At 69.0% G+C, this 115343-nt stretch carries 74 protein-coding genes and 4 tRNA genes (2 of these 78 only partly in view); 50 read left to right on the forward strand and 28 right to left on the reverse strand.

Going from position 1 to position 115343, the window contains the following annotated elements:
* The 22 genes from ACFO6Q_RS12895 to ACFO6Q_RS13000 form a co-directional block, all read left to right on the forward strand.
* Positions 1 to 1718: the 3' portion of a GldG family protein gene (locus tag ACFO6Q_RS12895; RefSeq protein WP_380021513.1), read on the forward strand. It extends 160 nt beyond the left edge of the window; the window shows 1718 of its 1878 coding nt (coding positions 161-1878); its start codon lies beyond the left edge, outside the window; its stop codon occupies positions 1716 to 1718.
* Positions 1715 to 2944 (forward strand): DUF4340 domain-containing protein, encoded by a 1230-nt coding sequence (locus ACFO6Q_RS12900; protein ID WP_380021514.1) that lies wholly within the window; start codon positions 1715 to 1717, stop codon positions 2942 to 2944. The genes ACFO6Q_RS12895 and ACFO6Q_RS12900 overlap by 4 nt, the downstream gene beginning before the upstream one ends.
* Positions 2945 to 3335: 391 nt before the next feature.
* On the forward strand, positions 3336 to 3716 hold the full coding sequence (locus ACFO6Q_RS12905) for a DUF423 domain-containing protein (RefSeq protein ID WP_380021515.1): 381 nt from the start codon (positions 3336 to 3338) through the stop codon (positions 3714 to 3716).
* A 120-nt stretch (positions 3717 to 3836) separates the two neighbouring features.
* The gene (lexA, locus tag ACFO6Q_RS12910) at positions 3837 to 4448 is read left to right on the forward strand and encodes a transcriptional repressor LexA (protein ID WP_380021516.1); all 612 of its coding nucleotides are present in this window, start codon (positions 3837 to 3839) and stop codon (positions 4446 to 4448) included.
* A gap of 39 nt (positions 4449 to 4487) precedes the next feature.
* Positions 4488 to 5195 (forward strand): translesion DNA synthesis-associated protein ImuA, encoded by a 708-nt coding sequence (gene imuA / locus ACFO6Q_RS12915; protein WP_380021517.1) that lies wholly within the window; start codon positions 4488 to 4490, stop codon positions 5193 to 5195.
* Positions 5196 to 5210: 15 nt separating this feature from the next.
* Positions 5211 to 6656: a Y-family DNA polymerase gene (locus ACFO6Q_RS12920; protein ID WP_380021518.1), complete on the forward strand. Its 1446-nt coding sequence runs from the start codon at positions 5211 to 5213 to the stop codon at positions 6654 to 6656.
* 55 nt (positions 6657 to 6711) lie between these two features.
* Positions 6712 to 9828 (forward strand): error-prone DNA polymerase, encoded by a 3117-nt coding sequence (locus tag ACFO6Q_RS12925; RefSeq protein WP_380021519.1) that lies wholly within the window; start codon positions 6712 to 6714, stop codon positions 9826 to 9828.
* Between the two features lie 285 nt (positions 9829 to 10113).
* Entirely contained in the window at positions 10114 to 10860 is a 747-nt protein-coding gene (locus ACFO6Q_RS12930; protein ID WP_380021520.1) for an aspartate/glutamate racemase family protein, read from the forward strand.
* An 18-nt stretch (positions 10861 to 10878) separates the two neighbouring features.
* The gene (locus ACFO6Q_RS12935) at positions 10879 to 11268 is read left to right on the forward strand and encodes a nuclear transport factor 2 family protein (protein WP_380021521.1); all 390 of its coding nucleotides are present in this window, start codon (positions 10879 to 10881) and stop codon (positions 11266 to 11268) included.
* Between the two features lie 45 nt (positions 11269 to 11313).
* Entirely contained in the window at positions 11314 to 12513 is a 1200-nt protein-coding gene (locus ACFO6Q_RS12940; protein WP_380021522.1) for a CaiB/BaiF CoA transferase family protein, read from the forward strand.
* A gap of 1 nt (position 12514) precedes the next feature.
* Positions 12515 to 13441, forward strand: coding sequence for a hydroxymethylglutaryl-CoA lyase (locus ACFO6Q_RS12945; RefSeq protein ID WP_380021523.1), 927 nt, complete (start codon positions 12515 to 12517; stop codon positions 13439 to 13441).
* The gene (locus tag ACFO6Q_RS12950; protein ID WP_380021524.1) at positions 13434 to 14420 is read left to right on the forward strand and encodes a WD40/YVTN/BNR-like repeat-containing protein; all 987 of its coding nucleotides are present in this window, start codon (positions 13434 to 13436) and stop codon (positions 14418 to 14420) included. Before ACFO6Q_RS12945 ends, ACFO6Q_RS12950 begins: the two co-directional genes overlap by 8 nt.
* The gene (locus ACFO6Q_RS12955; RefSeq protein WP_380021525.1) at positions 14417 to 16825 is read left to right on the forward strand and encodes an efflux RND transporter permease subunit; all 2409 of its coding nucleotides are present in this window, start codon (positions 14417 to 14419) and stop codon (positions 16823 to 16825) included. Before ACFO6Q_RS12950 ends, ACFO6Q_RS12955 begins: the two co-directional genes overlap by 4 nt.
* On the forward strand, positions 16822 to 18495 hold the full coding sequence (locus ACFO6Q_RS12960) for a DUF1302 family protein (protein WP_380021526.1): 1674 nt from the start codon (positions 16822 to 16824) through the stop codon (positions 18493 to 18495). Before ACFO6Q_RS12955 ends, ACFO6Q_RS12960 begins: the two co-directional genes overlap by 4 nt.
* Positions 18496 to 18507: 12 nt before the next feature.
* Positions 18508 to 19761, forward strand: a complete 1254-nt coding sequence (locus ACFO6Q_RS12965; RefSeq protein WP_380021527.1) for a DUF1329 domain-containing protein — start codon at positions 18508 to 18510, stop codon at positions 19759 to 19761.
* Positions 19762 to 20116: 355 nt separating this feature from the next.
* Complete coding sequence (locus ACFO6Q_RS12970; protein WP_380021528.1) at positions 20117 to 22192, forward strand: hydantoinase/oxoprolinase family protein; 2076 nt, start codon at positions 20117 to 20119, stop codon at positions 22190 to 22192.
* Positions 22189 to 24042: a hydantoinase B/oxoprolinase family protein gene (locus ACFO6Q_RS12975; RefSeq protein WP_380021529.1), complete on the forward strand. Its 1854-nt coding sequence runs from the start codon at positions 22189 to 22191 to the stop codon at positions 24040 to 24042. Before ACFO6Q_RS12970 ends, ACFO6Q_RS12975 begins: the two co-directional genes overlap by 4 nt.
* 14 nt (positions 24043 to 24056) lie before the next feature.
* Positions 24057 to 24650 (forward strand): isochorismatase family protein, encoded by a 594-nt coding sequence (locus ACFO6Q_RS12980; protein WP_380021530.1) that lies wholly within the window; start codon positions 24057 to 24059, stop codon positions 24648 to 24650.
* A gap of 1 nt (position 24651) precedes the next feature.
* On the forward strand, positions 24652 to 25005 hold the full coding sequence (locus tag ACFO6Q_RS12985; protein WP_380021531.1) for a hypothetical protein: 354 nt from the start codon (positions 24652 to 24654) through the stop codon (positions 25003 to 25005).
* 19 nt (positions 25006 to 25024) lie between these two features.
* Positions 25025 to 26437 carry a 3-isopropylmalate dehydratase large subunit gene (gene leuC, locus ACFO6Q_RS12990; protein ID WP_380021532.1) on the forward strand — a complete coding sequence of 471 codons (1413 nt, stop codon included), beginning with the start codon at positions 25025 to 25027 and terminating at the stop codon, positions 26435 to 26437.
* 2 nt (positions 26438 to 26439) lie between these two features.
* Positions 26440 to 27096 (forward strand): 3-isopropylmalate dehydratase small subunit, encoded by a 657-nt coding sequence (leuD, locus tag ACFO6Q_RS12995; RefSeq protein ID WP_380021533.1) that lies wholly within the window; start codon positions 26440 to 26442, stop codon positions 27094 to 27096.
* Positions 27097 to 27333: 237 nt separating this feature from the next.
* Positions 27334 to 29187: a sigma 54-interacting transcriptional regulator gene (locus ACFO6Q_RS13000; RefSeq protein WP_380021534.1), complete on the forward strand. Its 1854-nt coding sequence runs from the start codon at positions 27334 to 27336 to the stop codon at positions 29185 to 29187.
* A gap of 95 nt (positions 29188 to 29282) precedes the next feature.
* Here the strand turns inward: ACFO6Q_RS13000 and ACFO6Q_RS13005 are convergent, their stop codons facing one another.
* Positions 29283 to 29729 (reverse strand): PACE efflux transporter, encoded by a 447-nt coding sequence (locus ACFO6Q_RS13005; protein ID WP_380021535.1) that lies wholly within the window; start codon positions 29727 to 29729, stop codon positions 29283 to 29285.
* A gap of 87 nt (positions 29730 to 29816) precedes the next feature.
* Between ACFO6Q_RS13005 and ACFO6Q_RS13010 the strand changes: the two genes are divergently transcribed.
* On the forward strand, positions 29817 to 30758 hold the full coding sequence (locus tag ACFO6Q_RS13010) for a LysR family transcriptional regulator (RefSeq protein ID WP_380021536.1): 942 nt from the start codon (positions 29817 to 29819) through the stop codon (positions 30756 to 30758).
* Here ACFO6Q_RS13010 and ACFO6Q_RS13015 read toward each other — a convergent pair.
* The 3 genes from ACFO6Q_RS13015 to ACFO6Q_RS13025 all read right to left on the reverse strand — a co-directional run bounded on the left by ACFO6Q_RS13015 (position 30707) and on the right by ACFO6Q_RS13025 (position 36074).
* Positions 30707 to 31141 carry a PACE efflux transporter gene (locus ACFO6Q_RS13015; RefSeq protein WP_380021537.1) on the reverse strand — a complete coding sequence of 145 codons (435 nt, stop codon included), beginning with the start codon at positions 31139 to 31141 and terminating at the stop codon, positions 30707 to 30709. The genes ACFO6Q_RS13010 and ACFO6Q_RS13015 overlap by 52 nt on opposite strands.
* 299 nt (positions 31142 to 31440) lie before the next feature.
* Positions 31441 to 35337 carry a hypothetical protein gene (locus ACFO6Q_RS13020; protein WP_380021538.1) on the reverse strand — a complete coding sequence of 1299 codons (3897 nt, stop codon included), beginning with the start codon at positions 35335 to 35337 and terminating at the stop codon, positions 31441 to 31443.
* Positions 35338 to 35348: 11 nt separating this feature from the next.
* A complete protein-coding gene (locus ACFO6Q_RS13025) occupies positions 35349 to 36074 on the reverse strand; it encodes a hypothetical protein (RefSeq protein WP_380021539.1) in 726 nt (241 codons plus the stop codon).
* A 495-nt stretch (positions 36075 to 36569) separates the two neighbouring features.
* Here ACFO6Q_RS13025 and ACFO6Q_RS13030 point away from each other — a divergent pair, with 495 nt between their 5' ends.
* Entirely contained in the window at positions 36570 to 37448 is an 879-nt protein-coding gene (locus ACFO6Q_RS13030; RefSeq protein WP_380021540.1) for a LysR family transcriptional regulator, read from the forward strand.
* A 148-nt stretch (positions 37449 to 37596) separates the two neighbouring features.
* Here the strand turns inward: ACFO6Q_RS13030 and ACFO6Q_RS13035 are convergent, their stop codons facing one another.
* Positions 37597 to 37971 (reverse strand): hypothetical protein, encoded by a 375-nt coding sequence (locus tag ACFO6Q_RS13035; protein ID WP_380021541.1) that lies wholly within the window; start codon positions 37969 to 37971, stop codon positions 37597 to 37599.
* A 247-nt stretch (positions 37972 to 38218) separates the two neighbouring features.
* Between ACFO6Q_RS13035 and ACFO6Q_RS13040 the strand changes: the two genes are divergently transcribed.
* From ACFO6Q_RS13040 to ACFO6Q_RS13050, 3 genes are all read left to right on the forward strand, one after another.
* The gene (locus ACFO6Q_RS13040) at positions 38219 to 38422 is read left to right on the forward strand and encodes a hypothetical protein (RefSeq protein ID WP_380021542.1); all 204 of its coding nucleotides are present in this window, start codon (positions 38219 to 38221) and stop codon (positions 38420 to 38422) included.
* 161 nt (positions 38423 to 38583) lie between these two features.
* On the forward strand, positions 38584 to 39801 hold the full coding sequence (locus tag ACFO6Q_RS13045; protein WP_380021543.1) for an MHYT domain-containing protein: 1218 nt from the start codon (positions 38584 to 38586) through the stop codon (positions 39799 to 39801).
* Positions 39802 to 39967: 166 nt separating this feature from the next.
* Positions 39968 to 50845: a DUF7507 domain-containing protein gene (locus tag ACFO6Q_RS13050; protein WP_380021544.1), complete on the forward strand. Its 10878-nt coding sequence runs from the start codon at positions 39968 to 39970 to the stop codon at positions 50843 to 50845.
* Positions 50846 to 50926: 81 nt separating this feature from the next.
* Here ACFO6Q_RS13050 and ACFO6Q_RS13055 read toward each other — a convergent pair whose 3' ends face one another.
* Positions 50927 to 51391 carry a nuclear transport factor 2 family protein gene (locus tag ACFO6Q_RS13055; protein ID WP_380021545.1) on the reverse strand — a complete coding sequence of 155 codons (465 nt, stop codon included), beginning with the start codon at positions 51389 to 51391 and terminating at the stop codon, positions 50927 to 50929.
* A 490-nt stretch (positions 51392 to 51881) separates the two neighbouring features.
* Between ACFO6Q_RS13055 and ACFO6Q_RS13060 the strand changes: the two genes are divergently transcribed.
* On the forward strand, positions 51882 to 54881 hold the full coding sequence (locus ACFO6Q_RS13060) for a S8 family serine peptidase (protein ID WP_380021546.1): 3000 nt from the start codon (positions 51882 to 51884) through the stop codon (positions 54879 to 54881).
* Between the two features lie 68 nt (positions 54882 to 54949).
* Here the strand turns inward: ACFO6Q_RS13060 and ACFO6Q_RS13065 are convergent, their stop codons facing one another.
* From ACFO6Q_RS13065 to ACFO6Q_RS13075, 3 genes are all read right to left on the reverse strand, one after another.
* Positions 54950 to 55447, reverse strand: coding sequence for a hypothetical protein (locus ACFO6Q_RS13065; protein ID WP_380021547.1), 498 nt, complete (start codon positions 55445 to 55447; stop codon positions 54950 to 54952).
* 61 nt (positions 55448 to 55508) lie between these two features.
* Positions 55509 to 55802 carry a DUF3247 family protein gene (locus ACFO6Q_RS13070; RefSeq protein WP_380021548.1) on the reverse strand — a complete coding sequence of 98 codons (294 nt, stop codon included), beginning with the start codon at positions 55800 to 55802 and terminating at the stop codon, positions 55509 to 55511.
* Positions 55803 to 55908: 106 nt separating this feature from the next.
* Entirely contained in the window at positions 55909 to 56154 is a 246-nt protein-coding gene (locus ACFO6Q_RS13075; RefSeq protein ID WP_380021549.1) for a hypothetical protein, read from the reverse strand.
* 25 nt (positions 56155 to 56179) lie between these two features.
* Between ACFO6Q_RS13075 and ACFO6Q_RS13080 the strand changes: the two genes are divergently transcribed.
* The 6 genes from ACFO6Q_RS13080 (at position 56180) to ACFO6Q_RS13105 (ending at position 61614) form a co-directional block, all read left to right on the forward strand.
* Complete coding sequence (locus ACFO6Q_RS13080; RefSeq protein ID WP_380021550.1) at positions 56180 to 56521, forward strand: DUF3175 domain-containing protein; 342 nt, start codon at positions 56180 to 56182, stop codon at positions 56519 to 56521.
* 175 nt (positions 56522 to 56696) lie between these two features.
* Positions 56697 to 57593, forward strand: coding sequence for a non-homologous end joining protein Ku (gene ku / locus ACFO6Q_RS13085; protein WP_380021551.1), 897 nt, complete (start codon positions 56697 to 56699; stop codon positions 57591 to 57593).
* A 7-nt stretch (positions 57594 to 57600) separates the two neighbouring features.
* Positions 57601 to 60135, forward strand: coding sequence for a DNA ligase D (gene ligD, locus ACFO6Q_RS13090; protein ID WP_380021552.1), 2535 nt, complete (start codon positions 57601 to 57603; stop codon positions 60133 to 60135).
* Between the two features lie 180 nt (positions 60136 to 60315).
* Positions 60316 to 60915, forward strand: a complete 600-nt coding sequence (locus ACFO6Q_RS13095) for a type 1 glutamine amidotransferase domain-containing protein (protein WP_380021553.1) — start codon at positions 60316 to 60318, stop codon at positions 60913 to 60915.
* 47 nt (positions 60916 to 60962) lie between these two features.
* Positions 60963 to 61148 carry a hypothetical protein gene (locus ACFO6Q_RS13100; RefSeq protein WP_380021554.1) on the forward strand — a complete coding sequence of 62 codons (186 nt, stop codon included), beginning with the start codon at positions 60963 to 60965 and terminating at the stop codon, positions 61146 to 61148.
* Positions 61149 to 61188: 40 nt separating this feature from the next.
* On the forward strand, positions 61189 to 61614 hold the full coding sequence (locus ACFO6Q_RS13105) for a CBS domain-containing protein (RefSeq protein ID WP_380021555.1): 426 nt from the start codon (positions 61189 to 61191) through the stop codon (positions 61612 to 61614).
* 27 nt (positions 61615 to 61641) lie between these two features.
* Here ACFO6Q_RS13105 and ACFO6Q_RS13110 read toward each other — a convergent pair whose 3' ends face one another.
* The 3 genes from ACFO6Q_RS13110 to ACFO6Q_RS13120 all read right to left on the reverse strand — a co-directional run bounded on the left by ACFO6Q_RS13110 (position 61642) and on the right by ACFO6Q_RS13120 (position 64549).
* Complete coding sequence (locus tag ACFO6Q_RS13110) at positions 61642 to 63036, reverse strand: sigma-54-dependent transcriptional regulator (protein ID WP_380021556.1); 1395 nt, start codon at positions 63034 to 63036, stop codon at positions 61642 to 61644.
* A gap of 170 nt (positions 63037 to 63206) precedes the next feature.
* Positions 63207 to 64193, reverse strand: a complete 987-nt coding sequence (locus tag ACFO6Q_RS13115; protein ID WP_380021557.1) for a PLP-dependent cysteine synthase family protein — start codon at positions 64191 to 64193, stop codon at positions 63207 to 63209.
* Positions 64154 to 64549 (reverse strand): MerR family transcriptional regulator, encoded by a 396-nt coding sequence (locus ACFO6Q_RS13120; RefSeq protein WP_380021558.1) that lies wholly within the window; start codon positions 64547 to 64549, stop codon positions 64154 to 64156. Before ACFO6Q_RS13120 ends, ACFO6Q_RS13115 begins: the two co-directional genes overlap by 40 nt.
* A 145-nt stretch (positions 64550 to 64694) precedes the next feature.
* Between ACFO6Q_RS13120 and ACFO6Q_RS13125 the strand changes: the two genes are divergently transcribed.
* The 11 genes from ACFO6Q_RS13125 to ACFO6Q_RS13175 all read left to right on the forward strand — a co-directional run bounded on the left by ACFO6Q_RS13125 (position 64695) and on the right by ACFO6Q_RS13175 (position 78154).
* Positions 64695 to 65321, forward strand: coding sequence for a cation transporter (locus ACFO6Q_RS13125; RefSeq protein WP_380021559.1), 627 nt, complete (start codon positions 64695 to 64697; stop codon positions 65319 to 65321).
* A gap of 71 nt (positions 65322 to 65392) precedes the next feature.
* Complete coding sequence (locus ACFO6Q_RS13130; RefSeq protein ID WP_380021560.1) at positions 65393 to 65728, forward strand: YnfA family protein; 336 nt, start codon at positions 65393 to 65395, stop codon at positions 65726 to 65728.
* 108 nt (positions 65729 to 65836) lie between these two features.
* Positions 65837 to 66181 carry an ArsR/SmtB family transcription factor gene (locus tag ACFO6Q_RS13135; protein WP_380021561.1) on the forward strand — a complete coding sequence of 115 codons (345 nt, stop codon included), beginning with the start codon at positions 65837 to 65839 and terminating at the stop codon, positions 66179 to 66181.
* Entirely contained in the window at positions 66178 to 66654 is a 477-nt protein-coding gene (locus ACFO6Q_RS13140; protein WP_380021562.1) for an ArsI/CadI family heavy metal resistance metalloenzyme, read from the forward strand. The genes ACFO6Q_RS13135 and ACFO6Q_RS13140 overlap by 4 nt, the downstream gene beginning before the upstream one ends.
* A complete protein-coding gene (locus ACFO6Q_RS13145; RefSeq protein WP_380021563.1) occupies positions 66651 to 67151 on the forward strand; it encodes an arsenate reductase ArsC in 501 nt (166 codons plus the stop codon). Before ACFO6Q_RS13140 ends, ACFO6Q_RS13145 begins: the two co-directional genes overlap by 4 nt.
* Positions 67141 to 68253: an ACR3 family arsenite efflux transporter gene (arsB, locus tag ACFO6Q_RS13150; protein WP_380021564.1), complete on the forward strand. Its 1113-nt coding sequence runs from the start codon at positions 67141 to 67143 to the stop codon at positions 68251 to 68253. Before ACFO6Q_RS13145 ends, arsB begins: the two co-directional genes overlap by 11 nt.
* A 34-nt stretch (positions 68254 to 68287) precedes the next feature.
* Entirely contained in the window at positions 68288 to 68941 is a 654-nt protein-coding gene (locus ACFO6Q_RS13155; protein WP_380021565.1) for a GIY-YIG nuclease family protein, read from the forward strand.
* Positions 68942 to 69246: 305 nt separating this feature from the next.
* Positions 69247 to 72318, forward strand: a complete 3072-nt coding sequence (locus ACFO6Q_RS13160; RefSeq protein WP_380021566.1) for a beta strand repeat-containing protein — start codon at positions 69247 to 69249, stop codon at positions 72316 to 72318.
* Positions 72319 to 72597: 279 nt separating this feature from the next.
* Positions 72598 to 74706, forward strand: coding sequence for an AsmA family protein (locus ACFO6Q_RS13165; protein ID WP_380021567.1), 2109 nt, complete (start codon positions 72598 to 72600; stop codon positions 74704 to 74706).
* 450 nt (positions 74707 to 75156) lie between these two features.
* Entirely contained in the window at positions 75157 to 77289 is a 2133-nt protein-coding gene (locus tag ACFO6Q_RS13170) for a hypothetical protein (RefSeq protein ID WP_380021568.1), read from the forward strand.
* A 532-nt stretch (positions 77290 to 77821) separates the two neighbouring features.
* The gene (locus ACFO6Q_RS13175) at positions 77822 to 78154 is read left to right on the forward strand and encodes a YegP family protein (protein ID WP_380021569.1); all 333 of its coding nucleotides are present in this window, start codon (positions 77822 to 77824) and stop codon (positions 78152 to 78154) included.
* A 228-nt stretch (positions 78155 to 78382) separates the two neighbouring features.
* Here the strand turns inward: ACFO6Q_RS13175 and ACFO6Q_RS13180 are convergent, their stop codons facing one another.
* The 9 genes from ACFO6Q_RS13180 to ACFO6Q_RS13220 all read right to left on the reverse strand — a co-directional run bounded on the left by ACFO6Q_RS13180 (position 78383) and on the right by ACFO6Q_RS13220 (position 93411).
* Entirely contained in the window at positions 78383 to 81979 is a 3597-nt protein-coding gene (locus tag ACFO6Q_RS13180; protein ID WP_380021570.1) for an ABC transporter permease/M1 family aminopeptidase, read from the reverse strand.
* Between the two features lie 25 nt (positions 81980 to 82004).
* Positions 82005 to 82886, reverse strand: a complete 882-nt coding sequence (locus ACFO6Q_RS13185; RefSeq protein ID WP_380021571.1) for an ABC transporter ATP-binding protein — start codon at positions 82884 to 82886, stop codon at positions 82005 to 82007.
* 440 nt (positions 82887 to 83326) lie between these two features.
* Positions 83327 to 89104 (reverse strand): Cys-Gln thioester bond-forming surface protein, encoded by a 5778-nt coding sequence (locus ACFO6Q_RS13190; protein WP_380021572.1) that lies wholly within the window; start codon positions 89102 to 89104, stop codon positions 83327 to 83329.
* 870 nt (positions 89105 to 89974) lie between these two features.
* Positions 89975 to 90051, reverse strand: a tRNA-Asp gene (locus tag ACFO6Q_RS13195).
* 80 nt (positions 90052 to 90131) lie between these two features.
* Positions 90132 to 90208 (reverse strand) — tRNA-Asp (locus ACFO6Q_RS13200).
* A 79-nt stretch (positions 90209 to 90287) separates the two neighbouring features.
* Positions 90288 to 90363 (reverse strand) — tRNA-Glu (locus tag ACFO6Q_RS13205).
* Positions 90364 to 90420: 57 nt separating this feature from the next.
* Positions 90421 to 90496 (reverse strand) — tRNA-Ala (locus ACFO6Q_RS13210).
* Between the two features lie 43 nt (positions 90497 to 90539).
* A complete protein-coding gene (locus ACFO6Q_RS13215) occupies positions 90540 to 91502 on the reverse strand; it encodes a hypothetical protein (protein WP_380021573.1) in 963 nt (320 codons plus the stop codon).
* A gap of 112 nt (positions 91503 to 91614) precedes the next feature.
* Positions 91615 to 93411 (reverse strand): ABCB family ABC transporter ATP-binding protein/permease, encoded by a 1797-nt coding sequence (locus ACFO6Q_RS13220; RefSeq protein WP_380021574.1) that lies wholly within the window; start codon positions 93409 to 93411, stop codon positions 91615 to 91617.
* Between the two features lie 107 nt (positions 93412 to 93518).
* Between ACFO6Q_RS13220 and ACFO6Q_RS13225 the strand changes: the two genes are divergently transcribed.
* On the forward strand, positions 93519 to 93995 hold the full coding sequence (locus ACFO6Q_RS13225; protein ID WP_380021575.1) for a DUF4399 domain-containing protein: 477 nt from the start codon (positions 93519 to 93521) through the stop codon (positions 93993 to 93995).
* 264 nt (positions 93996 to 94259) lie between these two features.
* On the opposite strand, the gene ACFO6Q_RS13230 is transcribed toward ACFO6Q_RS13225, so the two are convergent.
* The 6 genes from ACFO6Q_RS13230 to ACFO6Q_RS13255 form a co-directional block, all read right to left on the reverse strand.
* On the reverse strand, positions 94260 to 96056 hold the full coding sequence (locus tag ACFO6Q_RS13230) for a DUF885 domain-containing protein (RefSeq protein ID WP_380021576.1): 1797 nt from the start codon (positions 96054 to 96056) through the stop codon (positions 94260 to 94262).
* A gap of 94 nt (positions 96057 to 96150) precedes the next feature.
* Positions 96151 to 98199 carry a bifunctional 2',3'-cyclic-nucleotide 2'-phosphodiesterase/3'-nucleotidase gene (locus tag ACFO6Q_RS13235; protein WP_380021577.1) on the reverse strand — a complete coding sequence of 683 codons (2049 nt, stop codon included), beginning with the start codon at positions 98197 to 98199 and terminating at the stop codon, positions 96151 to 96153.
* A 276-nt stretch (positions 98200 to 98475) separates the two neighbouring features.
* Positions 98476 to 100971, reverse strand: a complete 2496-nt coding sequence (locus ACFO6Q_RS13240; RefSeq protein WP_380021578.1) for a TonB-dependent receptor — start codon at positions 100969 to 100971, stop codon at positions 98476 to 98478.
* A gap of 23 nt (positions 100972 to 100994) precedes the next feature.
* Positions 100995 to 102137 (reverse strand): SO2930 family diheme c-type cytochrome, encoded by a 1143-nt coding sequence (locus tag ACFO6Q_RS13245; RefSeq protein WP_380021579.1) that lies wholly within the window; start codon positions 102135 to 102137, stop codon positions 100995 to 100997.
* 221 nt (positions 102138 to 102358) lie between these two features.
* Positions 102359 to 103588, reverse strand: coding sequence for a parallel beta-helix domain-containing protein (locus tag ACFO6Q_RS13250; RefSeq protein WP_380021580.1), 1230 nt, complete (start codon positions 103586 to 103588; stop codon positions 102359 to 102361).
* Positions 103589 to 103714: 126 nt separating this feature from the next.
* On the reverse strand, positions 103715 to 104821 hold the full coding sequence (locus tag ACFO6Q_RS13255; protein ID WP_380021581.1) for an AraC family transcriptional regulator: 1107 nt from the start codon (positions 104819 to 104821) through the stop codon (positions 103715 to 103717).
* Between the two features lie 686 nt (positions 104822 to 105507).
* On the opposite strand from ACFO6Q_RS13255, the gene ACFO6Q_RS13260 reads away from it, so the two are divergent.
* From ACFO6Q_RS13260 to ACFO6Q_RS13275, 4 genes are all read left to right on the forward strand, one after another.
* Positions 105508 to 112167, forward strand: a complete 6660-nt coding sequence (locus ACFO6Q_RS13260) for a hypothetical protein (RefSeq protein ID WP_380021582.1) — start codon at positions 105508 to 105510, stop codon at positions 112165 to 112167.
* Between the two features lie 247 nt (positions 112168 to 112414).
* Positions 112415 to 113815 (forward strand): glutamate--tRNA ligase, encoded by a 1401-nt coding sequence (gene gltX, locus ACFO6Q_RS13265; protein ID WP_380021583.1) that lies wholly within the window; start codon positions 112415 to 112417, stop codon positions 113813 to 113815.
* A 3-nt stretch (positions 113816 to 113818) separates the two neighbouring features.
* Positions 113819 to 114223: a hypothetical protein gene (locus ACFO6Q_RS13270; protein ID WP_380021584.1), complete on the forward strand. Its 405-nt coding sequence runs from the start codon at positions 113819 to 113821 to the stop codon at positions 114221 to 114223.
* 89 nt (positions 114224 to 114312) lie between these two features.
* Positions 114313 to 114804, forward strand: a complete 492-nt coding sequence (locus ACFO6Q_RS13275) for a transcriptional repressor (protein ID WP_380021585.1) — start codon at positions 114313 to 114315, stop codon at positions 114802 to 114804.
* A 427-nt stretch (positions 114805 to 115231) separates the two neighbouring features.
* On the opposite strand, the gene ACFO6Q_RS13280 is transcribed toward ACFO6Q_RS13275, so the two are convergent.
* Positions 115232 to 115343 carry the end of a LysR family transcriptional regulator gene (locus ACFO6Q_RS13280; RefSeq protein ID WP_380021586.1) on the reverse strand. The gene runs 755 nt beyond the window's last position, so the window shows 112 of its 867 coding nt (coding positions 756-867); its start codon lies off the right edge, out of view — the gene reads right to left on this strand; it ends in the stop codon at positions 115232 to 115234.

Raw genomic sequence — 115343 nt, forward strand, 5'->3', positions numbered from 1 at the left:
TCGGATCGATCGACGAGCCGATCAACCTGTACCTGTTCTACTCCGACAAGGGCACGCAGAGCCTGCCGCAGCTGCGCGCCTACGCCACGCGCGTGCGCGAGATGCTGCAGGAGATGTCGGCGCGCGCGGGCGGCAAGATCAAGCTCGAGGTCATCGATCCGCTGCCGTTCTCCGAGGACGAGGATCGGGCGACCAGCTTCGGTCTGCAGTCCGTGCCGGTGTCCGCGGCCGGCGACAAGGTGTTCCTCGGCCTTGCCGGCACCAACTCCACCAACGGCCAGGCCTCGATCCCGTTCCTGCAGCCGGACAAGGAGGCGTTCCTCGAATACGACGTCGCCAAGCTGATCCACGAGCTGGAGACGCCGAAGAAGCCGGTCGTCGGCCTGCTGTCGAGCCTGCCGATCGCCGCCGGTTTCGACCCGCAGACACGCCAGATGCGCCAGCCGTGGGCGGTCGACCAGCAGTGGACGCAGCTGTTCGAGATGCGCCCGGTGAACGCCGAGAACCTGAAGGAGATCGACAAGGACATCAGCGTGCTCGTCGTCGTGCATCCCAAGCAGCTGACCGACGACGCGCAGTACGCGATCGACCAGTTCGTGCTGCGCGGCGGCCACCTGCTCGCCTTCGTCGACCCCAACGCCGAGCTCGACGACAGCGGCGCCGATCCGAACAACCCGATGGCCGCGATGATGGCGGACAAGTCCTCCGACCTGCCCAGGCTGTTCAAGGCCTGGGGCATCGAATACGACCCGAAGAAGGTCGTGCTCGACCGCGCGCGCGCGCTGCCGATCAGCGTCGCCGAAGGCCAGGCGCCGGTGCGCCATCCGGGCATCCTCGGCCTGACCGACAGCGACCTCAACCGCGACGAAGTGGTGAGCGCGAACCTCGACACGATCAACGTGTCCTCGGCCGGCTACTTCGAGCTGTCCAAGGACGCCAAGGACGCCAAGCTGATCCCGCTGCTCCAGACCACTTCCGAAGCGATGAGCGTGGGCAGCGACCGCCTGCGCATGCTGGCCGATCCGAGCACCCTGATGAGCGGCTACAAGGCCGCCGGTACGCCGTTCGTGATCGCGGCGCGCCTGACCGGCAAGTTCAAGACCGCGTTCCCGGAGCGCAAGGGCGAGGGCGCGCTGGCCGAGTCGAAGGAGGAGGGCCAGGTCGTGCTGGTCGCCGACACCGACATCCTCAGCGACCGCCTCTGGGTGCAGATCCGTCCGTTCTTCGGCCAGCAGATCATGAACGCGTTCGCCAACAACGGCGACTTCGCGGTCAACGCGCTCGACACCCTGGCCGGTTCCAGCGACCTGATCTCGATCCGCGGCCGCGCGACGTCGCAGCGGCCGTTCGGCACCGTCGACGCGCTCAAGCGCAACGCCGACGAGCGCTTCCGCGCCAAGGAGCAGGAGCTGCAGAAGGAACTGTCCGACACCGAGCGCAAGCTGACCGAACTGCAGAGCGCGAAGTCGCAGGACCAGGCGCAGATCCTGTCGCCGGAGCAGAAGGCCGAGCTCGACAAGTTCCTCAAGCGCAAGCTCGAGATCCGCAAGGAGCTGCGCCAGGTGCGGCGCCAGCTCGACGCCGAGATCGAATCGCTCGGCACCCGCCTGAAGATCGTCAACATCGTGCTGATCCCGCTGCTGCTCACGTTCGCCGCGCTTGCCTTTGCGTGGTGGCGCGCGCAGCGCCGGCGCCAGGCACAGGGAGCGCGCGCATGAGCCAGAAGACCCTGATCGGACTCGTCGTCGCGGCGCTGATCGCGATCGTCGTCGCGATCGTGCTGAACCGGAGCAGCCAGCCGCGCAGCGAAGGCGGCGCGCGCACGGACCAGCTCGCGCCGGAGCTGCGCGAGCACGTCAACGACGTGAACCGGCTCGTCGTCACCGGCGCCGAGAACAAGGTGGTGGCCACGCTCGAGCGCGGCGCGAACGGCTGGACGCTGGCGGAGAAGGGCGGCTACGCGGTCGATACCGGCAAGCTGCGCGAATTCCTGCTCAAGCTGGCCGAGGCGAACCTGGTCGAGCAGAAGACCGCGAACAAGGACAAGTACGCCGCGCTCGGCGTCGAGGACGTCGACGCGAAGGACGCGAAGGGCTTCAAGATCGAGCTCGGCGGGCTGGCGCAGCCGTTCGCGCTGATCGTCGGCTCGCCCGGCACGCGCGGCGGCGGCAGCTTCGTGCGGCGCGTGGGCGATGCGCAGAGCTGGCTGACCTCGACCACGCTGAGCGTGCAGAAGAACGCCGCCGACTGGCTGAAGAAGGACCTCGCCGACGTGCCGGCCACGCGCATCGAATCGGTGACGATCACCGGCGCGGACGGCAAGAGCTTCAAGGTCTTCAAGGCCGCCGAGGGCGAGGCGAACTTCACGCTCGCCGACCTCCCGAAGGGACGCGAAGCCGGTTCGGAGTTCGCCGCCAACGGGCTCGCCTCGACTCTGGCCGGGCTGCGTTTCGACGACGTCGTTCCGGCCAAGGATGCGGCGCCCGAAGCGAACGCGACGAAGGCGCGCTACGCCGCGTTCGACGGTCTCGTCGTCGACGCGACCGCCTGGGAGAAGGACGGCAAGCACTATGCGCAGTTCAAGGCCTCGCTCGACGCCGCGCAGGCCGACCGGGGCATCGCCGCGGCGCAGGCCAAGGCGAAGGCCGACTTCGACACGGCGGTCGCCGCGTCGGAAGCGGCCAAGGCCTCGACGGAGCCGCAGCCCGAAGGCGCCAAGGACGCACCGATCAAGCCGCTGTCGGTCGGCGATCCGGCCAAGGACCGCGACGAGCGCCTCGCCGCGATCAACAAGGAAGTCGCCGACCTCAGCGCGCATTTCGATGGCTGGACCTTCGTCCTGCCGGCGCACAAGTACGCCAACATCGCCAAGTCGATCGACGACTTGCTCAAGCCGCTCGAGGAGAAGAAACCCGCGGCACCGGTGAAGAAGGGCGGCAAGTAGAGCCGCCACTGCACCTCTCCCGCTCGCGGGAGAGGTCGCCGCGCGGCGGGTGAGGGGGAGTCGGAGCGCAGCGCTCCGCTTTCCCTCACCCCGGCCCTCTCCCGCGAGCGGGAGAGGGGAATGGCGAAGGCCTTCCTCGAAGGAGCGCTGTGCAAGTTCCGCACCCATTTCCCACCCCCTGGCCTTGCACCTCTCCCGCTTGCGGGAGAGGTCGCCGTGCACCGCGCGGCGGGTGAGGGGAGTCGAAGCGTAGCGCTCCGCTTTCTCTCACCCTCGCCTGCCAGCAGGAGAGAGGAAAGCCGAAGGTCTCCCTCGAACGGAGCAGGATGAGCATCGGCGAAGGTCTTCCATTCCATCACGGACGGAGAACCTTTCATGCGAACATCCGCGCATGACCTCCCGCCCGATCCTCGTCACCGCCGCCCTGCTCGGCGCGCTCGCCGTCGTGCTCGGCGCTTTCGGAGCGCACGCCCTGCGCGACGCACTCGACGAAAAGTCGCTCGCGATCTGGCAGACCGCGGTCGACTACCAGTTCCGCCACGTGCTGGCCCTGCTCGCGGCGGGTCTGCTCGCGCGTGCGCAGGCGAACCGCGCCATCACCTTCGCCGCCGTCGCCTTCGTCGCCGGCATCGTGCTGTTCAGCGGCAGCCTCTACGCGCTGGCCCTGGGCGCGCCGCGCTTCGTCGGTGCGATCACGCCGCTCGGCGGCGCCGCCTTCATCGCCGGCTGGCTCGCGCTGGCCTGGAGCGCCCTGCGGCGCGCGGATTCCTGAGCGACGCCGGCCGCATCATGATCTGAAAAATCAACCGCTTGTCCGAGGCGACGGCGGGCGAGATCGATCGAGGCCACGCCGCTCTTGCGCGGCCCGCAGCATATACGTACATTAGTACGTATGAGCGACATCGCCCTCACTCCGAACCAGCGCCGCGTGCTCGAGTGCATCCGCGCTCACTTCCAGAGCCACGATTGCGCGCCGACGCTGCGCGAGATCACCGAAGCGCTCGGCCTTTCCAGCCACAGCTCCGCCCAGGACTACGTCGAGGCGCTGGTGCGCAAGGGGGCGCTCGAGCGCCTGCCGCAGCATCGCGGACTGCGCCTCGTCGAACGCTCAAGGGCGCCGGCGGCGACCTCGCTTCCCCTCGTCGGCCGGGTCGCCGCCGGCAGCCCGATCCTCGCCGCCGAAAACGTCGAGGCGCAGTACGCGTTCGATCCTTCCCTGTTTCCGCGTGCCGACTACCTGCTGCGGGTGGTGGGCCTCAGCATGCGCGACGCCGGCATTCTCGACGGCGACCTGATCGCCGTGCGCAGGAGCGCCGAGGCCGACGACGGCCGCATCGTCGTCGCGCGGCTCGACGACGACGTCACGGTCAAGCGTCTCGAACGCCGCCGCGGCCGCGTGCGTCTGCTGCCGGCGAATCCGGATTTCGCGCCGATCGAGGTAGACCCGGAACGCCACGCCTTCGCGATCGAAGGCCTGTACGTCGGCCTGCTGCGGCGCGGCTGAGCCGACACCTCTCCGAAATCCTCTCCGAGGCCAATGACGATGCTGCTCTCCGACTCCTTCGATGTCCTGCCGTCCGGAACGGTCGCGTTCACGAGCTTCGCAAAGGCGGCGCCGCGTCCGCCGCAGGCACGGCGCGACGAGACCGCCCTGGCCGAGGTGCTGCAGCATCCGCGCGTCTGGCGCCGCAGCGCGGTCGCGCAGAGCCGCGTCGACGCGCTGGCGACCGGCTGCGCCGCGCTCGACGCCGAGCTGCCCGGCGGCGGCTGGCCGCGCGGTGCCCTGAGCGAGATCCTCGTCGAGCAGGACGGCATCGGCGAATTCGGCCTGGTCGTGCCGGCGCTGGCCGCGCTGACGCGCGCGCGCCAGCGCGTCGTGCTGATCGCGCCGCCCTACGTTCCGTATGCGCCGGCCCTGGCCGAAGCGGGTGTCGATCTCAAGTATCTGGTGCAGATCGACGCCGGCGCAGTCGATGCCTACTGGACCGCCGAACAGTGCCTGCGCGCCGGCTGCTGCGGCGCCGTGCTGAACTGGCTGCCGGCGGCCGACTACCGCCAGCTGCGGCGCCTCCAGCTCGCCGCCGAGACGGGCGCCGCGCTCGCCTTCGTGTTCCGTCCCGCGGGCGCGGTGGCGCAGGCGAGCCCGGCGGCGCTGCGCCTGCGCGTGTCGGCCGATGCCGACGCGACCGCGATCGAGATCCTGAAGTGCCGCGGCCGCGTCGGCGGCGAAGCGGCGCGCCTGCGCGCGTGACTGCGCGAATGCGTCGTGTGGGCCTGCATCCGCTTCTCGCACTGGCCGTTGCAGGCGCTCGGCGCCGCCGACGAAATACAGCCCTGCGCCGTCGTCGAGGGCCAGTCGCCGCGTCGCCGGATCGCCTTCGCGAACGCGGCGGCGCAGGCGACGGGCGTACGCGCCGGCCACACGCTTGCCGCCGCCCAGGCGCTGTGCCCGCGGCTGAAGCTGCGCCTGCGCGATGAGGCGGCCGAACGCCATCGCCTGGAAACCCTCGCGGCCTGGGCCTACCGGTTCAGCGCCGACGTCAGCCTGGCTCCGCCGGATGCGCTGCTGCTCGAGGTCGGCCGCAGCCTGAGCCTGTTCGGCGGCTGGCCGGCGCTGGAGCGGCGCCTGCGCAGCGAACTGGGCGAACTGGGCTGCGCGCATCGGATGGCCGCGGCACCGAACGCGACCGCGGCGCACGTGCTGGCGTCGCGTCACGACGGCCTGGCGATCGCCGCCGCCGCGCCTCTGCTGCATGCACTCGGTGCGCTGCCGCTGGCAGCCGGTGGGCTCGACGAGGCGGTCGTCGCGGCGCTGTGCGGCATGGGATTCCGCACGCTGCGCGAACTGTTCCGCCTGCCGCGCGCGGAACTGGCGCGGCGCGTCGGTCCCACGGCGCTCGATCATCTGGACCGCCTGCGCGGCCAGGCAGCCGAACGCCTTCCGCGCTACCGGCCGCCGGACCGCTACGAGCGTCGCCTCGAACTCAATCACGGCGTCGAGAGCAGCACCGCCCTGCTGTTCCCGCTGCGCCGCCTGCTCGCCGAGTTCGCGCTGTTCCTGGCCGCCCGCGACGGCGGCGTGCAACGGTTTGCCGTCGTGCTCGGCCACGAACGCGCGGCGACCACCCGCATCGAGATCGGCCTGCTGACGCCCGCGCGCGACGCCGCGAGCCTGTTCGATCTCGCCCGCGCACGTCTGGAGCGCATCGAGCTGCCGGCTGCCGTGCACGCGATGACCCTGCGCGCCGACGAACTGCCGCCGTTGTGTCCGCTGCATCGCGACCTGTTCGACCGCACGCGCGCCGAGGCGCTGGACTGGCCGGCCCTGGTCGAGCGCCTGCGCGCGCGCCTGGGCGAGGATTCGGTGCACGGCCTGGCCTGCGTCGCCGAACATCGGCCCGAGCGCGCATGGCGGTTCGTCGCCGCCGATGCCGGGGAAGCGACCAGCCGCCTCGCGCCGAAGCAGGAGCAGCGTGCCGCTTCCGCCGCGGTCGCGCCGCGGCCGCTGTGGTTGCTGCCGCGACCGGTGCCGCTGCGGCCGGCGCCCGCTGCGATCCTGGCCGGACCGGAGCGCATCGAGAGCGGCTGGTGGGACGGCGGCGACCGCCGGCGCGACTACTACCTCGTGCGCACGCGCGCGGGGCAGCGTGCCTGGGCCTTCGTCGACGTCGCCGCGAGCGAGGGCTGGATGCTGCACGGCTGGTTCGCGTGAGCACGGCTTGCCGCCTCGTCGTGCAGCGCGACGTCGAAGGAAATTCGCCGCGCCGATGAGCTACGCTGAACTGCACTGCCTGAGCGCCTTCAGTTTCCAGCGCGGCGCGTCGAGCGCCGGCGAGCTGTTCGAGCGCGCGCGCCGGCTCGGCTACCAGGCGCTCGCGATCACCGACGAATGCTCGCTGGCCGGCATCGTGCGTGCCTGGGAAGCGTCGAAGGAAACCGGGGTGTCGCTGATCGTCGGCAGCGAAATGCGCCTGCACGACGGCGTGAAGCTGGTCCTGCTCGCGGCGGATCGCGACGGCTATTGCGAGCTGTGCCGGCTGATCACGCTCGGCCGCCGGCGCGGCGCGAAAGGCACGTACCGGCTCGATCGTGCGGACCTCGAAACCCTCGGCGCCGGCGTGCTCGTCCTGTGGGTCGCGCAGGCGGCGCCGCGTGACGAGCGCGAGGCGCAGGCGGCCTGGCTGGCGCGGCATTTTCCGCAGCGCGCGTGGCTCGCCGTCGAGCTGCATCGCGGGCCGGACGACGCGTCCGAGCTGGGCGCGCTGCGTGCGCTCGGCGCGCGGCACGGGTTGCCGCTGGTCGCCGCCGGCGACGTACACATGCACGCGCGTGGACGCCGCGCGCTGCAGGACGTGCTCTGCGCGATCCGTCTGGGCTGCACGGTCGCGGAGGCAGGGCAGGCGCTGTTTCCGAACGGCGAGCGGCACCTGCGGCGCCTCGACGATCTCGCGATGCTGTATCCGAGCGAGCTGCTCGACGAAACGCTGCGGATCGCCGCGCGCTGCACGTTCCGGCTCGGCGACATCCGCTACGAATATCCGCGCGAACTGGTGCCGCCGGGCGCTTCGCCGACCAGCCATCTGCGCAAGCTGACCTTCGACGGCGCCGCGGAACGCTGGCCGCAAGGCGTGCCGGACGCCGTGCGCGAGCAGGTCGAGAAGGAACTGGCGCTGATCGCCGAACTCGAATACGAGGCGTTCTTCCTGACCGTCGCCGACATCGTCGATTGGGCGCGCACGCGAGATCCGCCGATCCTCTGCCAGGGCCGCGGCTCGTCGGCGAATTCGGCGGTGTGCTACTGCCTGGGCATCACCGCGGTCGATCCCGCGCAGGGCAACCTGCTGTTCGAGCGTTTCCTGTCGCGCGAGCGCAAGGAACCGCCGGACATCGACGTCGACTTCGAGCACGAGCGGCGCGAGGAGGTCCTCCAGTACGTGTTCGGCAAGTACGGCCGCGAACGCGCCGCGCTGGCGGCGACGGTGATCAGCTATCGCGGCCGCAGCGCGCTGCGCGACGTCGGTCACGCGCTGGGGCTGCCCGACGAGCAGCTCGACCGGCTGGTGCGGCTGCACTCGCGCGTGCACAGCGACAGGTCGCGCGAGGACTGGCTGCGCGAGCGCGGCTTCGATCCGGACAGCCCCGTGCTGCATCGCCTCTTCGCGCTGGTCAGGCAGCTGCGCGGCTTTCCGCGGCATCTGTCGCAGCACGTCGGCGGCTTCGTGATCTCCGACCGTCCGCTGCATCACCTGGTGCCGGTCGAGAACGCGGCGATGGCCGGCCGCACCGTGATCCAGTGGGACAAGGACGATCTCGAATCGCTGGGCCTGCTGAAGGTCGACTGCCTCGCGCTCGGCATGCTGACCTGCTTGCGCAAGTGCTTCGACCTGCTGCGCCGGCACGGCGGCCCGGACCTGGTGCTGGCGAGCGTGCCGCAGGACGACGAGCAGACCTACGCGATGATCTGCCGCGCCGAGACGATCGGCGTGTTCCAGATCGAATCGCGCGCGCAGATGGCGATGCTGCCGCGGCTGCGCCCGCGCACGTTCTACGACCTGGTGATCCAGATCGCGATCGTGCGGCCGGGACCGATCCAGGGAAACATGGTGCATCCGTATCTACAGCGAAGGAACGGAGAGGAGAAGGTCGACTATCCGCAGTCGAAGGACGAACGCGAAGCCGGCACGAAGGCCTCCGCGGTGAAAAAAGTGTTGCAGCGCACGCTCGGCGTGCCGATCTTCCAGGAGCAGGTCATGCGCCTGATCGAAGTCGTCGCCAGCTTCACGCCCGGCGAAGCCGACCAGCTGCGCCGCGCAATGGCGGCGTGGAAGCGCAAGGGCGGGCTCGAGCATTTCCACGACAAGATCCGCGACGGCATGCTCGCCAACGGCTACGAGCAGGCGTACTTCGAACGCATCTTCGAGCAGATCAAGGGCTTCGGCGAATACGGTTTTCCGGAATCGCACTCGGCCAGCTTCGCCTCGCTCGCCTACGTTTCGTCCTGGCTCAAGCGGCATCATCCGGCCGCGTTCACCTGCGCGCTGCTGAACTCGCAGCCGATGGGCTTCTACCAGGCCGCGCAGATCGTGCAGGAGGCGCGCCGGCAGCAGGTGCCGGTGCGTCCCGTCGACGTCATCGCCAGCGAGTGGGACTGCACCCTGGAACGGCAGGACGACGGGCTCGCGCTGCGGCTCGGGATGCGCCAGGTGCGCGGCTTGTCGGAAGACCTCGCGCTGCGCATCGTCGCGGCGCGTGCGCAGGCGCCGTTGCGCGACGTCGCCGACCTGACGCGGCGCGCCGGGCTCGACCGCTTCGAGCGCGCGCGCCTGGCCGATGCGGGCGCCCTGCACCGGCTCAGCGGACACCGGCATCGCGCGCACTGGGAGATCGCCGCGGCGGAAGTGCCGACGCGGCTGCTGGCCGATTCCGCCGTGAAGGAGCCGCGCATCGCGTTGCGACCGCCGAGCCTGCGCGAGGACGTGATGGCCGACTACGCCACGCAGGGCCTGTCGCTGAGGAAACACCCGCTGGCGCTGGTGCGGCCACTGCTCGCGCGCCGTCGCGTGGTGCCGGCGCGCGTCGCCGTCGACGCGGCCAATCGCGGCAGGACGCTGCGCTGCGCCGGCCTCGTCACCGTGCGCCAGCATCCCGGCACGGCGAAGGGCGTCACCTTCGTCACGCTCGAGGACGAGACCGGCGTGATCAACGTCGTGGTCTGGCAGCGGCTGGCCGAACGCCAGCAGGACGTCCTGCTCGACGCGGTCGTGATGGGCGTGGACGGCGTGCTCGAGTCGAGCGAGGGCGTGCATCACCTGATCGCGCAGCGCCTGTACGACTACGGCGATCTGCTGCCCGGACTCGGCTTCGAGTCGCGCGATTTCCACTGACGAAACGCACCGCGGATTCGCGCGGTGCTTCCTGCGCGCCATCGAGCGCATCGACGCAGGCGCCGTTCGGCACGCGCCTTCCGTGTTTTCAGAATGAAACGCATCGATTTCAGAACGAAATCGATCGGCTCGGGCGGAATCGCTGCGTTTTCTTCAAGCCGCTGATCCGGAAGAAGAAAGCCGACTTGGCACGCATGCTGCTTTGAGGGGAGCAAACGAACTCGTTGCAGCAGGCGCACCGAGCCCAGGTGCGCATATTGCACTGCACAAAAGGAGGGGTCAAGCGTGTCTTCCCGAATCAAGATCATCATCCCGATTCCGATGGGCGCCGATGGCGTCGCGGCGCGCGCGGCGCAGCTGCCGGCGAACCTGGTGCTGCCCGGCTTCGCGCCGGAATTCGTTTCCGTCGCCAAGGGCGCCGCGCTCGGCGACAGCGCCTACGACATGCTGCTGATGGATTTCGCCGTGGCCGAAGCCGGGCTGCGCGCACAGCAGGAAGGCTATGCGGCGGTGTGCATCGACACCGTCAGCGACTCCGGTCTCGCGGCGCTGCGCTCGCGCCTGGACATCCCGGTGATCGCGCCGGGGCAGGCCGCGTTCCACGTCGCCAGCCTGCTCGGCAAGAAGTTCAGCATCCTGACGATGTGGGACGAGTGGTTCCCGCTGTACGAGAAGACGCTGACCGAATACCACCTGTGGCCGCGCGTGGCTTCGCTGCGCTCGATCAGGACGCGGCCTGATCTCGAGGAACTGCTGGCCGGCAAGGAAGAAGTCGTCTTCAAGAAGCTCGAAGCCGAAGCGCAGCGCGCGATCGACGAGGACGGCGCCGACGTGATCGTGCTCGGCTCGACCACGATGCACCAGTCGCACGCCCATCTCGCGCAGCGCCTGCCGGTGCCGGTGATCAACCCGGGCCAGGTCGCCTACAAGCTGTGCGAGATGTTCCTCACCCTCGGCCTCAGCCACAGCAAGAAGGCCTATCCCGCGCCGCAGGCGCCGAACGACGCCGTGTACCACGGCTTCGCGAACTGACCTCCAAGGAGTAACCGCATGTCCAAGCTCACCCGCCAGCAGCTCATCGACCTCGGCGTCGAGAAGTACTTCGGCAACGTCGACCGCAAGAACATGGAGGAAGTGCTCGCCTGCTGCCACGACGACTGCACGGTGACGATCCAGACCGATCACCTCACGCATGGCGGCATCGCGGCCATCCGCCGCATGTTCGAGAACCTGTTCGCCGGCTTCGAGGAAATCTGGCACGGCGATTTCGAGGTGACCGCCGACGAGCAGAACCAGACCGTCGCGATGCGCTTCAACGTGCGCCTGGTCGACGCCAAGGGCCAGGAAACGCGGCTGAGCAACTGCAATTTCTTCTACGTCGAAGGCGGCCGCTTCCGCCGCTACTACGTCTTCATGAGCGGCGACAACGTCCTGCGCTGATGCGCCACGGATGAGCGCGAACGCACGCAACGGAGCAGGAGCACGATGAGCAAGGCGCTGGACGGAATACGCATACTCGACCTGACCCACATGCTGTCGGGTCCCTACGCCGGGATGATCCTGGCCGATCTCGGAGCCGAGACGATCAAGGTCGAGCCGATCGGAGGCGAGGGCACGCGCGCGCTGCTGGCGGGCGATCCGAAGCATTCGTACCGCGGCATGGGCGCGTATTTCATTACGCTCAACCGCAGCAAGAAGAGCGTGTGCGTCGACCTCAAGCAGGAGCAGGGGCGGGCCGTCTTCCACGACCTCGTGCGCGTGTCCGACGTCGTGATCGACAACTTCAGCGCCGGCGTGACGGCCAAGCTCGGCATCGACCACGCGCACCTGAGCAAGATCAACGAGCGCATCATCACCTGCTCGGTCTCCGGCTTCGGCCAGGACGGGCCGAACTACCTGCGGCCGGCGTTCGACCAGGTCGTGCAGGGCATCGGCGGCGGCATGTCGATCACCGGCGAGAACGCCGAGCGGCCGATGCGCTCGGGCATCCCGATCGGCGATCTGGCCGGCGGCATGTTCGCGGTGATGGGCGTGCTCGCCGCGCTGCAGGCGCGCTCGACGCACGGCCGCGGCCAGCACGTGGACATCAGCATGCTCGATTGCCAGATCAGCATGCTCAACTACATGGCGACGATGTACCTGATGAGCGGCGAGAACCCCGAGCCGCTCGGCAACGGCCATTTCGTCCACGTCCCGTACAACACCTACCGCACCGCCGACGGCTTCATCATCGTCGCGGTCATCTTCGACAGCTTCTGGGAGCGGCTGGTCGAGCTGCTCGGCGTCGAGGAGTTCCGCGATGCCAAGTACCGCCACCAGCCCGGACGGCTCGCCGACAAGGCCGTCATCGACGCGCGGCTGAACGAGATCTTCGCCACGCACGGCACGGCGCACTGGGTGGAGCGCCTCACTTCGGTACGCGTGCCGTGCGCGCCGGTCAACCGCTTCAGCGAAGCCCTGTCCGATCCGCAGGTGCGCCATCGCGGCATGGTGGTGGAGATCCCGCACCCCGAAGGCGGCGCGGTGCAGGCGCCGGGCAATCCGATCAAGCTGTCGGTGGACGGCGGCGCCGACTACGGCGCGCCGCCGCTGCTCGGCCAGCACACGCGCGCGGTCCTGTCGGAGCTGCTCGGCTACGACGCGTCGCGGATCGACTCGCTGCACGACGCCCGCGTGGTGGCCTGACGTGTCCCTCGATCGCGTCGTCGTCAATGAGGTGGGTCCGCGCGACGGCCTGCAGAGCCAGTCGCGCACGCTCGATTCCGACCAGCGCCTGGCCATGATCGAAGCGCTGGTCGGCGCGGGCCTCGCCAGCGTCGAGGCGGGCAGCTTCGTTTCGCCGAAGGCGGTGCCGCAGATGGCCGGCACCGGCGAATTGTTCGCGCGCCTGCCGCAGCGCGAGCGCGTGCGCTATTCCGCGCTGGTGCCGAACGCGCGCGGCTACGAGCTGGCGCGTGCAGCCGGTGTGGACACGGTGTCGGTGGTGCTGTCGGCGACCGAGACGATGAACCGCCGCAACATCAACATGAGCCTGGACGAAACCACGTCGGTCTGCGCCGAGCTGATGGCGCGTGCCGCGGCTGACGGCGCGACCGGCTGGGCCTATCTCGCGGTCGCCTACGAATGTCCGTTCGAGGGGCCGACGCCGATCGAACGGGTCGAACGCCTCGCCGCGCACATGATCGAGTCCGGCGCGCGCAAGCTGATCGTCGCCGACACGATCGGCGCGGCGAATCCGGCGCAGGTGCGCAGGCTGATCTCCGGCCTCGTGAGTTCCTTCGGTGCGGAGCGCATCGGCTGCCACTTCCACGACACGCGGGGCATGGCGCTGGCCGACGTGCTGGCGGCGCTGGAGGAGGGCGTGCGCGACTTCGACAGCTCGATCGGCGGCCTGGGCGGCTGTCCGTTCTCGCCCGGCGCGAGCGGAAACGTCGCCACCGAGGACGTCGTGCTGATGCTCGAATCGATGGGGCTGAAGACTGGCGTCGACCTCGACGCACTGGTAATGGCGGTCGAGCGCTGCAGCGAGTTGCTGCACAGCCCGCTCGGCGGCCATTCGTTCCGCTGGCTCGGCCGCAGGGCCACCCGCAGGGAGGGCGCCGTCCATGCGTGAGCGCATCACGAGCGCGCTGGCCTGGCTCTCGCCCTGGGCCATCATCGGCGGACTCGCCTACGCGGCGGTGTTCGTCGAAGTCGACGTGGCGACCGAGCCGATGGCGCAGCCGCTGGTCGAGAACCGCGACCTGTTCTTCGGCGCGGCCGCCGCGGACGGTCATCTCTGGTTCGTCGGGCAGGGCGGCGCGGTACTCGCACTGGACGAGAAATCGCAGCAGTGGACCCGCACGCAGCTGCAGCCGGCGACGAACCTGCAGGGGCTGGCCGCTTCCGATTCCGGCGTGCTGGTCGCGGTCGGCAACGGCGGCCGCTACTGGGTGCGCGGCGGCGACGGGCAATGGAACGCGCAGACACTGCCGGTCGGCGATGTCGGCAACAAGCTGCTCGACGTCGCCTTCTTCGGCGGTCACTTCTGGATCGTCGGCGAGATGGGCGCGCTGTTCCGCTCCGATGCGCAAGGCGCCTACTGGACGCGCCTGCGCGAGGCGGACGACGTCGCCTTCAACCGCATCCGTCCGGGGCCTGCCGGTTCGATCTGGATCGCGGCCGAATTCGGCAAGCTGCTGCGCAGCGACGACGACGGCGCTTCCTGGCACGTCGTCGAGCTGGGCAGCGAGAGCCTGCAGTCGATCGCCTTCGACGGCGGGATCGGCGTGGTCGTCGGCAATCGCGGCCGCGCGTATCGCAGCGGCGACGCCGGCGCGAGCTGGCAACCGATCGCGACGTTCACCACGGAACACCTGTACGACGTGCTCGCGCGTGCGGACGGCTGGCTGGCCACCGGCGATCGCGGCGCGGTGTTCGCCGCGGCGCGCGATGCGGAGGGCTGGAAACCGCTGGCGCCGCAGGGGCTCGGCAAGGGCTATCACGTGCGCCTGCTCGCCTCGGGCACGGGCGACGTGCTGGTCGGTCGCGGCGTCGGCGTGCTCGGCGCCGACGGCGGCTACCAGCCTTGGCCGGCGAGGGCGCTGCGATGAGGAGGATCTTCGATCTCGCCACCGCGGTCTCGTCCTTCTCGATCCGGCATCGCGTCGGCGTGTGCATCGTCATCGCGCTGGTCACGCTGTTCTTCGCCGCCTGCCTGACGCGGCTGGACGTGCGCACGCGCTTCGGCGACATGGTCCCGCACGACCATCCCTACGTGAAGGTGCACCAGAAGTACCAGGAGAGCTTCGCCGCCAGCAACCGCGTCACGATCCTGGTGCGCTCGCAGGACGGCGACATCTTCAAGGCGCCGGTGCTGCAGGAGATCCAGCGCATCACCTACGAGCTGCAGAAGGTGCACGGCGTCAATCCGCTGCAGATCACCTCGCTGGCCTCGAAGAAGCTCAAGCGCGTGGATGCGTCGAGCGAGGGCATCGAGACGCGGCCGATGATGTGGCCGGACGTGCCCAAGACGCAGGCCGACATCGACGCGCTGCGCCAGGCGGTGCTGAACAATCCGATGGTCTACGGCCTGTACGTCGACGCGGAGCTGAAATCGGCGCTGATCCAGGTCGACTTCTACGACCACCTCGTCGATTACGCGAAGATCTTCCCGCAGATCCAGACCATCCTCGACGCCTCGCCGGCGAAGGGGCAGGTCAGTCTGCATCTGGTCGGCGAGCCGATCCTGTACGGCTGGGTCGCGCACTACCTCGGCGAGACGGTGTCGATCTCGCTGCTGTCGCTGGCGGCGATGCTGGTGCTGCTGTTCGTCATCAGCCGCACCTGGCGCGGCACGCTGCTGCCGTTGCTCGCCGGCCTGGTCTCGGCGACCTGGGCGCTCGGCGTCGGCAGCCTGCTCGGCTACAACTTCGATCCGCTGGTCATCGTGGTCGCCTTCATCATCACCGCGCGCGCGTTCTCGCATTCGGTGCAGCTGATCACGCGCTTCGACGATCTCGCCGTCGGCGAATCGATCGAGCCGCGGCGCGCCGCCGAGCAGAGCATGCGCGAACTGTTCCGGCCCGGCATGCTCGGCCTGTACGCCGACGCCGGCGCGATCCTGTGCGTGATCCTCACGCCGATCCCGCTGATGCACAAGGTCGCCATCATCGGCGCGATCTGGGTCATGACGATCGCCGTCTCGGCGGTGATCCTGACCCCGGTGCTGCTGTCGTGGGTGAAGCGGCCGGACCGCTACGTGCATCCGCTGCGGCTCGACCGCGTGCTCGGCCTGTTCACCGGCGCGGCGACCTGGGTGGCGACCAGCCGCGCGCGCTACGCGGTGGCGCCGCTGACCCTGGTCCTGCTCGCCGCGTTCCTGTTCGAGGCGACCCGGCTCACCGTCGGCGACGCCAGCGACGGCTCGCCGATCCTCTGGCAGGACTCCTCGTTCAATCGCGACAGCGCGCTGATCAACGGCCTGTATCCGGGCTCGGAGCAGATGTTCGTGGCGATCGAGGGCCAGGCGCCGGACGCGCTGAAGCAGCCCGAGGTGCTGGACTGGATGCAGCGCTTCTCGCGCTACATGGAGCGCCAGCCGGAGATCGGCGGCAGCGTGTCGCTGGCCGACATCGTGGTGGAGATCCGCCGCAACCTGCACGAGGGCAACCCGCGCTACCGCGAACTGGGCGCCGACGCCGGCGAGAACGGCGAGCTGGTCAGCTTCTACATGCAGGGCGCCGATCCGGACGACCTCGACCAGTTCAGCGACGTGCGCTTCCAGAACGGCGCCGTCACCCTGTTCTTCCGCGACCACAAGGGCGAGACGCTGCGCCACGCGATCCACAACGGCCAGCAGTTCATCGCCGACAACCCGATGCCGCAGGCGCAGGCGAAGCTCGCCGGCGGCGTGCTCGGCATCACCGCGGCGGTCAACGAGATCCTGCTGCGCGACCAGATCGAGGCGATCGCGCTGGCCTTCCTCGTCGTGGTGATCTGCTGCCTGGTGGTGTACCGCTCCTCGGTCAGCGGCGTGTTCTTCATCGTGCCGGTGCTGATCTCCAACGTCGTCACCTTCGCCTACATGGCCTGGCACGGCATCGGCATGAGCATCAGCACCCTGCCGGTGGTCGCGCTCGGCATCGGCCTGGGCGTGGACTACGCGTTCTACATCGTCGACGCGATCAAGGAGCACCTGGAGAAGCATCCCGGCGCTTCCGCCGCGGACGCGGTGCGCCAGTCGCTCGGCTCGGCCGGCCGCGGCGTGATCCTGACCGCGCTGACCTTGGCCGCCGGCGTGCTGCTCTGGTCCGGTTCGTCGCTGCGCTTCCAGGCCGAGATGGGAATCCTCATCGGCCTGTGGCTGATGGTGTCGGCGTTCACTTCGCTGTTCGTGATGCCCTCGCTCGCACTCGTGTTCAAGCCCGATTTCATCTTCGGAAGCGCGCTTCCGGAACAGGCGGCGGCCACGCACCGCCGCAACCCAGAGTCCTATGCCCGGAGGGGGACGATATGAGAAAAGAATGCGGCGCCTCGGCGCCGAGACCGCACGCGTTGCACCTGGCCTGCGTCGCAGCATTGGCCGGACTCGGCCTGGCCGCGAATGCCCAGGCCGACGACGGCTTCCTCGACGGCTGGGAGGTCAGCGGCTACCTGCGCGCGCACCTGTCGATGAACCTCGACAACCCGTACCTCGCCGACCCGGCCGCCAACGGCGCGCCGAAAGGCGACTACAAGTACGACCTGTCGATGCTGCGCGGCAGCCTCAAGCTCAACCTGTTCAAGGATTTCGGCAATTCCAAGGTCAACATCTCGCTGCGCGGTTCGCAGGAATACGAGACCAGCTACCTGAAAGACCTGCAGAAGGTCGCCGACCAGTACGCCGCGACCGACCTCTTCAGCAACCGCCGCCGCTCCAGCGTCGACCTGATGGACGACGTCTACAACAAGGCCGAGGTGCGCGAGTTCTGGTGGCAGACCGACCTGCGCCCGGGCACCACGATCAAGCTCGGCAAGCAGCAGGTGGTGTGGGGCGAGACGGATTTCTTCCAGTCGATGGACGTCATCCACGGCTACGACTTCCGCTGGCGCTCGTTCCTGGAAGCGGAGAACGAGGAGCTGCGCAAGCCGCTGTGGATGGCCAACGTCGTGCAGCGCTTCGACGCGGTCGACGGCAGCCTGCAGTTCGTCTACATCCCCGGCCGCATGAACCCGGCCGACGAACGCGGCAACAGCTACGACGTGGAAGGCGGCCGCTGGGCGAACACGCCCAACCGCGGCATCACCTTCGCCGCCGCGCCGTTCGGCGCCGACGTGCCGTACAACTACGACCACAAGGACGCGCGCATGGACGATGCCGCGCTCGGCCTGCGCTGGAAGGCGGTGGCCGGCAAGTGGGAGTACTCGCTGGGCTGGTTCCGCGGCCCGGCGCAGGTGCCGGTGATCAATCCCAATCCGGACAATCCGCTCGGTGTCGGCAACGCCAGCAGCGGTCGCAGCTTCCTCGGCGCCTGGCATGGCGAATACCGCTCCGATCGCAGCTCCACCGTCGGCGAGCTGATCTTCCCGCAGATCGACGTGTTCGGCGTCACCGCCAACCGCTACCTCGAAGGCATCGACTCGGTGTTCTCGATGGAGGCTTCGTACATCCCTGACAACACCTACAACGTCGGCGTGCAGGCCGGCGAGGCCGGCGGCTGCGCGTTCTTCCCCGGCTTCTGCGGCATCGTCGAGCGCGACGTGGTCAAGCTGATGCTGCGCATGGACAAGCAGGTCGACCTGACCTCGTTCCTGAAGACCAGCCGCCCGTCGTTCCTGTCGGTGCAGCTGTTCGACACCTGGATCCTCGACTACGACCGCAAGGACGAGATCGTCAACCTGGCCGGCTTCGGCGGCCGCACCAAGGAGCACTCGGCGATCCTCACCGCGATCCTCGGCATGAACTACAACAGCGACCGCATCAACCCGACGCTCGCGGTCGGCACCGATCTGAGCTACGGCGGCGGCTTCGTGATTCCCAGCGTCGAGTTCGCCTACGGCAACCACTGGCGCATCAAGGCCGAGGCCGACCTTTTCTTCAACCGCAAGTACCAGAAGCGCGCACTGACCGGCTTCAACGACACCAACCTGTTCGGTTACTTCGACGGCAACAACCAACTGTCCGTCCGCGTGACGTACCAGTTCTGACGGAGCATCGCGATGAGAATCCTCGTTTCCACCCTCGCATTGGCCACCACGCTGTCCTTCGCCGCGACGGCCGGCGCCGCCGAGCTCAAGCCCGGCACGGTGCTCAATGCCTCCAATCTCGCCGGGCACCTGTCCGACAGCTTCGAGAACCACCCGATCTCCGATCTGCTGACCGAGCGCATGCAGAAGCTGATCAAGGACGAAGGGCTGACGATCACGCTGAAGGCCTCGCAGCCGGTCGAACTGGGCCGCGACTACCTCAAGGCCACGCAGGACAATGCCGGCAAGGCCAAGTACAACCACGACACGCGCCAGGTCGAAGGCTGGGTCGGCGGCATTCCGTTCCCGAAGGTCGAGGCCGACGATCCGGACGCCGCGGCCAAGCTGATCTGGAACCACCATTACGCGCAGCCGATCAAGAACCTGCAGGACTACCCGAAGTTCGCCTACCTGTTCATCGGCGAGAAGAGCGGCCTGGAGCGGCGCCAGGAGTGGGCGTTCCAGCGTTACTACATGAAGGGGCGTCTGGGTGCCGATCCGGCCGTGGAGGGCGACGGTTCGATCCTGACCAAGACCCTGCTGTACGCGACCTACCCGAGCGACATCCGCGGCCTGGGTCTTTTCACCGTGCGCTACGACTCGCCCAAGCTGGAGGATTCCTGGGCGTACCTGAAGTCGGTGCGACGCACGCGGCGCCTGTCCGGCGGCACCTGGATGGATCCGATCGGCGGCACCGACCAGCTCAACGACGACATCGAGATCTTCAACGCGCATCCGAGCTGGTACGCCGACTACAAGCTGATCGGCAAGCGCTGGATTCTTGCCGTCGCCAACTCGACGACGAAGACCTGGGACGCGAAGGCGAGCGGCAATGCGGAATTTCCGGTCATCGACCTGGACGGCGCCCCGCACTGGAATCCGAAGGACGGCTGGGAGCCGCGCGAGGTGTGGGTGATCGAGGCGGTCACGCCGCCCGAGCACCCGTACAGCAAGAAGGTGCTGTACATGGACACGCAGTTCCCGCGCTTCTACCAGGCCGAGGCCTACGACCGCAAAGGCGAGTTCTGGAAGTGGATGAACTACCACCTGAAGACGATCAAGACCGAGGACGGCGACAAGGGCATCATCTCGGCGGCCGGTTTCACGATCGACTACCAGCGCCGTCACGGCACGGTGTTCATCCTCGCCGATTCGGCCAAGCTCAACACGCCCGGCATCAAGGCCGACAACGTGAACCTGGGCGAGCTGGAGAAGGCGGCGCGCTGATGCACAGGCTCCGAAGCTAAGGTGGGGCCTGCTATCCAATCCCTTCTCCCGCAAGCGGGAGAGGTGAAAGCTTGAGTCTCCTTCTCCCGCTTGCGGGAGAAGGTGCCGGCAGGCGGATGAGGTCGAAGCCGCCACGAGCGGCTGAGGGTGAGGCAGGGATGCCGATCGGAAGGCGCGCCAGGGAAGGTTTCTTGCACAACCCTCACCCGCGCCTGCGGCGCGACCTCTCCCGCAAGCGGGAGAGGTGACGGCTCGACTTCGGAGCATTGAGCTTGCAGCGCGCAGAATCCTGACAAGGATCAACTCGAAAAATTTAGAACACGCCGGCCCCGGCCGGTTGCAGAACGGAGCAGTCATGGGTTTTCGATTGGGTGTGGATGTCGGTGGCACGTTCACCGACCTGTTGCTGATGGACGAGTCGAGCGGAGAGAGCTTCACGGCGAAGGTGCCGTCGACGCCGCACGATCCGTCGATCGCGGTGCTGGACGGCATCGACAAGATCTGCCGCAGCTCCGGCGTGGATCCGGCCGGGATCCATTCGGTCATGCACGGCACGACGGTGGCGACGAACGCGATCCTGACCCGCCGCGGCGCACGCGTCGGCCTGGTCACCACGCGCGGCTACAAGCAGGTGCTGCACATCGCGCGTTCGTTCGTGCCGGGCGGCCTGGGCGGCTGGGTGATCTTCAACAAGGGCGAGCTGCTGGCGCCGCTGGAACTCACCATCGAGGCCGACGAGCGCATCGACGCGCGCGGCGAGGTGGTGCGCGCGCTCGACGAGGACGGCGTGCGCGCGGGCCTGCGCCGCCTGCGCGAAGCCGGCGTCGAGGCGCTGACCGTGAGCCTGGTCAACGCCTACCGCAACGGCGACCACGAACGGCGCATCGCCGCGATCGCCGCCGAGGTCATGCCCGACGTGCCGATCTCGCTGTCGTCGGAAGTCGTGCCGGAGATGCAGGAGTACGAGCGCACCGAGACGACCGTGGTCAACAGCTACGTGCGGCCGCAGGTCGCGCGCTACGTGCAGCACCTGCAGGACGAGCTGCAGAAGCGCCTGCGTCCCGACGTGCGGCTGGCGATCCTGCGCTCCGACGGCGGTCTCGCCACCAGCCAGTCGGCCGCGCAGGCGCCGGTCAACATGCTGCTGTCCGGCCCGGCCGGCGGCGTCGCCGGCGCGATCTGGTTCTGCTCGCGCGGCGGCTTCTCCAAGGTGCTGACCTGCGACGTCGGCGGCACCTCGACCGACGTCGCGCTGATCGACGACAACCACGCCCGCGTGCGGCGCGAGACCCGCGTCGGCGACATCGCCGTGCGCGCGCCGTCGGTCGACGTGCGCACGGTCGGCGCGGGTGGCGGCTCGATCGCCTTCGTGCCGGAACTCACGCGCGCCCTGCGCGTCGGCCCGGAAAGCGCCGGCGCCGTGCCGGGGCCGGCCGCCTACGACCGCGGTGGCACGCAGGCCACCGTCACCGACGCCAACATCGTGCTCGGCTACCTGCCTGCGGCGCAGAAGCTCGGCGGCGACTTCCAGGTACGCCACGACCTCGCCACCGCCGCCGTGCAGAAGATCGCCGACGCGATGGGCGTGTCGCTGCTCGAGGCGGCCGAAGGCATCGTGCGCATCGCCAACGAACGCATGTACGGCGCGCTGCGCCTGATCAGCGTCGAGCAGGGCTACGACCCGCGCGACTTCGCGCTGTGCGCGTTCGGCGGCGCCGGTCCCCTGCACGGCAACGCGCTCGGCGTGCTGATGAACGCCTGGCCGGTGATCGTGCCGCCGGGTCCCGGCGTGCTGTGCGCCTACGGCGACGCGACCACGCGCATCAAGGACGAGGCTTCCCGTTCGCTGGTGCGGCGACTGAGCGAACTCGGCGCCGAGGAGGTGATCGACCTGCTCGAACAGCTCGGCGACTCGGTACGCACCTCGCTGGCCGCGCAGGACATCCCGGTCGACCAGCAGCAGATCAACTGGCAGGCCGACGTGCGCTACCAGGGCCAGGCCCTGATGCTGACGCTGGAGATCGATCCGCAGCAGGTCCGCGCGCAGGGCCTCGACGGCCTTGCGCAGGCGTTCGACGCGGAGCACGAGCGGCAGTTCACGTTCGCCCTGAACGAGGCGCACGAGCTGGTCGGCCTGCGCGCGATCGCGCGCGCGCCGCGCCCGGCGATCGCCGACAAGGCGATGGAGGCGGGCGCGGCCGATCCGCAGGCTGCGGTGATCGGCACGCAGGCGATCCACTACGCCGGACGCGATCGCGAGGCGACGCTGTACGACCGTTCGCGGCTGGCGCCCGGTCGGCGCATCGACGGCCCGGCGATCGTCTTCGAAATGGATTCGACGACCCTGATCCTTCCCGATCACCACGCCGTCGTCGACGAGGTCGGCAATCTGCTGATCCGTCCCGGCGCCGGCCAGGAGCACGCCGCATGAGCGCCCGCATCATCCAGCCGAACCCGGCGCCGTTCCGTCGCGTCGACGTCGACGGCATCACCGTCGACATCGTCGAGAACGCGCTGGCGAACGCGCGCAGCGAGATGGACGCGGTACTGTTCCGCACCGCGATGAGCCCGGGCATCCGCGAGCAGGGCGATGCGTTCCCGATCATCGCCGACAGCGACGGCAAGATGCTGGTCGGCCAGTTCGGCTCGTTCATCACCGGCCTCCTGCAGGGCTACGACGGCACGGTCGAGGAGGGCGACGTCTTCCTCACCAACGATCCGTACCTGTGCAACGGCGCGGTCAGCCATCTGCCCGACTGGCTGGTGCTGATGCCGATCTTCAAGGACGGGCGCCTGATCAACTATTCGGCGATGTTCGGCCACATGTCCGATGTCGGCGGCAAGGTGCCGGGCAGCCTGCCGACGGACGCGCGCACGATCTGGGAAGAAGGCATCCGCATCCCGCCGGTCAAGCTGTACCGGCGCGGCGAACTCAACGCCGACATGCTCGAGGTGATCCTGCACAACGTGCGCATGCCGCGCTGGAACCGCTCCGACCTCAACGCGATCGTCGCCGGCTGCCGCAGCGCCGGCCGCCGCTGCGTGGAACTGGCCGAGCGCTTCGGCGACGACGTGTTCTACAGCGCGCAGCAGTCGATGCTCGAACGCACCTACCGCGCGATGAAGGAAGTCATCCAGCGCGTGGTGCCGGAGACGCGCCAGGTGTTCGAGGACTACATCTGCGACGACGGCGTCGGCTTCGGCCCGTACACGGTGCGCTGCGCGCTGTGGCGCGAGGGCGGCAAGGCGATCTTCGATTTCGAAGGCACCGATCCGCAGGCCAGCTCCTCGGTGAACTTCTACCTCAACGAGGAGATGTTCAAGATCTTCTTCGGCGCACTGACGATCAGCCTGTTCGATCCGGCGATCCTGCTCAACGACGGCTTCTACGATCTGGTCGAGGTGCGCATTCCGCAGGGCTCGATCCTCAAGCCGAACTTCCCCGCGCCGCTGTCGTGCCGCACGCACCTGCTCGGCCGCATCTTCGACGTGATGGGCGGCCTGCTCGGCCAGGGCGCGCCGCAGGCGATGAACGCGGCCGGCTTCTCCGACTCGCCGCATTTCATGTACTCCGGCTACGACGCCGCGGGCGAATGGTTCCAGCTGTTCCAGATCGGCTTCGGCGGCATTCCGGGCCGTCCGGCCGGCGACGGCCCGGACGGGCATTCGCTGTGGCCCGGCTTCACCAACGTACCGAACGAGTTCATCGAGGCGTATTTCCCGCTGCGCATCGAGACCTACGAGACCATTTGCGACTCCGGCGGCGCCGGCCTGCATCGCGGCGGCAACGGCCTGCGCGTCGCCTACCGCCTGCTCGCCGACGGCGACATCTCCATCCACGACGATCGCTGGCTGACCCATCCCTGGGGCGTCAACGGCGGCGAGCCGGGTCAGCGCAGCCGCAAGGAACTCGTGCGCGGCGACGGCAGCCGGCAGATCCTCGCGTCGAAGTGCGACAACGTGAAGGTCAAGGCCGGCGACCTGCTGCTGTTCGACACCTGGGGCGCCGGCGGCTGGGGCGATCCGCTGCAGCGCGAACCGGCCAAGGTGCTCGCCGACGTGCGCAAGGGCCTGGTCAGCGTCGAGGGCGCACGGCGCTACGGCGTGGTCGTCGCGGCCGATGCGGTCGACGAGGTGGCCACGCGCACCCTGCGCGCGACGATGGAGCAGTCGCGCGATCCGATCGCGCTGTTCGATCGCGGCGGCACGCTCGAGGAATTGAAGCGGCGCTGCCTGCAGGAAACCGGCCTGCCGGCGCCGGCGACTCCGGTGTGGAACTGAGCCGGACGCGCACGATGAGCCTGCATTCGAATCGACTCGCGCCGGCGCGGCGCTACGCACTGGTGCTGGTGGACCTGTCGGTCGGCTTCACCGATCCGTCGCGCAGCCGCCTCGCCGCACCCTGCGACGAAGTGATCGAGGCCAACCGGCGCCTGCTCGCCGCGTTCCGCGAGCGCGGCGATCCGGTGTTCTTCACCACCGTGGCCTACGACGCCGCGGACCAGTCGCGCGTGTTCCGCGAGAAGCTTCCGGCGCTGAACGATCTCGTCGCCGGTTCGGCCCTGGTCGAGATCGACGCGCGGGTGGCGCCGGCGGCGGGCGAGACGGTGGTGGTCAAGCGCGCGGCCAGCGGGTTCTTCGGAACGGATCTGGCGGCGCGGCTGCGCGCGGCCGGCGTCGACGGCGTCGTCGTCACCGGGCTGACCACCAGCGGCTGCGTGCGCGCCACCGCGCTGGACGCCCTGCAGCACGACTTGCGCGTGCTGATCCCGGAGCAGGCGGTCGGAGACCGCGACGAGGCGGCGCATCGCGCGAACCTGCGCGACCTGCAGCTGAAGTACGCCGACGTGGTCGATCTCGATGCGTGCCTGGCGCTGCTCGGCCGCTAGCATGGCGGCGCTCCTCCTCGCCGGCTGCGCCACGGACGGAGGCCGGCATGCGCCGTCGCCGGCCGCGGCGGGCAGCGTCGACGTGGCGACGCCGTGCGGCGAGTACGTCGCCGCCTGGGTCGGCCGCTTCCGCGGCAACGTCGCGGTTCTCGACGGCGGCGTCGCGGACGCACGCGAGGAGCGCCTGCAGCAGGCGCGCGCACGGCTGTCGCGCGACGGCGTCGACGAGGCGTCCTGCGAGCGCCCCTACTGCATCGTCCGTCCGCTGGCCGACGGACGCCTCGACAGCTGGTGTGGCTACCGCGTGCCGGACCCGACCGGTGCGCAGCTGTATCGCTGGATTCCCTATCGATGATCTTCAGGAAGACCGATCCGTGACCGCCAGGACGCTCTACGACAAGCTGTGGGACAGCCACTGCGTGACCGATCTGCCCGACGGATCGAGCCTGCTCTACATCGACCTGCACCTGCTGCACGAGGTGACCTCGCCGCAGGCGTTCTCCAACCTGCGCCGCATGGGCCGCAGGCCGTGGCGCGCGGACGCGGCGCTGGCCACGCCCGACCACAACGTGCCGACCGTGCTGCGCGAACTGGGCACCGGCGGTTTCGATGATCCGATCGCGCGGCGGCAGGTCGAGACGCTGGAGCGGAACTGCCGCGACTTCGAGGTGCCGCTGTTCCCGCTCGGCGACCTGCGCCAGGGCATCGTGCACGTGGTCGGGCCGGAGCAGGGGCTGACCTTGCCGGGCATGACGGTGGTCTGCGGCGATTCGCACACCGCCACCCACGGCGCGCTCGCCGCGCTGGCGCACGGCATCGGCAGCAGCGAGGTCGAGCACGTGCTGGCGACGCAGACCCTGCGCAGCCGCAAGTCGAAGAACATGGCCGTGGTCGTCGACGGGCCGCTCGGCGACGGCGTGGTGGCGAAGGATCTGGCCCTGCACGTGATCGGCCGGATCGGCACGGCGGGCGCGAGCGGACACGCGATCGAGTTCCGCGGCAGCGGCGTCGAGGCGCTGTCGATGGAGGCGCGCATGACCCTGTGCAACATGAGCATCGAGGCCGGCGCGCGCGTCGGCCTGGTCGCCTACGACGCGGTGACGCAGGCCTACGTCGAGGGGCGGCCGTTCGCACCCGAGGGCGCGCAGTGGGTGGAGGCCAAGCACCATTGGCGCGAGCTGCATTCGGACGCGGGGGCGTCTTTCGACCGCGTCGTCGAGGTCCGCGGCGGCGACGTCGCCCCCTGCGTCACGTGGGGCACGTCGCCGGAAATGGTCGTGCCGGTGTCGGGCCGGATTCCGCACCTGCACGAAGCCCGCGACGAGGTGCAGCGCGCCGACTGGTCGCGCGCGCTGGCCTACATGGACCTGCCGGCCGGCGCAAGCGTGCACGGCACGCCGATCGACAAGGTGTTCATCGGCTCGTGCACCAACGCGAGGATCGAGGACCTGCGCGCCGCCGCGCGCGTGCTGCGCGGCCGCCGCATCGACCCGCGCGTCAAGCTCGCGTTGGCGGTGCCCGGTTCCGGCCTCGTCGCGCTGCAGGCCGAGCACGAGGGGCTCGACGAAGTGTTCGTCGCGGCCGGCTTCGAATGGCGCGCGCCGGGCTGCTCGATGTGCCTGGGCATGAACGCCGACCGGCTGCAGCCGGGCGAGCGCTGCGCCTCGACCTCGAACCGCAATTTCGAGGGACGCCAGGGACGCGGCGGACGCACCCATCTGATGTCGCCGGCGATGGCCGCGGCCGCCGCGGTCGCTGGTGCCATCGTCGACGTGCGGGAGCTGTGAGCATGCAGCCCCTGATCCGCCACCGCGGCATCGTGATTCCGTTCGACCGCGCCAACGTCGACACCGACATGCTGCTGCCCAAGCAGTACCTGAAGAGCCTGGATGCCGCCGGCTTCGGCGATTTCCTGTTCGACGACGAGCGCTACCTCGATCCCGGCGAGATCGACACGCCGATCGCGACGCGCCGCGTCAATCCGGACTTCGTGCTGAACCGCGAACCCTATCGCGCCGGCACCGTGGTGCTTGCGCAGGCGAACTTCGGCTGCGGCTCCAGCCGCGAGCACGCCGTCTGGGCGCTGCGCGACTTCGGCGTGCGCGTGCTGATCGCCCCGAGCTACGGCGACATCTTCCGCGACAACTGCTTCAACAACGGGCTGCTCGCGATCGTGGTCGAGCAGCCGGTCGTCGATCGGCTGTTCGAACGGGTCCGTTCGCTCGGCACGGTCGAAGCCGACGTCGACGTCGCCGCCGGCACGCTGACGGTGGCGGAAACGACCTGGACGTTTTCCCTGGACGAAGGACGCCGGCGCAACCTGCTGGACGGACTCGACCAGATCGGCGAGACGCTCAGGCTGGAGGATCGCATCCGCGGCTACGAGGAACGGCGCCGGGCCGCCGAACCCTGGGTCTTTCGGCATAGGCGTGGCGATGCCGGCTAGGCCACTATCGGGCAGGTTGCCCTGCCGCCCGGCCGGGTCGATGATGTGGGCCGGATGTTCGGGATGCGAGCGGAATCCTGGTTGCTTTCCCCTCTCCCGCTTGCGGGAGAGGGCAGGGTGAGGGCGGTCGGAGCGAGGCATTCACTGCGAACTTCCCCATCCGCCTTCGGCACCTTCCCCGCGAGCGGGGAAGGGAAAGCAATGCAGGCCGCATAGCGTTTCCGACCAGGAGACTGCATGGATTTCGCGAACGTAGCGCAGAGCAAACCGCGGATCTGCCTGATCGGCAATTCCAAGCTCAGCCAGATGGTGCACAGCCTGATCGGCGAGTTCGAGGCGGTCGCCCGCATCACGATCATCGACAACATCTTCAACGACGCCGTGCGCGCGGCGCGCGAGCTGATCGAGCAGCAGCAAGTCGACCTCTTCGTCAGCGCCGGCGCGAACGCGTTCTACCTGCACGACACCCTGCCGGTGCCGGTGCTCGGCCTGCGCGTGAGCTCGGCCGACCTGATCCAGGCCGTGCTGACCGCGCGGCGCATCTCGCGCCGCATCCTGCTGCTGACCTACGAGCGGCAGAAGACCAACCTCGACGTGCTCAAGGTGTTCGACGACATCGAGGTGACGCACCGCACCTACACCACCGCCGACGAGGTCAAGGAAGTCTTCCATCGTTGCCGCGACGACGGCTACGGCGTCGTCGTCGGGTCGAGCTACACCTGCGACCTCGCCGACCAGGCGGACATGGCGTCGGTGCTGATCTATTCGCGCGAGTCGTGCCGCAACCTGCTGCGCAAGGCGATCCGCGTGGCCGGCCAGGACAAGCGCCAGCGCCAGCAGACCGCGCTGATGCAGTACGTGCTCGATCGCAATCCGCATCCGATGGTATTCACCAATCTCGACGGCACCGCGGTCGCGTGGAACGCGGCGGCGAGCGCGCAGATCCCGCGCTTCGCCAGGCGGCGCCGGCTCGACGGCCTGCTCGACCGCCGCATCCTCGATGCGCCGAGCTTCCGCTCCGAGCGCCTGCTGGTCGAGGACCGGCTGTGCGCGCTCGACAAGGAGCCGTTCGAGTTCGGCGGCGAGACGGTCGGCCACGTGTACGGCTTCCAGTGGAGCCCGGTGGCCGAGTCGCAGGACGACAGCCGCCGGCTGGTGTTCCGCTCGCAGCGCATGGCCGAAGTGCACAACCTGCTCGCGGTCTACGGCGCGACCGCCGGCACGGTGCTGCTGCACGGCGAGACCGGCACCGGCAAGGAGCTCGCCGCACGCTGCATCCACGCCGCCGGCGAGAACGCGAACGGGCCGTTCGTCGCGGTGAACTGCTCGGCGATTCCGGTCGACCTGTTCGAGTCGGAGCTGTTCGGCTACGCCGACGGCGCCTTCACCAGCGCCAAGAGTGGCGGCCGCTCGGGTCTGCTGGAAAGCGCCAACCACGGTTCGTTCTTCCTCGACGAGATCAATTCATTGCCGCTGGCACAGCAGGCGAAACTGCTGCGCGTGCTGCAGGAGAAGGAAGTCACGCCGGTCGGCTCGCGCCAGGCGATCGCGCTCGACGTCAAGTTCATCGCCGCGTGCAACGTGGACCTGGCGGAGGAGATGCGTGCCGGCCGCTTCCGCGAGGACCTGTACTACCGCATCACCACGTTCTCGATCCGCATTCCGCCGCTGCGCGAGCGGCCGGAGGACATCGCCGCGCTGACCGCCTACATGGTCCGGCGTGACGCGCAGCGCTACGGCGCGGAGATCGACGTGAAGACGCTGGTGGAAGGCGTGGTGCCGGCGTTTCGCCGCTACCACTGGCCGGGCAACGTGCGCCAGCTGGAGAACATCGTCGAGCGGATGATCGTCTCGCATCGGCTGTATCGCAGCAGCGAGGCGATCGTCGAGGCCTTGCCGACGATCGCGCCGGAGCTGTTCGCGGTGGCACGGATCGAGCAGGACGGCGAGGGCCATCTGCGCTCGGTCGAGCAGGAGGAAATCCGCCGCGCGCTGACGATGTTCAGCGGCAACCGCAGTCGCGCGGCCGATTTCCTCGGCATCAGCCAGACGACGCTGTGGCGCCGCCTCAAGCGGCGGCGGGCCGAATAGCCGGCACATCCGGCCGGCACATCCGGTACGAAGGAAAAACGTGACGCTCCGATTGCGGAGCGCCACGTGCGAAGCCTTCTTCGCCGTCGCCGCGACTACGCCGCGGCCCGGGCCGTACGCATCGCCGGCGGCATCGGAACCGGGAAGACCCGGTCGTAGGCCAGGTTGAACGCGAAGGCGTAGACCACGTAGAACACGACGAATGCCAGGTCCATCAGGAATGCCTGCAGCAGGCTGATGCCCAGATACCAGGCGATCATCGGCAGCAGCAGGACCAGAAGCCCGATCTCGAACAGCGCGACGTGGACGACGCGGTGGCCGAGTGTCTTGCGGGTATGGCCGACCAGGCGCTGCATGGCGTGGTCGAAGCCGAGGTTGTAGACGAAGTTCCACAGCGTGGCGACGGTCGCGCTGACCACGCCGATGACGCCGAGCTTCGCCGCGGGCAGGCCGAACACGTAGGCGCCGGCCGGAATGAAGAACGCCAGCGCGATCACCTCGAACAGCACGGCGTGGCGGATACGGTCTCGAAAAGTGCGCATGGGAAGGCTCCTGAAGTCCTTGAACCTGCGCATTTTTATCTCGATAATCGATCGAAGAAAGTTGGTTGTTATCTATTTATCAGATAGATGTCGATTTCCCTCGACCAGCTCCAGGCCTTCGTCGCTGCGGCGGAACACGGTTCGTTCTCCGCGGCGGCGCGCGCGCTGAAGAAGGCGCAATCGGCGGTCAGCACGCAGATCGCCAATCTCGAAACCGATCTCGGCCTGACGCTGTTCAGCCGCGAAGGGCGCAATCCCGTGCTCACGCCGGCCGGCGAGCGGCTGCTGCTGGAAGCGCGGGTGATGCTCGACCGGCGCGAGCACCTGATCGGCGTCGCGCGCAGCTTCGAGGCGCACGTCGAGCAGCGTCTGGTCGTCGCCATCGACGAGCTGTACCCGGAGAGCGAACTGGGCGCGCTGTTCGCCGACTTCGCCCAGCGTTTTCCGCACGTCGAACTCGAACTGCTGTTCCCGCTGATGGAGGACGTGACGCGGCTGGTGCTCGCCGGCACGGCGGACCTGGGCATCAGCTGGCGCCAGGAAATCCTGCCCACGGAACTGGGCTTCCAGACCATCGGCTGGGTGCCGATCCGCATGGTCTGCGGCAGGGACCACCCGCTCGCCGGCCAGCGCGTCGACTGGGAGGACCTGAAGCGGCACCGCCAGATCCTGGTCGCCGCGCGCAGCAACGGGCCGGAAAAGCACCGCCTGCGCGTGGCGGCGGAAGTGTGGTGGATCGAGAGCCACTGGGTGATCCTGGAGATGGTGCGCAAGGGCATCGGCTGGGCCTTCGTCTCCGACCACGTCATCGCCGCCTCGCCGGCGCGGCCGGACCTGGTCACGCCGGAGCTGCAGTTCGACGACTTCGACCTGCCCGTCGCGCTCGAAATGGTCTGGCACAAGCAGCGGCCTTGCGGCCCGGCCGCGCAGTGGCTGCGCGAACGCTTCGCCGCGGCGCGGATCGGCGGCGCCGTGGCTCAGGCCGCGTCGGCGGCGGGGCGTGCCGGAACCGGGAAGATCCGGTCGTAGGCCAGATTGAATGCGAAGGCGTAGAACAGGAAGAACACCACGAACGCCACGTCCATCACGAACGCCTCGAACAGGCTGATGCCCAGATACCAGGCGATCGGCGGAAGCAGCAGGAGCAGGAGCCCGATCTCGAACAGCACCACGTGGACGATGCGATGGCGCAGAGTCTTGTTCGTGTGGCCGACCGTGCGCTGCATCGCATTGTCGAAGCCGATGTTGTAGAGGAAATTCCACAGCGTGGCGACGGTCGCGCTGACCACGCCGATGACGCCGAGCTTGCCCGGCGGCAGCCCGAACAGCAGGGCGCCGAACGGAATGAAGAGCAGCAGTCCGATCAGCTCGAACAGCACGGCGTGGCGGACGCGATCGCGAAAGGTACGCATGGGAGGCTCCCGACTCTCGGACCGCGTCATTCTTGTCTCGGGAACGGCGCCGAAACAGGTCCAGAAATGTTCGAGGGGGCCTACAAAACTGATGGTCGCTTCCTCCGGCATGCGGCGAGCAGGTCCTGGCGGCCATGCCGCGGCCGTGCGCAGGCGGACGAAGGCGCCGTGCGCACGCCGCGCACGGTCGTTTCAAGAGGCGTCCGCCGCCGCCGCGCGGCACGGGGGCGCGATGACGCCGGTCCTGCCGCAGCAGGGACCGGCGCGCAGTCCGTCGCCACTCCGCGCCGGTCCGTCGTCTACTTCGTGCGCACCAGCGCCGTGGTGATCGCCGAAGTCGGCGATACGCCGCCTTCGGTCAGCGTCAGGCTGGCGCTCTGGCCGGGTGCCACGCCGAAGCGCACGTAGCGCGTGCCGCCGCCGGGCGAGAGGGCGAACGTCAGCGGCACGGCGTTGCTCAACGGATCGGTCGCCAGCGGGTACGAGCCGTTGAGCGCGCTGTAGAGCGAGCGGATGTTCCAGCTCGGCAGCGTGTAGCGCGCGTCCACGCCGGCGACCGCGTCGTCGGCGTACGCCGCAATCAGGAAGTCGCGCATCCACTCGTTCGGGTCGGCGCCGAACACCGCCTGCAGGTTGGCCACGCCGGCCTGCGTGGTGTTGACCAGCGCGTTGAACAGTGCCGCGTCGCCGGTGTTCTTCCGGTCGATCGCGTAGCGCAGAAACATGTACGTGTGCGCGAAGTTCTGTGCGGTCGCGTCGTGCAGGCCGCTGGTGAACGCCTGGCGGCGCAGCGGTCCCAGGCGCTTGTTGCCGTTGCTTCCGCCCAGCTGCAGGAAGTAGGTGCGCATCGCGCCGTACATCGGGTTTTCGTACGTGTTGAAGGCGGCGACGCGCACCGACGCGTTCGGTCCGGTCGTCAGGTTCGTCACGACGAGGTTGCTGCGCGGGACCAGACCGACGGAGGCGTTGAAGAACGCCAGCTCCTGTGCCGACCAGGCCAGCGCCTCGTCCAGCCACGGCTCTTCCAGCGTCGGGGCGCTGTTGAAATAGATGCGGCGGGCGGCGTTGAACAGGTGCTCGAAGTGATGCACCAGTGTCGGCCCGGCGTTGCCGTAGGCGAACGACACCGTGCGCACGTTGCTGTTCACCACTCCGGTGGGGTCCGGCACCATCAGGTAGAGGATCTCGGCCTCGTTGCTGCTGGGGCAGCTCGCCGCGGAGAACAGGTCGCGCGGCTGGAACAGGCCGACCTGCAAGGCGCTGCTCGCCGGCGGCGACAGCTCGTTCAGCTTCGGAGTGAAGAACACGATCACGCCGCCGTTGTTGTCGACGTCGGTGAGATCGCCGAACAGGCCGGTGAACGTGTTCATCATGCCGGTCTTCAGCTGGCCCCCCAGCAATCCGCCGCCGGAAGCGGTGCTCCCCGGCGGGGCCTGAACGAACGCGTCGATGATGGCCTGGAAGGCTGGCGTGCCGTAGCCGCCGGGAACCGGCGGGTGCCAGTCACCGGCGCCGGGCGTGGTCTCGACGACTTCCTGTACGGCGTACAGCACCTGCTGGCCGGGTGTCTGCGGCGTGGTGATCGCCTCGACGCGCGCCTTGCGCACGTCCGGCGCGACGCTGCAGCCGCCGACGGCGGCGTTGAGGTCGATCAGCTGGCCGACCGTCAGCGGTCCGGCGTTCAGATGATAGGGCGGTATCAGCGACGCCGCGTCGACGACGTGCTCCGGCGGGAATGCCGGCGTTTCCACGGCGTGGTAGTCGACCTCGAGCGGCTCCGCCGGTTCCTGCAGCGGCGCCAGCGGCGATGCGCCGGTCGGCGCGATCGGCGTCGGCGGCCCGGCCACGGCGACGATGCCGGTGCCGGTCACGCCGAGGCTGACTTCGCCGGAGGCGGCGATGTTGATCGGCAGGTAGGTGAACTCGGCATTGGCGCCTTCCGCGTTGTCGACGCAGAAGTTCGCGCCGCCCGGCATGACGTCGAGCACGACCTGGCCGACGGCGAGCGTGACGCAGGTGGAAACCGTGAAGCTCTGCTGCACCCGCGCCGCGGCGTTCCAGTTCGCGTCACCGGCCTGGTCGGCATCGATCACGCAGGTGCCGCCGCCGACGAAGGAAACCGTGTCGCCGGCGATCGAACAGACGCCGCTCGCGGCGGGATCGATGGAGAACGCGACGGGCAGGCCGGAGGTCGCCGTTGCGGCCACCGTGTACGTGCCGCCGACGTGCGCATCGGTCGGCGCGGTGGACGTGAAGCTGATCGTCTGGCTGCCCTTGCCGACGGCGAAGCTCTGCTGCATCTGCGGCGCGGCGTTCCAGTCGGCGTCGCCGGCCTGGTTCGCGTCGATCGTGCAGGTGCCGGCGCCGTGGAAGCTCACCACGCCGCCGGAGATCGAGCACACCGAGGCAGCGCTCGCGTCGATCGTCAGCGCGACCGGCAGGCCGGCGCTGGAAACCGCGCTGGGCGTGTAGGTCGCCCCGGCCACCACCGCGTCGGTCGGCGCCGTGCTGGTGAAGCTGACGGTCTGGTTGCCCTTGCCGACCGCAAAACTCTGCTGCGCCTGCGGCGCCGGCTGGTAGTTCGCGTCGCCGGCCTGGTTCGCGTCGATCGTGCAGGTGCCGGCATGTTGGAAGCTCACGGCACCGGCGGCGATCGAGCACACCGAGGCCGAGGCCGCGTCGATCGTCAGCGTCACCGGCAGGCCGGAGCTGGCGCTCGCGCTCGGCGTGTAGGGGGCGCCGGCGACGACGGCGTTCGCCGGCGCGGTCGACGTGAAGTCGATGCTCTGGCTGCCGGGGCCGACCGCGAACGACTGCTGCGCGCGCGGCGCCGGCTGGTAGTTCGCATCGCCGGCCTGATCGGCGTTGACGACGCAGCTGCCCGCGCCGTGGAAGCTGATGGTGGCACCGGCGATCGAGCAGACCGCCGCGGCGGCCGGGTCGATGGCGAAGCTCACTGCGAGTCCTGACGAGGACGTCGCCGCGACGGCGTAGGTCGGTCCGTCGACGACGGCCGTCGTCGGCGCCGCAGTGCTGAAGGTGATCGTCTGTGCGCCGCGGCCGACGGCGAAGCTCTGCTGTACGCGCGGCGCGGCGTTCCATTCCGTGTCGCCGGCCTGGTCGGCGTTGATCACGCAGGTGCCCGCGCCGTGGAAGCTGACGCTGGAGCCGGCGATCGAGCACACCGACGCCGCGCCGGCGTCGATGCTGAAGGCGACGGCGAGCCCGGACGACGCCGTCGCGGCGACCGCGTAGGGCGCGCCGTCGACGATGGCGGCCGTCGGCGCGGTCGAGGTGAACGTGATCGTCTGGCTGGCGCGGCCGACGGCGAAGCTCTGCTGGACTTGCGGCGCTGGTTCGTAGTTCGCGTCGCCGGCCTGGTCGGCGTTGATCACGCAGGTGCCGGCGCTGTGGAAGCTCACGCTCGATCCGGCGATCGAACAGACCGCGGCGGCGCTCGTGTCGATGCTGAAGGTGACGATCCGGCCCGACGAAGCCGTCGCAGCGACGTCGTAGGGAGCGCCACCGACGACGGCCGTGGTCGGCGCGGTGGTGGTGAAGGTGATCGACTGCGTCGCTTTGCCGACGGCGAAACTCTGCTGCACGCGTGGCGCGGCGTTCCAATCGGCATCGCCGGCCTGATCGGCGTTGATCACGCAGGTGCCGACGCCGCCGAAGGTCACGATCGATCCGCCGATCGCGCAGACCGCCGTCGCCGAAGCGTCGATCGAGAAACTCACGGCGAGCCCCGAGGTGGCGGCTGCGCTCACGTTGTAGGGCGTGTCGCCGAAGCGCGCGTCGCTCGGTGCGCTGGAGGTGAATGCGATGGTCTGGCTGCCCGCGCCGACGTCGAGCGCGTAGGTCCGGCCGCCGCTGCAACCGTTCGTGTCGGTGGCGGTGACGGTGAACAGATGGCGGCCGGCGCGCGTCGGCGTGCCGGTCAGATTCGCCGTGGTGCCGTCGACGGCGTCCAGGTCCAGTCCCAGTCCGCTCGACGCGCCGCTGGTGATGGCGAAATCGTAGGGCAGGGGACCGATGCCGCTGGCGGTGACGGTCTGGCTGTAGGGCGCGCCGACCGCGGCGGCGGGCAGGGCGGTGTCGGGGGAGATCGACGTCGTGACGCAGGCGGCGCCGGCGGAAAGGCTGGTGCCGGCGAGCGAGGCGAGAGCGAGCGGGCGCAGGAATCGCAGGATCATGATGTGCGTCCTCACTCGACGTAGAACTGCATCAGCTCGACCGGTGTCGTGTCGTTCAGCACGAGCACGAAATGGTCGAGATGGATCGGATAGTCCGACTGCGTCGGCGCGGTGCCGGTGCGGCGCAGGTAGCCGCGGATCTGTGCGCTGGCCGCGGTGACGGGGGCGCCCGCGGGCACGAAGCTGTTGTCGCTCAGGCCGTACCAGGTTGCATCCGACGCGGTTCCGGGCGTGATCGTCTGGCCCTGCGTGCCGCCGCTGAGGAAGCCGCTGCAGCCGGGGTCGGCGAACAGGCGCAGCTCCACCGTCGCGCTCAGGCTGCCGTCGTCCGCAGTCGTCCCGGGCACCTGGAAGCTCATGCCGTAGTTGGCGAAGTGGATCAGCGTCGGACTGTCGAAGTCGACGCATTGCGTCATGCCCGAGGCCGCATTGGCGGCCGAGCCGCCCGCCTGCAGATCGATGCGCGCCGAACCGGAAAGCGTGCTCTGGTTCAGGTCCGGAGTCGCCACCCACACCGGCGCGGCGCCGCTGCCGGCCGGGTCGGGCGTGGTGGACACGAACGCCTGCCACGGGGCGAGCTGCGTGTCGAGATTGGCGTTCGGGACGATGGTCTGCGCGCACAGCGGAGCGGCTGCGATGGCGAGCGCGAGAGCCGTATGAAAGCGCAGCCGGGCGATCCGCCGGGCCTGGGCGGCGGCGAACGTCCGGCCGCGGATGCGGCAAGAACCGGTGAGCATGTTTTCCCCCTGAATCGAATGCGGTGCCAGTCAGGACGCCGCGGCGAACCGCCCGCGCGTCGAAGTATCCGAACCCTGGGGATACTCCGGTACAAAGTATGCGCTTTTACACAAATCATCACTACCTCGGACGCGATTCCGGCATCGGCTCGCTGTGTCCCGCCGGGGAGAATGATGTGCGGACCACGTGGCTACGCAGGATTCGCGAGTGCCCGGGTTCGCCGACTTCGGCGTTCGAATGCGCCCACGGCTGCGGCCGTCCGGCGCTTCCCTGAATATTCAGGAATGTGTACGCACCCTCGGTGCCTGGCCCACGACGCCAAGTCCGGATGCGGATTGAGTGCTAGCCACCCTGTGCTGATCGGCGGTTTATGCGCAGGCGTGTTTCAAGCGTGCGACGCAAAAAATGCGGGCGTTTTCAATTTTCATTCTTCAATCCGTTGCAGTTGCCGGACGCTTCCTGCAAATTATTCGATTTGGTGTACGAGTGCTGCGATGGAATGGAGTGACGTCAGGATATTTCTTGCGATTGCGCGCAGCGGCTCACTGGGCAGCGCGGCGCGCGCGCTGCAATTGAGCCACCCCACGGTCGGGCGGCGATTGCGCGCATTGGAAGAAGAGATCGGTCAGATGCTGTTCCAGCGCCACAGCGAAGGCGTCGTTCTGACCAACGCCGGCGAGGCGATCCTGCGGCTCGCCGAGGAAATGGAATCCAACGCGCTGGCGATCCAGCGGCGCCTCATCGGTGCGAGCGCGGAGATCGACGGCGAGCTGCGGATTTCCGCTGCCGGCTGGTTCGCCAGCTACGTACTGCCCCCGGTACTGCACGATCTGTCGCAGCAGTACCCCCGCATCGTACCCAAGCTCATCGCCAGCCACCGGATCTTCGATCTGTCGCGCCGCGAGGCGGACATCGCCTTTCGCGTCATTCCGTTCGACGAGCCCGACATCGTGCAGCGCTACCTGATGCGCATGGCCTACGGCCTCTACACGCGCAGCGACGCTCCCGACCCGAGGAAGGGAGACGGAGACGGTTCGAACCTGCTGCTGATGGATACCAGCGAGTACACCTATCCCGACGTGGTCTGGGTGCAGGACATGCTGCCGCGGGCGCGCCCCGTGTTCAGCAGCAACAGCCGGGGCCTGCAGGCGCGATTGTGCGCACGTGGCCTCGGGCTGGCCGTTCTTCCGCGGCCTGTCGGGGATCAGACGGTGGGGCTGCGCCTGGTTGATCTCGGCGAAAACCCGCCCAGCCGCGACTTCTGGATGGGCTATCACCGCGACCTGCGGCAGATAAAGCCCCTGCGCGCGCTGGTCGATATCGCGGTTCGCCTGCTCGGTGATGCGGAGCCGTCGGAACCGGAACAAATATGAACAGGGGTATTGCGTCGCTGTCAGTGTTCACCGCTGTTCGCGATGCCTATTCTCAGGGCGCCTCACGTTTGAGGATTTGAGAATTCCTGTGCGGATGCGTTGGGTTCCGTTTCCGAGCAGTCAGATCTCCCTGAACGTACGAGGTCCTTCAATCGCCGGATGTCGTGATTTTCACGCGGATTTTTTTGCGTGAAAAGGGCTGGCTCGTTCTTTTGAAGGCTGGGAAATGCATCGGGCGTACCGGGTGGAAGGTCCAGCGACGATCGGGCGGGATTTTCAAAGCATCATTCGGCCGGTCGGTAAATGAAGGTGTCGTATTCGTGTTTTTCGAGCGGATCGCGTGGTTTTTCTGCTGAAAATTGGCGCACGCGCTTCGGCCGACAGTACTTGCCGGACATCGATTGACGGCAACGGTGCGGACAGGGAACTCGTTCGAGGGGTTCCGCGCCCGTGTTGGGGCTTGTCGAGCAGGCTGGGGAACAGGACTTTCGCAGCCGCTTTGCAAGGCGATGCTTGGAAGCATCGATCAAGAATCGGTCGCGCAAGCGGTCGATCCTCAAGAAAAGGCGACGGCAGTGCCGCCACCTTTTCGCTGAAAAAGTCCAGGACGGACTTTTTCAGCACCTCGACGGGCGAGAGGGGGAGATTCCAATCCTGCTTCGCGAGCAGCGGCTGCATCGATCGGCCTGCGATCGTTTCGGGCGCTTCCGGCGTTCGCCCGACGCCGATGGAAATTCCCCGCGTGTATCGAGCCGGAGTGCCTGAAAGGAATGACCGCGAAGAATGACGACCTGCGTGACGCGAACCTGCGCGTGTCCAGACGCGTCCACAACAACCTGAAGACGGCAGCTGCCCTGATGGGGCGCCCACTCTACGACGTGACCAGCGAGGCGATCGACGCCTACCTGTCGAAGCTGCAGATCGACCCGGTCGCCGCGATTCGCCGCAACGGAAAGTCGCGCAAGGTGCCCTGATCGTTTTCGCCGGGTCCGTCGCCGCGAGGAATCCGCCACCGCTCATCTCACCCGCCGAGGCGGAACCGGTCGCAACAGGCCCCTCGAAAGCCCTCGGAAGTTCTCATCGCGCTCGAGCGTCCACGGGCTGAGCAAGCCACACCTTCCCAGGAATTCAAGACGTGCAAGGCAACTACGACTACGGACTGGTGGCGCTTTCCTACCTGATCGCCTCGCTCGCCGGTTTCGTCGCCATCGAGTTCGCGTCGCGCATGCGCGCGCGCAGCGCGGGCCGCCGGTCGTGGCTGATGGGCGGGGCGCTGGCGATGGGAACGGGCATCTGGTCGATGCACTTCGTCGGCATGACGGCCTTTTCGCTGCCGGTGCCGATCACCTATGACGCCTGGATTACCTTGTTGTCGTGGATCGCGGCAGTCGCGGTGTCCGCGCTCGCCTTGTACATCGTCGGATACGGCAAGCTCCAGCACGGCACCCTGGCTGTCGGTGCGCTCGTCATGGGCGCCGGTATCTGCCTCATGCACTACGGCGGCATGTGGGCGATGCGCATGAGTCCGGGAATCGTGTACCGGCCGGCGTGGTTCGCTGCTTCCGTCGGCATCGCCGTGGCCGCATCGGGCGCCGCCCTGCTGATCATCGCCTACCTGAAGGAGGTGCGCAGCGGGCGTGACATCGCCTTGCGCGTCGGCGCCGCGCTGACCATGGGTCTGGCCGTGGCCGGCATGCACTACACCGGCATGGGAGCGGCGCAATTCGCCGACGGCGCGCTGTGTGCGCCGGGCAACCAGCTGTCGGCGGATCTGTTGCCGCTGCCGGCGACGTTCGCCACCCTGGTGATTCTCGGCTTCGGCATCGCGTTCACGATCGCGGATGCGCGCGAGCTGGCCAGGGCGCGTCACGCCGAGCGGGAGCTGGAATTGCGTGTGCACAGCCTGGCTTTCACCGATCAGGAAACCGGGCTGCCGAACCGGGCACGTCTGTCGCAACTGATCGTCGAGCGGGTCCGCATGCGCGTTCCCGACGGCTTTGCCGTGGTGACGTTCCGCGTCGAAGGTCCTGAAGGCTCGGCGCCGTCGGGAGACGTGATGACCTGGTTGAAGGATCGCATCATGCGGTCGCTGCCGGACGCGACCGTCGCGCGGACGCAGCCGGAGCATCTGGTGGCGATGATCAACGGCCATGCCGACGCGGTGGCCGCGCGCTGCGGCCCGCTGATCGAACTCGTGCGTCGTGATTTCGCCGTGCAGGGCCGCTACCGGCTCGCCACCAACAGAGCGCACTGTCCCGACGACGGCGAGAGTCCGCAATGGCTGCTGTTGCGCGCCGCGCCGAAGTCCGTGCCGGCCGGCCATGCCGAGCCGGGCCAGGGTCACGCGGCGTGAGCAGCAGGGCGGTCCGCGTCCGGCCGAGTCGCCCTCCGGCACGGTCGCGTTCGAAGCGGTCCGTGCTCCGTTCACCCTTTGCCCGCGCGTCGCGACGACGCACGTGCGGCTTGGATATCCCTCGGCGACCTCCGGTTCGAGGAAAGCGCGTCATCCGGGAGTGAAAATGACCAGCATCGACGTGTCGAAGGAAAGCCGTTCCGTCACCACTCGAGCGACACCCCTGCGCGCTCTGCGCGGCGTGCTCCTCGGTATCGGACTGGTCTTCGTCGCACCGGCGTTCGCCGTCACCACCAGCTTCTGGGCCAATAGTCCCGGCAACACCAACTCGGCGACCGCCGCCGGAATCATCGCCACCGTCAGCGGCGTTCTCGGCGTCGGCTCCTGCTCCAATGCCCCCGCCGGCTATGGCCAGGGCAGCCTGAACAACACGGCGAACGCGGCCGGCTGGTACACCAACCCCTACGGCAATCCGGTTACCGGTCTGCCGGCGCTCGCGCTCGTCGTGTGCTTCGGCGCGCAGAACAGCGCCAAGACGGTGACCGTCACGTTCAGCAAGCCGGTCGACAATCCGGTGCTCCACCTCGACCGGCTCGGCGGCAACAGCGTCAGCGGTTCCACCCGCTACGCCAACAGTTCTTCGTGGAGGCTGACCGGCGCAACGGCGAGCGGCAATCTGATCACGCTGGAGCGACTCAGCGGCAATCCGCAATTCATCGTCCGCCCCACGGAATTCAGGCGTTCCGTCGTCTACACCAACGGCGATCCGGTCTACGCCGACGCGCAGACGGAGTGCACCAGCAATATCGCCACCCAGGGCACCGCGTGCGGCTCGATCCAGGTGACGGGAACCGGCATCCGCAGCCTGACCTTCACCGTCACCGGCGTCGCCTGGGGCGGTACGTTGAACGGCAACGACGGCGATCTGCTGGAGATGGCCTGGTCGGTCAAGGGCTCGACCATCATGCTGCGCAAGCAGACCACCGGTGGTTTCGGCAGCTTCGGTTTCGTCGACGACAACACCACCACCGCCGACATCGGTACCAGCGCGACCAGCAGCAACACGACACTGACGACCAGCAGCGGATCGAACCCGGCGTCATCCGGCCTGTACCGTGTCGGTGACCATTCCCGTGACATCGTCCTCACCGAGACGCCGGCGGCGGATTTCACGCTGCAGTCCGCGACGTGTCAGGACCAGAGCGGCGCGACGGTGCCGGCCACGTTGAGCGGATCGGCGCTGCGCATTGCCGCGGCGAACTATCGAGCGAACCAGGACCTCGTCTGCACCTTCGGCAACGCGAAGACCAGCCGCATCACGCTGACCAAGACCTGGGTCGCCGGCGCGCCGGGCGATACGGTGAATCTCTCCATCGCCGGCGGCAGCAATGCCACTCCCGGAACGTCCACGCCCGAGGCGACGACGGCTGCGACGGCGATCGGCACGGCGGGAAGCAAGATCACCATCGAAGAAATCTTCGCCACGCCGGCGCGTGGCGACGACTACGAGACGTCGCTGGACTGCCCGGGGGCGGTGGTCGGCACCACCACCGACCGTCGGGCAGGCACCTTCAAGATGCCCGGCACCGACGTCACCTGTACGTTCACCAACGCACGCAAGCCGAACCTGAAGGTGACCAAGGCGAGCAATGCCGATCCCGCGTGGGCCGTCGGCCAGGCCGGCGCGCAGTACACGCTGAACGTGATGAACCAGGGGGGCATGTCGACCAGCGGCGCGGTGAGCGTCGTCGACACGCTGCCTGCCGAGGTGAGCGCGAACTGGACCAATCCGCTGGCGACGAACGGATGGAGCTGTACCAGCAGCGGCCGGAACGTGACGTGCCGGAACACCACGCCCATCGCGGCCGGTGGCGCGGCGGGCCCGATCGTCCTGCCGGTGAACGTGGTCGCGGATGGCGATGCGGTGAACTACGCCTCGGTCGGCGGCGGTGGCGATCCCTTCAACGGCGGCGCGCCGCCCGCGCCCGGCGCCGGTTGCACGGACGCCTCGCATTGCGCGAGCCACGCGACGCGCATCGACACGCCGGCGAGCATCACTACGGTCAAGACCCTGACCGGCATCAACGGGGAGGCGGCGCAGGCGGGAGCCTCGGTGAAGGCCGGCGACGTGCTGACGTACACGATCACCAGCACGAACTCGGGCCAGACCGCCGGCCCGACGACGCTGACCGAGACCGTGCCGGCGGAAACGACCTACACCGGACCGGACGCGGCCGTGTGGACGGGCTGCCGTGCCGGTGCGGCGGCAGGGACGAGCTGCAGCGCGACCCAGAGCGTGCCGGCGGAAGGCGAGGCGACCGCCACGTTCACGGTGACCGTGGTCACGCCGGTATCGGCCAACGCGACGACGCTGACGAACCGCGTGACGAGCAGCGCGGACGAGGCCTGCGCGGCGTGCGCCGCCGGCAATCCGGTGGTGAAGCCGCAATTGAGCGTGACGAAACGTGCGGCGCCCAATCCGTTCACGGTCGGCCAGTCGGCCACCTACACGATCACGGTCGCGAACCAGGGCGAGGCGCCGACGGCCGGCAGCCTGACGATTTCCGACACGTTGCCGGCGGGGATCACGCTGGCGCGCGCGAGCGGCGGCGACTGGAGCTGCACGGGAACGGGCGCGCTGTCGTGCGTCTACGCGGGCATGCTGGCGGCGGGCGCGAGCACGACGCTGACGCTCGAAGTCGAGGTCGGCGCCGGTGCGGCGAACGGCGACAACACGGCCACCGTCAGCGGCGGCGGCGATGCCGGCTGTTCGTCGGAGCCGCGTTGCAGCGCGAGCGTGCAGGTGCCGGTGAACGCCGCGGCCGACATCGTGCTCGACAAGACGGTCGACAATCCGGCGCCGAACGTCGGCGAGACGGTGACGTTCACGATCACGGCGCGCAATGACGGGCCGAGCGACGCCACCGGCGTGACGGTGACCGATGCGCTGCCGGCAGGCCTGTCGTTCGCCGGCGCGACGGCGAGCCAGGGCGCGTACGACGAGGCGTCCGGCCTGTGGACGGTCGGTGCGCTGGCCAACGGCGCGCAGGCGACGCTGACCATGACCACGCAGGTGCTCACCGCCGGCGCGCTGAGCAACACGGCGACCAAGTCGGCCGGCGACCAGTTCGATCCGGACACCAGCAACAACGCGGCGACGGCGTCGGTGAACGCGCAGCCGTCGGCGGACCTGCAGGTCAACAAGACCGCCAGCACGACCACGCCGAATCTCGGCGACAACGTCAGCTTCACCATCACGGTGCGCAACGCTGGGCCGAACGACGCCACCGGCGTGATCGTCGACGACGCACTGCCGGCGGGCCTGAACTTCGTCTCGGCCACCGCGACGGTCGGCAGCTACGACGCCGAAACGGGCGTATGGACGCTCGGTGATCTGGCCGACGACGCAGAGGCGACCCTGACCCTCGTCGCCACGGTCGGGATGCCGGGCGAGCTCACCAATACCGCGAGCGTGGCCGCCGTGGACCAGCACGATCCGAACCCGGCCAACGACAGCGGCGGCGTGACGATCAACGGCCAGGCGGCCGACATCCAGGTGCTGAAGACGGTCGACGAGGCGAACCCGGCGCGCGGCGACACGGTGACGTTCACGGTGACGGTGAGCAACCTCGGACCGAGCGCGGCCACCGGCGTGCGCATCGAAGACGCGCTGCCGGCGGGGCTGACCTTCCTCGGCGCGAGCCCGAGCCGTGGCGCGTACGACCAGGCGAGCGGCCTTTGGTCGCTCGGCGATCTGGCCGCGAGCGGTGCCGATGCGGTGGCGACGCTGACGATCGCCGCGAGGGTGGACACCGACGCGCGCGTGACGAATACGGCGCGCCTGGACGGCGTCGACCAGACCGATCCCGATCCCGGCAACAACCGGGCCGAGGCGAGCGTGACGCCGATCGCCAGTGCGGACGTGTCGGTGGTGAAGGACGGTCCGGCGCATGCGACGCCGGGCACGAACGTGACCTACGTGATCGTGGTCAGCAACGCCGGCCCGAGCGCGGCGGCGCAGGTGAGCCTGGCCGATCCGACGCCGGCGGGGCTGACGTTCGTCTCCGCCACGGCGCCGTGCGCGGCGGGCTTTCCGTGCGCGCTCGGCGACCTCGCGGCCGGCGCCAGCGCGCGGATGACGGTGACGTTCGCCGTGCCGCCGGACTACGCCGGCGCGGATCCGATCGCCAACACGGCGACGGTGACGAGTTCGACCGCCGATCCCGACCCGGACAACAACGCCAGCACGGCGACGACGCCGGTCGAGCGCAGCGCGGACCTGCAACTGACGAAGACGGCGCCGGCGACGGTGACGGCCGGCGACACGATCCGCTACACGCTGACGGTGAGCAATCCGGGGCCGAGCCACGCGGACGGAACGACGGTGAGCGATCCGCTGCCGGCGGGGCTGACCGATGCCAGCGCCGTCTGTGCCGGCGAGACCGGCGGCGCGGTGTGCGGCGCGTTCGACGCGACGGTGGCGGGCACGATCACGACGCTCCCGCCGGGCGGCAGCGTGACGATCACGATCACCGCGATCGCGCCGGACGAGGCGACGACATTGAGCAACACGGCGACGGCGACGCCGCCGAGCGGCGTGAGCGATCCGGATCCGGCCGACAACCAGGACACCGCCGATACCGAGGTGACTGCGTCGGCGAACCTGTCGGTGGTGAAGACCGGCCCGGCCGCGGCGACCGCGGGTACCGAGGTGACGTACCGGATCGTGGTCAGCAATGCCGGCCCGAGCACGGCGGCGGCGGTGAGCCTGGCCGATCCGACGCCGGCGGGCCTGACTTTCGTTTCGGCCGATGCGCCGTGCGCAGGCGGCTTCCCGTGTGACCTGGGCGACCTCGCCGCCGGCGCGAGCGCGACGGTGAACGTGACGTACGCGATCCCGCCCGGTCAGACCGGCACGATTGCCAACACGGCGAGCGCGACCAGCCCGACGCCGGATCCGGACGGCAGCGACGACAGCAGCACGGCGACGACGGAGCTGAGCGGTGTGGCTGATCTGCGAATCAGAAAGATCGGCCCGGCGACGGTGCAGGCGGGTGGCACGATCCGCTACACGCTGGTGGTGAGCAACGCCGGTCCGAGCGACGCGGACGGCGCGACGTACCGCGACGCGGTTCCTGGCGAGATCACGGCGGTCACGGCGAGCTGCCGTCTGGCCAGCGGCGGAGCGGTATGCGCGAATCCGATCGTGGCCGGCAACACCGTCAGCGGCACGATCCCGACCTTGCCGCGCGGCGGCCGGGTGGTGATCACGATCACCGGCACGGTCCCTGTCGGCGCGGCCACACTGACCAATACCGCCAGCGTGGCCGCACCGTCCGACACCACCGATCCGGACCCGGCCAACAACACCGACGAGGTGAGCACCGAGGTCTCCGCGGCCGCCGACATCGCCGTGACCAAGACGGTCGACGCGGCCGACCCGAGCGTCGGCGAGAACGTCACCTTCACGGTGACGGCGCGCAACACCGGACCGAACGACGCGACCGGCGTGCAGATCACCGACGGCCTGCCTGCGGGTCTGGACTTCGTCAGCGCCGTACCGAGCCGGGGCACGTATGACGAGTCGACGGGGCTGTGGGACGTCGGCGCGCTGGCGAACGGCGCGGACGCCACGCTGACGATCGTCGCGACGGTGATGCAGTCGGGCGCGATCGTGAACACGGCGACGGTGACCGCCAGCGACCCGTTCGATCCGGACAGCAGCAACAACGCCGGCAGCGCGGGCGTGAACGCCGGCACCCTGGCCGACGTGCAGCTCGACAAGACGGTCGACGAGCCGGCTCCGAACGTGGGCTCGAACGTCAGCTACACGGTGACCGTGCGCAACGCCGGTCCGAGCCCGGCGACGGACGTGAACGTGACCGACCTGCTGCCGGCGGGCCTGACCTTCGTCAGCGCGACGGCGAGCCAGGGTGCCTACGACGAGGCGACTGGTTTGTGGACGGTCGGCGTTCTCGAAGCGGGTGCGCAGGCGACGCTGACGATCGTGGCGACGGTGACGCAGGCGGGCGAGATCACCAACACCGCGACTGCGGCGGCGGCCGAGGAGGATCCGAATTCGTCCAACAACGCCGACGGCGCGACGATCAGCGGCCAGGCGGCCGACCTCCAGGTCGTGAAGACGGTGGATGAGTCGGCGCCGCCGGTGAACAGCCAGGTGACGTACACGGTGACGGTGACCAACAACGGTCCGAGCGCGGCGACTCACGTGATGGCGGTGGACGCGCTGCCGGCCGGCCTCAGCTTCGTCAGCGCGACGCCGAGCCAGGGCACCTACGATGAGACGACGGGCGCGTGGACGATCGGCGATCTGGCCGCCAGCGGCGCCGATGCGGTGGCGACGCTGACCATCGTGGCGACCGTGAATGCCGACCAGGCCGGCGCGACGATCGCCAACGTGGCATCGAGCGCGGGCAGCGATCAGACCGATCCGAATCCGGCCAATGACGAAGGCCGCGTCGAGATCGTGCCGCAGGGACGCGCGGACATCTCGGTCGTGAAGGACGGCCCGGTGCACGCGACGCCGGGCACGAACGTGACCTACACGCTGGTGACGAGCAACGCGGGTCCGAGCACGGCGGCGCAGGTGAGCCTGGCCGATCCGACGCCCGCGGGATTGACGTTCGTCTCCGCCACGGCGCCGTGCGCGAGCGGTTTCCCGTGCGCGCTGGGCGACCTCGCCGCCGGCGCCGGCACGACGGTGACGGTGACGTTCGCCGTGCCGTCGGACTACGCCGGCTCGGACCCGATCAGCAACACGGCGACGGTGACGAGCGCGACGGAAGATCCCGATCCCGATGACAACGCCAGCACGGTGACGACACCGGTCGAGCGCAGCGCGGATCTCCAGCTGACGAAAACGGCACCGGCGACGGTGACGGCCGGCGGCACGGTCACCTACACGCTGGTGGTGAGCAACCTGGGCCCGAGCGATGCGGACGGCACGACGGTCAGCGACCCGCTGCCCGCCGGGCTGACGAACGCCACGGCGAGCTGCGCCGGCGAGACCGGCGGCGCGGTGTGCGGCGCGTTCGACGCGACGGTGGCGGGCACGATCACGACGCTCCCGCCGGGCGGCAGCGTGACGATCACGATCACCGCAACCGCGCCGAATGAGGCGACGACGCTGCGCAACACGGCGACGGCGACGCCGCCGAGCAGCGTGAGCGATCCGGATCCGGCCGACAACCAGGACACCGCCGATACCGAGGTGACCGCGTCGGCGAACCTGTCGGTGGCGAAGACCGGCCCGGCCGCGGCGACCGCGGGCACCGAGGTGACGTACCGGATCGTGGTGAGCAACGCCGGCCCGAGCACGGCGGCGGCGGTGAGCCTGGCCGATCCGACGCCGTCGGGCCTGAGCTTCGTTTCCGCCGATGCGCCGTGCGCAGGCGGCTTCCCGTGCGATCTGGGCGACCTCGCCGCCGGCGCGAGCGCCACGGTGAACGTGACGTACGCGATCCCGCCCGGTCAGAGCGGAACGATCGCCAACACGGCGAGCGTGACCAGCCCGACGCCGGATCCGGACGGCAGCGACAACACCAGCACGGCGACGACGCCGATCGCGCGCAGCGCGGACGTGCGGATCACCAAGACGGCGGCGGCGACGGTGACGGCCGGCGGCACGATCACCTACACGCTGGTGGCGAGCAACGAAGGTCCGAGCGCCGCCGACGGCGCGACGGTCGACGATCCGCTGCCGGCCGGCCTGAGTGACGCCACGGTGAGCTGCAGCGGGAACGGCGGTGCGGTGTGCGGCGCGTTCGACACGAGCGTCGCCGGCACGCTCGCGGCCTTCCCGGCCGGCGCCAGCGCGACGATCACGATCACGGCGACGGCGCCGGACGATGCGGCCACACTGAGCAACACCGCGCGCATCGCGCCGCCGGGCGGCGTGACCGATCCGCAGCCGGACGACAACCAGAGCACGGTCGAGACCGCGGTCGAGGCCAGCGCGAACCTATCGCTGCGCAAGAGCGGTCCGGCGACGGTGGTCTCGGGCGGCACGATCACCTACACGCTGCGGATCGCCAACGCCGGCCCGAGCGCGGCGAACGGCGCCACCTACAGCGACGCGCTGCCGTCCGGCATCACCGGCGTGGCGGCGAGCTGCGGCTCGGCGACGGACGGAGCCGTTTGCGCTGCGCCGAACGTGGCCGGCAACACGGTCAGCGGTTCGGTCCCGACCTTGCCGAGCGGCGGCGCAGTGACGATCACGATCACCGGCACGGCGCCGGTCGGCGCGCAGACCCTGACCAACACGGCGAGCGTCGTGGCGCCGGGCGGCACCACCGATCCGGACCCGGCCGACAACACCGACGAGGCGACCACCGAGGTCGATTCGGCGGCGGACATCGCGGTGAGCAAGACGGTCGACGAGGCAGCACCGAACGTCGGCGAAGACGTCACCTTCATCGTGACGGCGACCAACCGGGGACCGGACGACGCGACCGGTGTGGAGATCACCGACGGACTGCCGCTCGGTCTGGCGTTCGTCAGCGCGACGGCGAGCCAGGGCGCGTACGACGACGCGACTGGCCTGTGGACGGTGGGTGCGCTGGCGAATGGCGCGAGCGCCACCTTGCAGATCACCGCCACGGTGACGCAGCCGGGCGCGATCGTGAACACCGCCACGCGCACCGGCGGCGACCAGCTCGATCCGGACACCAGCAACAATGCCGGCAGCGCGGGGGTGAACGCGGGCACGCTGGCGGACCTGCAGCTCGACAAGACGGTGGACGAGGTGGCGCCGAACGTCGGTTCGAACGTGACCTACACGGTGCGCGTGCGCAATGCCGGCCCGAGTCCGGCGACGGCGGTGAACGTGACGGACGAGCTGCCGGAAGGGCTGAGCTTCGTCAGCGCGACACCGGGCCCCGGAACCTACGACGAGAGCACCGGCCTGTGGACGATCGGCGATCTGGCCGTCGACGCGGAGGCGACGCTGACGATCGTGGCGACCGTGACGCAGCCGGACGCAATCACCAACAGCGCGACTGCAGCGGCGGCAGAAACGGATCCGGATCTATCCAACAACGCCGACGGCGTCACGATCAACGGCCAGGCGGCGGACATCCAGGTCGTGAAGACGGTCGACGAGCCGGCGCCGCCGGTGAACGAGCAGGTGACCTACACGGTGACGGTGATCAACAACGGCCCGAGCGCGGCCACCCGCGTGACGGCGACCGATGCGCTGCCGGCGGGCCTGAGTTTCGTCGGCGCGACGGCGAGCCAGGGGACGTACGACGAGGTGACCGGCGTGTGGACGATCGGCGATCTCGCGGCGAGCGGCGACGGCGCATCGGCGACGCTGACGATCGCGGCGACCGTGAACGCCGACCAGGCCGGCACGACGATCACGAACTGGGCGGCGAGCGCGGGCGGCGACCAGACCGATCCGGTGCCGGGCAACAACGAGGACGGCGTCGAGATCGTGCCGCAGGGACGGGCGGACGTGTCGGTGGTGAAAAGCGGTCCGGCCAGCGCCACGCCGGGCACGGATGTGACCTACTCGATCGTGGTGCGCAACGCCGGCCCGGGCAGCGCCGGCCGCGTGAGCCTGGCCGATCCGACGCCGGCCGGCCTGAGCCTGGTTTCGGCGGACGCGCCATGCGTGACCGGTTTCCCGTGCGATCTGGGCGATCTCGCCGCCGGAGACAGCGTGACGGTGACCGTCACCTACGCGGTGCCGTCCGGCTACGCCGGTGCAGACCCGATCGCGAACACGGCGACGGCGACCAGCCCGACCGAAGATCCCGATCCCGACAACAACACCAGCACGGCGACGACACCGGTCGCGCACAGCGCGAACCTGCAGCTGACGAAGACCGCTCCGGCCACGGTGACGGCGGCCGGCACGATCGTCTACACGCTGGTGATCGGCAATGCCGGCCCCGGCGACGCGGACGGCGCCACGGTGAGCGATCCGCTGCCGGCGGGCCTGACCGGCGTCAGCGTCGCCTGCGGCGGCGAAGCCGGCGGTGCGGTGTGCGGCACGTTCGACGCCAGCGTCGCCGGCTCGATCGCGACCCTGCCGGCCGGCGGTCGCGCAACGGTCACGATCACGGCGACGGCGCCGGACGAGGTGACCACGCTGCGCAACACGGCGACGGTGACGCCGCCGGCCGGCGTCACCGATCCGGACACCGGCGACAATCACGACAGCGCCGACACCGAGGTCGTTCGCGCTTCGCGCTCGGCCGATCTGAGCGTGATCAAGACCGGCCCCGCCGGTGCGACGGCGGGCGGCGAGGTCGCGTACACGCTGCGCGTGCGAAACGACGGCCCCGACGTGGCCGAAGCCGTGACGCTCGACGATCCGACGCCGGCGGGCTTGACGTTCGTGTCCGCCGGCGCCCCGTGCGCGGATGGTTTCCCGTGCGCGCTCGGCGATCTCGCCGCCGGTGGCAGGGTAGAGGTCGCGGTGACGTTCGCGGTGCCGGCGACGGCGTCCGGATCGATCGAGAACACCGCGACGGTATCGAGTCCGACGCCCGATCCCGATTCCGGCGGCAACACCAGCACGGTGCGCACGCCGGTCGTTCCGCTCGTACCGGACACGGCCGACCTGCTCGTGAACAAGACCGGCCCGGCCAGCGTGCCGGCGGGCGGCACGCTGAGCTACACGATCACCGTCACCAATCGCGGTCCCGCTGCGGTGCCGGATGCGGTGCTGGACGACCCGACGCCGAACGGCCTGGTCTTCGTGTCGGCGACCTCGCCGTGCGAAGGCGGCTTCCCGTGCAGATTGCCGGCGCTGGCGAACGGCGCCCGCGCGAGCGTCACCGCGACCTACGCGGTGCAGGCAGGATTCCCGGGGCCGATCGCGAACACGGCGACGGTGGAGTCACCGACGGTGGAGGATCCGACGCCGGGCGACAACGCCGACACGGTGACGACGTCGGTGGGCGCGCAGCCCGAGCCGGCGCTGCCGGTACCGATCGACGCGCGCTGGATGCTCGCCCTGCTCGGGATGGCGGTGATTCTGGTGGCCGGCACCGGCCTGGGGCGGCGCCGTGGTTGAGTGTCTTCCGGCCGCCGTCGTCGGCGGCCGGGAAGACCGGACGCAAGCACGCCGCCGCGGCGGCGGCGCACGCACCGTGTCCTAGAACATCGTGTTGTCGTTGGCGGCCTTTTCCGGGACCGTCTGCACGACGTCCCAATGCTCGACGATCTTTCCGTCCTTCACGCGGAAGATGTCGACCACGGCCGAACCGCGGTCGCCGGGGCGCTGGGTCGCGTGCACGTGCAGGTACACCAGGTCGCCGTCGGTGGCGCTGCGCACGATGCGCGAACGCCGCTGAGGGTTTTCCGCGAAGGTCCTGGCGAAGAACGAAACGAACGGCTGCTTGCCGTCGGGGACGTGGGGATTGTGCTGCCGGTAGTCGTCCGCGACGACCTGCGCGGCATCGACGTCGTGGCGGTTGAAGAAGCGGTCGTAGAACTCGACCACCAGCTTGCGGTTGGACTCTTCCGAAGCGAGGTCGCGTTCCGCCGCAGCGGCAGGACCTGCGCCGCCGGTCGCGGCGAACGCGATCGCGACGATCGCGGATTTCCACAGCCAGATCATGGGCCATCCTCCTTGTTGCCGTGCTGCGGCCGAAGAATCGCACGGTTTTCCGGCGCGATTCCAGCGCATCCGGCGAGCGGGACGCAGCCGCGTCCGCACACCCGCCGGATGCACGAACCGGCGCGGTCGCTTGCGCACCCGCGTCCAGCCCGCTGGGTCGTCGCGCGGGAGCGGGCTGGACTAAACGGACCATTTGTACAGCGCAGCCGCGAGCATTTCAGGTACAACGAACCGGACCGGAATTGCGCCCTTCGCCGGGCCGGGGCCGGTTCGAAAGCATTCGAACTCGGGGGAAGTCGATTCACGTCGTCGTACCGTTCGACGGATCATGCGCAGGCCACCGGAACGCATCGCGTCCGCGCCCGCCGGTGGCAGCACCGGCCGTGACGATCCGCTCGACGTACCTGCGATTCCCACACTGGTTTTCTCGATCGTGCGGCGGAATCGCCGCCGCACGGGGTTTCATCGTGACTGTGCTGGAGATGTGAAGATGAAGAAATTCGTACGTGTGAACGCGCTGGCATCCGCCGTCGGCGTGGCGTTGTTGGGGGGCATGGGATTCTCGTCCACCGTTGTCGCGGCGCAGCCCGCGCTGAGCGCGCAAACCGCCGCCGCCGGCGGTGTCGAGGTCAGCAGTGTCGGCAGCTACCTCATCACGTTCGCCGAGCCGGGCCTGCTGCACTATTCCGGTGACGTGGCCGGCCTGGCCGCCACCGCACCGAAGACCGTCGGCACGCGCAAGCTCGACGTGAACTCGTCCGCATCGCGCAGCTACGCCAAGCATCTCGAGACGCAGCGCGCCGTGCACGTCACGGCCATCGAGAACCTGCTCGGCCGTCCGCTGCGCGTGAGCCATACCTACGGCATCGTCCGCAACGGCATCTCCGCCGCGCTCAGCCCCGACGAACTGGCCAAGGTCGCTTCGGCGCCGGGCGTGGTTTCGGTCAAGCCGGTGCGCGTGTTCCAGCCCGACACGTTCCGCGGCCCGACGTTCATCGGCGCCAACACGATCTGGGACGGCAGCGGCGTGCCCGGCGGCACCGGCACCAAGGGCCAGGGCATCAAGGTCGGCATCATCGATACCGGCACCAATACCGCCCATCCGTCGTTCGCCAACGACGAGACCTGCGGTTTCAGCCAGGCCAATCCGAAGCTGCACGCGTTCGACTGCAACACCAGCAGCGCCGGCGTGTGCAACGGGCCGACGCCGAACGCGCAGTCGAGCGGACACGGCGTGCACACCTCGAGCACGGCCGCCGGCAACACGATCGACAACACCGCAGATCCCGGCCCGCTGCTGCCGGACGGCGTCAGCATGTCCGGCGTGGCGCCGTGCGCGGCGGTGTACTCCTACCGCGTGGAAAGCGCCAACGGAGATCTCAGCAACGCCGCCATCAACGCCGCCATCGAAAGCCTCGTGGCCGACCAGATCGACGTGGTGAACTACTCGATCGGCCCGGGCTGCGCGAACGGTACGCCGTGGCAGGACGAGGACCGCGACTTCCTCGACGCGATCAACGGCGACGTCTTCGTCGCCGCCTCCGCCGGCAACACGCGGACCGGCTGCGTCAACGATCCGATCGGCCGCGTTTCGCACATGGGTCCGTGGATGCTGACGGTGGCCGCCTCGTCGCAGGACGAGACCTTCCTGCCGCGCCTGGAGGTGACCGGCCCCGGCACGCCGCCGGCGAACGTCCAGAGCATTCCGATCAGCCCGGGCAGCACCACGATCGTTTCGACCACGCCGCCGCTGAACGACTATCCGCTGCGCACGTATCCGGCCAACCTGTCCGGCTGTACCGACACCGGCGGCTTCCCGGCGAACTACTTCACCGGTTCGATCGCCGTGGTGCGCCGTGGTTTCCAGGCGCCCGGCACCACCGCCTGCGGCTTCATCGAGAAGGTCAACAACGCGGCCGCGGCCGGCGCGACGATGGTCATCGTCGCGAACAACCAGGACCAGATCATCTCGATGGACACGACGGGAACCACGACTCCATCGTTCTCGCTCGATACCCTGGCCCAGTCGGATGCCCTGATCGCGTTCGTCAGCGCCAACCTCGGTTCGGCGCCGAATGCCGACACGATCTTCGCCGACGGTTTCGATCCGGCGACGAATGCGATCGGCGACTTCAAGCAGGGCGTGATCACCGAAGGACAGGGCGACGTGCTCGGCGGCTTCAGCAAGCGCGGACCGACGCCGGGCATCTACGCCGACCTGACCAAGCCGGACATCACCGGCCCGGGCATCGACATCCTCGCCGCCGGACGCGTGGCCGACGGCAACTACTTCCTCAACAGCGGCACCTCGATGTCGAGCCCGCATCTGGCCGGCGCCGCGGCGCTGGTGCGTGCGGCGCGGCCGGAATGGTCCGTGGCCCAGGTCAAGTCCGCGCTGCAGACCACCGCCAAGTCGGCCGGTTTCCAGGAAGACGGCACCACGTCGTGGAATGCCGACCAGGTCGGCAGCGGTCGCGTCGACCTGAGCAAGGCGGCCAAGGCCGGGCTCACGCTGGACGAGACGTACCAGAACTTCATCGACGCCAATCCGAACGGCGGCTCGATCGACGTCAAGGACCTCAACATCGCCTCCGTGCGCGACATGGAATGCGCGGCGACCTGCACCTGGACGCGCAAGGTCAAGAACAGCATGTCGACGGCCGGAACCTGGAACGCGTCGGGCACCGGCGACGGCTTCACGCTGTCCGTCACGCCGGCCACGTTCAACCTGGCGCCGGGCGCGGAGCAGGAGCTGACGATCACGGCGACGCCGAGCGGCACGCTGACGGCGATCAAGTTCGGCGAGGTCAAGCTGGTCGAGGCCAGCGGCCAGTCGCCGGACCAGCACCTCTCGGCGGCGGTGAAGAGCGGCAGCGGCACGCCGCCCGACGGCATCTCCCTGCAGGTCGACAGCTGGAACACCGGCGGCTCGCTCGGCGCGGTCGGCGCGGGCGCGGGCAACTACTTCGTCTGGTTGAACCGCTTCACGCCGGATGCGGCGGACTATCCGTTCACGCTGGACAGCGTGCAGACGGTATTCGTCGGCAACCTCAGCGGCGGCGGCGTCGGTGCCGTGGTCGGCGAGACGTTCGACATCTACGTGTACCAGGACGACGACAACGATCCGTCCAACGGCGCCACGCTGGTCGGCTCGATGCAGAACATCGCCGTGGCCTCGCCGCTGGCGTCGCTGCAGACGATCACGCTGCCGGCCGGGGGCTTCGAGCTCGACGGTCCGGGCGACGTCCTCATCGCCATGGTGTACCGCGGCACGACGGGCGGCAGCCCGGCGTCGAACGACCGCAGCACCAGCGACTCCGGGCGCTCGTGGCTCGGCGACATCGTCGACGCGCCGCCGGTCGATCCGGACCTGGCCGGGCAGAACATGCAGCTCGTCTCGGACGTGATCGCCGGCTACACGGCCAACTTCGTCATTCGCGGCCACGGTGTGAACGGCGAAGGCAAGCAGGTGACGCTGGTCAACCCGTAATATCGTTTCATCGGAAGTCGAAGCCGGCGCGGAGTTTCGCGCCGGCTTTTTTTTTGCACCGAGCCCGCTCAGGACGTCAGGCTGAGGTGATCGAACGGAAGCGGCCGGGTTCCGGCCTCGATCAGTGCGGTTTCCGCTGCGGCCAGCGATTGCCTGTCGCCGTCGATCACGACGAGGATCCGGCCGCGCTCGATCTCGTGCTCGAACTGGCGCCGCACCTCGTTCGGGATCGCCGAGCCGATCAGCGCGGACGACGAGGTACCGACCATCGCGCCGATCGCGGTGAGCAGGGCGGCGCCGCCGATCGTCATGCCGATCGCTGGCACCAGGATCGCCACCAGGCCCGCGACCAGACCGATCGCGCCGCCCTCGGCGGCGCCGCGGATCGCCGCGGGAATGGTGTCGGTGGTCGCGTCGAGCCGCTCGGCCGGAATCGATTCGAGTTCGACGTCCGCGCGCGTGATCAGCGAGATGCATCCGTTCTGGATGCCGCTCGCGCGCGCCGCCTCGATCGCCGTTTTCGCCGTGGCCAGATCCGCTGCACTGAACACGCGTCGATGTTTCATGGCTTCCTCGCGATTCTGGTGCCTCCCTGCGTTGGGGCCGCAGACGCGGGTGCGCCGCGGTTCATCCGCCCGGTTCGTCCAGCGATTCCACCCTGCGGATGTCGGTGAGCCACAGGTCGGCGTCCCACGGCGGCGCTGCGGGATCGTCGATGCGCACCACCGCGTTGAGGCCCTCCCTGCCGTCGCCGTCCTCGAACACCTGCATCGCCGGCCGTTCCACCACCGTGCCGGTCAGGACCTGTCCGTTGCGTTCGACGATGCGCACGCGCCCGCCGCTCGGCAGCTCGGTGATCAGACGCGTGATCCGGCGGATTTCCCGCGGATGCGTGCAGACGGTTTTGGCGGTCCGGCTCATGCGTGCATCAGGCGCCTGCGGCGAGGAACCCGCGCTGAACTTGCGCGGACGATTCGTTCTGCGAGTGAAAATTTTTCCCGCTGCAGGCACGTGCGCGGTGTCCGAATCAGTGCGGAAGCCGCATCCCGCGGATGGCATCCGCGTTGCAGGACATTGGATGCCGGGCAGCCGTTTTTTTTCGGACCGCGCGGCGAATGCCGGACGATCCGCAGGAGGCCGCCATGCCCGAGAAGAAAACCTGCGAACTAGCCGCGCGCGCGAAAGCCGCCAGCCGCAGTGCGGCGGCGAAGAAGGCGGCGCGCACGAAAGGCCAGAGCGGCCGTTCCGCCGCCGCGCGCAAGGGCGCACGCACGCGGGCGCGCCGGAGCCGATGAGCCGTGCCTTCCTCCACGCACCGCAAGCAATCGCCGAAGCGATGGTCCGCGCACGTCACGCGCACCAGCCATGCGCTCGACCTGCGCGAGGGCGTGTTCACGCTCGACGATCCGGCGGCCATCGCGCGCGCGCTCAAGCGTTCGGCCGAGCGCAGCCGGCGTCGCAAGAGCGATCCGTTCCGCTCGGCGATGTCGATGCTGACGTTCTATCTCAACCGCGCCGGTGCGAACCTGTCCAAGCGCCGCCGCGCGACGCTCGAGCGCGCGAAGGACGAGCTGCGCGAACTGCGCCGTCGCTCGCGGCGCGGGAGCGGTGCGCATCGCCCGGCGGGCCGGACCGGCTAGGCCGTCCCTGATCGCGCTTCGCGTCGCCCGCCGCCGTCCGCGCTTGCGCGGGCGTTCGCGCCGATTCATGCTGGCATCACTACTCTTTCCGCCGGGAAAGCGGGCGGCAGGAAGCGCGGCCGCGAAGGCCGTTCCTGCGTACGCCCGCCGTGCCGGCGCTGCGATAGGAGGCCTTATGCCGAGAGCGATCTGGAGCGGAACACTGTCCTTCGGTCTGCTGCACGTGCCGGTCTACCTGATGCCGGGCGAGCGGCGCACGGACCTGCATTTCCGCATGCTCGACAGCCGCGACAACGCGCCGATCCGCTACGAGCGCGTCAACAGCGAAACCGGCGAGGAAGTGCCCTGGGCGAACGTCGTCAAGGCGTTCGAATACGACAAGGGCAGCTACGTCGTGCTCGAGGAGGAAGACCTGCGCGCGGCCGCGCCGGAAAGCCACGAATCGGTGGACCTGGAGACCTTCGTCGACGCCGATGCGATCCCGCCGCAGTACTACGACAAGCCCTACGTGCTCACGCCCGGCAAGAAGGCGCAGAAGGGCTACGTGCTGCTGCGCGAGACGCTGGCGGAAACCGGCAAGATCGGCATCGCCCGCGTCGTCGTGCGCACGCGCGAGTACCTGGCCGCGGTGATGCCGCGCGACGCGGCGCTGGTGCTGCTCCTGCTGCGCTATCCGCAGGAGCTGGTCGACCTCGACGAGTACGACCTGCCGGACAAGAAGGCCTCCGAATACCGCGTGACCGCCAAGGAACTGGGCATGGCGCGCCAGCTGATCGAATCGATGAGTACGCGCTGGAGCCCGGCGGACTATCGCGACGAGTTCCGCGATCGCCTCCATGCCGTGATCGAGGAACGCATGCGCAGCCAGGGCGTGGTGACGTCGGCGAAGGAAAGCGTGGCGGAGCCGAAGGCGACCACCAACGTCGTCGATTTCATGAAGCTGCTGCAGCGGAGCATCGAATCCAAGCGCCGCTCGCCGGCGAAGAAGAAGACCGCGGCCGCACCGAAGAAGAAGGCCAAGCCTGCCGCGAAAAAGAAGACCACTGCGGCGCGCCGCCGCCGCCCGGCGTGAGCACGCCGTGAGCCTGCGCGAGTACGTCCGCAAGCGCCGCTTCGACGAAACGCCCGAGCCGTCGGGCGAGCGCGGCGCGAAGAAGGGGTCACCCGCGCCGATCTTCGTCGTGCAGCTGCATCACGCGCGGGCGCGGCACTACGATTTCCGCCTCGAGGTGGACGGCGTTCTGAAGAGCTGGGCGGTGCCGAAGGGACCATCGCTGCGCGCGGGCGAGAAGCGTCTGGCGGTGGAGGTCGAGGATCATCCGCTGTCCTACGCGACGTTCGAAGGCGACATTCCCGAAGGCCAGTACGGCGCCGGGCACGTCGACATCTTCGACCACGGCCGCTGGAGCGCGCACGGCGAACCGCTGCCGGCGCTGGCCAAGGGACGGCTCGACTTCACCCTGCACGGGCAGCGCCTGCGCGGCGACTGGACGCTGGTGCGCACGCGCCGCGAGGGCAGGCAGCAGCAATGGCTGCTGTTCAAGCGCAGCGACGCGCAGGCCCGCGACGCGGAATCGGACGACCTGCTCGGCAAGAAGCCGAAGCCGGCTGCGTCGCCTGCCGCGCCACGCACGCACGCGGCGAAGACGCCGCGTGCGCGCAGCGCCGATAAGGCGACCTCGAAGAAATGGCGCGCCGCTGCGCTAGCCCTGCCCGGAGCGCGCGCGCGGCCGCTGGCGGCCGGCTTCGCCCCGCAGCTGTGCGCGCAGGCGCAAGCGCCGCCGGCAGGCGGGCGCTGGCTGCACGAGAGCAAGTGGGACGGCTATCGCCTGCTGGCCGACCTGGACGGCGGCCGCGTCGTGCTGCGTTCGCGCAACGATCTCGACTGGACCGGCGAGCTGCCCGAGATCGCCGCCGCGATCCAGGCGCTGCCGGTCGCCGGAGCCAGGCTCGACGGCGAGATGATCGCGGTGGACGCCGGCGGGCGCAGCGACTTCTCCGCGTTGCAGGAGGCGCGCAAGAGCGGCGACACGGCGCATCTGCGCTACGTGCTGTTCGACCTGCCGGCGCTGGAGGGCGTCGACCTGACCCAGGCTCCGCTGCTGCAGCGAAAGCAGCTGCTGGAGAAACTGCTGAAGACGAGCCGCGACCCGGCGCTGGGATTGAGCAGCCACCTCGTCGGCAACGGCGCGGCGGTGTTCCAGGAAGCGCGGCGCCACGGCCTGGAAGGCATCGTCAGCAAGCGCGTCGACGCGCCGTACGTGCAGGGGCGTGCATCGACCTGGATCAAGATCAAGCACGCCGACACCGACGAATTCGCGGTGGTCGGCTACACCGCGCCGAACGGCTCGCGCACGGGCTTCGGCTCGCTGCTGCTGGCCCGGCCCGAAGCGGGTGTGCTGCGCTACGTCGGCCGCGTCGGCAGCGGCTTCGACGATGCGCTGCTGAAGACGCTGGCGGCGCGCATGGGCGAGCTGCGGCGCCCGTCGCCGACGGTCGCGCTGCCTTCGCACGTGCCGTTCCGCTCCGCGTCGGTGCGCTGGGTCGAGCCGCGGCTGGTGGTCGAGGTCGAGTTTCGCGGCTGGGCGAAGGAGGGACTGCTGCGGCAGGCGAGCTTCCTGCGGCTGCGCGACGACAAATCGGTGGAGGACCTGGACATGACGAAGAATGCCGCCAAGGGTCGCGCCGCGCGCCCGGCGCCGCGCCAGTCGCCGGTCGTCGCGGCGACGCCGAAGAAGGCGCGCACGGTCGGATCGGTCATGGTGACGCATCCCGAGCGCGTCGTCTATCCGGACGCGGGCATCACCAAGCAGCAGGTCGCCGAGTACTACCGCGCGGTCGCCGGCCGCATCCTGCCCGAGCTGATCGGCCGGCCGCTGTCGATCCTGCGCTGTCCCGACGGCACCGGCGCGACGTGCTTCTTCCAGAAGCATCACGCCGATGCGCTCGGCGCGCAGGTGCGCTACGTGCGATTGCGCGAGAAGGCCGGCGGCAGCGACCGCTATCTCTACATCGACGACGAAGCCGGCCTGCTCGAGCTGGTGCAGATGAACACGATCGAATTCCATCCCTGGGGCGCGTATGCCGACGCGCCCGATCGCCCGGACCGGATGATCTTCGATCTCGATCCGGCGCCGGACGTCGCCTGGCCCGCGCTGATCGAGGCGGCGCGGGACGTGCGCGCGAAGCTGCGCGAGGCGGGGCTGGAGAGTTTCGTGCGCCTCACCGGCGGCAAGGGCGTGCACGTCGTCGCGCCGATCCGGCGCGGACCGGACTGGGCCGAGGTGAAGGCGTTCTGCGAGGCGTTCGCCGACGCGATGGTCGCCAGCAGCCCGCTGACCTACGTCGCCACCGCGAGCAAGGCCAAGCGCAGGGGCCGCATCTTCATCGACTGGCTGCGCAACACGCGTGGTGCGACCAGCGTGGCGAGCTGGTCGCTGCGCGCGCGGCCCGGCGCGCCGGTGGCGATGCCGCTGCGCTGGGAGGATCTTTCCTCCGCCTCGTCCTCGTCGATGTACGACCTCGCCGCCGCGCAGCGTCGCGCCGCGCGGCTGCGACGGGACCCGTGGCAGGGCTACGACGCGCTCGACCAGCGTCTGCCGCAGGTCGGCTGAACGGTCGACGGGGCGTCGGGAGGCGCACCGGACTTCACACCGTCGGAAATTTGTTCCCATCGCGGACAGGAATCTCGCGGGCACGCCCGCGCAGCGGAAGGCGCTGCGGGGCAGGGCGTCGTGGCACGGCGGATGCAACCCTTCGCACAGCTCCCCCGGAATCGACAGTGGAGGTACGCAATGGACGGAAGTCTGAAAGGCAGAACCGTGGCGATTCTCGCCACGCACGGCTTCGAGCAGTCCGAACTGGAAGTGCCGAAGAACGCATTGACGGAAGTCGGCGCGCGCGTGGACGTCGTCGCGCCGCAGTCCGGAACGATCCGGGGCTTCCGGCACTTCGACCCGGGCGACGACGTGACCGTCGACCGTACGCTCGACGAGGTCGGCGCGGCGGACTACGACGCGCTCGTGCTGCCCGGCGGCGTGTTCAATCCCGACGCGTTGCGCAGCGACGACAAGGCACTGGGTTTCGTGCGCGACTTCTTCAGCCAGCACAAGCCGGTCGGCGCGATCTGCCACGCCGGCTGGACCCTGATCGACGCCGGCGTGGTCGAAGGCCGCCGTGTGACCTCGGTGCGCAGCATCCGCACCGATCTGCGCAACGCCGGCGCGATCGTGCTCGACGAGGAAGTCGTCGTCGACGAGGGGCTGGTCACGAGCCGGACGCCGCAGGACCTGCCCGCGTTCTGCCTCAAGCTCACCGAGGAGATCGGTGAGGGCCGCCACGCCGGTCAGCATGCCGGCGCCGCGTCGGCTTCGGTGCACGCGCAGCTGCGTTGATCGGCGATGCGCGGCGAACCTTTCTTTCCCACTCCAGGAGAAAACCGATGATCGTCGACCAATCCAGCCAAACCTGCGCGCACAAGGGATGCACCTGCGAAGTTGCGTCCGGGCAGACCTACTGCAGTCCGCACTGCGCCAATGCGGCGACGCAGGCGGTGCCCGAATCGGGCGACAGCGCCTGCCATTGCGGCCATCCGCAGTGCGGCGCGGCCGGCGCGCCGGGTTCGTGAGCGCCGCTCCGAGAAAATTCCGCAAGCGAGGAAACCAGCCATGAAGACGACGAGAAAGATCAGCGAAGTCATGACGCCGGGCGTGCACGTGGCGGCACCGGACCAGACCATCCGCGACGCGGCCTCGGTGATGGCGGCCGAGGACGTCGGCAGCCTCCCGGTCGGCGAGAACGACCGCCTGATCGGCATGATCACCGACCGCGACATCGTGATCCGCGCGGTTGCACTCGGCCTGGGCGCGCAGACGCCGGTGCGCGAGGTCATGAGCGAGGATATCCGCTACTGCTTCGACGACGAGGACGTCTCGCACGTGGCGCAGAACATGGCCGAACTCGGCGTGCGCCGCCTGCCGGTGATCAATCGCGACAAACGCCTGGTCGGCATGGTGACGCTGAGCAACGTCGCCCATGGCGGCGACAGGGGTTCGGCGAACCAGATGCTGCGCGGCGTCGCTTCGCCGCACTGAGCCGCCGGCGCGGCGGGATCGGCCGGCTCAGTGCCAGCCGTCTTCCGCCCGGTCCGGCGCGCCACCGTCCGGCGTTTCCGGCGTTTCGAGCAGTCCGCGCGACCGATAGCGCCGCAGGCGGTTGTAGATGGTCTTCGCCGTGATGCCGAGCGTGCGCGCCGCGCGCCGCTTGTTGTCGCCGCAGCTCGCCAGCGTGCGCAGCAGCATTTCGCGCTCCACGTCCGCAAGCGTCATGCCGACGCGGAAGCGCACCGAGCCGTCGCTGTCCGTCTGCGGACGCGGCGACGGCAGGTGCACACGGATCGTGTCGTCGTCGGACAGGAGGTAGTGCCGCTGCACGACGTGCTGCAGTTCGCGCACGTTGCCGGGCCAGTCGTATTCGGCCAGGCGGCGCAGGGACGGCGCGTCGAAGCGACGCGAGCGGCCGTAACGTTCGTTCAGGCGCGCCACGAAGTGGCGCACCAGCAGCGGCACGTCGTCGCTCCGGTCGCGCAGCGGTGCGATCTCGATCGGGAATTCGGCCAGGCGGTAGTACAGATCCGGACGCAGCCGGCCGGCCGCGACCGCATGCTGCGGATCGCGGTTGCTGGCCGCCACCACGCGCACGTCGAACGGCACCTCGCGGGTGCCGCCGACGCGAACCAGCGTGCGCGTTTCCAGCACGCGCAGCAGGAATACCTGCAGCTCCTGCGGCATCTCGGTGACTTCGTCGAGGAACAGCGTGCCGCCGGCGGCCTGCTCGAAGAAGCCGGCGTGCGCCTGCACCGCGCCGGTGAACGAGCCGCGTTCGTGTCCGAACAGCTGGCTGCTCATCAGGTCCGGCGCGATCGCCCCGCAGTTGACCGCGACGAAACGCCCGGCGCGCCCGCTCAATCCGTGCAGCGCGCGCGCCACGAGTTCTTTCCCGGTGCCGCTCTCGCCGTGCAGGAAGACGCGGACGTCCAGCGGGGCGACACGCCGCAGCTGCTCGAACAGCGCGCGCATCGTCGCGCTCTGCCCGATCATGCCGCCCAGCTGTCCGGTCTCCGGCGGACGCCGCGTCTGCGCGCGCAGACGCGCTTCTTCCAGCAGCCGGATCAGTGCGCCGGTCGGCACCGGCTTCACCAGGTATTCGGCCACCGGTGCGCGGACGGCGCGGACGGCGGTTTCCAGCGAAGGGCTCGCCGTGACGACGGCGATGCGGCCGTGTGCGGCGAGATCGACTTCCTCGACGAAATCCAGGCCGTCGCCGTCGGGCAGCGCGACGTCGACCAGCAGCAGGTCGAACTCGCGATCCGCGGCGATGCCCCGCGCGGCATCGAAGGTGGCCGCCGCGGTCACCTCGCAGCCGCACGAGCGCGCGAGCTGCGCCACCTTCGAGCGGAAGTCGGCGCTGTCGTCGGCGAGGAGGACGTTCCCGGCGCTCTCGCAACGGTCGGTCATCGCAGCATCCTTTCATCCGCGAGCGGATGTCTCGTTCACCTTCCGCACCCTGCGACCTCAATAGTCGTGAAGGCGTGCGGCGGAGGTGAAGAGGGCGTTGCCGTTTCCTTAAGACCGTCCGATGCGCGTGTCTGCTTCATGCGGCGTTCCGTCTCGCCGCAGCGGTTCGCTCAGGAGTCCCAGCCCTGCATCCAGGGCTTGGCACGGTAGCGGTCCCACGAATCGGGCAGCACGGTGACGACCGGGCCGTCGAGACCGCCGCGCGCCGCGAGCCGCAGCGCGGCGACGACGTTGGTGCCCGCCGAGCCGCCGACGAGCAGGCCTTCCTCGCGCACGAGCCGTCTGACCATGCCGAAGCTTTCCTCGTCGCTGACCCGTTCGACGCCGTCGATCACCTCGCGGTGCAGGTTCTGCGGCGGCTGGCCTGCGCCGATGCCTTCGACCTGGTAGGAGCCGTCCGGCCCCGGAGTTCCGTTTTCCACCCAGTCGGCGAGCGCCGATCCGAGCGGGTCGGCCAGCACGATGCGCACCGCGGGAAGCTGCGCCTTGAGGCGGCGGCCCACGCCGGAAAGGGTGCCGCCGGTGCCGGCGCCGGCAACGAAGGCGCCGACGCGGCCGTGCGTCTGCTGCAGGATTTCCTCCGCCGTCGTCTGCTCGTGGATGCGCACGTTGGCCGGGTTGCAGAACTGGTCGGTGAGGAACCAGCCGTTTTCCTCGGCCAGGCGGCGGGCGACGTTGCGGAAGTTGTCCGGGCTGGCGAGCGGCGCGTTCGGCACGACGACGACCTTCGCGCCGAGCGCGGCGAGCGCCGTGCGCTTGTCGGTCGACATCTTCTCCGGCATCACGCAGACCAGCGCGTAGCCGCGCGCCGCCGCGACGAGGGCGAGTCCGACGCCGGTGTTTCCGGCAGTGGCTTCGACCAGGGTCATGCCTGCATGCAGCACGCCGCGCGCCTGCGCATCGTCGACGATCGCCAGCGCGATGCGGTCCTTGATCGAGCCGCCCGGATTGAGGTGCTCGCACTTGGCCAGCACCGGCACGGGCAGGCCCGCGGCGATGCGCTCCAGGCGCACCAGCGGCGTGCGTCCGATGTGGTCGAGCACGTTCGCCGGCGCGGTCACGCCGAAGCCCGCCGCAGGGTGGAGAGGATCGTGCACTGCCCGCGCCGGCCGCGGCCGCAGCCGTCGATGACGCGCTCGAGTTCGCCGGCCATGCGCTGCAGGTCGGCGATGCGCGTGCGGATGTCGCGCAGGTGCGCATGCGCCACGCGGTCGACCTCGGCGCAGGACAGGTCGTCGTGACCGGCCAGCTGCAGCAGGCTGCGGATCTCCTCGAGGCTGAAACCGAGACCGCGGCCGCGCGTGACGAAGCGCAGGCGCTCGACGTCGGCTTTGGCGTAGGCGCGATAGCCGCCGGATGTGCGCGCCGGCGGCGGCAGCAGGCCGATGCGCTCGTAGTAGCGGATGGTTTCCAGGTGGCAGCCGCTGGCGGCGGCGACTTCGCCGATCTTCATGGACTCTCCGGCTTGACCTTGTAGCGGCTACGGACTTTACGCTCGGCCTGACCGTCCCGGCCACCGTCACGCGGACGCGCGACCGCGACGCGTCCGCGCGATGGTGGCATCGCGGCGGCGACAGGCGGCGATCCGGGAGGCGGACATGGGCGAGGCGTGTTGCGGCAGGACTCTCGAACTGCAGGCCCTGCAGGCGCAGCACAGGCGCGTACTGTCGATCGTGCTCGCCGTCAACGCGGCGACTTTCGTCATGATGGTCGGCGCCGCGTGGTGGTCGCGCTCGTCCTCGCTGCTGTCGGGCGGACTGGACAACCTCGGCGACGCGCTGACCTATGCGCTGAGCCTGGCCGTGGTCGGCGCCGGCCCCGTCGCGAAGGCGCGCGTGGCGCTGTTCAAGGGCGCCCTGATCCTCGCCGCCGCGCTCGCCGTCGCCGCGCAGATCGCGTGGCGCCTGGGTCATCCCGCCGTGCCGCTTTTCGAGGGCATGGGCGTCGCGGCGCTGGCCAATCTCGCCGCCAACGTGCTGTGCCTGCGCCTGCTCGCCCCGCATCGGCACGCCGACGTGAACCTGTCCTCGGCCTGGGAGTGCTCGCGCAACGACGTCTGGGAAGGCTTCGCCGTGCTCGCCGCGGCGGCCGGCGTGGCCGTCTTCGGCGCGGGCTGGCCCGACCTGGCGATCGCCGGCGTCCTGCTGCTAGTGTTCCTGCGATCGGCGCTGCGCGTGCTGCGCAGCGCGTGGGCCGCGCTGCGGCTCGAACGCAGCGGGGCGTGACGGACGCGTCGCTGCGTCTGCCGCGCTTCACCCCACGCTCGTCGCCGGGCGCAACGCACGAGGAAAACGCGATGGAAACGGCGCTCAGGACCGTGCTGCTGTTCGGCCTCACGGCGGTGGCCGAGATCGTCGGCTGCTACCTGCCGTACCTGTGGATGCGCGGCCGCGCCGGTGCCTGGGTGCTGCTGCCGGCCGCCGCTGCGCTGGCCGTCTTCGTCTGGCTGCTCAGCCTGCATCCGAGCGCTGCGGGCCGCACCTACGCCGCGTACGGCAGCGCATACGTCGTCACCGCGCTGGTATGGCTGTGGGTGGTGGACGGCATCCGGCCGGATCGCTGGGACGTGCTCGGCGGCGCGCTGGCGCTGGCCGGAATGGCGGTGATTGCGTTCGTGCCGCGGGCGGGCTGAGCGGCGGGGCGGGGCGCCCGCAGCGAAGAAACAAGGATCTCCGCGCAGTGGCATGCCTCGTTGCGCCGTGGTCTTGACGCCGGTCAATATTTCCATGATTCTAGAAATATGAAATCGAATGACGCGCTCGCCGCCCTCAACGCACTCGCCCACGAGCACCGCCTGAACCTGTTCCGCCTGCTGGTGCAGGCGGGGGACGACGGTCTGGCCGTCGGCGAACTCGGCGAAGCGACCGGACTGGCCGGCGCCACGCTGACCAACCATCTGCACATCCTGCGCCGCGCCGGCCTCGTTCGCGACGAACGCCGCGGACGCGTCATCCAGTGCCGCGCGAGCTACCCGACGATGAACGCGCTGCTCGGCTTCCTGACCGAGAACTGCTGCGCCGGCTCGCCGTCGTCGTCTGCTTGTGCGCCGCTTTCTGCCTGCAAACCCGCCCGGAGAAAACCATGAAACGCTTCCACGTCCACGTGAACGTCGATGCGCTCGACGCCAGCGTCCGCTTCTATTCGACCTTGTTCGGCGTCGAGCCGACGGTGCTCAAGCCCGACTACGCGAAGTGGATGCTCGACGATCCACGCGTCAACTTCGCCATCTCGCAGCGCGGCCGCAGTGCCGGCGTCGACCACCTCGGCCTGCAGGCGGAAGACGCCGCCGAGCTGGACGCGATCGGCCGGCGCCTGCACGCCGCCGATGCGGTCGCGCTGGCCGAGAAGGCCACGACCTGCTGCTACGCGCGCTCCGACAAGTTCTGGGCCGAGGATCCGCAGGGCGTGCGCTGGGAGAGCTTCCACAGCTTCGACGAAGCCACGACCTACACCGCGGCGCCGGAGGCGATGCCGTCGTCCGCTCGGACTTCCACGACCTGCTGCGGACCGGCGGCTTCGCCGGCCTGCGCTTCCGTCGACACCCGAGGCCGCGCATGACCGCCTACAACGTGTTGTTCCTGTGCACCGGCAACTCGGCGCGCAGCGTCATGGCCGAGGCCATGCTCAACGTGCTCGGCGAAGGCCGCTTCAGGGCCTGGAGCGCCGGCAGCTTTCCCGCCGGCAAGGTGCAGCCGATCGCGGCCGAACTGGCGCAGGCCTTCGGCTACGTCGAACCGCTGCGCAGCAAGAGCTGGGACGAGTTCGCCGGCGCCGATGCGCCGTCGATGGATTTCGTCATCACCGTCTGCGACGACGCGGCCGGCGAGGTCTGCCCGGTCTGGCCGGGCCAGCCGGTCACCGCGCACTGGGGCGTGCCCGATCCGGCCAAGGCCGAAGGCAGCGAGGACGACCGGCGCCGCGCGTTCCAGCAGGCCTGGATGATGCTGCGCCAGCGCATCGATCTGTTCCTGGCCCTGCCGCTGGACAAGCTCGATCGCCTGTCGCGGCAGGCACAGCTGCGCGCGATCGGACAGACCGCCGGCGATGAGCTCTGACGCCGCCGCCGACGCGGCGGCGCTGGGATTCTTCGCGCGCTACCTGAGCCTGTGGGTGGTGCTGTGCATCGTCGCCGGCATCGCGCTCGGGCACGTGTTCCCCTCGGCGTTCGAGCGGCTGGCCGCACTCGAACTGCAGCACATCAACCTGCCGGTGGCGATCCTGGTCTGGCTGATGATCGTGCCGATGCTGCTGAAGGTGGATTTCGCGCAGCTCAGGCAGGTGCGGGAGCAGGTCCGCGGCATCGGCGTCACGCTGTTCGTCAACTGGGCGATCAAGCCGTTCTCGATGGCGCTGCTCGGCGGGTTGTTCGTGCGCCACGTGTTCGCGTCGTGGCTGCCGGCCGACCAGCTCGACGCCTACGTCGCCGGCCTGGTCCTGCTCGCCGCGGCGCCGTGCACGGCGATGGTGTTCGTCTGGTCGCGCCTGTGCGGCGGCGAACCCAACTTCACCCTGAGCCAGGTCGCGCTCAACGACGCGGTCATGATCGTCGCGTTCGCGCCGATCGTCGCGCTGCTGCTCGGCGTGGCGTCGATCCAGGTGCCGTGGGGCACGCTGCTGCTGTCGGTGCTGCTCTACATCGTCGTGCCGGTGGTCGCCGCGCAGATGTGGCGGCGGCGACTGCTGCGCGACGGTCCCGCGTCGCTCGAACGCGTGCTGGTCCGGAGCGAGCCGTGGTCGACGGCGGCGCTGCTGGCGACGCTGGTGCTGCTGTTCGGTTTCCAGGGCGAGGCGATCCTGGCGCAGCCGATGATCATCGTCCTGCTCGCGGTGCCGATCCTGATCCAGGTGTATCTCAATGCAGCGATCGCCTATGGCCTGTGCCGGCGGCTGAAGGTACCGTTCCGCGTCGCCGGGCCTGCCGCGCTGATCGGCGCGAGCAATTTCTTCGAACTGGCGGTGGCGGCGGCGATCAGCCTGTTCGGGCTGCGCTCCGGCGCCGCGCTGGCGACGGTGGTCGGCGTGCTGGTCGAGGTGCCGGTGATGCTGTCGATCGTGCATCTGGTGAACCGCAGCCGGCGCTGGTACGAGGCTTCGGAAACGACGGCTGCGCCCGCGGCAATCGCCGGTCGCGCGGAACGTGCCGCTCGGAGAGAATGAGTGCGGTGACGAACATCGGAAGACTTCCCGCACAGTGACCCGCCGTTCCGGATACGACGATCCTGCAGCGTTCCCGCGCAGGCTTTCGCGCGGGCGGGCCTTCGTCTACGTGCTCGGCTGCCGCGACGACACGCTGTTCAAGATCGGCTTCACGCGCGATCCGATGGATCGCTGGCGGACGTTGCACACGCGCTTCTTCGAATTCTTCGGCCTCGACCAGGGCATCCTCGTCGCCACCGAAAAAGTCAGCCAGGCGCGTGCACTCGAGCGCCGCCTGCTCGAAGCCTTCGCCGATTGCCGGGCGCTGGCTCCGCTGGCCGTGCGCGAGACCGCCGGCGGCCATTCCGAATGGTTCCGCGGAGCCCTGCAGGAGGCGGTCGACGCGGCGAGGGAAACGGCATCGCGCCATGCGTGGTCGTGGCAGCGGCCGGACGAATGGATGCGCTCGGCGTTGTCGGCGCGCCGCGATCTCCTGTTCGCCTGGTCCGCGGCGATGCTGGAGGCACTGGAGTACGAGAGGCACAACGCGCCGGCCGGTTCCGCGCCGGCGGGCACCGTCTACGAGCGCGCGCTGGTCGACGCGCTCGACGCCTTTGCCGCGGTCGGACTGGACGTCGCTGATGCGGTGCCGGATCGGGTCCGGCGCTGGCATGCGGCACGTCGGCTCGACGAGTCCGGCCGTCCCTGATTGCCTTCCGCCGCCACGGCGGAGCGGTGCGCGCCGGTTCACCCGGAGACCGTACCGGCGGCGCGCGCCTGCCGCGCCGCGCGTCGCGTCTTTCACCTCGACTTCACGCCGCACGGTGGGCGCAAGAGACGCGATGCTGCGCGCGCGCAAGTGGCGGTTGCGTGAAGACGCCGCCGCGATGGCCCTGTCATTTTTGACAGGGTGTAGCTCTCTTTTGTCGCCGGTAGGTTGACGGTCGGGCGCGACCGACTGCCGTCGCTTCGCAGGTCCGTCGTCCCACGAGACCGGCTTCGAGGAGCACGCAGATGAATTCCCGCCATTCCCGGATGCTTCGCGCGCGCCGTGGCGCGCATCGGCCCCTTGCGGCGAGCCGCCCGCCGGCGTGGCTCGCCTGGTGCGCGACCGCGCTGCTGGCGCTGACCACCAGCGCCGCCGCGGCGCCCGTGCCCGTCGGCAACGGCGATTTCTCCGCTGCCGCCAACGCAGGTTCGGTCGGCGGCGGGCTGATCGGCGGCAGCGGCACGAACGTGCCGATCGGCACGGGACCGTGGACCGGTACCTACGCCGGCGCGCTCGGCCTGCTCGCGCCGCCGACGCTGTCGATCTCGGCGACGACGCAGAACGCGACGATCGGCGGACTGGTCGGCGTCAGCGCCCTTGGCCTGATCAACAACGGCGGCTACTTCGGGCAGGCGCTGACGACCAGCGTGCAGCCGAACACGCGCTACATCCTGTCCGCCGACGTCGACGTCGGCCGCGTGCTGCAGCTGGGCCTGCTCGACAACACGCACACCGGCATCGCGATCGCCGCGGGCGGCAGCGTGCTCGCGTCCAGCGACACCGCGCCGGCCGGCGCGGTCACCCTGCAGCTGCTGCTGGGCACGACCTACCATCTGGAAATGACCTACGTCTCGCCGGCGTCGATTGTCGCCGATCCGATCGAGCTGCGGCTGTTCGCGCAGCCGCAGGGCCTGCTCACCGCCGACCTGCTGCCGACGATCCGCTTCGACAACGTGGCGCTGGACGCCGTGACGCTGGGCGTGCCGGCGACGGTCGGCAACGTGGCCGGCGATGGCCAGTCGGCGACGGTGAACACGCAGTTCCCCGCGCCGCTGGGCCTGCGCGTGCTCGACGGCGCCGGCAACGGCGTGGCCGGCACGCAGGTGACCTTCACCGCGCCAGCGGTCGGCGCGAGCGCGACGTTCAGCACCGGCGGCAGCAGCGGTTCGACGCTCGCCGTGCTCACCGACGGCAACGGCGACGCCAGCGTGACGACGACGGCGAACACGATCGCCGGCGCCTACACGATCAGCGTGCAGGTGGCCGGCCTGGCCGATCCGCAGCTGTTCCACCTCACCAACACGGCGGGCACGCCGAGCGACGTGTCGATTCCGACCGACGGCAGCGGCGGCAACACGCAGAGCACGCCGGTCGATACGCCGTTCCCGCAGGCGCTGGCGGTGGTCGTGGTCGACGCATACGACAACCCGGTGCCGTCGGTGCCGGTGTCCTTCGCCGTCGCGGCGGCCGGCAACGGCGCGGGCGCGACCTTGTCCGCGCCACAGGCGTCGACCGATGCCGACGGCCGCGCGACGGTCACCGCTCACGCGAACCTCGTCGCCGGCCAGTACGGCGTCAATGCCAGCGTCGCCGGCGTGCCCGGTGCGGCGGCGTTCTCGCTCACCAACACGGCCGGCACGCAGGCGACGATCGCCGCGTCCGGCGGCGGCGCGCAGAGCACGGCGGTCACCACGCCGTTCGCGCAACCGCTGCAGGTGACCGTCAGCGATGCCTTCGGCAATCCGGTGTCCGGCGTGCAGGTCGCCTTCGCCGCGGCGGCATCGCCCGGCGGCGCCAGCGCCGCGCTGAGCGCCGCGAGCGCGACGACCGGCGCGGACGGCACCGCGTCGGTGACCGCCACCGCCAACGCGCAGGCCGGCAGCTATGCCGTCAATGCAACGGTGGCTGGTGTCGGCACCGCGGCCGCGTTCCAGCTCAGCAACACCGCCGGCGCACCGACCTCGATCGTGACGACCGGCGGCGGCGTGCAGAGCGCGCCGGTGGGCATGCCGTTCGCGCAGCCGCTGGCGGTGCAGGCGCGCGACGCGTTCGGCAATCCGGTGCCGAACGTCAGCGTCGCATTCGCCGCGAGTTCCGCCGGCAACGGCGCGACCGCGACATTGTCGGCGAGCGTCGCGCTGACCGGCGCCGACGGCGTCGCCAGCGTCGGCGCGACCGCCAATTCGCTCGCCGGCAGCTACACGGTCTCGGCCAGCGCCGGCGGCGCTCCGGCCGCCACGTTCGGCCTCACCAACACGGCCGGCCCGCCGTCGGCGATCGTGATCGGCGGCAGCGGCAGCGGAACGCAGTCGACCACAGTCAACACGCCGTTCCCGACGCCGCTGGTCGTGCGCGTCGAGGACGACCACGGCAATCCGGTGCCGGACGTCGCCGTCAGCTTCGCGCCGCCGGCTTCGGGCGCGAGTGCAACGCTGTCCGCGACCGGTGCGACCACCGGTGCGAACGGCGAGGCCCAGGTGCAGGCGACCGCGAACACCGTCGCCGGCCACTACCTCGTCTCGGCGGCCGTCGCCGGTGTGCCGGGCGCATTCGACTTCGACCTGACCAACACCGCCGGCACGCCGCACGACGTGGTGCCGATCGGCGGCGACGGCAGCATCGGCGGCGGCACGCAGCAGAGCACGCAGGTCAACACCGCGTTCCCGCAGCCGCTGAAGGTGCGCGTGCGCGACCAGTTCCAGAACGCCGTCGCCGGCGCCGTCGCGCACTTCCTCGCGCCGAACTCGGGGGCGAGCGCCGTGCTGTCGTCCGGTGCGCAGAGCGGCGCGATGCTCGACGTCGCCACCGACGCCGCCGGCGAGGCGGTGGTGCAGGCGACGGCGAATTCGACCGTCGGCAGCTACACGGTGACCGCACAGGTCGACGGCCTGCCGAGCGGCGTTTCGTACCAGCTCAGCAACACGCCGGGCAATTCGTCGACGCCGATCGGCGGCACGACGCAGGCGGCCGTCATCGAGCAGCCATTCGCCTGCGCGCTGATCGTGCGCCTGGCCGATCCGCAGGGCCAGCCGCGCGCCGGGGTTTCGGTCGACTTCACCGCGCCCGAGGACGGGCCGTCGGCGTCGCTGTCGGCGAACGGCGGGGCAGGCGGACAGACCGCGACGGCGGTGACCGATGCCGACGGTGCCGCCTACGTCGAGGCGACCGCGAACGGACTGATCGGCAAGTACCAGGTCTCGGCGCAGGAAGCGGGCGTGCCGAACGCGCAGGTCACGCTGTTCACGCTGGAGAACCTCGATCCGGCCGATCCGATCTTCCGCAACGGCTTCGATCTGGACTGCGGCGCGACGCCGTGACGTGAGCCACGCGGGTCGGAAGCGGCTTCCGACCCGGACAGACCGGCGAGCCCGCCGCACGGCGGGCTCGTCGTTTTCCGTTCGAGAAATCCGGCCGGAGCCGGCGAGCGGAACGGCCGCCCGCGTCACTCGCGCGCGTGCACGCGATGCGTGTCGCGCATGCGCTGCCAATCTCGCCCGCGGAAAGATCTTCCCGCTCGATGCACGGCACCGGTCAGGAAGGATTCCGTCGCCGTCGGCGAGACTCGGATTCCTGTCGTGCATGCGATCGGGAGCGCCATGAAACGTGGACATCGCATCGCCGCCTGGATCGGTGGCCTTCTGGGTTTGCTGCTCGTCGCCCTCGTCGTGTTCGTCGCGACGTTCGACTGGAATCGGGCGCGGCCGACGATCAACGAGAAAGCCAGCGCCGCGCTGGGGCGTCCGTTCGCGATCGACGGCGATCTGTCGGTGCGCTGGCGTCGCGACCGGGAACGCGGCGACTGGCTGCCCGGTCCGGTGTTCACGGCGAAGGATCTGCGCATCGACAATCCGGAGTGGGCGCACGAGAAGCATTTCGCGCACTTGGAGCAGGTGGAGTTCCGTCTTTCGCTGCTCGGTCTCCTCGCGCATCGCGTTTCCATTCCCCACGTGCAGCTCGGCCGGCCGACGATCCATCTGGAAAGGGAAGGCGAAAAACGCAACAACTGGACATTCGCCTTCGCGCGCGACGACGGTGCGCCGCCGTCGGCGTGGACGCTCGACCTCGGCGACATCGGTTTCGATGCCGGCACGATCACCCTGCGCGACCCGGCCGACCGCATCGACGCCGCCGTCGAGATCGAGCCGCTCGGCCAGCCGATCGCCTTCGCCGAAGTGATGGGCGAGGCCGCGAAATCCGCCGAGCCGTCCTCCACGCGCGCGAACACGCAGGACTTCGCCTTCGGCTTCAAGGCGCGCGGCAGCTACAACGGCGCCAAGGTTTCGGGCAGCGGCAAGACCGGCGGCGTGCTGGCGTTGCGCAGCGCCGGCCGCGCGTTCCCGCTGCAGGCCGACCTGCGCATCGGCGACGTGCGCATCGCGCTGGCCGGCTCGATCACCGATCCGCGCAGTCCCGATGCCGTCGACCTGCGCCTGCGCCTGGCCGCCGACAGCATGGCGCACCTGTATCCGGTCATCGGCGTGACGCTGCCCGACACGCCGCCGTTCGAGACCGACGGCCATTTGAAGGCGGTGCTGCAGGCCGGCGCGCGCATGTTCACCTACGACGGCTTCAACGGCCGCGTCGGCGGAAGCGACCTGCACGGCACGCTCACCTACGCGCAGGTGGAGCCACGGCCGAAGCTGAGCGGCAAGCTGTGGTCGGAGAAGCTGCAGTTCGCCGACCTCGGACCGCTGATCGGCCTGGACACCGGCGACCGCAGCAAGGCCTCCGATGCGACGCCGCCCGGCGGCAAGGATGCCCCGCGGCGTCCGGCCGGCGGCAAGGTGCTGCCGAACGATCCGTTCCGCACCGATCGCTGGCGCGCGATGGACGCCGACGTCGCCTTCAACGGCAAGCGCATCGTGCGCGAGGGCAGCCTGCCGCTCAGCGACCTGCAGGCGCACGTGATCCTCGACGCCGGAGCGCTGGCTCTGGCGCCGCTGGATTTCGGCTTCGCCGGCGGCAAGGCACGCTCCACCGTCCGCCTCGATGGCCGCAAGGCGACGATGACGGGCGACATCAAGCTGCAGGCGCGCGGCCTCGAACTGCGCGAGCTGTTTCCGAAGATGAAGACGATGCAGGATGCGCTGGGGCGGTTGAACGTCGACGCGACGCTGTCGGCCAGCGGCAACTCCGTCGCGGCGCTGCTCGGATCGTCCAATGGCGAAGTCCGGCTGCTGATGAGCAACGGCGTCGTCAGCCGCGAGCTGATGGAGCTGGCCGGCCTCAACGTCGGCAACTACGTCGTCGTGAAGCTGTTCGGCGACCAGCCGGTGAAGATCAACTGCGCCGCCGCCGACTTCGCCGCGAAGGACGGCCTGCTCGAATCGCGCCTGGCGGTGTTCGACACCGACAATGCCCTGATCAACATCGACGGTTCGGTCAACTTCGCCAGCGAAGCGCTCGATCTCGACATCACGCCACACACGAAGGGCCTGCGCATCTTCTCGCTGCGTTCGCCACTCTACGTGAAGGGAACGCTCGGCAATCCCGACGTCGGCGTGCACACCGGCAAGCTGCTGCTGCGCGGCGGCGGCGCCGTCGCCCTCGGTGTGGCCGCCGCGCCGGCCGCCGCCTTGCTCGCGCTGATCGCGCCGAGCAACGACAAGGACGTCGATCCGTGCGCGGGGATACTGACGCAGATGCGCGACAAGCCGCGGGCGCTGCCTGCCAAACGACAACAAGCAAGTCCGGCAGTCAGGTGAGCGGGTCGACGGCGCCTCGCTGCCGGATACGACGGCCGCGACTCGCCATCATTTCGACGCAGGCGTCGGAACGCATTGCCGTTCAGCGAGCCGGTTCCTGGCAGATTCGTCGGCATGAGCCGATAACCGTGGATTGTTCCGGTCGTGCCGGGTCCGGCTTTCGTCGATTGATTTCGGCGAAAGCCGGCGACGATAATCCAGCCTTGCTGCTCGGAAAGAAAATCGGTGAGACGTTCCTCAAGCGGAGCCTCAGCGGCAAGCTCTGCGCGAGTTCGTCGGCGGCGAGGGGTTGCGCAGCCGAACTGTCCGGGCACCGGCGGCAGTTGAAGGAGCAAGGGCTGAAAATCGGCTCGTCCGTCGCGACGAGCGAACCCGATATCACGGCCTCGGGCTCACTGCCCAAGCGGCTGCAAATCCGTCCACAGCTCATCGGATTCGAGTGGGAAACGCATGTCGCATCGAAAAATTCTTACCGCCGTCGCGGTGCTGACGCTTTCCGCCGCAGGGGCGACGTCCGCACAGGTGCCGCGGCAGTTGTCCAATCCGAATTTCAGATTGGTCGACGCTGGAACGGTGTATGCGTCGGCGCGACAGCCGGACGGTGGGACGATACTGATCGGTTCATTCTCCTGGATCAACGCAGTACCGAGTTCCGGCATCGCTCGGATACGGGCGGACGGGACCGTCGATTCGGATTGGGGCGATCTCTGGTTTCAGAGCGATCCCAGCTCTTACGGTCGACCTGCCGTTGCGGTCGACGCGTTCGGGGCTGCATACGTCAATGGCCTGGTGCATACCCCCGGCGGATCCTTTGCCGCTGTCGTCAAGCTCTCGGCCGCCACGGGGGAGATGGTTTCCACGTGGATTCCGAAGCCGAGCACGGGAACGGTTTCATTGGCCGCGGACGCGGAAGGCGTCTACGTGGGCAGGCTCGGCGATTTTGTCAAAGCCTCCGTCGATGACGGGACGGTCCTGTGGAGCGCTCCCTACAGTGCAGTCTCGCTGGCCCTCGACGATCACGGCGCGATCTATGCGGCCGTCGTGGACAGGAACGATCCTTCGCGCCAGTTCCTCGCCAGATTCTCGACCAGTACCGGCGCGCTCGACGAGAGCTGGAATCCCGAGGTGATTCTAGTGCCCGCCTGGTCGCCGCCCTTGGCTCTGGACACATGCGGTTCGGTGTACGTCATCGGCCAGGTGGCCGCCGGCGGCGATCAGACGAGCAGCCGGATATTCAAGATTTCGACGAGCGACGGAAGCATCGATCCCGATTGGGGTCCCGGTCCTGTCGTGGGCGTGGATGCCATTACGGCTGGCGCGGATTGTTCGGTATATCTCGCCGGGCGCTTCACGACAGTCGGTGACCGGCCTCGTCGGGGCCTGGCCAAGCTCTCCCGCCTGGATGGTCGCGTTGTCGATGATTGGCTTCCGGAGGGGGCTTGCTGCGCCGTGAAGGAGCTTGCGGCCGACAGTCAGGGGAGAATCACGATCGCCGGCGGCATTCGGCGTATCGGCATGCAGCGGCCGCTGGGCTTCGCCCGGTTGGATGCGACGACCGGTGAAGCGGACGCCGTCATCGATGCCGAAACCACGCCGCGGGTCACCGCCATCGCGCCCGATCCGGAAGGCGGCTTGATCGTGGGCGGAGATTTCGCCAAGGCGGGCTCTTTGCCGCGTCCCCATCTCTTGCGCTTGGGATCCAACGGAACGCTGGACACCGAATGGGGGCCGTCGCTGGAAGGACTCGCTCAGGTACACCAGTTGTCGGTGCGCCCGGGCCGATCGGTCTATGTGGGAGGCGGATTTCGCGAGGCGAATCTCGAACCGCGCCGAAGCGTTGCGAGATTCACGGGAGCGACCGGCGAGCTGGACCGCAGCTGGAATCCCGATGCCGACGGTATCGTCGCTGCATTCGCATTTGCGGCCGACGGCTCGATCTACGTCGGCGGGGAATTTTCCTCCATCGGAGGCCGTGCGAGGTCGAACATCGCCAAGCTCTCCGCCAGCACCGGTCTGGCCGATCCAAATTGGGGTTCGTCTTCAGATGGCGGCGTGTTCACTCTAGCCGTCGATGCGATGGGATCGGTCTACGCGGGCGGCGCCTTCACGGAATTCGGAGGTCAAAGGCATTGGCGCCTTGCCAAGATCGATTCCGGCAGCGGGAATGTGCTGCACGATTGGACGGGACAGGCCGGTTCCTCGGTTTCGATGTTGGCCGTTCTGGGCAGCGCGGTTTACGCCGCGCCCCTGGGTTGGCCGATTCAAAAGCTTTCGATCGCCGGCGGGGCTGCGGATCCGATTTGGAATGCGCCTGCGATCGAGGGCGGCGCAAGGGGATTTGTCGCTGCAGCTGATGGCTCCCTCTATGCCGTCGTAGGAGGCAACCGGCTGAAGAGATTCTCGGCGGATGCCGGAGCGGAAGATCCGCACTGGAACATTTCGCCGCCAGGCGAGCTGTCCGGCCCGATTGCAATCGATACCCGAGGCACCGTCTACGCCGGCGTCTACACCGGCAGTACCAGCTCGAGCGGTCTGGTCGCCTATTCGACGGACACGGTGTTCTTCGATCCGTTCGATTCCTGAGGGGGCAGGGGCTGCGCGCGTGCATGCGAAGGCTGATGGTCCCCGGCGATGAATCTCCGGTTTGGACAACAACCGCATCTATCGCAGCGAACTCGGCCAAGCGGCGGAACACGCCGTCCAGCGCGAAGCGGTCCGCTGAAAGCCGCGGATCGATCGGCGTGCCTTCCAGCGACGCCGCGACGCTCGTCGTCGTCGCGCAGGAAGTCGAGCGACGGCAGAGAGGTCAGAGCCGGCGATTCACGCCATTTTCCGAAAGCATGCGTGTCGGTTTGATGAAGCGCTCGAGCGCTGTCCGCGCGGGAAGGTTGAATCGAACATGGGAAGACCTCGAGAGCGTGCTCGGCTCCTCGTGGGGGCGAGCGCGTGCGAGCTTTCTTGCTGCAATGTAAAAGGACTTCAACCGCCATCGTTGTTTGCATTGTCGTGATCCGGGCGTGCTAGAAAACGCTGCGATCTGCAGTCGTCGATTCCTCCGCGAGCTTCTCGCGGAAGATCCTCGTGCTGCAGCCTTCCCAGCGACCAGGAGAATCCCATGGCAGGTTGGTTCGAGTTGAGCAAGAGCAGTGACGGTCAGTATCGCTTCGTACTGAAGGCGGGCAACGCCGAGACGATTCTGACGAGCGAGCTGTATGCCGCGAAGGCCTCGGCCGAGAACGGCATCGCGTCCGTGCAGACCAACAGTGCGAGCGAGGATCGCTACGAGCGCAAGACGGCCTCGAACGGCAAGGCGTTCTTCAACCTGAAGGCGGCCAATCATCAGGTGATCGGGACCAGCCAGATGTACGCGTCCGAGGGCAATCGGGACGACGGCATCAAGAGCGTCCAGACCAACGGTTCCACCAAGACCGTCAAGGATCTGTCGTAACGTTTCAACCCATGAAAAAACCGGTTTGGAGACTTGGGTCTCCAAGCCGGCGGTGGATCTGCCCATCGTTCATCGACATCCGCCGCGGAGAGTCGACCTGGCCGGGTCACGGAACCGGGACCCCGCACCTCGATCGATCACCGCGCAGCCCTCAGGCACAGCGATTTTCGAAAGCGCTCGCACTCGTCGAGCGCGAGCGAATGCCGGGCCGCTTTGCCAGCCCGAGGCCTATTGCAGCGTGACGCGTTTGCGATTGTCCTCCGAGACGCGGTCGATCAGCTTGTTGTACGGGTCGATGCCGGCCTCGTAGGGTGGTTCGTCGACGGTCACCGTCAGTGTGCTGTCGCCGTCGCCGATACGGCGCTTTCCCAGGAACAGCACTTTCTGGTGCGCTTCCTTGTCGTCCGTGGCGCGGGCGAACACGCCGATGTCGATCGCCTGGTCGAACACGGCCGGCGTCTCCTTGCCGACGCCGTCGTTGTAGACCTTGCCGGTGTGCAGCGACAAGGTGACGTCGTATTTGCCGTCGTCGCGCTTCTTCGCGACCGCCTCGACGACGCGGTTGTCGTGCACGGTGATGCGGTCGAACAGGTCGCCGATCAGCGGCGACCACGACGCTCCGGCGGCTTCGCGCAGGTCCGCGAGGAATTCGCGCGTGGTCGTGTACGGCGGCTGCTGGAACGCCTTCTCGCGCGCGTAGCGGGCGAGCACGCCGTTGACCAGATCCTCGCCGAGATAGTCCTTCAGCGCATACATCACCACCGAGCCCTTGCGGTAGTGGATGTACGGCTGGTTCTCGACCAGGCCGAGCGGCGTCTCCTCGACCACCTCGCCGCCGCGGCCGGCGAGATAGCGGTCCAGTTCGTACTTGAGGAACTTGCGCATCTGCGCAGGGCCGTATTCGTGCTCCTGCACCATCAGCGCCGAATACTGCGCGAACGTCTCGTCCAGCATCGTCACGCCCTGCACCAGCGCGCCGATGACCTGATGCGCCCACCACTGGTGCGCCACTTCGTGCGCGGTCACGTAGAAGACGTAGTCGACGTCGTCCGGATCGCGCAGGTCGGCGATGAAGCCGATCGCTTCGGAGAACGGCACGGTGTTGGCGAAGCTCTGCGCGAAGGTCTCGTAGCCGGGGAATTCCAGGATGCGCATCTGGCGGAACTGGAACGGCGTGTAGGCCTTGCTGAAATGCTCGAGCGACTTCTTCGTCGCGTCGACCATGCGCTCGACGTTGTAGGCGTGCTTGGGGTCGTAGTAGACCTCCACCGCGACGTCGTTCCAGCGGTCGCGCCGCACCTCGTAGCGCGCCGACTGGAACGAGAAGAAGGCCAGGATCGGCTGGTCCATCTTGTAGTGGAAGTAGCGGCGCGGTCCGTGCCCGGGCGTGTCCGCGGTCCATTCCTTTTCCAGGTAGCCGGGCGCCAGCGCGATCTGGTCGGGCACGGTCGACACCGTCGTCTCGAAGCGCACCCAGTCGGCATCGCGGCCGAGCAGGTTGAACTGCCGCGCCGCTTCGTCGTCGATCTTCGGCATGCGCGGACGTTGCGGCAGGCCGTACTTGCGGCGGTCGTTGCGGTCTTCGAGCTGGCCGTTCTCGTCGTAGCCGAAATGCGGGAACGAGCTGCTGTCGAAGAAGGTGCCGTTGTCGACTACGCGGGTGTCCTCCGGCGCATTGCGGAAGCCGCGGCTGGCGTACTCGAGCGTGAAGCCGAAATCCATCGTCGCGCCGGGTGCGAGCGGCTGCTTCAGGCGGTAGATCGTGTAGCCCTGCGTACGGTCGTCGCTGACCACCTCGTGCGGCGCGAAATCGACCGCGACGAGCCTGATCTGGGTCGGCACGCGCACGTGCAGGTCGCTGATCGGCTGTGTGGACCTGTTCGCCAGCACGTAGTGGCCGCGTACGTCGACACGCCGCTGGTGCGGATAGATGTCGACGTCGGCGCGCACGTCGGTGATCTTCGGCTGCGGCAGGTCGAGGTACTGGCGGTACTGCTTCTCGTAGTCGGCCTTCTGCTGCCTGGCGAGATCACCGGGCACGTAGCGGTTGAGCACGTTGGTGTTGTAGTAGATCCAGCCGCCGAGCACGACGAAGCCGGCAACGGAGGCGGCGAGCAGCGCGGCCGACGGTCGCGTCAGGCGCTGCCGTGCGATGCGCGTGCGCTCCTTCCGGCCGCGCGCCGTGCCGCGTACCCAGTACAGCGCCGCAACGACGAGCAGCGCGATCGCCAGGCAGGTCCAGTAGGCGCGGAACCACAGATGCCCGGCCAGGAAATGGCCGTAGCCGTTCATGTCCGAATACAGCGCGGCCGGTGCGGTGCCGTAGTTGTACAGGTGGTGGTCGTAGTGCAGCTGGCCGAGCGCGATGCGCACGACGAAATAGACCACCACCAGCAGATAGCCGATGAACTTGTTGTTCGCGATCGCCTGCAGGAACAGCGCCAGCGCACCGAACAGCAGGAAGCCGAGCGTGGTCAGCGCGATGTAGGACAGGTACAGGCCGGGCTCGATCGGCGTGTCGCCGCGCCAGAGCTGGTAGACCACGCATTCGATCGCGCCGGCGGCGAGGAAGGCGACGATCACCGCCGCCAGCGCGGTCAGCTTGGACAGCAGCGGAATCCAGTCCGGCAGCGGGAACGCGTCGGTGACGTCGCTGATGCGATGGCTGCGCTCGCGCCAGACCAGTTCGCCGGCGTAGAACGCGACGACGATGATCAGCAGAAAGTTGTAGCTGCCGTCCATCGCCTGAGTCATCAGGTGCGTGACCGGATAGACCTTGGTGCCGAACAGCTCGTTGGAGAACGCCAGCGAGCCGCCGAGGTTCATCAGGCCGAACGCCAGCATGACCAGGAACGCGACGCCGCCGAGCACGCCGCGCGTGTCGAACCAGGCGAGCTGGTGCCACTGGGCGAAGCGCGCGGCGGCATCGGTGCGCACGGTCGACGCAGGTTTTTCATGCGCGACGGGCGTATCGACCTGCGCGACCGCCTTCTTCGCCGCACTGCGCCGCCACCGCCGCCGGGTGCCGGCGCGCTCGGTGCGGAACCAGGCGAACGCGGCGCCGAGCAGCAGCAGCGCGATCGCCACCCACATCGCACGGTTGGCCAGCAAGGTGCCCGACAGTTCCGGCAGGCGCGTATTGCGTTCCTCCGCCGACCAGTAGCGCGTGGCGAGATCCATCGCGCCGAGGCCGAACGGATCGATCATCGCGCCGAACGTGCGGTGTTCCAGATTGCCGAGCGCGATCGCTGCGATCTGCCACAGCACGAAGAACGCGACCACGCCGATGTAGGTGGCCAGCATCGAACGCGTCTGCGTCGCCAGCAGGAACAGGAAGGCCGACAGGAAGAACAGCCCCGGCAGCACGAACACGGCGAAGGCGTACAGGTACGTCGACAGTCGCGTCGGTCCGAGCCGCTCCGGATCGACCCACGGCATCAGCGCGCCGAGGCAGAGGCCGAACGCCACCACCACCAGGACGCCGATCGCGGCCAGGTAGCCGGCCAGGAAACGCCCGCCGAGATAGGCCGAGCGCGGCATCGGCGTGGAGAAGAACAGTTCCGCCGTGCCCGTCTCGAAATCGCGCAGGGCCGCATTGGCGACGAACAGCGGAATCAGGAACAGGCCGAACAAGGTGAAATAGGTCAGCCACTGCGTCACCACCAGCGGCGCATTGCGGTGCACGTTGCCGATGCCGCCGCCGATCTGCACGGAATCGGAGCCGGCGACGGCGAACGCGAGCGCGCCGAAGGCGAGGGCGACCATCCAGAACAGCGGGCTTCGCAGCTGCTGGCGCAGTTCGAAGCGAAGGATCTCGAAGAACATGGGCCGATCTCCTCGTGCCGTGCGCTCAGGCCGCGCGCATCGCGTGGCGGCGCAGCTCGCCGAAGTAGACGTCCTCGAGATCCGGATCGACCGATACGAAGCCGTCCTCGGGCCGCGCATCCGCCAGCACGTGCACGATGGTGCGGCCGCCGACCAGGCGTGTGGACAGCACCACCAGGCGCCGGCGGTATTCTTCCAGCGCTGCCTTGGGCACTTCGCGCCGCCAGACGCGGCCGGCCAGCGCGGCGATGGTGTCGCCGGGCTGGCCCGACAGCAGCACCTGGCCCTGCGCGATGATCGCCATGCGCGGGCACAGGTCGGTGACGTCCTCGACGATGTGGGTGGAGAGGATCACCACCACCTTCTCGCCGATCTCGGCGAGAAGATTGAGAAAGCGGTTGCGTTCTTCCGGATCGAGGCCGGCGGTCGGTTCGTCGACGATGATCAGCTTCGGATCGCCGAGCAGGGCCTGGGCGATGCCGAAGCGCTGGCGCATGCCGCCGGAGAACGTGCCGAGCTTCTGCTTGCGCACCTCCCACAGGTTCACCTGGCGCAGCAGGGACTCGACCACGGCGCGTCGTTCGCTGCGTACGACCAGTCCCTTCAGTACGGCGAAATGGTCGAGCATCGTCTCGGCCGAGACGCGCGGATAGACACCGAACTCCTGCGGCAGGTAGCCGAGCAGGCGCCGCGTCGCCGGCTTGTCGGCGAGCAGATCCCGGCCGTCCAGCGTGATCGAGCCGCTGTCGGGATCCTGCAAGGTTGCGATGGTGCGCATCAGCGAGGACTTGCCGGCGCCGTTGGGGCCGAGCAGGCCGAACATGCCGACCGGAATGTCGAGCGAAACCTGTTTCAACGCTCGCACGCCGTTGGGATAGGTCTTGGACAGATCGCGGATCGCAAGCATCGGCAGGCTCTCTCGGCAGCGGGAGAAGGGTTGCGCGACACACGCTATCACCGAGCCCGGCGGGGAGGGCATCCATCGCAAGTCATGGATGCGCGATGCACTTCGCATCGTGCGGAGCGTCGGCGCAGACGTTTCGGAAGGATCGCCTCGCGGCAGCGCCTCGGCGACTGAGGCGGCGTGACTCACTTCCGGAGGAAACTGTACGAATGGGCCGATCTGTCCGGTGACTGGCGCCGTCGACGGCGCGCAGGACTCGAACGAACGAAAGATTGAGCGGCTCGCAGAGCCACTCTGGTTCGGAAAAGTGCCACCACGTCGAGCATGCAAGCGCTGGACGCGATGAAGACGCCGCGGCTGCTTTTTTTGCCAGCCGCGGCAGGACGCCCGGTATTGCAAACCACTCGATCTTTCAGGCGGCGAGATCGAGCGTAGCCATTGCGCTACCTCCCGGATTGGCGCCAGCTGCGCCAGGCCAGGCCGAACAGGCTGAGGGCGATCAGCAGCTGCGCCCAGTCGTGCACCGCCGGCACCGGATGTGGCGTCTGCGTCGGTGTCACCGTGCCGATCACCGTCGCCGGGCATGGCGGCTGCGTACCGGCCGGCGCGCAGGTGGCGATGCCGCTCGGCGTGACTGTGGCCGTGTTGACGACGGTCGCCGGCGGGTCCGCCGAGACGGTCGCGACGACCGTGTACACCAGCGTCGCGCCGACCGGGAACGTCGCGATCGTCTCGGCGATCGCGCCGCTGCCGCTGGCGTTCGGGCAGGTCACGCCGCCGGACGCGGCGCAGGTCCAGGCGAACGCGTCGATGCCGGCCGGGATCGGATCGCTGACCAGCGCATCGGTTGCCTCGGCGCTGCCGACGTTGCGCACGGTGATCGTGTAGACCACCGTGCCGCCGGGCTGCAGCGTCGCGGTGTCCGCGGTCTTGGTAATCAGCAGCTGCGGCGTGCCGGTCACCGGAGGTACCTCGATCGAGGTGCAGTTCGCCGGCCGCGGCGTGACCGCGCAGTCCGGCGGCATCGTGCCGGTCTCGTAGGCGACGTTGCCGATCTGCGTCGTGCCGGCCGGGATCGGATCGACCACGCGCACGACCACGGTCAGGGTCAGCGTGCCGTTCGCCGGCACCGTCAGTCCGCTCCAGCTGACCACGCCGGCGGCGAACGTGCCGCCGTTGTCGGCGGAGACGAAGCTCGTGTTCGCATCGAGCGGATCGGTGACGCCGTAACCGGTCACCGCGCTGCCGCCGGCATTGCTCAGCACGATCGTGTAGGTCAGCGATTCGCCCGGCGCGGCCAGGCCGTCGCCGTCCGCGTCGGCGACCGACTTGGCCAGCGTCACCGCGCCTTCGGTCGGCACGATCACGCACTGCGGCCCGGCCGGTGGGCACGACGGCGGCGTGGTGCCGGTTTCGTAAGCGACGTTGGCGACGTGGGTGATGCCCGCCGGCAGCGGATCGGCGACCTGCACGATCACCGTCAGCACCAGCGAACCATTCGCCGGCACCGTGAGTCCGCTCCAGGTGACCATGCCGCCCGAGGCGACGCCGCCGTTGTCGGCCGAAACGAACGTGGTGTTCGGATCGAGCGCGTCGGTGACGCCGTAGTGGGTCGCGTCGCTGCCGCCGGTGTTGCTCAGCGTGATCGTGTAGGTCAACTGCTCACCCGGTTCGGCCACGCCCGGCAGCGCGCCGCTCTCGCCGGTGAGCGCCTTGACGATCGCCACCACCGACGGCGTCGGCGTGCTCGTGCAGTTCGGCGGCAGCGGCGTGACGCTGCAATCCGTCGGCGGGCCGATGGTCGGGTCGTAGGCGACGTTGCCGATCGCGGTCACGCCGGCCGGGATCGGATCGGTCACGCGCACCGTCACGGTCAGCGTCAGGTTGCCGCCGGCCGGCACGGTGAGGCCGTTCCATTCGACGTTGCCGCCGACCTGGGTGCCGCCGTTGTCCGCGGAGACGAAAGTGACGTTCGGATCGAGGCGGTCGGCGACGCGCTGGTCCAGCGCCGGCGCCGTGCCGTTGTTGCTCAGCGTGATCGTGTAGGTCAGCTGCTCGCCCGGCTCGGCCACGCCGGCCGCGCTGCCGTTCTCTCCGGTCAGCGCCTTGGCGATCGTCACCTGCGGCGTGCCGGTGCAGGTGGCCGCATCGCCGCTGGCGCTGCCGCCGAGCACGGCGCTGTTGCGCAGGCCGCCGCTCTTGTTGGCGCAGTCGTCGGCCAGGTCCGCGTCAGTCAGCGTGAACGTCACCGTGTAGGTGTAGGTCTCCACGCCCGCCGCGGCGATCGTCTCGCCGGTCACGATCGTGCCGCCCGTCGCCGTCAGCGTGCCCAGGGTCGTCGCCAGCGGATCGGGGCCGGCGTGCGTGACCGCACTGACCGCGTCCACCGTGGCACCGGCGAAAGCAAACGCGTCCGAAAGGTCGTAGCTGCCGCCGGCGGCGCCGATGTTGCTGATCGCCACCGTGTAGGTGATCGCGTACTGGTTCGCCGTGCCGGTCGGTACCGGACCGGTCGCGGTCTTGATCACCGCGATGTCCGGCACGTCGCTGCAGGTGCCGACCTGGCCGCTGGAGCTGCCGCCGAGCTCGGCCTGGTTCCTCAGGCCGCCGCCGCCGGTGCAGAGGCCGACCCCGTTCACGTCGTCGATCGTGAAGGTCACCGTGTAGGTGTAGCTCTCGCTGGCGCCCGCGGCGATCGTCTCGCCGGTCACGATCGTGCCGCCGGTCGCCGTCAGCGTGCCGAGCGTCGTCGCCAGCGGATCGCTGCCGCCGTGCTGCACGGCGCCGACCGAGACGACCGTGACGCCGCCGAAGGTGAACGTGTCGGCGAGATCGTAGGTGCCCGGCAAGCTGCCGTCGTTCTGCACGTTGACCCGATAGGTCAGGCGGTACTCGTTCGGGTTGCCGGTCGGCACCGGACCGCCGGCGCTCTTGCCGATGCTCACCGCCGGCGCACCGGTGCAGGTGGTCGACTGCCCGCTCAGCGAGCCGCCGAGTTCGGCCAGGTTGCGCAGGCCGCCGGACGGATCGACGCAATCCTGCGCCATCGCCGCATCGGTCACGGTGTAGGTGACCGTGTACGTCCAGGTCTCGGTGCCGCCCGCGGCGACGCTTTCGCCAGTGACGATCGTGCCGCCGACAGGCGCGGCGAACGTGCCGAGCGTGCCGTCCTGCACGTCGCCGGTCGACGAAGCGTACGCCGGCGCGCTGATCGCGTTCACCGTGGCGCCGTTGAACGTCAGCGCGTCGGTCAGATCGTAGATGCCGCCCAGCGTGCCGCTGTTGGTCACGTCGACGGTGTAGGTCAGCGTGAACTGGTTCGGCGTACCGGTCGGAACCGGCGCGGCCGCGGTCTTCACGACGCTGACGCTCGGCGCGCCGGTGCAGGTGCCGGCTGCCGGGGCGCCGGCGGACGCGCCGCCGAGCAGCGCGCGGTTGCGCAGACCGCCGGAAGGCGACGCACAATCTGCCGCGACGTCGGCGTCGTCCACCGTGTAGGTCACGGTGTAGGTCCAGGTCTCCGAACCCTGCGCGCCGATACGCTCGCCGGTCACGATCGTGCCGCCGGCCGGAGGCGTGAACACGCCCGGCACGCCGTCCTGCACCTCGCCGCTCGACGAGGCATAGGCCGGCGCCGTCATCGCGTTGACGGCGGCGCCGTTGAACGTCAGCGCATCGGCCAGATCGTAGGTGCCGACGCTGCCGCCCGCGTTGCGCACGGTGACGACGTAGGTCAGCGCGTACTGGTTCGGCACGCCGGTCGGCGTCGGCGTACCAGCCGACTTCGCGATGAACACCATCGGCGCGGTCGGCACGACGACGCACTGCCCGCCCGCCGGAGGACACGGCGGCGGCGTGGTGCCGGTCTCGTAGGCGACGTTGCCGATCTGCTGCACGCCGGCCGGGATAGGATCGGCCACCTGCACGACCACGGTCAGGGTCAGCGTGCCGTTCGCCGGTACGGTCAGGCCCGCCCAGGTCACCGCACCGGCGGCGGCCGTGCCGCCGTTGTCGGCGGACACGAACGTGACGTTCGGATCCAGCGTGTCGGTGACGCCGTAGTTCAGTGCCGGCGTGCCACCGCTGTTGGTCAGCGTGATCGTGTAGGTCAGCTGCTCGCCCGCTTCGGCCTGGCCGGCCAGGCTGCCGCTCTCTCCACTGAGGGTCTTGATCAGCGTGACGTTCGCCGGCGCGAGTGCCGGTGTCACTTCCTCGCAATCGTTCGGCGCGACCGCGCAGTCGACTTCACCCGGAATGGCGACGGTATTGGTGATCGGGGCGCCGGTGAGTGTCGCGCCCACCTGGACCGTGAAGCTCAGGTCAGCGCTGGCGCCGGCCGCAACGTTGAACGTCGAGGTATTGCCGCACGAGGATCCGGCTGCGGCAGCGGCGCAGGTGAAGCTGTCGCCACCGGTGTGGGTGGTCTGGGCCGGTACGGTTTCGACCACGTCGCCGGCGAACAGGGTTGCCACGGCGCCGCCCGAATTGGTGACCGTGAGGGTGTAGGTCAGCGTGTCACCGGGCGACACGGCGGCCGGCGGCACATACGGAGCGCCATTCACGGCGGTCAGGGTCTTGGTGACCGACAGCGCGGAATCCGACCGCGCCGGGAAGACGCAGGAGGCAAGATCGCGGGACGCGTTCGCCGTGGTGTCGGACAGATGGACGATGACGCCCGTCGCCGGATCGTATTGGTAGTAGGCGCTCGGCGAGGGCGCGTTGTTGGCGAGAATCAGCGTGCCGTCGTCGGCGAAGGCGATGCCGGCCCAGCCGATCGTGCTCGGCGAACCGCCGAGCAGCGGACGCGTCTGGCGCACGGCCGGGAACGGCGAGCTGCCGCTCAGGTCGAGGTGGTAGAGATCCTGGCCGACCGCCAGCCAGGCCCTGCCGCTGCCGTCGAAGGCGATGTCCCCGGAACCGACGTCGGTCGGCGCATGGTCGTAGTTCACCACACCGATCGAGGTCACGGTGTAGCCGAAGGCGGAGGACGACTCCACCTTCCACACCTCCGGGTTCGACCCGGAACCCAGCAGGTAGCCGGTGCCGTCCGCGTTGAATCCGCCACGCGGGAAATCGGGCGAAACGAAGGGGCCGAACGCCACGTACCAGCCGCCGTTGGCGGAGTCGTAGGCCCACAGGGTGGACTCGGTGCCGCTCGACCGCTGAATCATCAGCAGGCGGTTGCGCAGCGGATCGAGCATGAGGGCATTGAGGTTGCCCGACACCGTGGCCGGAAGCAGCGGCAGGAGCGCGTCGGACGTCGTGCCCGGCGGCGTGTAGCCGTAGATGCCGACGCCGTTGACGAGGTTGAAGACCTGCGCCGGGTCGCCGGCCGCCGGACAGAACGCGAACGCCGGCGGGCCGCTGGAAACCCACGAAACCGCGGCGGAGTCGGTGACGCGGGAGGTGCTCGGCGCGACGATCGTCAGGGTCTGGGCATGGCTGTCGGCGGTGGCGACACCGCCCGCGGTCTCCGGAACGGAGACGATGTTTCCGGAGATGCCCGAGCCCGCCGCAGAGACGGTGACGGTTGCCGAGCCCGCCGCGGTGACCGCGGTGAGATCGATGTAGATGTCCTGCCCGTCGGTGACCGCTGCGGTGTCGATCGCCGTGCCGCCGGCATCGGTCAGCGTGTAGCCACCCGTCACCGAAACGCTGGCAATCGGCTGGTTGGTGCTGACCGTGAACGGGCCGACCAAGGTGCCTGCGGTCTGCGCGCCACCCGGAGCAACGATCGTGGCCGTACTCTGAAGCTCGGCAGGGGTCATGCCGCTGCTGGCGTTCGCTCCATTGACGAGGTACCAGTAGGCCGTCTCCGAGTCCGGCGTCGACCAGCTCCAGGAAGCGTCGAAGTTCAGATCGGTGTAACGCCAGATCGCGTACTGACCCGCCTCGATGGCGTCATTCGCCGAGATCCCGGGAGCACCGGCCGCGGTGCCGAAGTCGGACAGACTCAGGTAGGGATAGCTGTGCGCCAACACCCAGAGCACTTTTGCCTGGATCGCGGCACTGGTGAAGTAGTTGCTGCCCAGGTACGACGGCGGCGCTTCGAGCGTCGCAGTCCGGAAGGTCCCCAGGGGGACGTCGTGCTCGACGCAGTAGCCCCAATAGTCCGGAGTGCCGAGATTGCCGATGTCAGGCGGCGTGTCGGTGAAGATGCCTACCAGGGCGCTCCCGCTGTAGCCCTCCATCTTGTGTGCGACATAGACCGAGTCGCCCACGCCGGGTTCGGCGGCAGAAGCCGGGCTCAACGGCAACCATGATGCGACCGCCATCGTCACTACGACCCAAGCGGCGGCAGCCGACGCCAGCCGCTTACGCCAACGCAACAAAGCAGTGTTCATAGCGATCATCCCCTTAAATGCTGTAGCAGAAAGACAGAAGCGGGGTCGGAGTACCTGATTCGACCCGTTATTCCTCATCGCACGACGAGCAGCCACGGATGGACACGGACTGATCGCCGCGCCCGTGTAGAAGACGCGTGAAGAGCGGAACCGCATGGGTTTGCATTGCTCATGCAAAGGCCCGGCACAAAAAATCACGACGCCATCGCCGACGCCCTCGCTCCCGTCCGGCGGACGTTGACGAACGACGCATCGATCGAAAGGTCAAGGCGACACCGCTCGTGCCTGCTCCTCGCTGGCGTCCCTATCTCGCAAAAGAGCGACGAATCCGGACAAGGCTCTCTTCGCGCACCGTCGATCGCGGGAGCGCCCGACATCATCGAAAAGGTCACCCAGGGTCGGCAGCCGGTCGGATTCGCCGTGAAATCGCTGAAGCGATTCCCGCCGCTGGATTGGGACAAGCAGCGGCGTCTCTACTGCATGTCGCGCTGAGCGAAGCCGGCTTCTTGAGTCGAGTTCGCGCGTCTGTGCGACTGGCAAGTAGCAGTCACCCGGCACTAAACCGCGCGGCATTGCAGAGGGTAGAAAAGGGAACCGGGCTCGCAAATCGGCCGCGAGAGACAGCGGGCCAATTTCAGAGAATGGCGCGGGGAAGGCTGGAAAGAGTCCGGCCGCGATCGCGGAAATCTCAGGATTTCAGGCATAAAAAAAGCCGGCTTGGAGATCGACTCCAAGCCGGCGGGTATATGGCGGAGCGGACGGGACTCGAACCCGCGACCTCCGGCGTGACAGGCCAGCATTCTAACCAGCTGAACTACCGCTCCGCGCTCGATTGATGTGCAGCGATCCGCGGTGGCGGATATGAAAAACCCCGCGGCGATGCGGGGCGTTTCGTGGGCGTAGATGGCGGAGCGGACGGGACTCGAACCCGCGACCTCCGGCGTGACAGGCCAGCATTCTAACCAGCTGAACTACCGCTCCGCGTTGTCTCTACTGCCGGACACATCCCGTGTCCCTTGCTGCGACCGAACCTCCGGTTCGGTTTCCGCCCAACACTTTATGGCGTCCCCAAGGGGATTCGAACCCCTGTTACTGCCGTGAAAGGGCGGTGTCCTAGGCCTCTAGACGATGGGGACGCTTAGGAAAACCGTACTGCGTGAAGCGACTGCCTGAGGCAGGTGAAACCGTGAATCTGGTGGAGCCAGCCGGGATCGAACCGGCGACCTCTACAATGCCATTGTAGCGCTCTCCCAGCTGAGCTATGGCCCCGGGAAAGACGCGGGAGAATAGTGATCCGACTCGCTTTCGTCAACTAACTGACCGAACTTTTTCGCATGCGCGCGAACAGGCCGCGCTGGGAGGCCTCGGCGGCGGGGGCCGGCGAGACTTCGACGTAGCCGATGGCGTGGTAGGCGTTGACGAAATCGGCGACGTCGGCGGCAGTGGCGCTGCTGTGGCCGGCGATCTCCTCCAGGGTAGCGGCTTCGCGCAGCATCGCGGTGGCGATGCGGAAGTGCTTGGGGAATTCGCGCTCGCTCGGCGGCCAGGCCGAGAGCTTGTAGCGGGCGGCGGGATCGAGGCGGGCGTCGAGCTGGCCGGCACCGCGCAGCAGATGGGCCAGCCAGATCAGGCGCGAATAGGGCTGGGCGGCGAGGTTCGCGGTGGCGGCGTCGAATTCGTCCGTGGTCACGGGGCGGACCGCTTCCGCGGCGACGGGCTGCGAGCACCAGCCGGCGAGCGACTTCAGAGTGCCCTCGGCGTACCAGCTGCGCGCAGCGGGATCGAGCACCAGTGCCGGCCGTCCTTCGGCGGCGAGCCGGACCCGGCCCGCGGCGGCGGCCGGGCCTTCGAGCAGGTCCAGCAACGATGTCGGCGCCGGCGCCGGTTGCGCGGCGACGGGCGGCGGGGCGGTCTCTTCGGCGGGCTCGGGCTCGGCGGCCGGCGAGGCGGCGGAGAGCAGGGCGCCGGCCCGGTTCAGCAGCGCGGCGAGATCGGCGGCGAGCACCGGCTTGGCCAGACAGAGTTCGCCGCGGTAGGCCTCCGGCTGCGAGGCGCAGGCGGCGACGAGGCGGCCGTTCGACCGCTCGCGCAGCCAGTCCATGTGGCCGTACACCGATTCGGTGTCGATCAGCAGCAGGTCGGCGACGGCCCGCTCGGCGACGCGCCAGCGGCCCTGGAAGCGCTGCGGCTGTTCCTCCAGCAGGGCGGTGATGCGCGCGCGCAGCGGCTCGTCCGCTCCGACGATGCAGAAGGTGTGCGTTCTCGTCTTGATCATCCGCGTTCCGCTGGTCCGGGCGGGCAGGATGAGAGCAAGGATTGTGCCGCAGGGCAATCGCCGCCCGCGCGGCTTGCGCGCCGCCGCCGGCTGCGAAAACTGACGCCGGTTGTCAGACTTGGACAGCCGTCTCCTCGACGGCCGGGCTTTGTTCCCTTTGCTGCAGATTCCACAAGTGAGCGTAGCGGCCGCGCTCGGCCAGGAGCTGTTCGTGGGTGCCGCGTTCGACCACGCGGCCGTGCTCGAGCACGAGGATCTGGTCGGCGTGGACGATCGTCGACAGCCGGTGCGCGATGATCAGCGTGGTGCGGTGCTCGGCGATCTCGGCCAGCTCGCCCTGGATGATCTTCTCGGTGCGCGTGTCGAGCGCGCTGGTGGCTTCGTCGAAGACCAGGATCGCCGGGTTCTTCAGCAGCGTGCGCGCAATCGCCACGCGCTGCTTCTCGCCGCCGGAGAGCTTCAGGCCGCGCTCGCCGACGGTGGTCTCGTAGCCCTGCGGCAGCGATTCGATGAAGGCGTGCACGTGCGCGGCGCGCGCCGCGGCGAAGATCTCCTCGCGGCTCGCGTCCGGCCGGCCGTAGGCGATGTTGTAGTAGATCGTGTCGTTGAACAGCACGGTGTCCTGCGGAACGATGCCGATCGCCGCACGCAGGCTGTCCTGCCGCACCTCGCGGATGTCCTGGCCGTCGATCGTGATGCGGCCGCCGCCGACGTCGTAGAAGCGGAACAGAAGCCGCGCCAGGGTCGACTTGCCGGCGCCGGTGGTGCCGACCACGGCGAGCGTGTGGCCGGCCGGGATGCGGAAGTCGACGCCGCGCAGGATCGGCCGCGCCGCGTCGTAGGCGAAGTCCACCTGCTCGAAGCGCACCTCGCCGCCGCGCACCGCCAGCGGTGGTGCGTCCGGCGCGTCCTCGACCTCGCGCGCCTCGGCCAGCAGGCCGAACATGCGCTCGATGTTGATCAGCGCCTGCTTCACCTGGCGATAGACCATGCCGAGATAGTTCAGCGGCACCGACAGCTGCAGCAGGAACGCGTTGACCAGCACGAAGTCGCCGAGCGTCATCGTGCCGGCGACGACGCCGGCCGCGGCGCGCCACAGCAGCAGGGTCAGGCCGACCGCGACGATGCCGGCCTGGCCGACGTTGAGCACGGCCAGCGTCTTCAGGCTCCTGACCGTGGCTTCCTCCAGCTTGATCAGGCTGGCGTCGTAGCGCGCGAACTCGTGCCGTTCGTTGCCGAAGTACTTGACCGTCTCGTAGTTCAGCAGCGAATCGACCGCGCGTTCGTTGGCCTCGGTGTCGGCGGTGTTCGCCGCGCGGTACCAGCGCATGCGCCATTCGGTCACCGCGAAGGTGAAGACGATGTAGGCGACGAGGGTCGCCAGCGTGATCGCGGTGAAGGTCCAGTCGAAGCGCGCGATCAGGATGCCGCAGACCAGCGCGATCTCGAGCAGGGTCGGCAGGATCGTGTAGATGGTCCAGTCGAGCAGGTCGGAGGTGGCCGTCATGCCGCGTTCGACGTCGCGCGCGACGCCGCCGGTGCGGCGGTCGAGGTGGAAGCGCAGGGACAGCGAGTGCAGGTGCTCGAACACGCGCAAGGTGATGTTGCGCGAGGTGCGCGCGAGCACGCGCGCGAACACGATCTGGCGCAGCTCCTGGAACAGCGACGTCGACAGCCGCAGCGCGCCGTAGGCGAGCAGCAGGCCGAGCGGGACCAGCAGCGGCGCCGGCGCCAGGTCGAGCCGGTCGATCAGGTCCTTCATGACCAGCGGCACGCCGACGTTGGCGAGCTTGGCCGCGACGAGCAGCAGCAGGGCGGCGGCCACGCGGCGGCGATAGCGCCACACCTCGGGCCAGAGGCGGCGCAGCACGGACAGCGTATGGGTCGGGGCGGAAGGTCGTGTGTTCATGGACGATTCGGTGCTCGCCTGCAGATGCGGCCGGTCGCGCGTTTAACAATCCGGTCGCAGGCCGGGGCGCTATGATGCAGTCCCTTTCGTCGACAGGAGAAACGATCATGCGCCCGATTTCGTTGCTTGCCGCGGCCCTGCTGCTGGGCGGCGGTTCCGCGATGGCCGCGCAGGACGCCGGGCACCCGGCCTCGCACGCGGCTCCCGCCGCCGGAACCGGCATCGTGCGCGAGAAGGCGCCCAAGGGCGCGAAGGTGTTCTTCGTCGAGCCGAAGGACGGCGCCACGGTCGGCCGCGAGGTCAAGCTCAAGTTCGGCGTCGAGGGCATCGAGATCAAGCCGGCCGGCGACACCACGCCGAACACCGGCCATCACCACCTGCTGATCGATGCCAAGGAACTGCCGCCGCTGGACATGCCGATTCCGGCCGACGCGACGCACAAGCACTACGGCAAGGGCCAGACCGAGGACACGATCACGCTGGAACCGGGCACGCACACCTTGCAGCTCGATTTCGGCGACACCCGCCACGTGCAGTTCGATCCGCCGATCGTGTCGGAGAAGATCACGATTCACGTGAAGTAAGCGCGCCGTTCGCCGCCCCCGCAGGGGCGGGCTTTTCTCCCTCTCCCGCGAGCGAGAGGTGAAAGCCGATGAGGCTTTCCGGATGGGAGCTTTGCTTTCCGGATGGAAGCTCTCTCCCTCTCCCGCTTGCGGGAGAGGGCCGGGGTGAGGGGAGTCGGAGGCAGGCATCACACAGTCGAGCAACCGTCCCTGGCGCGCTCACCCATCGGCATCCATGCCTCAGCCTCGACCTCTCCCGCGAGCGGGAGAGGTGGCAGCAGACGATCAGTCGATCGCCTCGTCCAGCATCAGCGCGCGTGCGTAACGCACCGGCGGCGATCCGAACGACAGCACGGTGTCGCTGTAGCGGCGCAGCACGAAGCCGTCGCCCCAGCGCTGCTTGGCGTCGCCGTACAGGTCCAGGTGTTCCTGCCAGCCGACGAAGTAGGTCGGCAGCTGCGCCGAGGTCAGCTGCGCGCGCGTCCACTTGCCGGCCGCCTCGCGCTCCTCCTGGAAGGTCTGCACCGTCATCAGCTTCATCGCGTCCTTGCGCGTCATGCCGTCGACGTGGATCGCCTGGTCGAGGATCGCGTTGGCGATCGCACGCAGGTCCCACTTCAGGTGCACGAGGCGGTACAGCGGGTCGCCGTCGAGATAGCCTTCGTCGGCCATGACTTTCTCGGTGAACACCGCCCAGCCCTCGATGAACGGGCCGGACGAGAGCACCGCGCGCAGCACCGACGGATACTTGTTGGAGTGCCACAGCTGCAGGTAGTGGCCGGGCATCGCCTCGTGGATGGTCAGTTCCTCGATCGAGCGCGTGTTGTATTCGCGCAGGAAGGAATCGACCTGCTTCTTGGTCCAGTCCTTCGGGATCGGCGACACCGCGTAGAAGGTGTCGAGATTCTTGTCCAGCGGGCCGGGCGAATCGCAGTAGGCGAGGGCGACGCCGCGCTGGAACTCCGGCATCGGGATGATCTTCAGCGGCGCGTCGGGCAGGCCGACGATGTCCTTGGCGCGCACGAACTCGGTCGCGCGCTGCAGCGCGGCTTCGGCCGTGGCGATGACCTGGTCGCGCTTGGGACGATCGGCGTAGGCGAGTTCGAGCGCGGCCTGGATCGCCTTCTGCTGCTGCGCCGGGGTCGGATTCTCCGGCAGCGGCGGCGCCTTGCGCTTGCCGGCGAGGACCTTGCGCGCGATGCCGTACATCTCCTCGCGCGTGCTCTTCAGCGCCGCTTCGGCGCGCTGGCGGATGTCGGCGCGCGTGAGCGGCGAGTTCAGCGCGAAGGCGAGCTTGGCGTCGTAGAGGTCGGCGCCGATGCGGAAGTCGCCCTTGGCCTTCGGCACCAGCTTGCGGTCGATCCAGGTCTGGTTCTGCGCGACGGCCTTGCGCAGGCCGGCGATGGCCGCTTCCAGGCGCTTGCGCTCGGCGTCGGGCAGTTCCTTGGCATGCGGCGCGATCAGGCCGTCGACGAGGCTGAGCACGCCCTTGTTCTGCTTCGACACGGTCTCGGCGTGGATCTTCGGCACGCGCGCCGGATCCAGGTTCGCCTGCATCTGCTCGAACAGGCCGGGCAGCTTCTCCATGCGCGCGGTGGCGGCACGCAGGCGGTCCGGCAGCGGCGCGAATTCACGCGCCATCAGGCTGTACAGGGCGCCGCCGGCGAGCTGGCTGTAGACCATCGGATCCCAGGCCCAGCTCTGCAGCGTCTCGCTGCTCCAGATGTCCGAGCGCAGCTGGTTGTGCAGGATGCTGTAGTCGACCTGGTTCGCGCGCGAGAGCTTGCTGCGGTCGATCTGTTCCAGCTCGGCGAGCATGCCGCGCGAGAACTCCAGGCCGCGCTGGCGGCCTTCCGCACTGAGGTCGTCCAGTTCGGCGTCGTAGCGGTGATCGCCGATCTGCGTCGCACCCACCGGCGCCAGCTTGAAATAGCCGTCGAGCCAGCGCTGCGAGAGGTCGGCGAACGCGGCGTTGGCCGCCTCGGCCGCGGCGATCGCGGGGTCCGGCGGCGCCTTGCGCGGCGATGCGCTGCAGGCGGCGAGCAGGACGAGAATGGACAACAGGCGCAGCAGGCGGAACATCGGCAACCTCCCCGTGAGCGCGGCGCGAGCGGCCGCGCGCGGACTTTATCCCACCGCCCGCACGGCGTGCATGCCCTGCGTCACGGACGCAGGCTCAGCGCGCCGGCGCGAGATCGATCGAGTAGGTCGCCTTGCCGTCGCCGCTGTCCTCGATCTGGCGGATGCCCTTCAGGCCGGCGGCCTTGGCCAGATCGAGCTTGCCGGCGGCCGAGGTAAACACCACCGGGCCGGCGGTCTTCACCGGCGCGAAGCGCCAGCTGCGGTCGGCGCCGTCCTGCTTGCGCACGAGGTGCTTGCGCTGCTTCACCCACTCGATCAGCGCGTCGCGGTTCGCGTCCGGCGCGGACAGCACCACGTTGCTGCCGTCCAGGCCGGGGAAGTGGCCGCCGCCGCTGGCGCGGTAGTTGTTGGTGACGACGATGAACGGCTGCGCGTCGGCGACCGGCTTGCCGCGATGGCGCAGGCCGCGGATGCGCGAGCCTTCCGGCTGCGTCACGTCGATCTCGTAGCGCAGCTCGCCCTGCAGCACGTCGAAGTTGTAGCCGACGAACTTGCGGTTGATCAGCTCCTGCGGCGCGGTGGCGGCGGGGTCGATGCGGTTGAAGCGGCCGGCGGAACGTTCCAGCCACGCCTTCAGGCCCTTGCCGTCGATCTTCACCGCGGTGAGCGTGTTCGGGTACAGGTACAGGTCGGCCGCGTTGCGGATCGCCAGCGGGCCGGCCGGGATGTCGGTGTAGTCGGCCGGGCCGCCGAAGCCGCCCTTGAACGGCGCGGCCGCCGACAGCACCGGCACGCCGGCGTACTGCGGCAGGTTCCTGGCGACGTAGCGCTCAACGTAGTCGCGCTGCGCGCTGTTGACCGGCTGCAGCGCGCTGACGTCGCCGACGTCGGCGAAGTAGGTCGTCATCGCGAAGTCGCTGTCGCCGATCGGCGTGGAGACGTAGCGGATCGTGGCCTGGTGCACGTCGTCGACGAGGCGCGCGATCTCGGCGTCGGGCTCGACGAAGCTGCCGTCGGCCTTCTTGATGCTGCGCACTTCCGAATGCGTGGCGGCCGGATCGATCTGCCAGCGGCCGTCCTTGCGCACCAGGGCCAGCTCGATCACGCCCAGGCCCTTGCCCCAGAAGCTGCCCATCACGGCCGGCTTGCCGTGCACGAAGCCGCGCTGGTTGTCGACCTCGGGCATGCTGGCGAAGCGCGACTTCGCATTGCCCGGATCGGGGAACGCCGCGTGCGAGTGGCCGAGCAGCAGGGCGTCGATGCCGGGTTCCTGCGCGAGGTACCAGTTGGCGTTCTCCATCGCGTCGCTGTAGGGCGAGGCGTCCAGTCCGCCGTGCGAGATCGCCACGACCAGGTCGGGATTGCGCTCGCGCAGCCTGGGCAGGTATTCGCGCGCTGCCTCGACCAGGCCCTTAGTGGTGAGCTTGCCTTCGAGGTTGCGCTTGTCCCACTGCAGGATCGGCGGCGGCGTGAAGCCGAGCAGGCCGATGCGCACGTCGTCCTCGCCGCTGCGTCCGTCCGCGGCACGGTACTTCAGCTTGCTGTCGACCCAGCCGAAGGGCGCGTAGATCGGCTGGCCGTCGCGCGCGCTGAACACGTTGGACAGCACCAGCGGGAAGTTCGGCCCCTTGCACTTTTGCGCCGGAACGCCGTCGACGTTCATCGGGTTCTTCGTGACCTGTGCCAGGAACGGCAGGCCGTAGTTGAACTCGTGGTTGCCGACCGTGCCGCCGTCGTAGCCGAGCGCGTCCATCGCGCGGTACATGGCCAGTTCCTCGTCGCAGCCGATCGGCTTCACCAGCGCCTGGTAGTCGGCCAGGGCCGTGCCCTGGATGGTGTCGCCGGCGTCGAACAGCAGCGAGTTCTGGTACTGCGCGCGTGCCTGACGCACCAGGGTGGCGAGCCGCTCGAAGCCGAGCGAGGGATCGTCGGCGAGCTGGTAGTAGTCGTAGCTGCGGATGTTGGAATGGACGTCGGTGGATTCCAGCAGGGCCAGGGTCGCGCGCGCACCCTCGGGCACCTCAGCTTGCGCCGGTGCGGCGGCCGGCTTGCCCGCCGGCGGCGCCGACGCGCAGGCGGTCAGGGCGGCGGCCAGCAGCAGGGACAGCGGCACGAGGCGGTCGCGCGACGGGAATCGGGTCATGGCAGGGCTCGGAGCGGAACGGAGAACGCCCATTCTGCCTGATGCCGCGTGACGGTATTACTGAAGACGAGGCGGCTTCGATCCTTCCCGTGAGCGGGAGAAGTGGACGTACGGCACCGGGTTCACACGGCGCGGCGAGCGCAGTTCCCCCTCTCCCGCTTGCGGGAGAGGGCTGGGGTGAGGGCGAGCCTGAAACGATGCTTCGGTTTCCCCTCACCCGACGCGCTGCGCGCGTCGACCTCTCCCGCGGACGGGAGAGGCGAACTCCGCCGTCGCCTAGAACTTCACCGCCGCCTCGACGCCCCACAGCCGCGGCGGCGTGATGCCGGCGCTGGTCGTGCCGAGCACCGAGGTGCTGATGTTGTTGAGCCCGGTGACGTAGCGCTTGTCGAACACGTTGTTGACGAACACCGCGAAGCTCCACGGCACGTTCGGCGAAGACCAGCCGACGCGGAAGTCGGCGCGCGTCTGGCGGTCGCCGGTCTTGAACGGCAGGCCGCGGATGCAGCTGCCCTGCAGGGCCGAGTCGTCGTTGCAGCGCGCCTTGCCGGTGAACGCGCCCTGCAGGGTGAAGGCGAGGTCGCCGTGCACGACGTCGTGCAGCACGTAGTCGATGCCGAGCATGCCCGACCACAGCGGCAGGCCGGTGGCCTGGCCGGAGAGGTCGCGGCCGTCGGAGGTCGTGTACTTCTTGTAGGTCTGGTTGATGTAGGCCGCGGCCGCGGTCAGGCGCAGGCTTTCGGTCGCCTGCCAGCGCGCCTCGAACTCCAGGCCCTTGGCTTCCTGGTCGCTGGGGATGATCTGGTACTGCGGCAGGTCCTCGCCGCTGCCGCCGCCGTTGGAGACCAGGGTCAGGTTCGGCAGGTTGGAATACTTGTAGTAGTAGACCGAGGCGTTGAACAGCAGCTTGTAGTCGGGGAACCAGCTCTTGATGCCGGCCTCGTAGTTGCGCACCGTCTGCGGGCGGTACACCGAGGCGACCTCGAGCGCGTTGAAGCCGCCGGCCTGGTAACCCTTGGTGGCGGAGGCGTACAGCATCACGTCGGGCGTCAGCTTGTAGTCGAGCACCACGCGCGGGCTGGTGTCGGTCCAGCTGCGGTTCAACGAGACCGGATGATGCAGCGTGGACGGCGTGACGAAGTAGATGTTCTGCTGGAACGTCTCGATCGGCACGCCGAGCGCGTCGAGCAGGCCGAGCGACTGCAGGCTGAGCAGGGTCAGGTCGAGCTGGTCGGCGATGCGCGGCGGCGTGTACCAGCTGAAGTCGCGCTCGTCGCGCGTGAAGCGCACGCCGGTGGTCAGGTTCAGGCGGTCGGTGAGGTGCCAGATCACGTCGCCGTAGATCGCCGCCGCCTTGGCCACGCCGCGGTTGTTCATGTTCTCCTGCCACGGATCGCCGAGCAGGGAATACTGGAAGCCGGCCGCCTGCAGGCCCTGGGTCAGCGGTCCGTACAGGCCGCCCGGCGCGATGCCAAGATTGCCGAGCAGGGTGTCGATGCTGTCGGTGAACAGGTTGATCTGGCTGGTCTGGCGGCCGTCGTCCTTGTACCAGCTGATGCCGCCGACCCAGTCGGCGAGATCGGTCTTGCCGGCGAGCTTGAATTCCTGCGACCAGGTCTTGTGCCGCTCGATGTTGACGTCGTCGAGGTACAGGTACAGGCGGTTGGTGCCGTCCTGGTCGGCGCGGTTGAACGTGTGGTAGCGCTGGAACGAGGTCAGCGAGGTCAGGTCGCCGAACGGCAGCGGATGCTCGACGCGCAGCGTGAACGAGTCGTAGGTGCGCGACTCGCGGTTGTCGATGGTGTCGTTGAACACGGGCGCATCGCGCGGATCGAGGTAGGTGGTGACGTCGGGCGTGGTCGGCGGCAGCTCGGGCCAGTCGGGCAGGCGCGTCACGCCGATCGCCGGGCGCGAGGGCTGCTTCAGGCGCTCGTGTTCCCAGGCGAAGTTGACGACGGTGTCGCCCGGCGCATTCCACTGCAGCTGCGCGCGCAGGCCCCAGTCGTTTTCCTTCTTGTAGCGCTCGCGGCTGGCGGCGTCGCGCAGCCAGCCGTCGCTCTGGATGTCGACGAAGCTGAAGCGCGCGGCGACGTCCTGCGTGACCGGCAGGTTCAGCACGCCGTCGAGATAGCGCTGGCCGTGGTTGCCCAGGCGCGTGCGCGCCTGTGCCTCGAATTCCGAGCCGGGCGCGATGGTGGCGACCGAGATCGCGCCGGCCGCACTGTTGCGGCCGAACAGCGTGCCCTGCGGACCTTTGAGCACTTCCACGCGCTCGATGTCGTTGAACATCAGCAGCGCGCCGCCGGTCTTGCCCATGTAGACGCCGTTCTCGTACACGCCGACCGGGGAGTCGGTGCCGATGCCGAAATCGCTCTGCGAGATGCCGCGCAGGCCGAAGAACGGCTGCGTCGCCTGGTTGCCGTCGACGGAGAGGCCGGGGATGTACATGTCCATCTTCGACAGGTCGGTGGCGGCGAGCTTGTCGATCTGCGCCGCGGTGACGACCTGCATCGCGATCGGCACTTCCTGCACCTGCTGCGTGCGGCTCTGCGCGGTGACCGTGATGTTGCCCAGCTGCTGCATCGCGGCGTCGTCGGCCGCGCTCTGGGCCGCGGCCGGATCCTGGGCGGGCGCGGGCTGTTCCTGCGCGTCGCTCTTGGCGTCCTGCGCGTCGGCGGCGAATGCGATGCCGCCCGTCATCAGCGCGGTCGCGCTCGCGATCAGCGCGGCGCGCACGTGCAGGGCCAGTGGCCTGGTCTGGATTTTCTTCACGGAAGCCTCCCCTTCGTCGTTTTTCAGGCGCCGCAGCTGCCCGGCATTGCGGCGATCCACTGGCGGATCAGGTCGACGCCCTCGCGGTGCGTCGTGTCGCGTCCCATTTCCGGCATCATCACGCCGGGTTCGTCCGAGAGCATGCGATACAGCAGGATGGATTCGTCGGGCTTGCCCGGCACGATGTCGAGCAGGCGGTCACCGGTGCCGCGGCCGGCCGCGACCGGCGGCTTGCACACGCCGAGCCGGCGCAGGTCGGTGGCTGCGCTGCGCAGGTCGAGCGCGGTCGTGTTGGCCGGTCCGGTCGGACTGTGGCACTGGCTGCAGTTGACGTCGAGATACGCGCGTGCGCGGGTGTCGAGCGGCTGCGCCGGATCGTGCCAGTCGGCGTCGCGCGGCACGTCCGCAGCCGGCACGCCGCTCAGGTAACCCTTTTCGCTCCAGGACGCGAGCTGTTCGCGCTTGCCGTCGGCATAGGCGTACTCGCGGTTGAGGTGGCGCGCCTTCGGGCCGAGCGGTTCGAGGCGCTTGGCCTTCACGTTGGCGACGTGGCAGCCGGCGCACTGGTTCTCGTTCGGCACGACGTAGGTGAAGCCTTCGTGCTGGTTCTGGTCGTCGACCAGCTCGAGCGGAATCGCATCGCCGGTGCGCGCCAGTTCCGCCTCGGTCTGCGCCGCATTCCAGACGTAGGGAATCGCTTCCCAGCCCTGTTCGCGGCGCACCAGCAGGCGCGTTTCGATCAGGCGCACCTTTGACAGATCGAGCGCGGCATTGCCCGAACCTGCGGCGAAATCGTCTGCGGTGTCGTAGGTGCGTGCGACCGCCTTGCTGGCGCGTGCTTCGTTCGCCGCCCGCGGGTAGTAGAACGTCTTGCTCAGCACCGTGCCGACCGGGAAGTCGAACGGACCCTCCGCGTCGTATTTCGCCGGCGCGCCCTTGGGCATCCAGACGGTGCGGAACTTGTGCGCGTAGTCGCTGAACAGCGGCGTGTTGAGGTCGTAGGGCACGACGTCGGCGTTCGGCGCGAGCCGGCCGTCGCGTGCCTCGACCAGATGCCAGTCGCTGAGCCTGGGCGGCTTGCCTTCGGCGAAGAAGTGCACCGGCTGCGGCGCGCGCGCGCAGCCGGCGAGGAGGGCGGCGAACGACACGGCGGCGAACAACGTCAAGCGCCTCAGTGCGTCATTCCCGCGAAAGCGGGACTGCGAAGGCAGGAAGCCGAAGCGAACATTCGCGCAGCGAATGGCCCGAAGGGCGAACTGCCGACGCAGTTCGTCATCCATCTTGATCCTGACTTCCGAAGCGAAAGCGAGAATGGATTCCCGCGTTCGCAGGAATGACGGCATGCTGAGGTTCTTTGGAAGCTGCTTCGATCCTGCCACGTGCATCATCAAGCCTTGCCCTTCAACTCGACCGCGGCCAGCTTGGGCAGGTCGCACTGGTATTCGTCCTTGCCGACCTTGGGCTTGTCGAAGCCGTTCGGGCCGTCGACGTTGAGCACCTCGACGTCGCCGTTGCGGATGCAGATGCGCTGCTCGGCCGGGTACTGGCCGTTGGTCATCGCCTTGGTGTCGATGTAGCCGTCCCAGAGCACGTCCGGGAAGTGGCCGTTGAGGCCGAACATCGACACCTTCAGCGCCTTCCAGTCGAGCCCGTCGGGCGAATCGCCGCCGCCGCTGAAGCGGTTGTCGTAGACGTAGATCGACTTCGGGTACGGATCGTAGCCCTCGGTCGGCTTCTTGTCGGCGAAGTTGCTGATGAAGTAGCTGGCGATGATCACGTTGGCGGTACGGTTGTCGCCGATGTCGTTGTCGAAGATCTCCACCTTCGGGTTCGACATGATCAGCACGCCCGTGCCGGCCGGAACGCTCGCCACCGCGGTGCCCTTGGCGGCGAAGTTGCCGAGGTTGTTGGCCGTCACCTTGTTCTTGTACACGCGCGTGTGTTCGCCGTGCAGGGTCAGGTCGGGCATGTTGAAGACGAGGATGCCGCCGGTGTTGCCGGTGGCGACGTTCTCGTAGACGTCGGCGCGCATCGAGTTCTCGATCTCGATGCCGGCGACGTTCTTCTCGGCGCGGTTGCGCCGCACGACGATGTCCTGCGACTGGCCGACGTAGATGCCGGCGTCGCGCGCGGCGAACGAGGAGGAATCCTCGATCAGCACGTTCTTGCACTTGACCGGATAGATGCCGTAGGCGCCGTTGTCCTTGGACGGGCCGGCGGTCCATTCCACGCGCACGTCGCGGATGGTGATGTTCTCGCCGTCGTTGATCTTGAGGCCGTCGCCCTTGGTGTCCTCGATGGCGAGGTGCTCGACGGTGAAGTCGCTGGCGTAGGCGAGGATGCCCTCGGGGCCGGAGACCTGGTTCTTGAACGACAGGACGGTCTTGTCCGAGCCGGCGCCGCGGATCGTCACGCCGTTCGCGCGCAGGGTCAGCACGCGCGTCAGCGAGTGCTTGCCGGCCGGAATCTCGATCACCGTGCCCGGCTTGGCGTCGAGGAACTGCTCCTGCAGTTTCTTCTCGAAGGCCGCCTCGGCGTCGCTCGGAGGCGGCGGCGTGCCTGGGCCGCAACCGGCGGCAAGGGTGCACAGGGCGAGGCTGGCGGCGAGTTTGCGCATGATCGAGTCCCCTTCGACGTTCGACGCGGAAATGTGCGCCGAACGAACGTTTGATGGTAGGGGCCGACGGGCCAACTTGGGGGGCAAAGCGGCCATTCTCGTCTGGCCGCTGGTACCACCCGCCGCCTAGTCGGCGGGTGCGCCGGCATGGCGCAGCGCGGTCGGCGGCGCTCCGGTCCAGCGCTTGAACGCGCGCCGGAACTCGCGCGCGTCGGAGTAGCCGACCTCGCTGCCGATCGCGGCGATGCTCAGCGAGCCGGCGCTGAGCAGTTCCAGCGCGCGCTCGGCGCGCAGCTGGTCGTGGATGTCGCGGTAGACGCGGCCGGCGGTGGCGAGATGGCGGCGCAGCGTGCGCTCGGAGAGGTTGAGGTTCTGCGCGACTTCGCCCAGCGTCGGATGCTCGGCCAGGCGCCGACGCAGGATGCGCTCGACCGAGGCGATGATCTCGCTCTGGCGCCGGATCTGCGCCGCCTGCTCGCGGCAGATCGCCAGCGCCTGCTGCGCGCTGACCGGATGATGCGTCGGCAGGCGCTGCTCCAGCCAGCGCGCGGCGACGATCATGCGATTGCGCGCGGTGCCGAAGCGGACTTCGCAGCCGAACAGCTTGCGGTACCCGGCCGCGTGCGGCGGTGCGGGATAGGTGAGTTCGAGCCGCTCGGGCTTGAACGCGGGACCGACCAGGTTGCGCGCCAGCTGCAGCGTGCTGGCGAACAGCTCCTCGCACAGGAAGACCAGGATTTCCTCGTCCGCGAAGCGCGGCCGCGCCACCAGCGCGACCTCGTGCGCGTTCGGTTCCATCGCGTCGAGCTCCACGTCCATCAGCGCGCCGGTGATGTCGGCGTACTCGACGCCGACCGCGACCGCCTCGCCGAACGTGCGCGAGGTCATCATCGCCAGGCCCATCACGCCGAAGGTGCCGTTGGACTGGTGCGCGCCGACTTCCAGGCCGAAGTCGCTGCGCGGAATCGCGCGCAGCGCGCGCTTGATGATCAGGCTGGCCTGCCGGTACGACACGCGCACCGAGGCGTCGTCGATCTGCGCGCGCGTGATGCCGATGCCGGCGAGCCAGGGCTCGACCGCCACGCCTTCCGCATCGGCGAGCTGCGCGATCACGGCGAGGATCGTGGTCGGAATCACCGCGGCGAGGTAGCGCGCGTCGGACGGCGCGCTGCGTGCGGAGGGTCTGGACGGAACGGGCTGGCGTCCGGCGGCGGCGCGGGAACGGGCTGGCATCATCCACGTGATCCTAGCGGCGCGTCGCTCGCAAGTCGCGACGCGCCGCAAAATTCCGCTTGCAGATCGCCCCCCCAGAAAGCACCACCGATGGGGGCGATGGTGCTTCCGGGGGACGGGCCGCGAGCCGCCGCAAAGGGGCCGTACTAGCGGCGGCGGGCCAACGGGTGACGACGGCAGCGCCCAGCAGCGCCCAGGCCAGCAGCGCCAGGGACCAGAGCGAGTTCAGCGGAACCGGCTCGGTTTCGAGCCGTGCTGGTGACCGTCGCGGACGGCGTGGCGGTGATCGTGTAGGCGAGGCTGCCGCCGACGGGCAGATCGGCGGTCTGGTCGATCGGGGCGCTGCCGCTGGCGGCACGGCGCGCGGCGCCGCCGTTCGCCGTACACGGTGGTTGGCGGCTGGGCCGGTCGGCGGTGGTCGTCGAGGTTCGGGCTGCGGCAGCAAAGGCGTGCGGCCGATTCGATGGGTAAAAATAAAAAAAAGAGTTTTTCACACGGCGCATTCCGGGTTTGAGGCGCACTGCGTTGGGAGTTTTAATCGAATACGATTCGAAGGCTTCGTTAATCTAGTCACTTTCTCCGTGCATTTTTGATAAGACCCACGATCATTTTTTTACTGCTTATAAGGGGTTTTATAAAAACCGCCCCGGGTTATCCTGAGTCACGACACTCGGGGAGCGCCATTCATGCTCAATCTGTTTGCCGGTGGGGAACGCAGGGACGAGCGGGGGCATCCGGAAGATCGGTTACGACGGGGAAATCGGCAGGCCGACTGCGCCGCCCCGGCTGAAGCGGTGGACATCCGATTCGCGATCGGCGCATCGATCCGATGCGACACCGATTCGGCCAATGAAGCAGATGCGCGCGGCGACGTGACGCAAGCCACGAGCCCGGCCGAGTGGTTGCGGAAGATCACGCGCCTGGCGAATGCGGATCACCGCTGGAATTTCGTCGGTCAGAACGAGGCGGCCACGGTCGCCGTGCGGCCACCGCGCGCACCAGGCGTCACTCCGACAAGAGATCGGCGTTGCGAATCGCTCGCCGCAGGCGAGGACGCAAATCACCGAAGCTCTTTTCACGAGACTTTATTCGAGTTGCGTCCGGGCAAATGCATTCGTGAAAACGCCGGCAATGCGGGGCATTGGAGCGGGATTGACGGAGGGGCCATGAGATCGGCGACACAAAAATTTTCCCTGGCGGCAGTGGCGTGGCTGGTCCTGAGTGCGGCGCTCGCGCCCATGCCGGTGCAGGCCCAATCGATTCAACGCTCCTTCCTCAATCCCAGCTTCGAGCAGCCGGTCATCGGCAGCGATGGCTGCCGGGTCTACATGAACCAGAGCAACGTGCCGGGCTGGCGCACCAACCATCCCAACGCGAGTACCGGGGCCGCACCCGCCGGCTGCAACACGACGCCCATGGGTGTCAGCCCCGGCCCGGTCATTGAAATATGGCGCGTTCCGCGTAGCGTCACGGGAGCGCCCGGCGGCGCCCTGGTTCAATCTTCCACGGGGGGAGGCAACAAGCAGATCGCCGAACTGAACGCCCAGGTCGCTTCGCGCCTGTACCAGACCATGTGTCTGATGACCGGCGAAACGATCCGCTGGGGCCTCGCCCACCGCGGGCGCCGACAGACCAACACGATGAACGTGATGATCGCCAATACCCAGGTAGCGCGACTGCAGTCGCCCACCGCAGGCGTGGGCGCCGTGCTCGCGCAAGACGCCAACCAGGGTCCGATCACGCGCACCGCGACCAATATGAATTGGGCGCGCTACACCGGCAGCTTTCTCTACAGCGGCCCGAGCGGCAACACCGACGTGGGCTTTCAGGCCGTTGTCGGCGACAACAACAACCCGGCCGAAGGCAATTTCCTCGACGCGGTGACCTTCGAAGTCGACCCCATGGTGGACTTCCCCAATGGCTCCAGCGCGGACGTGGAGGGCAGCGCAGGCAGCTGGGCGCTGTTGCCCAACCGGCCCCGGTTGCGCATCACCGGCACGGTGCCCGCAGCGGGCCTGAACATCGCGGTCAAGGTGACGGGGGGCACGGCCACCGGACCCGGTGCGGCGGGCACCGACCCCACGCCGGATTTCAGAACCCCCGGCAATGCCTCCGCCTTCACCGTCGCCATTCCGGCCGGCAATTACCAGAACGCCACGTTCTTCGTGCCGATCGAGATCTACGGCGATACCGACATCGAAGCGGACGAAACCATCGTTCTGCAGATCGATCCCGGCAACGGCTACGTGCTCGGCTCCAACACCAATTGCAGCCAGGCCGCGGTCACCCAGTGGACTTACACCGTCCGTGACGACGACAGCGACCTGGTCGTCAGCAAGACCGCCGCCGACGAGCCGCAACTGGTGGAGGGCACGGACGACCAGTTCGACGTTTCCTACACCATCGTCGCCCAGGCGATCGGCCAGGACCGCACCTACAAGATCACCGACACTCCCGCGTTCGACGCAGACGTCACGATTCTGGCCCTGCAGTCGCTCAGCTGCGTGCGCGACAACCCCGCCGATGCCGGTGACACCACCTGCGGCGGCACTCTGCTGAGCCCCATCCCCAACGAAACCGCCGGCCCCTGGGAGCTGAACACCTCGCATGCGCTGCCGGTGGATGCCACCGAAACCTACACCACCACGGTGCGCTTCCGGATCAACCCCGGCGCCAGCGGCAGCGACAGTTGCGGCGGCGGTACCGGTGGCGGCGGACTGTTCAACACGGTGAAGGCAGAAGCGCCGGATGGCCAAGCCCATGAAGCCAGCGCCTGCCAGGACACGCCGCCGCTGGTGTGGCTCAGACTGAGCAAGACCATCGTCGGCCGCGTACTGCCGGGCGACCAGTTCCGCATTCGCGCGTGGGATGGCGGCAGGGATCTCGACCCCGACACGCTTTCTGATCCGGACGATCCCGAATCCCCCGTCATTCCGGGCACCGGCCTCACCACCGGCAGCGGCACCGGTCCCAACCAGTCGCACATCGGTCGCGTGGCCGTATCCGCTGGCGATCTGTTGGAACTTTCCGAATACCTGGTCGGCGATCCCGATGGCAGCCAGCTCAGTGGCCGCTACGCCGTCGACATGGCCTGCACCAATGCCACCGCGGGCTCGCCCACGACGCTGCCCAGCGGCCCCGGCACGCCCGACACCGAATCCAATGAACGCGATTGGCCGCTCTTCCTGCCGGCGGCGGGCGACGACATCGATTGCGTCATCACCAACGCCCCCGATGCGCCCAACCTGCAGTTGGAAAAAACCGCCAGCGCCGGCCCCTGGGTGGTCGGGCAGGGCGGTACCTATACGCTGACGGTGCGCAATGCGGGTACGGGCGACACCGACGCCGCCGTCACCGTAGTCGACGACCTTCCCAGCCAGCTGGTGCCCGACTGGACGGGAACCCACAGCAGTGGCGACTGGAGCTGTACCTACAGCGGCCAGCGCGTCACCTGTACCACCAGTGCCGTGATCGCCGAAGGCGGCAGCAGCCAGTTCACGATGCCCGTCAGAGCCGTTTCGAACGGCTCGGCCACCAATACCGCCGCCGTGGGCGGCGGCGGCGACCCGGTCAACGGCGGTACGCCCGACCCCGGCACCTGCACGGCAGGCGCCGCGCACTGCGGCAGCGCCACGGTGCAGATCAACACCGCGGCAGCCATCACCACGCAGAAGGTGCTCAGCCAGATCAACGGCGAGCCGGCAGCGGCAGGTGCCAGCGTCGAGGCTGGCGACGTGCTGACCTACACCATCACCAGCACCAATACCGGCGAGACCGCGGGCAGCACGTTGCTGACTGACCGCGTACCCGCTGGCACCACGTACACCGGCATCGGCGGCATCGACGATCCGGCCTGGGTCTGCGAAAACGACGAAGTCGTCGCGGGTACCGAGTGCACGCAGACGCAGGCCGTGCCGGCCAACGGCGGCCAGACCAGCAGCACCTTCACCGTCACCGTGGACACGCCGGCCCCGCCGGGCAGCATCGCCAACGCGGTCACCTCGAGCGCGGACGATGACTGCACGGCGTGCAGCACCAGCAACCCGGTTCTGCTGCCGTCGATCAGCCTGGCCAAGACCGTCGGCAGCAGCCCGATGGTGGTGGGGCAGGCCAACAGCTATACCCTGACGGTGAGCAACAGCGGCCAGGCGGTGAACAGCCAGGCCATCGTCGTACGCGACACGCTGCCCGGCACATTGAGCATCGGTACCTTGCCGACGGGTTGCGAGCTGGACGCGGCGGACAGCCAGACCGTGGTGTGCACGATCGCAGCCGAGGCGCTGGCGGTGGGTGCCAACCAAAGCTTCACCATCCCGGTGACGCCGACGGCGGCAGGCTCGGTCACCAACAACGCCACCGCGACCGGCGGCGGCGGCGAGCCGGACGACTGCAACGGCAGCGGCGACTGCGCCGCCAGCGTGACAACGCCGGTGAACACGCCGGCGGCCATCACTACGCAGAAGGTGCTCAGCCACATCAACGGCCAGCCAGTGGCGCCGGGCGCCGGCGTCCAAGCCGGCGACGTGCTGACCTACACCATCACCAGCAGCAACAGCGGCGAGACGGCGGGCAGTACATTGCTGACCGATCACGTGCCTGTGGGCACCACGTACACCGGCGTCGGCGGCATCGACGATCCGGCCTGGGCCTGCGAGAACGATGAGGTCGTCGCGGGTACCGAGTGCACGCAGACGCAGACCGTGCCGGCGAACGGGCAGGCCAGCAGTACCTTCACGGTCACCGTGGACACGCCAGCCCCGGCGGGCAGCATCGCCAACGCGGTCACCTCGAGCGCGGACGACGACTGCACGGCATGCGGCACGAGCAACCCGGTTCTGCTGCCATCAATCAGTCTGAGCAAGACGGTCGGCAGCAGTCCGATGGTGGTGGGGCAAGCGAACAGCTACACCCTGACGGTGAGCAACAGCGGTCAGGCCGCCAACAGCCAGCCCATCGTCGTGCGCGACACGCTGCCGGGCACGCTGACCATCGGTACCCTGCCGGCAGGGTGCGAGCTGGACGCGGCCGACAGCCAGACCGTGGTGTGCACGATCGCTGCCGAGGCGCTGGCGGTGGGTGCCAACCAAAGCTTCACCATCCCGGTGACGCCGACGGCGGCAGGCTCGGTCACCAACAACGCCACCGCGACCGGCGGCGGCGGCGAGCCGGACGACTGCAACGGCAGCGGCGACTGCGCCGCCAGCGTGACGACGCCGGTGAATACGCCGGCGGCGATCACCACGCAGAAGGTGCTCAGCCAGATCAACGGCCAGCCGGCGGCGGCAGGCGCCGGCGTCCAAGCCGGCGACGTGCTGACCTACACCATCACCAGCAGCAACAGCGGTCAGACGGTGGGCAGCACGTTGCTGACCGATCATGTACCCGCGGGCACCACGTACACCGGCATCGGCGGCATCGACGATCCGGCCTGGGCTTGCGAGAACGACGAAGTCGTCGCCGGCACGCAATGCACGCAGACGCAGGCCGTGCCGCCGAACGGCCAGGCCAGCAGCACCTTCACCGTCACGGTGGACACGCCGGCCCCGGCGGGCGGTATCGCCAACGCGGTCACCTCCAGCGCGGACGACGACTGCACGGCTTGCGGCACCAGCAACCCCGTGTTGTTGCCGTCGATCAGCCTGAGCAAGACCGTCGGCAGCAGCCCGATGGTGGTGGGGCAGGCGAACAGCTACACGTTGACGGTGAACAACAGCGGCCAGGCGGTGAACAGCCAGGCCATCGTCGTACGCGACACCTTGCCCGGCACGCTGAGCATCGGCGCCTTGCCGGCCGGTTGCGAGCTGGACGCGGCCGACAGCCAGACCGTGGTGTGCACGATCGCCGCCGAAGCGCTGGCGGTGGGGGCCAGCGAGAGCTTCACCATCCCGGTGACGCCGACGGCGGCGGGTTCGGTCACCAACAACGCCACCGCGACCGGCGGCGGTGGCGAGCCGGATGACTGCACCGGCAGCGGCGATTGCGCCGCCAGCGTGACGACGCCGGTGAACACGCCGGCGGCGATCAGCACGCAGAAGCTGCTCAGCCACGTCAACGGCCAGTCGGTGTCCCCCGGAGCCGGTGTGGCGGCCGGTGACGTGCTGACCTACACGATCACCACCACCAATACCGGCGAGACCGCGGGCAGCACGTTGCTGACCGATCATGTGCCCGCGGGCACCACGTACACCGGCGTTGGCGGCATCGACGATCCGGCCTGGGCTTGTGAGAACGACGAAGTCGTCGCCGGCACGCAATGCACGCAGACGCAGGCCGTGCCGGCGAACGGCCAGGCCAGCAGCACCTTCACCGTCACGGTGGACACGCCGGCCCCGGCGGGCGGGATCGCCAATGCGGTCACCTCGAGCGCGGACGACGACTGCACGGCGTGCAGCACGAGCAACCCGGTTCTGCTGCCGTCGATCAGCCTGGCCAAGACCGTCGGCAGCAGCCCGATGGTGGTGGGGCAGGCCAACAGCTATACCCTGACGGTGAGCAACAGCGGCCAGGCGGTGAACAGCCAGGCCATCGTCGTGCGCGACACGCTGCCGGGCACGCTGACCATCGGTACCCTGCCGGCAGGGTGCGCGCTGGACGCTTCAGACAGCCAGACCGTGGTGTGCACGATCGCGGCCGGCGCCTTGGCGCCAGACGCCAGCCAAAGCTTCACCATCCCGGTGACACCGACCCCGGCTGTGTCCGATTCGGTCACCAATACGGCCACGGCAACGGGCGGCGGCGGCGAGCCGGACGACTGCACTGGCAGCGGCGACTGCACGGCCAGCGTGACGACGCCGGTGCAGGAAGTCGCTCCGCCCGTCATCGCCAAGTCGGCCGCGCGCATTACCGCTCCGATGGAAGGCGTGCGCTGGACCGTCTTGCTGCACAACCGCAACGAGACCGTGCAGCAGGTGCAGATGCGCGATGCCGTGCCCGCCGGGCTGACCTACCTCGTCGGCAGCGTGACCTGTACGGCTCACGGAACATCCCAGGTGAATGCCTGCGACTTCGACCCGGCCGGCAATCGCATCGTGGCCGACGTCACCCTGGCGCCCGATCCGGGCGTGACGGACCCGGCCGCGGCTTCGAACCGCGTGGAGGTCGTGTTCGATACCGGCTACACCGACGCCCCGGTGCCGGTATCCAACACCGCGCAGGCCTGCTGGAACGAGCAGAACGACGCCGGCGCGATCGAGACCTGCGCGCAGAACGTCCCGGCCCAGGCCGGCTACCAGCCTCCGGCGGCCGTCGAGCCCATCCCGACGCCGGTGGATGCGCGCTGGATGCTGGCCGTGATGAGTCTGCTGCTGGTGCTCGGAGCGGCCTGGCAGTTGCGTCGGCGGACGTGACGCGAGCGGACCTGCGGATGCCGCGGGCGTAGCCATGCGGCATCGTGCCGCCGGTCACCTGGGCGAACTCCGTCGATCGTGCCGGAGTTCGCCATGACCGGACCGGGCAGGGGGAGGATGAGAGCGTGAATCCGCCAAGCGGCCGCCGGGCACGGTGGCCGCCGCAGACCCGTGCCGGAAATGCGCGCAAGCGGTGTGCTCGGCCACTCCGGTAAACTTGCGCGCCGTTTCCCCAAGTCCATCCGCAATGACCGTACGCACCCGTTTCGCCCCGAGTCCCACCGGCTACCTGCACATCGGCGGCGCGCGCACCGCGCTGTACTGCTGGCTGGAGGCTCGCCATCGCGGCGGCGAGTTCATCCTGCGCATCGAGGATACCGATCGCGAGCGCTCGACCGAGGCGGCGGTGCAGGCCATCCTCGACGGCATGAACTGGCTCGGGCTCGCGCACGACGAGGGTCCGTACTACCAGACCCTGCGCATGGACCGCTACCGCGAGGTCGCCGCGGACCTGATCAAGGCCGGCAAGGCCTACTACGCCTACGAGACCAAGGAAGAACTCGAGGCGATGCGCGCCGAGGCGATGGCCGCGGGCCTGAAGCCGCGCTACAACGGCTTTTACCGCGACCGCGACGAGCCGCTGCGCGACGACCCGAACCGCGTGCTGCGCTTCAAGAATCCGGCCGGCGGCAGCGTCGTCTTCGACGACAAGGTCAAGGGCCGCATCGAGTGGAACAACGACGAGCTCGACGATCTCGTGCTGATCCGCTCCGACGGCTTCCCGACCTACAACTTCGCCGTCGTCGTCGACGACATCGACATGCGCATCACCGACGTGATCCGCGGCGACGACCACGTCAACAACACGCCGCGCCAGATCAACATCTACCACGCGCTCGGCGCGCAGGTGCCGAACTTCGCGCACCTGCCGATGATCCTCGGGCCGGACGGGCAGAAGCTGTCCAAGCGCCACGGCGCGGTCAGCGTGATGCAGTACCGCGACGACGGCTTCCTGCCGCATGCGCTGCTCAACTATCTGGTCCGGCTGGGCTGGTCGCACGGCGACCAGGAAATCTTCTCGGTCGCGCAGATGATCGAGCTGTTCGACGCCGCCGACGTCAACAAGTCGGCCTCGCGCTTCGACCTGGAGAAGCTGTCGTGGCTGAACCAGCAGTACCTGAAGAACGACGACCCGCGCGAGATCGTCCCGCATTTCGAATGGCATCTGCGCGCGGCCGGCATCGATCCGGCGCGCGGGCCCGATCTGGCCGACGTGATCGTCGCCCTGCGCGACCGTGCCCGGACGCTGAAGGAGATGGCCGAGAAGGCGCGCGTCTGGTACGCGCCGATCGAGAGTTACGACGAGCAGGCGGTGACCAAGCACCTGAAGACGCCGACCGCGCGCGCCGCGCTCGAAGCGGTGCACGCGCAGCTGGCGGCGCTGCCGGAATGGAAGGTCGAGGCGATCCACGGCGCGATCGAGGCCGCCGCCGCGGCGATCGGCGAGGGCATGGGCAAGATCGCCCAGCCGTTGCGCGTGGCGCTGACCGGCACGCAGGTGTCGCCGTCGATCGACCACACCGCGTTCCTGGCCGGACGCGACGAGGCGCTGCGCCGCATTGAGGCGGCGCTGCAACGCACGGAGTAGCCGATGGAGCAGGCCTGCACGCTGTCCGCCCTGGCGAGCCTGGACCAGTCCGATCCGGACGCGGTACAGGCGCTGCTGCAGGCCTGCACCGACGCGCTGTTGGATCCGTCGCTGTGGTGGTGGGCGCTGGCGATCACGCTGTTCTGCGCGGTGGTCGGCGCGCTCATCGGCAAGGCGAAGGGACGCTGGCTGGCCGGGCTGCTGTGGGGCGCCGCGCTCGGCCCGATCGGCTGGCTGATCGTCGTGCTGTCCCGTTCCGGCTTCGTCGAATGCGTGGAATGCGGGCGGCCGAACGCGCCTGCCGCCAAGGTCTGCCGCCATTGCGGCGTCGACCTGCGCAAGGCGATGCAGCAGTCCGAGCGCTCGCGCCTCAAGCGCGACGACTGGGCCAGCCGCAGGCGCGACTGAGCCGAACGGGTGTCGCGCCGCCTTGCATCGGCGCGGCGGCGCCGCCATCTCGCAGGTGTGCGCGGCGTTCCCGCGCTATCATCGCCGCCATGCCGCAAGCCGCCCGCCAGCACGAGCACCACGATCATTGCCACGACGCTGCCGCCTTCGTCGGCGCGGTTGCCAGCGCCTGCGAATCGCGCGGCCTGCGCCTGACGCCGCTGCGCCTGCGCGTGCTCGAACTGATCGCGGCCGAGGAGAAGCCGGTCAAGGCCTACGACCTGCTCGACCGGCTCAAGGACGAGCACAGCGGCGCGGCGCCGCCGACGGTCTACCGCGCGCTCGATTTCCTGCTCGAGCACCGCTTCATCCACAAGCTCGAATCGATCAACGCCTTCGTCGGCTGCCACCATCCGAACGAGGCGCACCAGGTGCCGTTCCTGATCTGCGACGTCTGCTCCAGTGCGGTGGAGATCTGCGACGAACGCGTCTCGCACCTGCTCAACGAGCAGGCGCGCGAACGCGGCTTCGGCGCACGCGCGCAGACGCTGGAAGTGCACGGCGTCTGCGCCGAGTGCCGGGCGGCGGCGAAGCCGGATTGAAGTCAAGCGAGCGTCCGATGACATTCCTTCTCCCGCAAGCGGGAGAAGGTGCCGAAGGCGGATGAGGGAAGCTTGGCGCAACACTCCGATGTCCCTCACCCGCGCCTGCGGCGCGACCTCTCCCGCAAGCGGGAGAGGTGATCATCCAGAGTCGAGGATATGCTGTTCCTTCTCCCGCAAGCGGGAGAGGTGATCGTCCAGAGTCGAGGATATGCTGTTCCTTCTCCCGCAAGCGGGAGAAGGTGCCGAAGGCGGATGAGGGAAGCTTGGCGCAACACTCCGATGTCCCTCACCCGCGCCTGCGGCGCGGCGGCGCTATCCCTGCTCCGATTCCGTTCGCGCCTCCTGCGCTCACCCTCAGCCGCCGGAAGGCGGCCTCGACCTCTCCCGCAAGCGGGAGAGGTGAATGCCTGACACCAGGAAAGATCTAAGCGATCCGTTCCGGCAACCAGCGCAGCGCGAACTCGCGCAGCAGACGCACCTTCGCTGAGCGGCGCAGGTCCGGATGCGTGGCGAACCACAGGTCGGTGCGGATCTCC

The organism is Dokdonella ginsengisoli (genome assembly GCF_042652785.1).
Lineage (GTDB): Bacteria > Pseudomonadota > Gammaproteobacteria > Xanthomonadales > Rhodanobacteraceae > Dokdonella_A > Dokdonella_A ginsengisoli.

Bases quoted from the DNA above. Each gene is read 5' to 3' on its own strand.
- ACFO6Q_RS12900 (WP_380021514.1), top strand. From the start codon at position 1,715: ATGAGCCAGAAGACCCTGATCGGACTCGTCGTCGCGGCGCTGATCGCG.
- ACFO6Q_RS12905 (WP_380021515.1), top strand. From the start codon at position 3,336: ATGACCTCCCGCCCGATCCTCGTCACCGCCGCCCTGCTCGGCGCGCTC.
- lexA (WP_380021516.1), top strand. From the start codon at position 3,837: ATGAGCGACATCGCCCTCACTCCGAACCAGCGCCGCGTGCTCGAGTGC.
- imuA (WP_380021517.1), top strand. From the start codon at position 4,488: ATGCTGCTCTCCGACTCCTTCGATGTCCTGCCGTCCGGAACGGTCGCG.
- ACFO6Q_RS12925 (WP_380021519.1), top strand. From the start codon at position 6,712: ATGAGCTACGCTGAACTGCACTGCCTGAGCGCCTTCAGTTTCCAGCGC.
- ACFO6Q_RS12935 (WP_380021521.1), top strand. From the start codon at position 10,879: ATGTCCAAGCTCACCCGCCAGCAGCTCATCGACCTCGGCGTCGAGAAG.
- ACFO6Q_RS12940 (WP_380021522.1), top strand. From the start codon at position 11,314: ATGAGCAAGGCGCTGGACGGAATACGCATACTCGACCTGACCCACATG.
- ACFO6Q_RS12950 (WP_380021524.1), top strand. From the start codon at position 13,434: ATGCGTGAGCGCATCACGAGCGCGCTGGCCTGGCTCTCGCCCTGGGCC.
- ACFO6Q_RS12955 (WP_380021525.1), top strand. From the start codon at position 14,417: ATGAGGAGGATCTTCGATCTCGCCACCGCGGTCTCGTCCTTCTCGATC.
- ACFO6Q_RS12960 (WP_380021526.1), top strand. From the start codon at position 16,822: ATGAGAAAAGAATGCGGCGCCTCGGCGCCGAGACCGCACGCGTTGCAC.
- ACFO6Q_RS12965 (WP_380021527.1), top strand. From the start codon at position 18,508: ATGAGAATCCTCGTTTCCACCCTCGCATTGGCCACCACGCTGTCCTTC.
- ACFO6Q_RS12970 (WP_380021528.1), top strand. From the start codon at position 20,117: ATGGGTTTTCGATTGGGTGTGGATGTCGGTGGCACGTTCACCGACCTG.
- ACFO6Q_RS12975 (WP_380021529.1), top strand. From the start codon at position 22,189: ATGAGCGCCCGCATCATCCAGCCGAACCCGGCGCCGTTCCGTCGCGTC.
- ACFO6Q_RS12980 (WP_380021530.1), top strand. From the start codon at position 24,057: ATGAGCCTGCATTCGAATCGACTCGCGCCGGCGCGGCGCTACGCACTG.
- ACFO6Q_RS12985 (WP_380021531.1), top strand. From the start codon at position 24,652: ATGGCGGCGCTCCTCCTCGCCGGCTGCGCCACGGACGGAGGCCGGCAT.
- leuD (WP_380021533.1), top strand. From the start codon at position 26,440: ATGCAGCCCCTGATCCGCCACCGCGGCATCGTGATTCCGTTCGACCGC.
- ACFO6Q_RS13000 (WP_380021534.1), top strand. From the start codon at position 27,334: ATGGATTTCGCGAACGTAGCGCAGAGCAAACCGCGGATCTGCCTGATC.
- ACFO6Q_RS13005 (WP_380021535.1), bottom strand. From the start codon at position 29,729: ATGCGCACTTTTCGAGACCGTATCCGCCACGCCGTGCTGTTCGAGGTG.
- ACFO6Q_RS13010 (WP_380021536.1), top strand. From the start codon at position 29,817: ATGTCGATTTCCCTCGACCAGCTCCAGGCCTTCGTCGCTGCGGCGGAA.
- ACFO6Q_RS13015 (WP_380021537.1), bottom strand. From the start codon at position 31,141: ATGCGTACCTTTCGCGATCGCGTCCGCCACGCCGTGCTGTTCGAGCTG.
- ACFO6Q_RS13020 (WP_380021538.1), bottom strand. From the start codon at position 35,337: ATGATCCTGCGATTCCTGCGCCCGCTCGCTCTCGCCTCGCTCGCCGGC.
- ACFO6Q_RS13025 (WP_380021539.1), bottom strand. From the start codon at position 36,074: ATGCTCACCGGTTCTTGCCGCATCCGCGGCCGGACGTTCGCCGCCGCC.
- ACFO6Q_RS13030 (WP_380021540.1), top strand. From the start codon at position 36,570: ATGGAATGGAGTGACGTCAGGATATTTCTTGCGATTGCGCGCAGCGGC.
- ACFO6Q_RS13035 (WP_380021541.1), bottom strand. From the start codon at position 37,971: ATGCTTCCAAGCATCGCCTTGCAAAGCGGCTGCGAAAGTCCTGTTCCC.
- ACFO6Q_RS13040 (WP_380021542.1), top strand. From the start codon at position 38,219: ATGACCGCGAAGAATGACGACCTGCGTGACGCGAACCTGCGCGTGTCC.
- ACFO6Q_RS13050 (WP_380021544.1), top strand. From the start codon at position 39,968: ATGACCAGCATCGACGTGTCGAAGGAAAGCCGTTCCGTCACCACTCGA.
- ACFO6Q_RS13055 (WP_380021545.1), bottom strand. From the start codon at position 51,391: ATGATCTGGCTGTGGAAATCCGCGATCGTCGCGATCGCGTTCGCCGCG.
- ACFO6Q_RS13060 (WP_380021546.1), top strand. From the start codon at position 51,882: ATGAAGAAATTCGTACGTGTGAACGCGCTGGCATCCGCCGTCGGCGTG.
- ACFO6Q_RS13065 (WP_380021547.1), bottom strand. From the start codon at position 55,447: ATGAAACATCGACGCGTGTTCAGTGCAGCGGATCTGGCCACGGCGAAA.
- ACFO6Q_RS13070 (WP_380021548.1), bottom strand. From the start codon at position 55,802: ATGAGCCGGACCGCCAAAACCGTCTGCACGCATCCGCGGGAAATCCGC.
- ku (WP_380021551.1), top strand. From the start codon at position 56,697: ATGCCGAGAGCGATCTGGAGCGGAACACTGTCCTTCGGTCTGCTGCAC.
- ACFO6Q_RS13095 (WP_380021553.1), top strand. From the start codon at position 60,316: ATGGACGGAAGTCTGAAAGGCAGAACCGTGGCGATTCTCGCCACGCAC.
- ACFO6Q_RS13100 (WP_380021554.1), top strand. From the start codon at position 60,963: ATGATCGTCGACCAATCCAGCCAAACCTGCGCGCACAAGGGATGCACC.
- ACFO6Q_RS13105 (WP_380021555.1), top strand. From the start codon at position 61,189: ATGAAGACGACGAGAAAGATCAGCGAAGTCATGACGCCGGGCGTGCAC.
- ACFO6Q_RS13110 (WP_380021556.1), bottom strand. From the start codon at position 63,036: ATGACCGACCGTTGCGAGAGCGCCGGGAACGTCCTCCTCGCCGACGAC.
- ACFO6Q_RS13120 (WP_380021558.1), bottom strand. From the start codon at position 64,549: ATGAAGATCGGCGAAGTCGCCGCCGCCAGCGGCTGCCACCTGGAAACC.
- ACFO6Q_RS13125 (WP_380021559.1), top strand. From the start codon at position 64,695: ATGGGCGAGGCGTGTTGCGGCAGGACTCTCGAACTGCAGGCCCTGCAG.
- ACFO6Q_RS13130 (WP_380021560.1), top strand. From the start codon at position 65,393: ATGGAAACGGCGCTCAGGACCGTGCTGCTGTTCGGCCTCACGGCGGTG.
- ACFO6Q_RS13135 (WP_380021561.1), top strand. From the start codon at position 65,837: ATGAAATCGAATGACGCGCTCGCCGCCCTCAACGCACTCGCCCACGAG.
- ACFO6Q_RS13140 (WP_380021562.1), top strand. From the start codon at position 66,178: ATGAAACGCTTCCACGTCCACGTGAACGTCGATGCGCTCGACGCCAGC.
- ACFO6Q_RS13145 (WP_380021563.1), top strand. From the start codon at position 66,651: ATGACCGCCTACAACGTGTTGTTCCTGTGCACCGGCAACTCGGCGCGC.
- arsB (WP_380021564.1), top strand. From the start codon at position 67,141: ATGAGCTCTGACGCCGCCGCCGACGCGGCGGCGCTGGGATTCTTCGCG.
- ACFO6Q_RS13160 (WP_380021566.1), top strand. From the start codon at position 69,247: ATGAATTCCCGCCATTCCCGGATGCTTCGCGCGCGCCGTGGCGCGCAT.
- ACFO6Q_RS13165 (WP_380021567.1), top strand. From the start codon at position 72,598: ATGAAACGTGGACATCGCATCGCCGCCTGGATCGGTGGCCTTCTGGGT.
- ACFO6Q_RS13170 (WP_380021568.1), top strand. From the start codon at position 75,157: ATGTCGCATCGAAAAATTCTTACCGCCGTCGCGGTGCTGACGCTTTCC.
- ACFO6Q_RS13175 (WP_380021569.1), top strand. From the start codon at position 77,822: ATGGCAGGTTGGTTCGAGTTGAGCAAGAGCAGTGACGGTCAGTATCGC.
- ACFO6Q_RS13180 (WP_380021570.1), bottom strand. From the start codon at position 81,979: ATGTTCTTCGAGATCCTTCGCTTCGAACTGCGCCAGCAGCTGCGAAGC.
- ACFO6Q_RS13185 (WP_380021571.1), bottom strand. From the start codon at position 82,886: ATGCTTGCGATCCGCGATCTGTCCAAGACCTATCCCAACGGCGTGCGA.
- ACFO6Q_RS13215 (WP_380021573.1), bottom strand. From the start codon at position 91,502: ATGATCAAGACGAGAACGCACACCTTCTGCATCGTCGGAGCGGACGAG.
- ACFO6Q_RS13220 (WP_380021574.1), bottom strand. From the start codon at position 93,411: ATGAACACACGACCTTCCGCCCCGACCCATACGCTGTCCGTGCTGCGC.
- ACFO6Q_RS13225 (WP_380021575.1), top strand. From the start codon at position 93,519: ATGCGCCCGATTTCGTTGCTTGCCGCGGCCCTGCTGCTGGGCGGCGGT.
- ACFO6Q_RS13230 (WP_380021576.1), bottom strand. From the start codon at position 96,056: ATGTTCCGCCTGCTGCGCCTGTTGTCCATTCTCGTCCTGCTCGCCGCC.
- ACFO6Q_RS13235 (WP_380021577.1), bottom strand. From the start codon at position 98,199: ATGACCCGATTCCCGTCGCGCGACCGCCTCGTGCCGCTGTCCCTGCTG.
- ACFO6Q_RS13250 (WP_380021580.1), bottom strand. From the start codon at position 103,588: ATGCGCAAACTCGCCGCCAGCCTCGCCCTGTGCACCCTTGCCGCCGGT.
- ACFO6Q_RS13255 (WP_380021581.1), bottom strand. From the start codon at position 104,821: ATGCCAGCCCGTTCCCGCGCCGCCGCCGGACGCCAGCCCGTTCCGTCC.
- ACFO6Q_RS13260 (WP_380021582.1), top strand. From the start codon at position 105,508: ATGCTCAATCTGTTTGCCGGTGGGGAACGCAGGGACGAGCGGGGGCAT.
- gltX (WP_380021583.1), top strand. From the start codon at position 112,415: ATGACCGTACGCACCCGTTTCGCCCCGAGTCCCACCGGCTACCTGCAC.
- ACFO6Q_RS13270 (WP_380021584.1), top strand. From the start codon at position 113,819: ATGGAGCAGGCCTGCACGCTGTCCGCCCTGGCGAGCCTGGACCAGTCC.
- ACFO6Q_RS13275 (WP_380021585.1), top strand. From the start codon at position 114,313: ATGCCGCAAGCCGCCCGCCAGCACGAGCACCACGATCATTGCCACGAC.